Source organism: Rhizobium sp. BK212 (genome assembly GCF_014197475.1).
Taxonomy (GTDB): Bacteria; Pseudomonadota; Alphaproteobacteria; order Rhizobiales; family Rhizobiaceae; genus Rhizobium; species Rhizobium anhuiense.
The window spans coordinates 1-100,078 of record NZ_JACIFS010000015.1; the positions used below are offsets into that span (position 1 = coordinate 1).

The following is a 100,078-nucleotide window of genomic DNA, read 5'->3' on the forward strand; positions in this document are numbered from 1 at the left end:
ATCCGCCAATCCGCTTGAGGTTCTTTAGAACGAAAGACTTCGTCGCCAGCAGCGCCGCCGCCCTCGTTCAGTGAGGGGGCTTATAGAACTAACCCTCCCAAGCAGTCAACAGGCCATTTCGAAAAAAATGATATTTCTTTCATGTCATTGTTTTTTCAGATCAAATTCCGGGAGACACCCAGATGCGGTCATTTCCCGGATTCCGATCGGCCTTAAACCCTCAGGAAAAGATGAACGTCTTTCGACTTTTCGTGGAAAGAACGCTCTTTTGTCTCCTGCGCCCCGACATCATCACAATCTGCTGGTCTTAAGAGACACACGATTCACACAGGCAAATGCAGGCAGACTGCCTTTTCCCGGGTGATTTGACTTCCATGCTTAAAATATGCACACCTTTCGCCCCAGCCAGGATGGCTAAGAAATGCTCTCTGAGACGCCTGATGTAAGGACGCGGACCCGACTGCCATGATGACGGAGAAAATGATGATCCGCTCGTTGGGCAACGAGCCTCCGCTTCTGGCCGACGGCAGACGCGCGCCCGACCGGCGCGAAGTTTCCCTGCGTTGGCTCTCGGGCACGTTCCTCACCGGCATCACCTCGTCCGTGCTCATGGGTGTCGCCCTTTTTGCCGCCCTTGACGGGCGCCAGCAGCTGGCGATCCCCGCCGAAGCCTATGCAAGTGCCGCGACAGACGCGCATGAGGATACGACAGTGGTCCGCGGCGGTCGGCTGATCGCGCCCGCCATCGCCGCAAAACCGTCCGACCGTGCCATCATGGAAGTTTCGACCGTCGTCCATGACGGCGAAAAGGAAGTCGTGCGCCGCCAGCCCTTCGCGCATGTGAAGATGACACTGGCCGCCAACCATGTGGCGACTGAGGACTATCCGGACTTCGATCCCCTGGCGATCTTTTCCGCCGACGAGCCGCAGCCCGCCCCGCAAAGCCGCACCGGTGCGCTTTACGGCTCTGACGTCGAGTCCGAAGTCAGCCTGAAGACCATTCCCTTCCCGACCGGCAAGACCAGCATGCAGATGGCGTCCGGCCTGTCGCTCGAAGAGGTCGAAGAGAACGTACGATCCAACGGCTCGGTGCTGACCGACGGCAACACGCAGCTCGCAGCGCTTTATTACGTCGATCCGCGCCGTTTCTCCAACGAGGATGCCGATGTCGACCTGACCGCCGGCCTGTCCGCCCGCGTGCTCGAACAGAACATGACCGTCTCCGCATCGGAATCGATCACACCGCAGACCGAAGAATTCGCCGACGACATCCTGCCGGTGCGCATCGACACGCCGATCGCCAAGGCGCTGACCGATTCAGGCTATCCGCAGCAATATGCCGATGGCATTGCCGGCTTCATCTCGCAGCAACTGGGGTCCACCGACCTCGATAAGGGCGATGTGCTGCGCATCGGCATCATTCAGAAGGGCGAACAGGCCAAGATCATCCGCGCCAGCGTCTATCGCGGCACGCGCCATCTCGTCACCGTGGCCGTCGACGACAAGGGCAGATACGTGCCCGGCAGCGAGCCTCCGATGCTGGATGCGATCGCCACCGCTTTCGATGATAATTCCTTCGCGCCGCCTCCCGGCCAGAACCTGCCGCGCGTCTATGACGGCATCTATCGCGCTGCCCTTTCCTACGGCATGACCAAGGATATGACGGCGCTGATCATCAAGCTGCTCGCCAGCAACGTCGATTTCCAGGCGCAGCTGAGGACGACGGACAGTCTCGAGGCCTTCTTCTCCGTCGCCGACAGCGCCGGCCAGGCGACCGAGGATTCCGAACTGCTCTACGTCAACGCCCGTTTCGGCGATACGCAGACGCGCTTCTATCGCTTCCAGGATCCCGATGACGGCACGGTCGATTATTTCGACGAGAACGGCAAGAGCATCCGCCAGTTCCTGCTGCGCAACCCGGTTCCGAACGGCATCTTCAAATCGGGCTTCGGCATGCGCCGTCACCCGATCCTCGGTTTCGCCCGCATGCACACAGGTGTCGATTGGGCAGCGCCGCGCGGTACGGCGATCATCGCCGCCGGCAACGGCACGGTCGAGAAAGCCGGCTGGGATTCCGGCGGTTACGGCAACCAGACGATCATCCGCCATGCCAACGGCTATGAATCCTCCTACAACCACCAGAGCGCCATCGCCAAGGGCGTCGTCCCCGGCGCCAAGATCCGCCAGGGCCAGGTGATCGGCTGGGTCGGCACCACAGGCGAATCCACCGGCCCGCACCTGCATTACGAATTGATCGTCAACGGCACGAAGGTCGACCCGCTGCGCATCCGTCTGCCGGGCGGCAAATCGCTGCAAGGCGAGGCGCTGGCGAAATTCGAGGACGAGCGCAAGCGCATCGATACGCTGCTGAACAACCAGACGTCAGACCAGGTGGCCAGCAAATAATCTCCGACAGCGTCCTTTGAACTGCCTACACGCTGATCATCCCGGTCGCCGATCGCACCCCAGACGAAAAATGGCGGCCGAAGCCGCCATTCCTCATTCATCCGCAAACCGGTTTACGCCGCTTCGCTCACCGTCTGCCGCGTCTTGAACTGCAGCCGGTCCGAACCGCTCGTCACCTTCACCGTCGATCCGTCCGGCACCTGGCCGGACAGGATCTGCTCGGCGAGCGGATCCTGCACGAACTTCTGGATCACCCGCTTCAGCGGCCTTGCGCCGTAGACCGGATCATAACCCTTGTTCGCCAGCCAATGGCGGGCGTCTTCGTCGAGATCGATGACGATCTTGCGCTCGGAAAGCAGAGCCACCAGCCGTTTCAGCTGGATATCGACGATCGCGCCCATCTCCTCACGTTTCAGGCGATGGAAGAGGATGATCTCGTCGATGCGGTTCAGGAATTCCGGCCGGAAATGCCCGCGCACGACCTCCATCACCTGCTCGCGAACCGTATCGCTGTCGTCGCCGTCCCTCAGCTGCGTCAGATATTCGGCACCGAGGTTCGAGGTCATGATGATCATCGTGTTGCGGAAATCGACGGTCCGGCCCTGGCCGTCCGTCAGGCGTCCGTCGTCCAACACCTGCAGCAGGATGTTGAAGACGTCGGGATGCGCCTTTTCGATCTCGTCGAACAGCACGACCTGATAGGGCCTGCGGCGCACGGCTTCCGTCAGCGCTCCGCCTTCGTCATAACCGACATAGCCGGGAGGCGCACCGATCAGACGGGCAACGGAGTGTTTCTCCATATATTCCGACATATCCATGCGCACCATCGCCGTTTCGTCGTCGAAGAGGAAGCGGGCGAGCGCCTTGGTGAGCTCCGTCTTGCCGACGCCGGTCGGACCGAGGAAGATGAACGAGCCGATCGGCCGGTTCGGATCCTGCAGGCCGGCGCGCGCGCGGCGGACGGCGCGCGACACGGCCTGAACCGCATCACCCTGGCCGATCACCGATTTCGCCAATTCGTCTTCCATCCGCAGCAGCTTGTCGCGTTCGCCCTCCAGCATCCTGTCGACCGGAATGCCGGTCCAGCGGGAAACGACGTGAGCGATATTGTCGGGGCTTACCACCTCCTGCACCATCGCGCCGCGATCGCCATCCTGCTTCTCGGCATCGACGAGCTGCTTTTCTAGATCCGGAATGACGCCGTAAGTCAGCTCGCCGGCACGCTGGAACTCGCCTTTGCGCTGGGCGATCGCCAGTTCGTTACGGGCATCGTCGAGCTGCTTCTTGAGATCGGCGGCAAGGCCGAGCTTCTGCTTTTCCGCCTGCCAGCGGGCCGTCAGCGCATCGGCCTCTTCTTCGAGGTCGGTGAGTTCGGTCTCCAGCCGCTTCAGCCGGTCGGCCGAGGCAACGTCGGTTTCCTTCTTCAGGGCCTCGCGTTCGATCTTCAGCTGGATAATGCGGCGGTCGAGTTCATCGAGCTCTTCCGGCTTGGAATCCACCTGCATGCGCAGCCGCGCTGCCGCTTCGTCCATCAGGTCGATTGCCTTGTCGGGCAGGAAACGGTCGGTGATATAGCGGTTGGAAAGTGTCGCCGCGGCCACCAGCGCCGCATCGGCGATGCGCACCTTGTGATGCTGCTCGTATTTTTCCTTCAGGCCGCGCAGGATCGAGATCGTGTCTTCGACCGTCGGTTCGTCAACGACGACGGGTTGGAAGCGGCGGGCAAGGGCCGGATCCTTCTCGACATGTTTGCGATATTCATCAAGCGTGGTCGCGCCGACGCAATGCAGCTCACCGCGGGCAAGGGCGGGCTTCAAGAGGTTGGAGGCGTCCATCGCCCCATCCGCCTTGCCGGCGCCGACCAGCGTGTGCATCTCGTCGATGAACAGGATGATCTCGCCGTTCTCCGCCTGCACTTCGTTGAGTACGGCCTTCAGCCGCTCCTCGAATTCGCCGCGGTATTTCGCACCGGCAATCAGCGCGCCCATGTCGAGCGCCATCAGCTTCTTGTCCTTGAGTGATTCCGGCACGTCGCCATTGACGATGCGCAGCGCCAGGCCTTCGACGATCGCCGTCTTGCCGACACCGGGTTCGCCGATCAGCACAGGATTGTTCTTGGTGCGGCGCGAAAGCACCTGGATGGTGCGGCGGATTTCGTCGTCGCGACCGATCACCGGGTCGAGCCTGCCCTCGCGGGCTTCGGCGGTGAGATCGCGTGCGAACTTCTTCAGCGAATCGAAACCCTGCTCGGCATTGGAGGAATCCGCCGTCCGCCCCTTGCGGATGTCGTTGATGACCTGGTTGAGGCCCTGGGCCGTCACGCCTGCGTTCTTCAGCGTCGAAAAGGTCGAGGCCGAGGATTCGATCGCCAGCGCCTGCAGCAGGCGCTCGACGGTGACGAAGCTGTCACCGGCCTTCTTCGCCGCCTCTTCGGCTGTTGAAAGCACCTTGGCGAGCGGCTGCGCCAGATAGATGTTGCCGTTGCCGCCGGAAATTTTCGGCAGCTTGGCAAGAGCCGCGTCGTTGGCAAGGCGGGCCGCCTTGGCATCGCCGCCGGCGCGCTCGATCAGCGAGGCCGCCATGCCCTGGTCGTCGTCGAGCAGGACTTTCAGCACATGTTCGGGCGTAAATTGCTGGTGACCCTGCGCCAATGCATAGGTCTGGGCGGACTGGATGAAACCGCGCACCCGCTCGGAATATTTCTCGATATTCATATTCTACCTCCATGGATCGCCCTGCCCTGACGAGGCGCAGACCGATGATTGAGATCGACCCCCTGAAAAGGCAGGCCGCGCTTTGCCCGTCTGGGATTTCGAGCGAAGCAGTTCGAGGAGAATATGGTAGCCTGTTCTGCGAGTTTAAAGCCCATAAAACGAAAATCCCCGGCGCGAGACCGGGGATTTTCAAGGCAATTCGAACAGATGGCACGAGCCTCACGCTCTCCCCTGAAGGAGAAGCGAAATCCTCATTCCGATGCGACGTCAGCCAGCACCGGCGCCTCGGCAGAGGCACCCTCGCCTTCAGCGGCGGCTTCCCCTTCTGCGCCGCGACGCGGGCGACGGGGACGGTTGCCGGTGCTGCGACGGCGAGGCTGGCGTTCGCGCGGCTGGCCGTCCGAACCTTCCTCGTCCATGGCGACTTCGGCCGGTATACCTTCGATCTCCGGCTGCGGGCCGGTTCCATCGATGACCTCGGCCTGGGACACTACCGGCGCCGGAGCAGGAGTCGGCTGGGGCTGGGACTCAGGCTGCGGCCGCGGCTGATGCTGCCTGCTCTGCGGCGGCTGGACGATAACGACGTCGTCACCGTCATTGTCGTTGCTATCCATATCGTCGCCGTCGCGGTCCGCGCCGTCGCGATCATTGTAATCGCCGCGATCGTCGCGCTGGAAGCGCTCCTGCATCTGCGCCTGGGCGCTGGCGATGATACGATTGTAATGTTCGGCGTGCTGGAGATAGTTCTCGGCAATCACGCGGTCGCCGGAGCTTTGGGCGTCGCGGGCGAGTTGTGCGTATTTTTCGGCGATATGCTGCGCAGTACCGCGAATCTTCACATCGGGGCCGGAGCTGTCATAGGTCCGGGTCAGCGGATTGCCGCCCTTGCGGTTGAAATTGTTGTTATTGTTATTTCCACCGCCGCCGTTGTTATTATTGTTGTTACCACGCCCTCGACCGCGCTTGTTCTGCTGTCCTGGCCTCATAGATCGTTCACCTGAATTCTCTGTTTGTGATGGATACATGGCACCAACCGCCATGACCGGAAAACCGGGTCAGGACCTTTGTGCCGCGAGCATACTGCGCCTTTGCGCCGACCTGCCGCTTGGTTCTCAAGTCAGTTTGACTGATTCACGCATTGGGTCGTGTTCAACCGTTGAAACTCTCGTTTAAAAGAGCGGACCCCCGAGGCAAACCAAGTACCGAACGAATCTCGTTCATTCCTATCTGCCCAACACGTAACCGCAACCTATATTGCTTCCCTGGGAAATCCAAGCCTTTTCTTCGCAATAACAATAATGTCCTGTCCAGTGCAGCAATTATCGCCTGTCACGCGAGCGCGAACACGAGCACCCTGTCGTTCTGACCATAATCTTTCACGGATTTGAGGCACTTGAAGCCTTTCGCTTCAAAGATCGCCGTCACATCGTTTCGCTGATCGTAGCCGATCTCCAGTCCGACGAACCCATCGGGTCTCATGAACCTTGCCGCATCCTTGGCTATGGCTTTGTAGGCGTCAAGCCCATCCGGGCCGCCATCCAGGGCCGCAAGCGGATCAAATTTCGTCACTTCGGGAGCGAGATCGTGAATGACATTGGAAGCAATATAGGGCGGATTTGAGACAATCGCGTGAAAGGACCCTTCGATGCTCTCGAACCATCTCGACTGTATGGCCTGAAACCGATCCAGCAATCCGTTTCTTTCTGCATTCGATCTTGCCGTCAAAAGCGCATCCGCCGATATGTCGCTGCCGACACCTGACGCATCAGGACACTCGCTCAAAAGCGCAAGGCATATTGCCCCGGTCCCGGTTCCTAGATCAAGGATATGGAGACCGCCTTCAGCTTTTGCAAGGTTGCGGAGATAGCCGAGCACCGTATCGACCAGGATTTCTGTATCCGGCCGCGGCTCCAGCGTTTCCGCCGAGAGCCGAAGCGGCAAGCCGTAGAACTCCCGCTCGCCGAGAATGCGATGCACCGGCTCATGGCCGAGCCGCCGCTCCACCGCCTTGAAGATCAGCTCGGACCGCTCGGGAGAAAGTCTCTCGGCCGATCGCGTCAACAGCTCGGTCGGCGACAATTTCAGAAGGCCCGCGACCAGCAGCCGCGCATCGGTCGCCGGATCGACGATACCTGCTTCGGTGAAGCGACGGCGCGCTTCGGCAAGCATATCGGCGATCGTCGAGCTCATTGCTGTTCGCCGAGCTGTGCCAGCTGGCTTGCCTGGTAATCGGCCATCAGCGCATCGACGACCTCCTCGATCTCGCCTTCCATCATCCGGTCGAGCTTGTAGAGTGTCAGATTGATGCGATGGTCCGTCACCCGACCCTGCGGGAAATTATAGGTGCGGATGCGTTCCGAGCGGTCGCCGGAGCCGACCTGGCTCTTGCGATCGGCAGAGCGCTCGCTGTCGGCCCGCTGTCGCTCGGCATCGTAGAGCCTGGAGCGCAGCACCTGCATCGCCTTGGCGCGGTTCTGGTGTTGCGACTTTTCCGAGCTGGTGACGACGATGCCGCTCGGCAGGTGGGTGATGCGCACCGCCGAGTCCGTCGTATTGACGTGCTGGCCGCCCGCACCCGAAGAGCGCATCGTATCGATGCGGATATCCTCCGGCCGGATCTCGATGTCGATCTCCTCGGCCTCCGGCAACACCGCAACCGTTGCCGCCGACGTATGGATGCGTCCGCCCGCCTCGGTTTCCGGCACGCGCTGCACGCGATGTACGCCGGATTCGAATTTCAGTTTGGCGAAAACGCCCCTGCCGGTGATCGTCGCGATGATTTCCTTATAGCCGCCGGCTTCGCCCTCGCTTGCCGAGAGAACTTCCACCTTCCAGCCCTTTTCCGCCGCGAAACGCTCGTACATGCGAAAGAGATCGCCGGCAAAAAGGGCCGCTTCCGAGCCGCCGGTGCCGGCGCGGATTTCGAGGATCGCACTCTTTTCGTCCGCTGCATCCTTCGGCAAAAGCAGGATCTGCATGTCCTGTTCGAGCGCCTCGATCTGCTCTTTCACCTCCGGCAGTTCCAGCTCGGCGAGGTCGCGCATCTCGCGGTCGACCGATTTATCCGCCAGCAGCGTTTCGAGATCGGCAAGCTCGGCGACCGCCTTCTCATAGGCGCGGATCTGCGTCACGACGGGCTGCAGCTCGGAATATTCGGATGCGAGCTTCACATAGACATCGGCAGCCGGGCCAGCCGACATGCGCGCCTCGATCTCGCCGAAACGGCGCTCCAGCTCGCGCATTTTTTCAACGGGAAGCTTCGCCACCCTTCACTCCGATTCTTCTTAATCTCTGTCTAAAGGGGAATATTGTGGCTCTCGGCGAAGCGGGCAAGCACCTCGCGCATCGGCATCACGGCGTGGTGATCGTCCAGCACCTCGTCCATCACCTTGGCCAAGGCCCCGACATCGAGCCCGAGCAGCATCGCCTTCACCGGTCCGATCGAGGCCGGCGACATCGAGATCGAGCGGAAGCCGATACCGAGCAGCGCCATCGCCGAGATCGGTTTGCTGGCGAGTTCGCCGCAGAGCGTCACCGGCGTCTTGTTCCGATCCGCCCCGCGCACGATATCGCGCAGGATGCGCAAGAATGGTTTGCCGAGCGGATCGAAACGATCCGAGACCCGCGCATTGCCGCGATCGACCGCCATCGAGAACTGGAAGAGGTCGTTCGAACCGACCGAAACGAAATCCACCGCCTCCATCAGTTCGTCAAGCTGCCAGAGCAGTGCAGGCACCTCCAGCATCGCTCCGAATTGCAGCTTGCGCGGCAGCCCGTGACCGAAGCGCGAGAGGTGCTGCACTTCCTTCTGCAACAGCTCGCGCACGATCTTCAGCTCCGAAACCTCGGTCACCATCGGCACCATCAGCTTCAGTTCGGTGTCGGCCGACGCCTTCAATAGGGCGCGCAGCTGGGTGCGCAATAGTCCCGGCCGATCGAGCGATAGCCGGATAGCGCGCCAGCCGAGGGCGGGATTTTCTTCCTCATGGCCGCGGAAATAGGGCACGACCTTGTCGCCGCCGATATCCAGCGTGCGGAAGGTGACGGGGCGGCCCGCCGCCTGTTTTATCACATTGCGATAGAACTGCTCCTGCTCATCCGCCTTCGGCATGGTGGAGGCGATCATGAACTGCAGTTCGGTGCGGAAGAGGCCGATGCCCTCGGCGCCCGATTCCGAAAGCTGCGGCAGGTCGACCAGCAGCCCCGCATTCATCATCAGCGCGATCCGCTGCCCATCCTTCGTCACCGGCTCGACGGCGCGCAGCGCCCGGAACTGCTCCTGCCGTCTGGCACGGAAGCGGACCTTTTCCTCGTAGGAACGCCGATGATCGGCCATCGGCCGCAGATGCACATGCCCCTCGTCGGCATCGATGATCACGGCATCGCCGTTCTCGGCGAGCGCCACGACGCCGGCTGCCTGGCCGATGACCGGAATGCCCATGGCGCGCGCGACGATCACCACATGGCTCGTCACCGCGCCTTCTTCCAGCACCAGCCCGCGCACATTGGCACGTGGATAATCGAGCAGTTCGGCCGCCCCCATGGCGCGCGCCAGAATGACCGCGTCGCTGGGGAAACCCTCGGCCGTTGTCCGCCCGGTATAACCCGTCAACTGTCTGAGCAGCCGGTTCGCCAGATCCTCGAAATCGTGCATGCGTTCGCGCAGATACGGATCCGTCAGGCGCATCATCCGCGCCTTGGTATCGCTCTGCACCTTCTCGACCGCCGCTTCCGCCGTCAGGCCGTTGCGGATCGCCTCCTCGAGCTTGCGCACCCAGCCCTGATCATGCGCGAACATGCGATAGGTTTCGAGCACCTCGCGGTGTTCGCCTTCCATCGACACGTCGCGACGCGACAGCATGTCGTCGATCGAGATCCGGAGCGAGCCCATGGCTTCGGCCAGCCGTCGGATTTCCTTCTCGGCATCCTCGTTGAGCAGGTTGGTGACGACGATGCGCGGCTCGTGCAGCACGACGTAACCGAGGCCGATGCCGTCATTATAGGTGTCGCCGTCGACGGTCACCGAACGCGTCAGGTCGAGTTCGAGGCCCGGCTTGGTGATCTTCTTGAGCTCGCCGGTGGCGATCATCTCGGCCAGCACCATCGCCGTCGTCTCGAGCGCTTCCAGCTCTTCCTCGCGATAGTTGCGGCTCGCCTTGTTCTGGACGACGAGAACGCCGAGCGAGCGCCCGGTTCGGAGAATCGGCACACCAAGGAAGGAATGGTAGATCTCTTCGCCCGTTTCCGGCAGGTAACGGAAAGCAGGGTGTGACTGCGCGTCGGAAAGGTTCAGCGGCTGGGCCGAGGCTGCGATCGTGCCGACGAGGCCCTGCCCCATCTTCAGTTGCGCCAGATGCACGGCCTCGCGGTTGAGACCTTCGGTTGCATAGAGTTCGAGGACGCCGTCGGCGCGCAGCACGTAGACAGAGCAGACTTCCGCCACCATGTTGCCGGCGATCTGGCGGACGATCCGGTCAAGACGATCCTGCGGCTCCAGCGGCTCCGCCATCAACTCGCGCAGCCGCCTGAGCAGCACGCGTGGACCGCCGGAAAGGTCTCTCATGGCGTCTCAAGCTCCCGAAACAACGCACTCAGTCCCGGCGGGCCGGCCCTCGTCTCCTCAACCTGAAGGGGCAGGCCGCCCACTGGGAATCAATTCTTATCCAGACCGTAGCAGGAATGCAAAGTCCTGACAGCGAGTTCTGCATAGGGACCGTCGATCAGGATGGAAATCTTGATCTCGGAGGTCGTGATCGCCTTGATGTTGATGCCTTTTTCGGCAAGTGCACGAAATGCGGTCGCGGCAACGCCCGCGTGGCTGCGCATGCCGATGCCGATGACCGATACTTTCACCAGCCCCGATTCGTTCTGCACGACATCGTAGCCGATCTTCTCCTTATGGTCGCCGAGCACCTTGATCGCCTTCTCGACGTCGCCTGAAGGGACGGTGAAGGTCATGTCGGTCTTCGACCCGTCCTCGGAGATATTCTGGACGATCATGTCGACATTGATATGGGATTCGGCGAGCGGTCCGAAGATCGCTGCGGAAACGCCCGGCCGGTCGGCAAGACGGCGAAGCGAGATCTGAGCCTCATCCTTGGCATAGGCGATGCCGGTGACTACTTCCTGTTCCACGATTTCATCCTCGTCACAAATCAGCGTTCCGGGCGGGTTCAACAGATCGCCCATGCCCGGAGCATCGGGATCTTCGAATGACGAGCGCACGAAGGTGCGCACCTTGTGCACCATGGCAAGCTCGACCGAGCGCACCTGCAGCACCTTGGCGCCGAGCGAGGCCATTTCCAGCATTTCCTCGAAGGCGATCTTCTTCAGCCTGCGCGCCTTCGGCACGATGCGCGGGTCGGTGGTGTAGACGCCGTCGACATCGGTATAGATATCGCAGCGATCCGCTTTGACAGCTGCCGCGATCGCGACGGCGGACGTGTCCGATCCGCCGCGCCCGAGCGTCGCGATACGGTTGTCGGGTCCCAAACCCTGGAAACCGGCGATGACGGCAACCTGCCCCTCGCCCATCCGCTTGACGATGTCGGAGCCGTCGATCTCCATGATCCGCGCCGCGCCATGAGCGTTGTCGGTGTGGATCGGGATCTGCCATCCCTGCCAGGAACGCGCATTGATATCCATCGCCTGCAATGCGATCGCCAGCAGTCCGGAGGTCACCTGCTCGCCGGATGCGACCACCGCATCATATTCCCGCGCATCGTAAAACGGAGAATTGGCACCGATCACCTTCGGCGTGCCTTGCACCCAGCCGACCAGTTCATTGGTCTTGCCGGACATGGCCGAGACGACCACCGCCACCTCGTGCCCGGCATCGACTTCGCGTTTTACGTGGCGGGCAACGTTCTTGATGCGGTCCAGGTCAGCGACGGATGTGCCGCCGAATTTCATTACGATGCGTGCCATATGCCTCTACCACGACTGGCGCCGGAACAGCGGAAAACCGAACCCGGCATCACGAAAGCTCTGGGGCGGACCGCCTGGCCAAAGAGCCGGATTCCCAACTTCTGGAACCGCTCTAAAAGCCCAGGCCCCAAAAGGCCCCAAGTTGCGGCGTCTCTTAGCGAGTTTGGCGGGGGTAGGCAAGCGCACGCGATAAAAGCTGTTGGCGAGCGGCTCCGCGCTCGTCAGTCCGCTGATCCACGCCCCTTGACTTATGCCGTCGATCGTCCGACTTCACATTGAGCGAATGAAGGAGTGGACGATGACGGAAGGCGCCAGAAGCACGATCGACCAGGGCGAAGTGGACCGCTTCTCGGCGATGGCGGCGGAATGGTGGAGCCCGACCGGCAAGTTCAGGCCGCTACACAAGTTCAATCCCGTCCGGCTTACCTATATAAGAGACAAGGCCTGCGAGAATTTCGGCCGTGATCCGAAAAGCGCCCGCCCGCTCGAAGGCCTGCGGGTGCTCGATATCGGCTGCGGCGGCGGCCTCCTGTCCGAACCTGTCGCCCGCATGGGCGCCTCCGTCACCGGCGCCGATCCGTCCGAGAAGAATATCGGCATCGCCTCTACCCATGCCAAGGCATCAGGCGTTTCGGTCGATTATCGCGCTGTCACTGCCGAGGAGCTCGCCGACGCCGGCGAGACCTTCGATATCGTCTTGAACATGGAAGTGGTCGAACACGTCGCCGACGTCGAATTTTTCATGACGACCTGCGCGAAAATGGTCCGCCCCGGCGGTCTGATTTTCGTTGCCACCATCAACCGCACGATGAAGGCGGCCGCGCTCGCCATCTTCGCCGCCGAAAACATTCTACGCTGGCTGCCGCGCGGCACGCATCAATATGAAAAGCTGGTGCGCCCGGAAGAGCTGGAAAAGCCGCTGGCGGCAAGCGGCCTCGAGATCACCGACCGCACCGGCGTCTTCTTCAACCCACTGTCGAACCAATGGAACCTGTCCAAGGATATGGACGTCAATTATATGCTGCTGGCAAAGCGGCCGGCGTAAGTCCAGGGCAGGCGCCACATGCAGGTAGCCATTGCAGCAGGCCGCGCGGACTGCGTCAGTTCACGTCTTCCGGCAAAACCGGAATGGCTGCGATCTCGATGCCCTCTTCGAGGAGTGCCTGCGCCTCGTCGAAAGTCGCCTGGCCGATGATGCCGCGGGCATCCGCCTCGCCATAATGGATCTTGCGGGCTTCCTCGGGAAACTGCGTGCCGACATCCTCGGAATTGGCCTTGACGGCCGCGACCGCCTCTTTCAGCTTCTGCAGGGCCTCCTGGCGCATGGCATCCATCGCCAGTGTCTGGATCTCGTCCTTCTTCCGCGCCGTCGACACCGAAGGCGCCATCAACAGCTTGGAAATAGCAGCGGAATGACAGACGGGGCAGGTCAGGAAGCCGGTCGCGACCTGACGGTCGAAATCGGCGCTTTCGGAAAACCAGCCTTCGAATTCATGGGCATTGTCACAGGTGAGAGAATAGCGGATCAAGCGGCGACGCCTCCTGCGACTGCCCCCGCAATCTTCTCGACCGAGAATTCCCGGCCATTCCTCAGGTTCGGGATCTTGTCATGCGCGGTTTTGACCGCACTGGGATCGATCTCGACAACGATAATGGCCTCGCCGGTGGCGCCGGCCGACGCCAGCACCGTGCCCCAGGGATCGATGATCATCGAATGGCCAAAAGTCTCGCGGCCGTCCTCATGCCGGCCGGCCTGTGCGGCGGCGATGACGAAGACACCGTTCTCGATCGCGCGTGCCCTGAGCAGAATCTCCCAATGCGCCTCGCCGGTCTGTTTGGTGAAGGCGGCGGGAACCGTCATCACCTCGGCGCCGGCAATCGCCTGGGCGCGGAAGAGCATGGGAAACCGCACGTCGTAGCAGATCGTAAAACCCATTTCGGCAAAGGGCAGCGACAGAACACGGGCCTCCGAGCCGGCCGTATAGGCGGCACTTTCACGCCAGCTCTCGCCATTGTCGAGGTCGACGTCGAACATATGGATCTTGTCGTAGCGATTGAGGATTCGGCCGTCGGGACCGAAGAGGAAACCGCGATTGGCGATTTTGCCGTCGGCAAGGGCGATTGCCGTCGAGCCGACATGCACGTGGATGCCGAGTTCGGCGGCGAGCTCCGAGCCGGTCTTGACGATGATGTCATGCGCCTCGTCGGCAAGCACGGCGCGCGCCGCCGCGCGATCGCGCTGCAACATGCCGGTCATCTCCGGCGTCTGCACATAGATCGCGCCCTCTGCGGCGGCCTCGCGCACCAGCCGCGCCATGGCGGCGGCGTTCTTCACCGGATCGACCCCGGAACACATCTGGATGGCGGCGGCCTTGAAGCTCATCGATTTGTCCTCAGGCCGCCAGCATCGGATCGAGCTTGCCGGCCCGATCGAGCGCGAAGAGATCGTCGCAACCGCCGACATGATCGGCGCCGATGAAGATCTGCGGAAAGGTGGTGCGGCCGTTCGACTTGCCGATCATCTCCTGGCGAAGATCCGGCGAAAAGGTTGCGTCGTGTTCGACGTAGTCGACGCCCTTTTCTTCGAGAAGGGACTTGGCGCGGCTGCAATAGCCGCAGAACTGCCGTGTATAGATCGTGACGGGTACCATAATCTCTCCAGACCGATGCCGGGTATTTCTGTCATATAGGCTCGGAGAGAGCCCTTGCAAAGGTCAAAACCGTTATCTCGGCCGCACCTGCCTTGCGCAATGTCCGGCTTGCCGCAGCAACCGTCGCCCCCGTTGTATAGACGTCGTCGACGAGGACGATGCGCTTGCCGAAAATGTCGTTTTCGCAACCCTTGGCAATCGCGAAAGCGCCCCTGACATTGTCCTCGCGCGCCTTCGCGCCAAGGCCGACCTGCTGGCTGGTGCGCTTGACGCGAATAAGCGTGGCTGCAAGCAGCGGCTTGCCCGAAAGCCTTGCCATATGGCGGGCAAGCTCGGCTGCCTGGTTGAACTTGCGCGCCAGCATGCGGGTGCGATGCAGCGGCACCGGGATCAGCGCATCGCAGCTTTCGACCGCCCCGTCGGAAGCGCGCAGCATCCAGGCGGCCATCATCGGCGCCAGATCGGTACGGTCGCGATATTTCAGCCCATGCACGAGATCGCGGACCGCATGGTCGTGGGTCGCAGCCGACCGCAGCCGGTCGAAGGGCGGCGGGTCAGCAATCGCCTCGGCACTGAGGATGCCGGCACCGAGATCGTGCGAGAAGGGAATGCCGAGCACCTCGCAATAGGGCCGTTCGATGAAGCGGATGCCGGACCAGCATTTTGCGCAGAGCCCGCGATGGCCGCCTGTGGAAATACCGCAGACGGAGCAGGCGGGCGGATAGAAGAAATCGGCAAGCGCCGACAACGGCCGCAAGAGATGCGCCCGCAAAAACTCTGCCGGTCTTTCGAAATCGATCGAGCCCATGCGGCTAAGACTAGAGCCTTTCCTGGTCAGATTGAAGCATTCTGTTGGCTCAAGCGGAATCGGATGGTCGACCGGCCGGCGTGCGTCGTAGCCCGGCTCGACGGCCAAGCCGGCCGGTCGATCAGCCGGCCAGTTTCAGCCAACCCTCTTGCAGATTTGCCTGGCAAATCTGCAAGACTTTAGAATCGCCGGACGCACCTGTTGCTTCGCATGGCGAAGCAGTGCGGCCGGTGGGCCGGGCATCTCTACGCCAGGACAGAGGCGATCGGCTCGGACGTACCAAGGGGTATGCCCGTCGCCAATCGCCTTTGCCCTGATGAAAACCTGCTCCGGCAGAATGCTTCAATCTGGCCAGGAAAGGCTCTGGCGCGTTCTGCGCGAAACGAAAATCGTCTTGCCGCCTAAACGACGCGGGACTAAGGACATCGCCATGGAAACGATCTTCGACAAGGCCCTGATCGCCGCACACCGCCATCGTGCGCTTGCCAGCAACGACCCGAAAGCCGCCTTCCTGCTCGACATCGCCGCTGAGGAAATGGCCGAGAGGCTTGCCGTCGTCGAGCGGACCTTCGAGACCGCCGTCGAGCTGCACGGCGCAACCGGGGCTGCCGCCCGTGCGGCGCTGGCGACGGGCAAGATCGGCACGATCATCCGCGTCGAAAGCGAGAAGGCCTATGCCGGGCCGGGCGAAACCTTGATCGAGGCGCCGCTCGAAGATGTGCCGCTCGAACCGCAATCGGCCAATCTCATCCTTGCGCCGCTCAGCCTGCATCTGACCAACGATACGCCTGGCGTTTTCATCCAGATTCGCCGAGCCCTGAAGCCGGACGGGCTGTTTCTCGCTGCGATCCCCGGCGCCGGGACCCTCCAGGAACTGCGCGAGGTGCTGCTGGCCGCCGAGGTCGAGATAACCGGCGGCGCAAGCCCGCGTGTCATTCCCTTCGCCGATGTGCGCGATGTTGGCGGCCTGATGCAGCGCGCCGGCTTCACGCTGCCGGTGATCGACACGGAGAACTACACGGTGCGCTATGATTCGCTCTTCCCGCTGATGCGGGATCTGCGAGCGATGGGCATGAGCAATCCGCTTGCAGCCCGCGGCCGGATGCCGCTGACACGCGCCTTCTTCCTGCGCGGAGCGGAGATCTACGCCGAACGCTATTCCGATCCCGACGGGCGCATCCGCGCCACCTTCTCGATCATCTATGTCTCGGGATGGGCTGCGCACGAGAGCCAGCAAAAGCCGCTGAAGCCCGGTTCGGCCAAGGCTCGCCTCGCCGATGCGCTGAAAGTGGATGAGCACAAGCTCAGGCAGTAATGGCCGGCTGCCTCTTCAATTCCCAGGCAGATTGTTGCCGATCGCGTTGAAAATATCCTGCAGTCTGCCGGAGAAGATACCGAGAGCAGAGACAATTGCGCCACCGATGACGGCGGCGATCAGCCCATACTCGACCGCCGTCGCACCTCTATTATCTGCAAGAAATGCCTTCAAAAAATGCATCACCCAATCCTTAGCGCGAACGGACAGCAAACGACCAATTCCACGACCATCAGGTGATGGCCGACATTTTTCAGCAACCGGCGCCGACGCCATAGCCCTGGACGACGCAGACCGAGCCGGGTGTATCCTGGAGGACGCTGCGGCGAATCGTATAACGCTTGCCGCTTTCGGCCTTCGGAATCGATCCTGTTGTCATCGTATCAAATTCAAGGGGAGCGCTGGCAAAGACACTCTTTTTCGAGGAATCCGCAAGCATCGGCGTCAGGATGAGCGTCAGCGCGACCACCGCCGTACCGAACAGAAGGGCGATATTGAGCGCACCCGTCCTGCGCGAGGCAGACGAAGCCCGTTCCTTTTCCCGGACAGCTTTCCAGAAATCATCGTCCATGACGTCAAGCCTTTTAATACACGCACGCCAGATGCTTGATTGAGGCCGATCTTTGGCAGAAGGTGTTAAACGATCCATTAATATCCACAGCCGAAAACGACACGGCGCGATAATAATCACGTAACGCTAAAGTAAATCCTGCAGCATCGGGATGAGCGGCTCGTCGGCCGGCGGCATCGGATAATCGCGCAACGCCTGCGGACGCACCCATTTCAGCGCCTGGCCCTCGCGGCCCTGGGGAATGCCCTCATAGCGCCGGCAGATATAAAGCGGCATCAAAAGGTGGAAGGTCTCGTAGGAATGGCTGGCGAAGGTGAGCGGCGCCAGGCAGGCGATCTTGGTCTTGATGCCGAGCTCTTCCTCGAGCTCGCGCACCAGCGTTTCTTCCGGCGTCTCGCCAGGTTCGACCTTGCCGCCGGGAAACTCCCAGAGCCCCGCAAGCGACTTCCCCTCGGGACGCTGTGCCAATAGGATACGCCCGTCGGTATCGATCAGCGCGCAGGCGGCGACCAGCAATATCTTCCGGCCTGCCTCGATCATTTCGGCTCCCGCTGCCAATAGCAATAATGATAGGCGTCGCGAAAACCGAGGCGCTCATAGAGGGCGATCGCCGGACGGTTGGAAAGCTTCACCTGCAGCCAGGCCGAACGGGCGCTGCGCATGCGTGCCCAGCGCAGCGCCGAGGTCAGGATCTCGGTGCCAAGCCCCTCGCGCCGCCGCGCCTCGGAGACCGAAAGCGACATGATGCCGGCAAGATCGTTGTCCTGAACGCAGAGCACGGTCGCAAGCGGGCCATCCGTCGCATTCTCGATCATGAACAGGCCGGATGGCGGCTTGATCGCCGTAATGATTTCGGCAAGCGCCGGCTTCAGCGTCGGCGGCGCCCGCTCGACGGCGAGATTGGCATCGACGAAACGGCCGACATCATGGGTCGGCAGGTGATCGAGCGTGTCCGGCAATTCCGCCTCGGCCAGATCGCAGGTCATCACGACAGTCTCGTCGAACTGCATCCAGTTCTGCTGGCGCAGAAGTTCGATCAGCACCGGCGAGGCAAGCGGCGTCTGGCGGACCACGGCGGCGCGGCCATAGGCCTCGAACTTCCGGCTCGCCTTTTCCAGGCGGATTTCGACGTCGCGATGATCCGAAGGATCGAGCGGCACGATCGAATTCAACCGGTTGGACGGGTGGCCGGCCGTCAGCCGCACCTGCCAGCTGCCGTCATATTGCACGGACGCCGCCGGCCAGGCGCGGAAGCCGACAGCCTCCAGCCTGCGGACCAGCGGCAGATTGTGTGAGGAAATGGATGCCTGCGCCAATGACCGATCAGCTCCGATAGTCGCCATTGATCGCAACATATTCCTTGGTGAGGTCGCAGGTCCAGACCGTAGCCGTGCCGGCACCGAGCCCGATATCGACTTTGACGGGGATATCCTGCGCCTTCATGACATCAGAGGCGGCCTCCTCGGAATAATCCGGGTCACGCTCGCCATTGACGGCGACCCTGATGTCGCCGAACCAGATGGCGAGCCGGTCGCGATCGGCCATCTCGCCGGATTTGCCGACCGCCATGACGATACGGCCCCAATTGGCGTCTTCGCCGGCGGCCGCCGTCTTGACCAGCGGCGAATTGGCGATCGACAGTGCGATGCGCTTGGCGGCGGTATCGCTCTCGGCGCCCGTCACTGTGATCTCGAGCATCTTTGTGGCACCTTCGCCGTCACGCACCACCTGCAGCGACAGATCCTTCAGCACTTCGTTGAGTGCAGCGCGGAAGGCGGCAAGGCGCGGATCATCGGCGCGTTCGATACGGGCCTGGCCGTCCTCGGCCGCCGCACCCGTCGCAAACAGCATCAGCGTATCGGAGGTGGAAGTGTCGCTGTCGACAGTCATGGAATTGAAGGTCGGGCCGACGCCGTCGGACAGAAGCGCCTGCAGCGCGGCCGGTGCAATGTCGGCATCGGTGACGACGAAGGAGAGCATGGTCGCCATATCAGGCGCGATCATGCCGGCGCCCTTAGCGATGCCGTTGATCGTCACGGCCACGCCGCCGATCTCGGCGCTGCGGGTCGAAACCTTCGGGTAGGTGTCGGTCGTCATGATCGCCTTGGCGGCCTCGAACCAGAAATCGCCGGTCGCTTCGACCTGCATCCGATCCAGAACGCCTGCGAATTTGGTGGCATCGAGCGGCTCGCCGATGACGCCGGTCGAGGCCAGATAGATCTCGTTTTCAGCGCAGCCAACGGCAGCGGCAGCCGACTGCGCCGTCAGCGCGGTCGCCTGGCGGCCCTTCAGCCCGGTAAACGCATTGGCATTGCCGGAATTGACGACGACGGCGCGGGCGCTGCCATGGGGAAGATTGGCCCGGCAGAAATCGACCGGCGCCGACGGGCACTTCGAGCGGGTGAAGACGCCCGCAACGGCCGCCGGCCTGTCGAAGACCATCATCAGCACGTCGGTGCGGTTCTTGTACTTGATGCCGGCGGACGCCGTCGCCATGCGCACGCCGCGCAACGGCGGCATCGAGACGAAGGATTTCGGAGCGAGCGGAGAGACGGAACCGGACATGATAAGACCTGCCAATGAGCATTTCCAGGCGAATTGGAAACCGGTTCGCCGTCCGGAAATGCGACAACAAACGATGCCGGAGCATGATGCCGAAAGTGTCGGCGTTTTTCGACGACATCATGCTCTGCTTTTTGATTTGGAAGGGCCCGGAAGAACCGGGCCCTGATGCGATGATTACTGCTGCGGCGCCGGCGCGACGGGCTCGCTGCCCGGCTCCGGCTGCTTGTTGGCCTGGTCGTAACCCTTGCGCAGCGTCTCGTCCGAGATCTCGATCTTGGCGGAGGCCTTCGCCTTGTTCAGAAGCTCAAGATACTTGTCGCGCATGACGAGCTGACGAACCTGATCCTGCACCTGCTCGAAGGGCGGCGGCGGAGCGTCGCGCTTGTCCTCGACCTTGATGACGTGGAAGCCGAAATCGGTCTTGACGGGTGTCTTGGAATAGGTGCCCTTCTCCAACGCGAAGGCTGCGTCCTCGAATTCCTTGACCATGCGGCCGCGCGAGAAATAGCCGAGATCGCCGCCTTCCGACTTGTTCGGATCGGTGGACTTTTCCTTGGCGAGTTCGGCAAAATCCTTGCCGGCGTCGAGCTGCTTGATGATGTCCTTGGCTTCGTCCTCGGTCTTGACGAGGATGTGACGGGCGTGGACTTCTTCCTGCTTCGGCAGGGCAGCGACTTCCTTGTCGTAGCGGCCCTTGACTTCCTCAGGCGTCACGATGTCGACGACATGCTTCTTGAAATAGGCGTTGTGCAGCTCGCGATCGGTGAGATACTGCATGCGCCTCTTGAATTCGTCGGTCTGATCGAGCTTCTCGGCCGCAGCGTCGGCGGCGAGCAGCTTCACGTCGATGGCGGCGGAAAGGGCTGCGACCTTCTTCTGGTCATCGGGGAGCTGCGCCAGCTGCGGGTCGAGATTGGCGACGGCAAGGTCGAGTTCCGACTGGTGGATCTCCAGATTGCCGACCTTGGCGATGACGGCGTCATCGGCATAGGCCGGGGCCTGGAGCGCAACAAAAGTTGCGAACGCCAGAACGGCAAGTTTGTTGGTGCTCAACATGAAATACCCTTCACAGTTACATCGCCGGTTTCAGCATCGCCCGAATCCAGCCCAAAATAGCCATCAACACCGGATTGTGGCCTTTCTGTATCCGCCAAATCCGTTGACATCATTCGACCCCCCTCTTATCTGTCACGCAACCTCGCGTCCAGAACAGTTTCCGGGCGTTTTAAGGCGCGCGCCTGATTTTCGGCTGGGCCGCGAATAAGAAACGTCGGGGATGAATATTGAGAAAGGACCAGTCATATGGTCAGCTTTGGCGGTATAGCCCGCAAGTTATTTGGTTCTTCCAATGACCGCCGCGTGCGGTCCTTCCAGCCGAACGTCACTGCCATCAACTCTATCGAAGAGAAGACGAAGGCCCTGACGGACGAGCAGCTCGCGGCAAAGACCGTGGAGTTTCGCGCCCTGCTCGCCGAGGGCAAGACCCTCGACGACATTCTGATCCCGGCCTTTGCCGTCGTGCGCGAAGCCTCGCGCCGCGTTCTCGGCCTGCGACCTTTTGACGTACAGCTGGTCGGCGGCATGATCCTGCATTCGAATGCGATCGCCGAGATGAAGACCGGCGAAGGCAAAACCCTCGTCGCCACCCTGCCGGTCTATCTGAACGCGCTTTCCGGCAAGGGCGTGCACGTCGTCACCGTCAACGATTACCTCGCCCAGCGCGACGCCGCCACCATGGGCCGAGTCTACGGCTTCCTCGGCATGACCACCGGCGTCATCGTCCACGGCCTCTCCGACGAGGAGCGCCGCGCGGCCTATGCCTGCGACATCACATATGCCACCAACAACGAACTCGGCTTCGATTATCTGCGCGATAACATGAAGTACGAGAAGAACCAGATGGTCCAGCGCGGCCATAACTTCGCGATCGTCGACGAAGTGGACTCGATCCTGGTCGACGAGGCGCGCACGCCGCTGATCATCTCCGGTCCGCTCGACGACCGCTCCGAACTCTATAATACGATCGACGCCTTCATTCCGCTGCTGGCGCCCAGCGACTACGAGATCGACGAGAAGCAGCGCTCCGCCAACTTCTCCGAAGAAGGCACTGAGAAGCTGGAAAACCTGCTCCGCCAGGCCGGCCTCCTGAAGGGCAACGCGCTCTACGACATCGAGAATGTCGCGATCGTCCACCACATCAACAATGCGCTGAAGGCCCACAAGCTCTTCCAGCGCGACAAGGACTATATCGTCCGCAACGACGAAGTCGTCATCATCGACGAGTTCACCGGCCGCATGATGCCGGGCCGCCGTTATTCGGAAGGCCAGCACCAGGCGCTGGAAGCCAAGGAAAAGGTGCAGATCCAGCCGGAAAACCAGACGCTGGCCTCGATCACCTTCCAGAACTACTTCCGCATGTACGGCAAGCTCGCCGGCATGACCGGTACGGCGCAGACGGAAGCGGAAGAATTTGGCAATATCTACAATCTCGATGTCATCGAGGTTCCGACCAACCTGCCGATCAAGCGCATCGACGAGGACGACGAGGTCTACCGGACCTTCGACGAGAAGTTCAAGGCGATCATCGAGGAAATCCTCGATGCCCATAAGCGTGGCCAGCCGGTGCTGGTCGGCACCACCTCGATCGAGAAGTCGGAGCTGCTTGCCGAGCGCTTGCGCAAGCAAGGCTTCAACGACTTCCAGGTGCTGAACGCCCGCTACCACGAGCAGGAAGCCTATATCGTCGCCCAGGCCGGCGTGCCGGGTGCCGTCACCATCGCCACCAACATGGCCGGCCGCGGCACCGACATCCAGCTCGGCGGCAACCTCGACATGCGCATCGAGCGCGAACTCGGCGATGTCGAAGCCGGTCCGGAGCGTGACGCCCGGATCCAGGCGATCGTCGAGGAGATCAAGGAACTCAAGCAGAAGGCGCTCGCCGCCGGCGGTCTCTACGTCATCGCCACCGAACGCCATGAAAGCCGTCGCATCGACAACCAGCTGCGCGGCCGTTCCGGCCGTCAGGGCGACCCCGGCCGCTCGAAGTTCTACCTGTCGCTTCAGGACGATCTGATGCGCATCTTCGGCTCCGACCGCATGGACAGCATGCTGACCAAGCTCGGCCTCAAGGAGGGCGAGGCGATTGTCCATCCCTGGATCAACAAGGCCCTGGAGCGCGCCCAGAAGAAGGTCGAAGCCCGCAACTTCGATATCCGCAAGAACCTTCTGAAATATGACGACGTTCTCAACGACCAGCGCAAGGTAATTTTCGAACAGCGCCTCGAGCTGATGGAAGCGGCCAATATTTCCGAAATGGTCTCCGACATGCGCCGCGAGGTAATCGAGGACATGGTCGAAAAGCATATCCCCGAGCGCGCCTATGCCGAACAATGGGATGCTGCCGGCCTGAAGACCGGTGCTTTGAACATCCTCAATCTCGATCTGCCGATCGAGGACTGGGTGAAGGAAGAAGGTATCGGCGAAGACGATATCCGCGAGCGGCTGACGCAAGCCACCAATGCCGCCTTCACGGAAAAAGCCGAGCGTTTCGGCGACGACATCATGCATTATGTCGAGCGCTCGATCGTCATGCAGACGCTCGATCATCTCTGGCGCGAGCATATCGTCAATCTCGACCATCTCCGCTCCGTCATCGGCTTCCGCGGCTATGCCCAACGCGATCCGCTGCAGGAATACAAGTCGGAAGCCTTCGAGCTCTTCACGGCGCTGCTCAACAATCTGCGCGAGGCCGTCACCGCCCAGCTGATGCGCGTCGAGCTGGTGCAGCAGGCGCCCGCCGAGCCCGAACCGCCGCTGATGCAGGCCCATCACCTGGATCCGACGACCGGCGAAGACGATTTCGCCCCAGCGATCTACCAGGCATCGGAAGTCATCGTTTCTCCCGAAAACCGCAACCCGGATGACCCGGCCACCTGGGGCAAGGTCGGCCGTAACGAGACCTGCCCCTGTGGTTCCGGCAAGAAATACAAGCATTGCCACGGCGCCTTCGAGCAGGTCTGAGGCAAGCCGCAACGATCCTGAAAATGCCGCCTTCGGGCGGCATTTTCTTTTCTCCGGCAACGTCTCACGATTGTAGCTCAGCGTCGGGCAGCAAGCCCGATCCGGAACCGTTTCTTAACCCTGTTCTGTCAAGACTTCAGGCGCGATTTGCCTGACCTTAGAGTTTTGCGTGTTCATCATGGCGGTCATAGAAACAGCGGAGAAGATGCTGCCCGCGGGCCTGCGCCCGATCGGCGGCCGAACGCTGCGCATGCTTGCGGCCGTGCTCACGGAACGCGGCGAGAAGGCGGCCGCCCAGCGCATGGCGCTGACGGCCTTTTCGATCCGTATCCTCAGCGCGGCTCTCGCCTTCGTCTCCCAGATCGTGCTCGCCCGGCTGATGGGCGAATATGAATACGGCATCTTCGTTTTCGTCTGGGTGCTGGTCGTCGTCTTCGGCGATCTCTCATGCCTCGGGTTCCACACGGCGATCATCCGGTTCCTGCCGCAATACAGGGCAGCGGGCGCTTTCGAGGAAATCCGCGGCCTGACCGGGACGGCGCGCATCTTTGCGCTGCTTTCCGGCACGGCGGTGCTCGCCGCCGGCACGCTCGGTCTGCATTTCTTCGGCGACATGATCCAGGTCTATTATCTCGTCCCGATCTTCATCGGCCTGCTCGCCATGCCGATGATCGCGCTCGGCGACATTCTGGAAGGCACGTCGCGGGCCAACCACTGGCCGGTAATGGCGCTGAGCCCGGTCTATATCGTCCGCCCGATCCTCATCATCCTCTTCATGCTCATCGCGATTGCCATCGGCGCCGCGCACACCGCCGTCACTGCGATGCAGGCAGCGCTCGTCGCCACCTTCGTCACCGCGCTCGGCCAGTATGCCGCAACGCTCTATCGCCTTCGCCGGCATTATGATGAAGGCCCGCGCAAGGTTGATTTCCTCGCCTGGTTCAGCGTCGCCTTTCCGATTTTCCTGATCGAGGGCGTGAGCTTCCTGCTCACCAATTCCGATGTCGTCGTCGTCGGCATCTTCCTCGAACCGCACGATGTCGCCATCTATTTCGCCGCCGCCAAGACGATGGCGCTGGTGCATTTCATCAATTTCTCGGTCAAGGCAGCCTCCGGCCCGCGCTTCTCCTCGATCATCGCCGAAGGCGACCACGGACAGCTGGCGACCGCTGCCATCGACGCCGCCCGCTGGACCTTCTGGCCGGCGCTCGGTGTCGGCCTTGCCGTGCTTGCGGCCGGCCATCTGCTGCTATCGCTCTTCGGCGGCGCCTTCACATCAGGCTATCTGGTCATGGCGATCCTGCTCGCCGGCATCCTCGCCAAGTCGCTGGTCGGCCCCGCCGAAACGTTGCTGATGATGGCAGGCAAGCAGAACCTCTGCGTCGCACTCTATGCCGGCGCACTGACGGCCAATGTCGGCCTCAACCTCGCTTTGATCCCGCATTACGGCATCGAGGGCACGGCGATTGCCACGGCCTCGGCCATGGCGGTCGAGGCGATCCTGCTGCATCTCGCCGTGCGCCGCACGCTCGGTATCGTCCTGTTCGCCTTCGCCAGCCCCTCCGCCGCAACGCCAGAAATGAGAGTTCGATAGATGGTGCGTGTTCCCCCCGTTACCGAAAGCACCAACAGCGCCGCCAACCGCATGGTGCATGATCTCGCCGCGCTGCATTTCGAAGCGCCGCAGGCCGAGGCCCGCGCCGAGATCGGCCGGCCGGGGCGCGAGCTCTGCCTCTATCCCGGCAAACTCGGCTATGAACTTCAGGATGAGCTCGATTTCCTCTCCAACCGGGCGATGGAACCGAACGTCTTCTTCTCCGGCCGCTTTCTCGCCCCCGCTATGCCGCGGCTTGAGGACCGGCAGGTGAACTTCGCCCTGATCCGCGACCACAATGCCGGCCGCAGCCGCATGCGCTTCCTGATGCCGTTTTCGGTCGACAGGCCCGGTTTTGCCGTCGGCCCGTCGATCATCCGCGGCTGGTCGAACAGCTTCGGCCCGCTCGGCACGCCGCTCGTCGATGCCGAGGATGCTGCCGAGACCCTCGACAATCTCTTCGAGGCACTGACCGTGCGCGATCTCAATCTGCCCGGCATACTGGTTCTGCCGGATCTGCGGCTGAACGGCATCTTCGTGCGCATGCTCAAGGCTGTGGCGCTCAGCCGCAACCTTCCCGTCACCGTCACCAATCCTTACCAGCGCCCGATGCTGCAGAGCGACGAAGAGGCGCCGGCCTATCTCGGCAAAACCATCTCCTCCTCGCATATGCGCGAAATGCGCCGTCAATGGCGCCTGCTCGAGGAACAGGGAACGGCGGTCTATGCCGTCGCCCGCCAGCCGCGCGAAATCCATATCCGCTTCGAGGAATTCCTGGCGATGGAAGCCGGTGGCTGGAAGGGCAAGCGACGAAGCGCTCTCGTCACCGATCGCTATCACACGGCCTTTGCCCGCGAGGCGGTGTCGAACCTTGCCGCCGTCGATGCCGTGCGTATTCACACGATCGATCTCAATGGCAAGGCGATCGCCGCCATCGTCGTCCTGATGATGGGCGGCGAAGCCTATACGTGGAAGACCGCCTATGACGAGAACTATGCCCGCTATTCGCCGGGCAAGCTCTTGATGAGCGAACTCACCGAATGGCATCTCGACGACGCCAATATCGTGCGTTCCGATTCCTGTGCCGTCTCCGATCATCCGATCATGAGCCGCTTCTGGCAGGAGCGCGAGGAGATGGGAACGCTGGTGATCGGCCTGACGCAGAACGGCGACCGCGACATGCGCCAGGTCTCGGCCCAACTCCATATGTACCGCAGCACCCGCAATATGGCGAAGATGCTGCGCGAGAAGATCATGTCGCTTGCCGGCCGGGGCTAATTTTCGGCCGCCGCCCTTTCGCGCAGCAGCCGGCGGATCACCTTGCCGGTGGTCGTCAGCGGCAAGGCGTCGATGAATTCCACCTCGCGCGGATATTCGTGCATCGAAAGCCGCGTCTTCACCCATTCCCTGATATCGGCGGCCAGCGCCTCGCTTGGATGATGGCCTGGCGACAGCACGATATAGGCCTTGACGATCTCGGTGCGCACGGCATCGGGTTTGCCGACGGCGGCGGCAAGCTGCACGGCGGGATGGCCGATCAGACAATCCTCGATCTCGGCCGGGCCGATGCGATATCCCGACGAGGTGATGACGTCGTCGTCGCGGCCTTCGAAGGTGACATAGCCCTCGGCGTCCTGACGGCCGATATCGCCGGTGAGCAGCCAGCCTTTGGCGAACTTCCGCTCGGTCGCCGCCGCATCGTTCCAGTAGCCGAGGAACATGACGGGGTCGGGACTGGCAATGGCGATCTGGCCCGGTTCGCCGGCCGGCAATTCGTCACCCACTTCGCTGACGATGGCAACGCGATGCCCCGGGACCGCCCGTCCGATGGCTCCAGCCTTGGTGACGCCATGGGCAGCGCTCGACGAGAGCACGAAATTGCACTCCGTCTGGCCATAAAATTCGTTGACGGTAATGCCGAGCGTCCGCCGCGCCCATTCATAGGTCTCGCGCCCGAGTGATTCCCCGGCCGAGCCGATGGTGCGCAGCACCAGATCATATTTCGAGCGCGGATCGGCAACGGATCGCATCAACCGCAGCGCCGTCGGCGGAATGAAGGCATTGCGCACCTTCATCTCCGCCATGATGCGATAGGCCATGTCGGCATCGAATTTCTGCGCCGGCGACGAGACTACGGGAACGCCGAGCAGCAGGCTCGGCAGCAGCGCATTGAGCAGACCGCCCGCCCAGGCCCAGTCGGACGGCGTCCAGACCTTGTCGCCCACTTTCGGAAAGCCCTCATGGGCAAACTGCATACCCGGAATATGGCCGGGCAGAACGCGATGACCATGCAGCGCGCCCTTGGGCGGCCCCGTCGTTCCCGAGGTGAAGATCATCAGCGCCGGATCGTCCGGACCGGTCCTGGCGACGTCGAAGACAGTGGGATGGCCGTTCACCAGATCGCCAAAGGCAACCGCATCGACATCCGCCCGGTCGATGCTGACGACATGTTTCAGCATCGGCAGGCGATCGCGGATCTGCCGGATGCGCTCGAGACCGAAACCATTGGTGACGATTGCTGCAACACCTGCTGCCTTCAGCCGGTATTCCAGCGCCTCGACGCCGAAGAGCAGCGCCAGCGGCAGCGCGACCGCGCCGGTCTTGTAGATCGCCACATGTGCGATCACCGTCTCGAAGGATTGCGGCAAGAGCAGCGCGACACGATCGCCGCGCTCCACCCCAAGCGAAACGAGCGCATTGGCGAAGGCCGAGGACTGGTCGGCGAGGGCGCGATAGGTCATCGCGCGGTGATGGCCATCCGGGCTGAAATGCTCGAGACAGACGCGCTCCGGATCTCTCGCGGCCCAGTCGTCGCTGACGGCGCGGCCGATATTGAAATCTTCGGGAATCCGCCACGAAAAATCGCGATAGAGATCGTCGTAGCGATCATGAGGCGGCAGTTTCATAGGCAAAATCCGGTGAATGTTGCACCAGCTAACACCTTGTGCTGCAATTGCGCAAGCGGCCGGTCCGGGCGGCGATGACTGCCCGGCTTCAAAGCCATCACGCATAGTTGCACGCATGGCAGAACGGATTCTTCGCCAGGTGCCCTGCGACTTTGCCGGCTTTCGCACTAGATCATGGAAAGCCGCCTGGGGGCCACCAATTCATCACGGAGCCGTTTCATGGAATACGCAAAATTTGGGAAGACCGGACTGGAAGTGTCGAAAATCTGCCTGGGCTGCATGACCTTCGGCGATCCCGGCCGCGGCAATCATGCCTGGAGCCTCAGGGAAGACGAAAGCCGGACGATGATCAGGCAGGCAATCGACCTCGGCATCAATTTCCTCGACACCGCCAACACCTATTCCAACGGTTCCTCGGAGGAGATCGTCGGCCGCGCCATCAAAGATTTCGCCAAACGCGAGGATATCGTGCTGGCGACCAAGGTGTTCAATCGCATGCGGCCAGGCCCGAACGGCGCCGGCCTGTCACGCAAGGCGATCTTCGACGAGATCGACAACAGTCTGCGTCGCCTCGGCACCGACTATGTCGATCTCTACCAGATCCACCGGTTCGACTATACGACGCCGATCGAGGAAACGCTGGAAGCGCTGCACGACGTGGTCAAATCGGGCAAGGCGCGTTATATCGGCGCTTCCTCCATGTATGCTTGGCAGTTCGCCAAGGCGCTCTACGTCTCCAGGCTGAACGGCTGGACCGAATTCGTCAGCATGCAGGACCACCTGAACCTGCTCTACCGCGAGGAAGAGCGCGAAATGCTGCCGCTCTGCGAGGATCAGAAGATCGCCGTCATCCCCTGGAGCCCGCTGGCCCGCGGCCGCCTGACCCGCGACTGGGACGAGACGACGGCACGCAGCGAAACCGACGAATTCGGCAAGACGCTCTACACCCAGTCCATCGATGCCGACCGCAGAATCGTCGAGGCGGTGGCCGAGATCGCCAGGACCCGCAACATCTCCCGCGCCCAGGTCGCAACCGCCTGGATCCTGCAGAAGAGCGCGGTGACCGCGCCGATCATCGGTGCCTCCAAGCCGAACCATTTGCAGGACGCCGTTGCCTCGCTCTTGGTCAAGCTTACCCCCGAGGAAATCGCGGCACTGGAAGCACCCTACATCCCGCACGCCGTCGCCGGCTTCAAGTAGTCAGCCGGCCGGCTTCTCAGCAGGCATGACCGAGGCAGATCCCTCTCCGCGCCCGCGCGGAGAGGGAGATCGGCATTATGACTATTCCACGACTGATCTTACATCCGGCTGCCGGGGTCGAGCTGCCGGCGCATCGTCACCAGAAATTGCTCGGCAAGCGCCCTATCCTCGACCGCGCGGGCAAGAATGACGGCGCCCATCATCGACGAGAGCGTCGTCGCGGCATTGGCCCGGCGTTCTTCTTCAGTCTCGCCGGGAACGATATCGGCGAGCGTGTCGACCAGCACGGACAGCCCATCGCTGAAGACCGCGCGGACAGCCCCCCGGCTGCGGCTCACCTCCTGGATCAGCGTTGCGAAGACGCAGCTGCCGCCCGGATCGTCGACCGTGCGCCAGTGAATATAATGGTCGAGAAGTGCTGCAAGCGGCCGGTCCGGCGATTCGGCGATGTGCTCCTTCCACCGCGTTTCCACTCTGTCGATCAGCTTACGGCTAACCTCGAGCGCCAGATCGTCCTTCGAACTGAAATGACCGTAGAAGCCGCCATGCGTCAGCCCCGCCGCCTTCATGATGTCAGCAACGCCGACCCCGTCGAAACCGTTCTCGCGGAAAAGCACGCCCGCAACGCTCAGGATCTTTTCGCGGTTTTCGGCAAATTTCTCGCGGCTGACCCGCATTTTTCGTCTCCAGAAATAGTCGCTTGACAAAATATATGACGTCCATCATCAATACGCAAGAAATATGATGACCATCATGTAAATCGATCCTGTACTTTCGCGAACCTGAATTCGAACGGAATCTTGCCCATGGTTTCCACAGCCCTCGCCTCCACCCTTGCCCGGCGCAACATCCATTACGGCTGGGTCGTCGTTGCCGCGACCTTCCTCACCATGCTGGTCACCGCCGGCGCCATGGGCGCACCCGGCGTTCTCATCAAGCCGCTGCAGGACGAGTTCGGCTGGGAGACCTCGCAGATTTCCTCGGCGCTGGCGATCCGTCTGATCCTGTTCGGTTTCATGGGTCCGTTCGCCGCCGCCTTCATGAATTATTTCGGCGTGCGCAAGGTCATCGTCTTCGCGCTCGCCCTGATCGGCGCCGGCTTCATCGGTTCGCTGTTCATGACGACGCTGTGGCAGTTGCTGCTGCTGTGGGGCATCGTCGTCGGCTTCGGCACCGGTCTGACAGCCATGGTGCTCGCCGCGACGATCTCCTCCCGCTGGTTCACCAGGCATCGCGGCCTCGTCGTCGGCATGCTTTCGGCAAGCTCGGCCACCGGCCAGCTCGTCTTTCTGCCGCTGATGGCCGAACTGACAGAACGCTACGGCTGGCGCTCGACAGTGTTTTTCGTCTGCGCCATGATCATGGTCGCAGCCCTTGCCGTACTCGCCTTCATGCGCGACCGCCCGGCCGACCTCAACTTGCCGGCTCTCGGCGAAACGCAGGTGACGCCGCCGCCGGCAGCCACCTCGCTCGGCGTCGCGCTGATGACGCCGATCACCGTCCTCAGGGAAATCTCGAAGACCTCGACCTTCTGGATCCTCTTCGCCACCTTCTTCATCTGCGGCCTCAGCACCAACGGCCTGATCCAGACCCATTTCGTCACCCTCTGCGGCGATTTCGGCATCGTGCCGGTTGCCGCCGCCAGCGTGCTCGCCGTCATGGGCATCTTCGATTTCTTCGGCACGATCGGCTCCGGCTGGCTCTCCGACCGGTTCGACAATCGCTGGCTGCTATTCTGGTATTACGGCCTGCGCGGCCTCTCGCTGCTCTACCTGCCCTTCAGCGATTTCAGCTTCTACGGCCTTTCCATCTTTGCCATCTTTTACGGCCTTGACTGGATTGCCACCGTGCCGCCGACCGTCAAGATCGCCGCCGACCGCTTCGGCCGCGAAAAGGTCGGCCTCGTTTTCGGCTGGGTCTTTGCCGGCCATCAGCTGGGAGCCGCCACCGCCGCCTATGGCGCCGGCCTCTCGCGCACGGAGCTTTCGAGCTATCTGCCCGCCTTCTTCATCGCCGGCGCCTTCTGCCTGCTGGCCTCGATCCTGGCGATCACATTGAAGAAGTCCGGCCTCAGCAGCCCGGCCCCCGCTGCAGCCCATTGATATCGACCGGATCCGGCCTCGAAACGAGGCCGGGTCTCTCCACCGGATCGGTCTGATAACTTCGCTTGCCCGTCTTGCGCGCGCAGGCGCTCGCATGTTAGACAGCCGCCCGTTCGTATCCGTTGCCCCATTGGCGGAATTGGTAGACGCGCTCGACTCAAAATCGAGTTTCGAAAGAAGTGCTGGTTCGACCCCGGCATGGGGCACCACCTACGCTCTGCGAACTTCGGCTCGGCAGGCCGAAGAGCAGCTAAGCGAAGGGTTGTCGCGCCGTAGCTCCGTCAGGAACGAAGGCGGACTGGTTCGACAATGCTTCGGCTGGCTGCACCATCATCTCAAATCGCTTCGCGTAGCCCTGCCTCAGGAGACCTGATACGGGACTACGGAGCAAAATTAGCCTGCGGGTGAAGCCTACTTGTTCTTCAACAGCCACATTTTGCCGGCCATGGTGATGCCGTAGACGTCTTTTGAGACGTCGTCGTCCAGATGCCGCCGCTCGAGGAAACCCGGCTCCTTCAATTCACCCAGCGTCTTGGCAGTGACTGATTTGATTTTCTGCGGCCGCTCTTTCCAGCGGTCGGTTTTTGCGTAAGTCACCTGCGCGTTCTGGTGCGTCCATTTGTTGGCTGGCTGAGGATAGAGATCTCCATCCCTGGCGAGTTTGAGTGCGGCGATCTGGGACGGGGTAAGCTCAATCATAGTAAAAATCCTGTGCGGGAGGTATTTGCGCTGGGAACGCGCTTTTACCAAAGGCGTGCTCATAACACCGACGGACCACTTCCACCACCCATTCAGATAATCGCGCCACAAAAGGCGAAAACCCGGTTCGTCGGAACCGGGCTTCGCCCTTGTAGCGTATGTCTCGTTAATTGCAGCGTCGGACCGTCTTGGTGACCTCGCCTTCATCGGTCTGGCGTGTGACGCTCCTGGTTTCGCAGCCACTATCGCGGTAGCGGCGGTGCTCACGTTCGCGCACGGCACCAAAAGTGACGCCCCGCTCGCTGATGGTAATTCCAGGTCTTACCCGCTCGTGACGATAGCCGTCATCATAGGAACGCTCCCTGACATAGACGCTATCGGCAAGAACAGGCGCTGCAAACGAGCAGGCGGCAAGGGCCGCCACAGTACAGTTCAGGATAATCTTCCGCATGTCGTTCTCCTTTCTTGATGAAAGGGCAACGAGGAAAGCCGCAAGTGGTTCCAACATTGTGACGGCCCGGCCGTGCCGCAGACAACGTCTGCATCTGGCGGGCCAGAACTATGAGTGAGGGGGCCTCGCCGCTCAAATCACTTGTTTAATTTTGCTTGCGCTTCGTCCAAAGTGGCCGCCGCTACAAATAGAGAGGGCGGACGTGCATCAGGAAGTAGGACTCATCGCGACGGTTGCCGTCAGTTTTGTTTTCGCCGCGATCCTGGGCTACGGCGCCGATCGGCTCCGGCTGCCGCCGCTCGTCGGCTACCTGATGGCCGGCATCCTGATGGGGCCGTTCACCCCGGGCTTCGTCGCCGACACCGCCCTTGCCGGTCAGCTCGCCGAAATGGGCGTCATCCTTTTGATGTTCGGCGTCGGCCTGCATTTTTCCGCCTCCGACTTGCTCGCCGTGCGCGGCATCGCCGTGCCGGGCGCGATCGGACGGATCATTCTCGCCACCCTGCTCGGCGTCGGCCTTTGCCAACTCTGGGGCTGGAGCCTCGGCGCCGGCATCGTCCTCGGCCTCAGCCTGTCGGTGGCGAGCACCGTCGTTCTCTTGAAGGCGCTGGAGGAGCGCAATCTCGTCAACGCGCCAAGCGGACGCGTCGCCGTCGGCTGGCTGATCGTCGAGGATCTGGTGATGGTGCTGGCGCTGGTGCTGCTGCCGGCGCTCGCAGAGCTTCTGGGTGGCAACGCCGCCGATACGACCAACCACGGCCTCGGCGACCTGCCGCTGGTGCTGACGATCGGCCTGACGCTGTTGAAGGTGGCGGCCTTCGCCGCCATGGCGATCTTCCTCGGCCCTCGCATCGTGCCCTGGCTGCTGACGATGATCGCCCGCACCGGCTCGCGTGAGCTGTTCACGCTGACAGTCCTGGCGATCGCGCTCGGCATCGCCTTCGGCTCGGCGGCGATCTTCGGCGTCTCATTTGCGCTCGGCGCATTTTTTGCCGGTGTCGTCATGAGCGAATCCCAGCTCAGCCACAGGGCGGCCGCCGATTCGCTGCCGCTGCAGAATGCCTTCTCCGTGCTGTTTTTCGTCTCGGTCGGCATGCTCTTCGACCCCTCGATCCTGGTGCGCCAGCCGCTGGCCGTGATCGGCGCGCTCGCGCTGGTCATCCTCGGCAAGGGCATCATCACCTTCTTCATCGTCATCCTGCTCAGATATCCAATCGGCCTGGGGCTGACATTGGCCGGCGGCCTCGCCCAGATCGGCGAATTCTCCTTCATCCTCGCCGGTCTCGGCGTGTCGCTCGGGCTTCTGCCGCATGAGGGCCAGGATCTGATCCTTGCCGCCGCAATCCTGTCGATCACGCTGAACCCGATCGTGATCCTGGCGACCGACGGACTGAAGAAATATATCCATTCGACATGGCCCTCCCTTTGGGAAAATTACGGCAGAAAGAGGCAGAAAGCGCTCGGCAAGGAACTGGAAAAGATCAGGGCGCTCAGCGAGGAGCGCGAGCGTCAGCATCAGTTGAAGATGCAGCAGCTGATCGAAACTTTCCCGTTATTCTCCGAGGTCAGCGAGGACGCGCAAGAGGAGCTGCTGCTGCTCTTCAAGGCAAAGTCCGCCCCTCCCGGCGAACGCGTCATTCGCCGCGGCGACCGCGGCGACAGCATGTATTTCATCTCTTCGGGAGCGGTGGAGGTGCGGCTCGCCAGCGGTGCGATCCGCCTGGAACCGGGCGCCTTTTTTGGCGAAATGGCGCTTCTCACCGGCGGACGACGCACCGCCGACGTCATTGCCGTCGATTTCTGCCAGTTCGAGGTGCTCGAGCGGCGCGACTTTAACATGTTCATGTCACACCATCCCAACCTGCGCGCCGCCGTCAGCGAAATGGCCCAGAAGCGCACGGAGATGAACGTCCTGCGCCAGCAATGGGAAAAGTCGATGGACCTGTCCTGAGCAAACACCGCCGCATTTCTCGCGGGAGCGCGATAGCGTGATTGCCTAGAGTAGGTCGCGCAAAACTGAGCAGCGGTTTTGCAATTCCGACATGCGTAAAAGCAAAGATCTAAATCGCAAGCGAAACTGAGGATTGCGACGCGCTTTAGACCGCCGGCCAATAGCCATCAGCACGGAAATCCTCCGGGATCGGATCGAGGCTCGACAATGTCTCGGCCGCGAAATCGATCTGTAGCGACAGGTATTTGAGAGACGCCAGCATCGGCGCGCCGGTCGCAAACTCCCGGATGCGGGACAGATGATAGCCGCTGGCGCTCAGCCGCCGCGCAGCCTCCTGGCGTACATCGTCTCTGCTCGGTCCGCGCCCCTTTTCGGACCGGTCATCCATTTGCACGGCCTGCCCACGGCCGCCTTCGATCACTTTGAACATTCTCATGCCACCCTGCACGTCGACCCTATGCTCTGATACAGCTTGCCGCAGAATGGCCGATTCGCAATCCCATGAAATCTCGAGAGAGGCGCCGATGCGCCGCATCACGAAAATTTTTGGACGGCGGTGGCAGGAAGGACACGGGCGAGCATTTACAGCACCGCGCACGGCCCCTAAAGCTTTTGCACCGCAACAGGAAGGAAACGGAATGCTCCGCAGACTTTACGACTGGACCATGTCTTTGGCCTCGCGCAAATCGGCCGAAGTCTGGCTCGCCGTCATCGCCTTCGTCGAAAGCTCCGTCTTTCTCGTCCCCGCCGATGTGCTCTTCCTGCCAATGGCGCTTTCGAGGCCGGAACGCTCCTACCGCTATGCGCTGATTGCAACCGTCGCCTCCGTGCTCGGCGGCATCGCCGGCTGGGCGCTCGGCTTTTACGCCTATGAGACGGTTGCGCGGCCGATTCTCGAATTCTACGGCAAACTCGACGCCTTCGAGCAGATGAAGGCCTATGTCACCTACGAGTGGATCCTGCTGCTGCTCGTCACTTCGGGTCTCGCGCATCTGCCGCCGATCAAGATTGTCACGATTTTGTCCGGCGTCATCCACGTCAATCTGGGGCTTTTCGTCGTCTCGGCGATCGTCGCGCGCGGCGCGCGTTTCCTCTTCCTCGCCTGGCTGCTGCGCCGTTACGGAGAACCGATCCGCCATTTCATCGAGAAGCGCCTCGGCCAGATCGTCAGCGTCGGTGCCGCCGCCGCGATCGTGTTATATCCCGCCTACCGCTATCTCGCTCACTAGAACAGGATGATTTTCGGCCGAACAGGCCTAAAATCTGAATCCGCATCTCAGGCTTTACCAACTTTGCGGAGTTCCGCCATGACTGCCATTTCCTCGCCGCTCACCCGCCCCGGCTTTACCTATTCCCTGCTGCTCGCGATCGGCATGGCGGCCGTCGTCGGCACGGCGCTGGGCTTCCAATATATCGGCGGCTATATTCCCTGCGCGCTCTGCCTGCTGCAGCGCCAGCCTTATTATTACGCCATCCCGATCGCGATTCTCGCCGCAATCTCCGAACTCGTCGGCCTGCCGAACTGGATCACCCGCGCGCTCATCCTGGCGGCCGGCATCCTGATGCTGGTCACGGCAGGCATGGGTGTCTATCACGCTGGCGTCGAATGGCATTTCTGGCCGGGGCCGGCCACCTGCTCGACCACGGCAAGCAGCATGACGACCAATGCCGGCGATCTGCTCGGCGAACTCAACACCATCAAAGGCCCGTCCTGCACCGATGCAGCGCTGCGGGTGCTCGGCCTGTCTTTTGCAGGCTGGAACGTGATTGCCGGAATCCTGCTCGCAGCCTTCGCCTTTGTAGGCGTTCGCAAGGCTGCCTCTGCATAATCCCTTAAGTCAGCCGTTCTCTGCGCCTCCGAAGAACGCGCCGTGCTGCAAGCAACGCGATCAAGGCTGCAGTTCGGTATCCCAGTAGAGATAATCGAGCCAGCTGTCATGCAGATAGTTCGGCGGGAACAGCCGGCCGTTATTGTGCAGATCCTGCACCGTCGGCTGGTAGGGCTTCTGCGCCGGGAACATGCCGGCCTGCTTGGGAAGCTTGCTGCCCTTGCGCAGATTGCAAGGCGAACAGGCAGCCACGACATTCTCCCAGGTCGTCTCGCCGCCATGGGCGCGCGGGATGACGTGATCGAAGGTCAGGTCGTCATGGGCGCCGCAATACTGGCATTCGAACCGGTCACGCAAAAAGACGTTGAACCGGGTGAAAGCGGGATTGCGGGACGGCTGAACGTAAGTCTTGAGGCACACGACACTCGGAAGCCGCATCGAGAAGCTCGGTGAGGAAACCGAATGTTCATACTCTGCGATGATATTCACACGGTCGAGAAATACCGCCTTGATCGCGTCCTGCCAGGACCATAGCGACAAGGGATAATAACTCAGCGGCCGGTAGTCAGCGTTCAGGACGAGCGCCGGCAGGGCCTGCGGGGAGACTGCAATCGTCAAGGGACTCTCCTGATCGATTCGGCATCTGCACCTGTATATTAGGCCGGTTGTTACAGGATTGTGAAGTCCAATAAATTCAGAGGATAAAGGCAAAATGAAGAGTGTTGCCGATCAGCCGATCGGCACTATGTCGCGGCGCATTTTCGTGGCGTAATAGGCCCAGAAAAGCCGTGCAGCCACCGAGCGCCACGGCGACCAGACTTCCGAAAGCTCGGCAAGCACCTTCGCCTGAGGCCGTGCCGCAAGGCCGAATGCCGCACCGACGGCATTCTGCAGTGCGACATCGCCGGCGGGGAAAACATCGGCATGGCCGCCGCAAAACATTAGATAGACCTCCGCCGTCCACGGGCCGATACCCTTCAGCGCGGTGAGTTCGCCAAGCGCCTCGCCCGGCGGCTTCAGGCAGAGGCCGGAGAGATCGAGGCGGCCGGAGGCAACCGCTTCGGCGATCCGCGACAGAGTCTCGGCCTTGGCGCGCGACAGGCCGAATTCGCGCCATGCCTCTGCGTGAAGCAGCATGTAGCCTTCGGCAGTCAAAAGACCATCCGCCGGCAGCATGCGCCGCCAGATCGCGTCGGCGCTGGCGCGCGACACCATCTGCGAGACGATGATATGGGCAAGCCCGGCAAAGCCGGGTTCGCGCAATCGCAGCGGAACGGGTCCGGCGTCCGCTGCGATCGGCGCAAGGCGCGGATCGAGGCGAAGCAATGCTTCGAGCCCCTGCCTGACGTCGTCTTCGTTGCGGATGATCTGCACATTGCCTCGCAGTGGTTCAAAAGCCGAATCCATGGCAGAAGAAAGCATGACCACGAGTGAGCGTCAAAAACCCGTCTTTCGTTTTGCGCCGAGTCCCAACGGGGCGTTGCATCTCGGCCATGCCCTCTCGGCGCTGCTGAACCACGACATGGCGCGGGCTGAACAAGGCCGCCTGCTGCTCCGCATCGAGGATATCGACCAGACACGCTGTACGCCCGAGTTCGATGCCGGCATCCACAGAGATCTCGACTGGCTTGATATCCGCTGGGAAAGCCCGGTGCGGCGCCAGTCGGAACATTTCCCCGAATATCAGGCAGCATTGCATGCGCTGATCGAGCGCGGTCTGGTCTACCCGGCCTTCCTGACGCGCGGCGAGGTGAAGGCGCGCGTCGCGGCCTACGAGGCGGCGGGAGAATCCTGGCCACGCGATCCAGACGGCACTCCGCATTATCCGGCAGGTGACCGCGACCGGCCGAAAGACGAATGGCAGGAAATGCTGACCGCGGGGAGGAAACATGCCTGGCGGCTCGATATGCGCAAGGCGCTCGACCTGATCGGTCAGCTGCTGTTCTGGACTGAAACCGGCGACGGTAGGACTGGCGAAATCGCCGCCGAGCCCGGCGTCTGGGGCGATGTCATCTTGTCGCGCTCGGATGCGCCATCGAGCTATCATCTTTCCGTTGTCGTTGACGATGCGCTGCAGGGCGTCACCCATGTCGTTCGGGGGCTCGACCTCTTCCATGCGACATCGGTGCACAGGCTGCTGCAGGTGCTGCTCGGGCTACCGCAGCCGGTCTATCACCATCATCGCCTCATTCTCGGCGCCGACGGCCGCAAACTTTCGAAAAGCGAAGGCGACACCGGGCTTGGCGAATTGCGCGCCCAAGGCATGTCAGGAGCGGATATTCGCCGTCTTGTCGGGCTCTGATGGCCTTTCGACACGCTCTCTGCCGACGATCGAAAGCGTATGGGAAAACATCCGGAAGACGCGGAACTTGATCAGCGCCGCATTGATCTCCGCCCCGATGATGAAGATGACGCCGACCATGTAGAGGAAGATCAACACGATCATGACGGAGGCCAGACCGGCATAAGTTGCCGTATAATTGGCGAAGGTCGCCAGGTAGTAGGCAAAGATCAGTGCGCCGGCGAGCCACAGAAGCAGTGTCAGCAAAACGCCCGGAATAACGTCGAAGACTCGTCGTTTGCCGGCCGGCAGCCAGAGATGCATGACCAGCAGTCCAACCGTCAGAACCACCAGCGTGCCGTAGATGCGCCAGCTGAAGACGATGTCGAGCGTATCGGCAAACAGTGGGAACCATTTCCTGGAATAATCGAGCGCCAGCGGCAGGGCGACGAGCAGAATGCTGATCGCCGCAAAGATGATGACCGCGATCAACACGTAGCCGAGGCTGAAGAGACGGGTGAAATACCAGGGCCGCGTCTCCTGCACCCGGTAGGCGCGGTTGAGCGAGATGCGCAACGCCTCGACGCCGTTCGAAGCGAAATAGGCGGCCGCCAGCACCGAGATCGTCAGCAGCCCGCCGCGCGGAATGGTCAGCACCTGCAGCACCTGGTCGGCCAGCGGCTTGGCGATCGCCTCGGGCCAGGTGTCGAAGATCAGGTGGATGGCGGTCGAGGAGAACTGATCGGCGCCGAGGAAGCTTGCAAGCGCGGTGCCGAAGATCAGGAACGGGAAAACCGCAAGCAGGCTCGACAGCGCCACGTGACTTGCCATGGCGAAGCCGTCATCCTCGATCATGTGACAGATCGCGTCATAGACCACGTCGTAGATCGTGCGCAGCACCTTCGGCATTCCGTCTCCGGCTTTCCAGATTGTATCCTCTGGCCGAATATGGGAAACGAGTCCCATTTTGTACAGGAATCATTCCATGGCGGGAGAGCGCATCATCGTCGTCACCGGATGTTCGTCCGGGATCGGCGCTCATTGCGCGCGGGCGCTGAAAGCCGATGGCTGGCGTGTCTTCGCGACGGTGCGCAAGCCGGACGACCTCAAGGGGTTGGAAGCAGACGGCATAGAGACCTTCCTGATGGACTATACCAGGCCCGAGACGATTTCCGACCTGGTCGGCGCGGTTCTCGAACGCAGCGGCGGCCGCATCGACGCGCTCTTCAACAACGGCGCCTACGGCCAGCCGGGCGCCGTCGAGGATCTTTCGACGGCAGTGCTGCGCGCCCAGTTCGAGGCGAACTTCTTCGGCTGGCACGAACTGACGCGGCAGGTCATTCCGCCGATGCGCAAACGCGGAGAGGGGCGGATCGTCCAATGCTCGTCGATCCTCGGCGTCGTGCCCTATCGCTATCGCGGCGCCTACACCGCGTCCAAATTCGCGCTCGAAGGCCTCAGCATCACACTGCGCATGGAGTTGCAGGGCAGCGGCATCCATGTGAGCCTGATCGAGCCGGGACCGATCGCCACCCGTTTCACCGCCAACGCGCTTGCAAAGATCAAGGAGAATATCGACCTCGACAATTCGCCGCACGCGGTCGATTACAGCAGACAACTGGCAAGGCTCGACGGATCGGGGCCGGTCAACCGCCATAAACTCGGCCCGGAGGCGGTCTATTCCGTATTGAAACACGCATTGAACTCGAAAAATCCAAGACCACATTATCCCGTAACGACTCCGGCTAAGCAGGGCATGTTCCTGAAGCGGCTGCTTCCGGCAGACCTCTTCTACCGCCTGATGCGCTGGACGGACTGACTGAGAAAGCTGAGTGCCATGTCCACGTTCACCTATGTCCTCGCGATCATCGTTATGGGCGCCGTCGCCCTGGTGCTGATCCGCGGTCTCTTCAACATGATGAAGGGCGGCGATGCCAACCGCTCCAACAAGCTGATGCAGCTTCGCGTCCTGTTGCAGGCGATCGCCGTCGTCCTGATCATGATAACGCTCTGGCTGACCGGCGGCGGCCGCCCGACCTGACGGGGCTTTGAGGGGGAACCGTGGTCAAACTCAACAAGATCTACACCAAGACAGGTGACGACGGCACGACCGGGCTGGTTTCCGGCCCCCGCCGGACAAAGGACGATCTGCGCGTCGAGGCCTATGGCACGATCGACGAGGCCAATTCCGCGATCGGCCTGGCGCGGCTGCACACTTCAGGCCTGCCCGAACTCGACGCCATGCTGATGTCGATCCAGAATGATCTCTTCGATCTCGGCGCCGATCTCGCCACCCCTGACACCGGTGAGCCGCCGGCCTATGAGCCGCTGCGGATCGTCGAGACGCAGGTCGACCGCGTCGAGCGCGATATCGACCAGTTGAACGCCGGTCTGGAACCGCTGAAATCCTTCATCCTGCCGGGCGGCAGCCCGGCCGCCGCACATCTGCATCTTGCCCGGACGATTGCACGGCGCGCGGAACGTCTGATGGTGGCGCTTGCCCGCACCGATGGCGAAATCGTCAGCGAGGCGGCGATGAAATATGTCAACCGGCTCTCCGATTTTCTCTTCGTCGCCGCACGCCATGCCAATGCCCGCGGCCATGCGGATGTGCTTTGGGTTCCGGGAAAAAACAGATAGGCTTGCCGCACGATCGCCGGGGGGCCTTATGTTCATACCACTTCACGACGCCAATACGCTGAAACATATCAAGGTCCAGTGGGTGACACTCTCACTGATCGCACTGAATATCGCGGTCTGGCTTTTGACCAGCCTGGAGAGCGAACAGGCAGCCCAGGCGACGACTGTCGGGCTCGGCTATATCCCGGCGATCGCCTTCGGCGACGCTGTGCTGGCGCCGGGCTTGGAAATCGTGCCGGAACCGCTGACCTATCTCACCTATGCCTTCGTCCATGCCGGCTTCTGGCATCTGGCCTCCAACATGATCTTCCTCTGGGTCTTCGGCGACAATGTCGAGGATGCCATGGGGCATCTGCGTTTCCTGATTTTCTACCTCCTCTGCGCGGCCGCCGGCGCGCTCTGCCACGGCCTGCTGACCATGACCTCCCAAGCGCCGCTGGTCGGCGCCTCGGGGGCGATCTCCGGCGTCGTTGCCGCCTATGTCATGCTGCATCCGCGCGTCAGGGTCTGGGTGCTGGTGTTCTTCCGTGTGCCATTGCCCCTGCCGGCCTTCATTCCGCTGCTTTTGTGGATCGGGCAGCAGTTCTTCATGCTGGCGATCGCCCCTGACGGCGACGTGTCCTGGGGAGCGCATGTCGGCGGCATCCTTGCCGGCGCTCTTCTGATCCTGGTGTTGCGCCGGCCGGGTGTACCGCTCTTCGACCGGCAGATCGTCACGCCCCGCGCCGTGAGAAACGACCGCAGTGCCGGTCCGGCCATCACGGCCGGTACGGACGGGCAAACGGCGCAGCGCTTTCCCTGGGGCCGACGCTGATAGCTATATTGACGTGAACGTAAACGTCCATATATTGCCAAGGCAAATTGCCTGCCGGCGTCATGGAAGCGTTGAATTTGGAGGAAAAACGCGTATCCATGTCGCCATTCGACAATCGGAGCGGCGCCCAAGCGCGCATTTTCTAAAAAAGCCTCTGAAGCCAGTTTCTCCTGAAGGAAGGACCCCATGAAGATACTCGTGCCAGTCAAACGGGTTGTCGACTACAACGTGAAGATCCGGGTTCGTCCGGATGGCACGGGTGTCGAGCTTGCCAATGTGAAGATGTCGATGAACCCGTTCGACGAGATCTCGGTGGAAGAGGCGCTGCGGCTGAAGGAAGCCGGCAAGGCCGAAGAGGTGGTCGTGGTGTCGATTGGTCCTGCCAAGGCCGAGGAGACGCTGAGGACGGCACTCGCCATGGGCGCCGACCGGGCGATCCTGGTCGAGACCGACGATGCGGTCGAGCCGCTGGCGGTTGCCAAGATCCTCAAGGCTGTCGCCGATGCCGAACAGCCCGGCCTTGTTATCGTCGGCAAGCAGGCGATCGACGACGACAGCAACCAGACCGGCCAGATGCTGGCGGCACTGCTTGGGTTTGCCCAGGCGACCTTCGCCTCGAAGATCGAGATTGACGATGGCAAGGCGACCGTCACCCGCGAGGTCGATGGCGGCCTGCAGACGATCGAGATCAAGCTGCCGGCAGTGGTCACCTCGGACCTGCGCCTGAACGAACCGCGTTATGCCTCGCTGCCGAATATCATGAAGGCGAAGAAGAAGCCGCTCGACAAGAAGTCTCCTGCCGACTTTGGCGTCTCCACAGCGCCGCGGTTGAAAGTGTTGAAGACCGAGGAGCCGTCCGGCCGCAAGGCCGGCGTCAAGGTCAAGTCGGTCGCCGAGCTGGTCGACAAGCTCAAGAACGAAGCCGGCGTGCTTTAAGCCAGAACCAGGGAGCCCTCATCATGACCATTCTTCTTCTGGCTGACCACGACAATGCAAGCCTTTCCGACCAGACCGCCAAGGCGCTGACGGCAGCAACCAAGATCGGCGGCGACGTGCATGTGCTGGTCGCCGGCAAGGGCGCAAAGCCTGCTGCCGATGCGGCTGCCAAGCTTGCCGGCGTCTCCAAGGTGCTGCTGGCCGAAAGCGATGCGCTGGCCAACAACCTGGCCGAACCGCTGGCCGAGCTGATCGTCTCGCTGGCCGGCAGCTACGACACGATCCTCTCGGCTGCGACGTCGGTCGGCAAGAATGTGCTGCCGCGCGTCGCTGCCCTGCTCGATGTCGCCCAGGTCTCCGAGATCATCGAGGTGATCTCTGCCGATACCTTCAAGCGGCCGATCTATGCCGGCAATGCCATCCAGACGGTGCAGGCAACCGATGCCAAGAAGGTCATCACCGTACGCACCGCCTCCTTCGCCTCCGCAGCCGAAGGCGGCTCCGCGCCGATCGAGACGGTTGCAGCGGTTTCCGATCCCGCTCTGTCGCGCTTCGTCGCCGATGCGCTGTCGGCCTCCGACCGTCCGGAACTGACCTCGGCGAAGATCATCATCTCCGGCGGCCGGGCGCTCGGTTCGGCGGAAAAATTCCGGGAGGTCATCCTGCCGCTTGCCGACAAGCTCGGGGCTGCCGTCGGGGCAAGCCGTGCGGCCGTCGATGCCGGTTATGCGCCGAACGACTGGCAGGTCGGCCAGACCGGCAAGGTGGTGGCGCCGCAGCTCTATATCGCCTGCGGTATATCGGGCGCCATCCAGCATCTGGCCGGGATGAAGGATAGTAAGGTGATCGTCGCCATCAACAAGGACGAGGAGGCGCCGATCTTCCAGGTCGCCGACTACGGACTGGTCGCCGATCTCTTCGACGTCCTGCCGGAATTGCAAAAGGCGCTCTGAGCGCGTCAAATGCTTTTCTTTCGCACGTGCGAATGACTGGAAAATTATCTTTTATCGGTCTACTACTGCTGCCGGGCGATCCTTCGTCCGGCAGTATTGCTAGAAAAATGCGGCAGCGCGGGGGCGGATGCCGTGCGGGGGTTTGGAGATGAATGCGGTGTTGAAGAATATTGGTATCATCGGTGCCGGCCAGATGGGCTGTGGCATCGCGCATGTTTCGGCCGCCGCAGGTTACAGGGTTCACATCTACGACCTCTCCCAGGACCGCATCGAATCCGGCCTCGCCACCATTAACGGCAACCTCGCCCGCCTGGTGACCAACGGCAAGATGACCGAAGAGGAACGCAAGTCGACCTTGTCGTTGATATCCGGCTCGTCCGACGTCAATGATCTCGCCCCGTCCGATCTCGTCATCGAAGCCGCCACCGAGGATGAAACCGTCAAGCGCAAGATCTATGCGCAGGTCTGTCCGGTCCTGAAGCCGGAAGCGCTGCTTGCCACCAACACCTCTTCCCTTTCCATCACCCGGCTTGCTGCCGCCACCGACCGCCCCGAACGCTTCATGGGCATACATTTCATGAACCCGGTGCCGGTGATGAAGCTGGTCGAACTGGTGCGCGGCATCGCAACCGATGAAAAGACCTTCTCCGCCGCCAAGGAATTCGTCGGCACGCTGGAAAAGACCATCACCGTTGCCGAGGATTTTCCGGCCTTCATCGTCAACCGCATCCTGCTGCCGATGATCAACGAGGCCATCTACACGCTCTATGAAGGCGTCGGTACGGTCGACGCCATCGATACGGCGATGAAGCTCGGCGCCAACCATCCGATGGGGCCGCTGCAGCTTGCCGATTTCATCGGTCTCGACACCTGCCTGTCGATCATGCAGGTGCTGCATGACGGTCTGGCGGACTCGAAATATCGTCCCTGCCCGTTGCTGGTGAAATATGTCGAGGCCGGCTGGCTCGGACGCAAATCCGGCCGCGGCTTCTATGACTATCGTGGCGAAGTGCCGGTCCCGACGCGTTAAGCGGCCATCACCAGAAAGGGCGAATAGACCGAGCGCCCGCTAAATGCTTTCCTTGCCGGGAACGGGAGGAAACGCCATGTCGACCGAAACACCCATGTTCCTGCTGCAATGCTGCGTCCTTATCGGAATCGCCGGCGTCTTTCTCATGAGAGGAGATGGGGACTCCTGATCAACGTCGTTACGACCCGATCGCACCCTTGATTAGCGCCTTCGCGTCTTCGCTATCCCACGCGGCCGGGCCGTTCATGGCGGAGATCAGGCAGCCCTTGTCGTTGAGCAGCAGCGTCACCGGAAGGCCGAAGGCAAGCCCTTCCTTCTTCAGGCTGTTGAAGACGCCGATCGTATTGTCGCGGTAGAGCTGCAGCGCATCGACGCCGGTTTCAGTCAGGAAGGTCTTCGGCTTCTCATCGTCGCCGGTGTCGATATTGACCGGCACGACTTGGAATTTGTCGCTGCCCATCTCCTTTTCGAGTGCGTTCAGCGCCGGCATTTCCTCGCGGCAGGGCACGCACCAGGTGGCCCAGAGATTGAGAAGCACGGTCTTGCCGGCGAAATGATCGAGCGTCAGCGGCTTACCATCCGGCCCGTTGAAGGAAACCGCCGTCAGCTTGCGCGGCTCGGTGGCGGCAACCATGGCGGCCACCTGCCCCTTCATCAGCGGTGTGAGGCTGGCTGCGCGGTCCCTGGCAGACTTGCATTCCGCAGAAGCGGTTTCACCACCGCCATTGCCAATCCCCGTCTCCTTCACGTATACCGCTGCCGCACCGGCAACGACACCCGCAACGGCGGCCATCGCGATCCATTTCAGGGATGGCAGCCCGAGGGGTTTTCTTGTCGTCATTTCATTCTCCTGGACATGCATCCTCAAGGCGGACACCTCATGGCCGACGACACCACGGACACCAAATCCTCCAACCAGATGTGGGGCGGTCGCTTCGCCTCCGGCCCGGACGCGATCATGGAGGAGATAAATGCCTCGATCGGTTTCGACAAGAAGCTATTCGCGCAGGATATCCGCGGTTCGATCGCCCACGCGACGATGCTCGCCCATCAGGGGATTATTTCATCAGACGATAAGGACAAGATCGTTCACGGGCTAAACACGATCCTGTCAGAAATCGAAAGCGGCAATTTCGAATTCTCGCGCCAGCTCGAAGACATCCATATGAATGTCGAGGCACGCCTGGCGACGCTGATCGGACCGGCGGCCGGCCGGCTGCACACCGCCCGCTCGCGCAACGATCAGGTGGCGCTCGACTTCCGTCTCTGGGTGAAGGAAGAGCTTGAGAAGACCGAGAAGATGTTGACCGGTCTGATTGCCGCCTTCCTCGACCGCGCCGAAGAGCATGCCGAAAGCGTCATGCCCGGCTTCACCCACTTGCAGACCGCCCAGCCCGTTACCTTCGGCCATCACTGCATGGCCTATGTCGAAATGTTCGGCCGCGATCGCTCCCGCGTGCGCCACGCCATCGAGCATCTGGACGAAAGCCCGATCGGTGCTGCCGCCCTTGCCGGCACCGGCTATCCGATCGACCGCCACATGACGGCCCGGGCACTCGGTTTCCGCGAGCCGACCCGCAACTCCATCGATACGGTCTCCGACCGCGATTTCGCCATCGAATTCCTGTCGATCGCAGCGATAACAGGCATGCACCTGTCGCGTCTGGCGGAGGAGATCGTCATCTGGTCGACCCCGCAATTCGGTTTTGTCCGTCTCTCCGACGCGTTTTCGACCGGCTCGTCGATCATGCCGCAGAAAAAGAACCCCGATGCAGCCGAACTGGTGCGCGCCAAGACCGGCCGCATCAACGGCTCGCTGGTGGCGCTGCTGACGATCATGAAGGGCCTGCCGCTCGCCTATTCCAAGGACATGCAGGAAGACAAGGAACAGGTCTTCGACGCAGCCGAGAGCCTGGAACTGGCAATCGCCGCCATGACCGGCATGGTGCGCGACCTGACCGTCAACACTGCGCGCATGAAGGCGGCGGCCGGCTCCGGCTATTCGACGGCGACCGATCTTGCCGACTGGCTGGTGCGAGAAGCGGGCCTGCCCTTCCGCGACGCCCATCATGTCACCGGCCGCGCCGTGGCGCTTGCCGAAAGCAAGGGCTGCGATCTTGCCGAACTGCCGCTCGCCGATCTGCAGGCGATCCATTCCGCGATCACCGACAAGGTCTATGACGTGCTGACCGTCGAGGCCTCGGTCGCCAGCCGCAAGAGCTTCGGCGGCACTGCGCCGTCTGAAGTGCGCAGGCAGATCGCCTTCTGGCGCGCCCGCAACTGAAGAGCAAAGGGCGGGCCGAAAAGCCGCCACGCCCCTCCTTCAGGCGCGGAAAGACCTCCAACAATCAGGGTGCACAAGGCGGATAAACTTCGCTATGAAGATGTCCATCATTCGAGATGAATGACGCCAGCACATGCCGCAGAAGAGGATATCCATGCAGAAGAGCTTGCCGCACCTCGTCCGCCTGACGGTGGTTCTCGCCGTCATCGGCCTTGCCGTTGCCGGATGCGGGCGCAAGGGCGACCTCGATCCGCCGAGCGCTGCGGCAACCAAGGAAGGCGACGTTTCCAAGCCGACGAAAAAGCCGGGAACTGTTGATAAGCCCTTCCTTCTCGACCCCCTTCTTTAAGGCATAAGCTCGTGAACCATTTCGAATACCGTGACGGCGTCCTTCATGCCGAGAATGTCTCCGTTCCCGAGATCGCCAAGGCGGTCGGCACGCCGTTTTACATCTATTCCACCGCGACGCTCGAGCGCCATTACCGCGTCTTTTCGGAAGCCTTCGCCGACATGGACTCCATGGTCTGCTATGCGATGAAGGCGAATTCGAACCAGGCGGTGCTGAAGACGCTGGGCCGTCTCGGCGCCGGCATCGACGTCGTCTCCGAGGGCGAGCTGCGCCGCGCGCTTGCCGCCGACATTCCGGCAAACCGCATCATGTTCTCAGGGGTCGGCAAGACTCCGTCCGAGATGGATTTCGCGCTTGAGGCCGGCATCTACTGCTTCAACGTCGAATCCGAGCCTGAGCTCGAAATCCTCAACCAGCGCGCCGTCAGCGCAGGCAAGAAAGCGCCGGTTTCCTTCCGCATCAACCCGGATGTCGATGCGAAGACGCATTCCAAGATCTCGACCGGTAAGAAGGAAAACAAGTTCGGCATCTCCTGGGAGCGCGCCCGCGCCATCTATGCCCATGCCGCCAGGCTGCCGGGCATCGAGGTCACCGGCATCGACATGCATATCGGCAGCCAGATCACCGAGCTCCAGCCCTTCGACGACGCCTTCAAGCTGCTGCACGACCTTGTCGCGACGCTGCGCGCCGACGGCCACACGATCCACCACGTCGATATCGGCGGCGGTCTCGGCATCCCCTATAAGGACGACAACAATCCGCCGCCGCTGCCGGATGCCTATGCGGCAATCGTCAAGAACCAGCTGCGCGGCCTGGACTGCAAGATCATCACCGAACCCGGCCGGCTGATCGTCGGCAATGCCGGTATCCTGGTGACCGAAGTCCTCTATGTGAAGGATGGCGGCGAGAAGACCTTCGTCATCGTCGACGGCGCCATGAACGATCTCATCCGCCCGACGCTCTACGAAGCCTATCACGAGATCCGCCCGGTGACGATTTCGGCGGCCAACGCTCCGCGCATTCGCGCCGACGTCGTCGGTCCGGTCTGCGAGACCGGCGACTATCTGGCGCTCGACCGCGAAATGGCGATGCCGAAGCCCGGCGACCTGATGGCCGTCAGCACTGCCGGCGCCTATGGCGCAGTCCAGGCCGGCACCTATAACAGCCGCCTGCTCGTGCCCGAAGTTCTGGTCAAGGGCAGCGATTTTCATACGATTCGCCCGCGCCGAACCTACGCCGAACTGATCGGCCTCGACTCCGTCCCGGCCTGGCTGGACTAACGCATCGGCCCGAAAATCGGAATCGATTTTCGGAAAGCACGAAGCGTAGATTCAAAAAGCTAGAGCGTCCTTTGTGCGTCCGAAAGGACGCACGGCGCTCTAAAGCATGTCGCGCAAAAGTGCGCAGCGGTTTGCTATCACGATATAAAACAAAGATTTAAAGCGCCAGGAGCGATCTGAAAGATCGCGACGCGCTTTAAGCAGCCATCACTTTTTGGCGAATAAACGTGAAAAGCCAGTATTACCGGCCGCTCGCCCTCGCCTTCGCCACAAAGAGTGTTATCCTTTCGTTCATGAGCGTATTGCCCCGCAATCGCCGGAAGCGCCCTCTGTTTCAGAACGCCAGATCGCGGAGACCGGACCGATGACAAGCCCCTCAAGGCAGAAGAAAGGTGCGTTTGCGCTCCGTCCTTCGCTTGCCCGGCTGGTGACGACCAAACGTCTGCTGGCGCGCGTGGTGCTGTTTTTCGAGCAGTTACTGCCGCCTTTGATGCCGGTCCTGGCGGTCGTTGCCTTTTATCTCTGCGCCTCCTGGTTCGGCGTCTTCCGCAGCGTGCCGGACTGGCTGCGCATCCTGCTGCTGATCGCCTTTGCCGCCGCCTTTCTCGCCTCGCTCGTCCCCTTCCGCACCCTGCGCTGGCCGAAGGTCGCCGAAGCCGATCGCCTGCTGGAGGAACGCAACGGCCTGCCGCACCAGCCGGTCACCGTCCAGGAAGACGAGCCCGCCTTCGATACGCCCTTCGCTCGGGCGCTCTGGCGCGAGCACCAGACGCGCATGGCCGAAAAGATCGCAGCGCTCGATGCCGGCCTGCCGCGACCTGATATCGCCGCGCATGACCGTTTCGCGCTGCGCGCCATCCCGGCGCTGCTGCTGGTCACTGCCTTCGGTTATTCGCTGTCGATCAACGGCGGTTCGATCAGCGACGCATTGCAGGCGGCACCCGAGCAGGTGGTCAGCGATCCGGCGGTGCGCATCGATGCGTGGGTGACGCCGCCGTCTTATACCGGCCGTGCGCCGATCTATCTGACGGCCGATGGCAGCGAGCAGGCGCCGATCGGCATTCCGCAGTTTTCAGGCCTCACCGTCCGCGTCAGCGGCGGAAAGACGGCCGAAAAAGTGGTGTTCCGCAAGGCGAACGGCGAGGCGCGGGATATATCAGTGCAGGCGGATAGCAAGCCGCAGCAAGCGGCGGCAGCAGGCGGCGAGCTGCCGAATGCCGCACCCGCCAGCCAGGCCCCAGCCAGCCAGGCACTCGTCGCGCAGACACATGTGATGAAGCTCGAGGAGAATGGCGCACTCGAAGTCAACGGCCGCCGCTGGAGCTTCGACGTGCTTCCCGACAAGGCCCCGGAAATCGCCTTCGACGGCTTGCCGAAGCCCAGCGTCAATGGCGCGCTTGAAATCGGTTTCACCGTCAAGGACGATTACGGCGTCCAGGAAGCGCATGCGGAAATCGTTCCCGTCAACACCGATCCGACGGCGACGCCGCTCTATCCGCTGCCGGAATACCGGCTGGATATCCCCCGCCGCAACGCCCGCGACGCCAAGGGCGTGACCAGCCGGAACCTGAGCGAACATCCGCTTGCCGGCAAACGCGTGCGCATCACGCTCGTCGCCAAGGATGCCGCCGGCCAGACCGGCCGCAGCCCGCCGCATGAGATGATAATGCCGTCGCGGCGCTTTAACGAGCCGCTCGCCGCCGCCGTCGCCGAAGAACGGCAGGTTTTCGCCCTCGACACCCGCAAGATGCCGCAGGCGATCGCGCTGAACGAGGCGCTGACCATCCGTCCCGAGGAGACCATCCCCAAGCTTACCAACTACCTGCTGCTCGAATCCGCCTTGACGCGCATGAAGCTCGCAAAGGGCGAGGATGCGCTGAAGGATACCGCCCAATATCTCTGGGAGATTGCGCTGGGCATGGAGGACGGCGATCTTTCGCTTGCCGAGCGCAAGCTGCGCGAAGCCCAGCAGAACCTCGCCGACGCGTTGGACCGCAACGCCCCGGATGCCGAGATCAAGAAGCTGATGGACGAGCTGCGCAAGGCGATGCAGGACTATATGAGTGAGCTCGCCCAACGCATGCAGAACGCGCCGATGCAGCCGAACCAGAATGCGCAGAACATCCTGCGCCAGCAGGATCTGGAACGGATGATGGATCAGATCGAGAATCTCGCCCGCTCCGGCAATCGTGACGCGGCCCAGCAGATGCTGTCGGAATTGCAGCGGATGATGAACAACCTGCAGGCGGGCCGGCCGCAGCGCGGCCAGCAGAGCCAGGAAAACAGCGAAGCCCGCAAGCAGATCGACAAGCTCGGCGAGATCCTGCGCGACCAGCAGAAGCTGATGGAACAGACCTTCCGGCTCGACCAGCAGCTCAGGGACCGCATGCAGCGCGGCGAGCCTGACATGGGCGAGAGCGATCCGCTGCTCGACGAGATGAACCCCGGAGAGAACGGCGAGCCGCAGGATCAGCAGCAGGGCCAGCAAGGTAAGGAAGGCCAGCAGCCCTCCGACCAGATGACGGCCGAACAGCTACGCGAGGCGCTGAAGCAGCTGCGCGCCCACCAGGATGCACTGGGCAGGCAGCTCGGCGAATTGCAGAAAAAACTCGGCGAGATGGGCATGAAGCCCGGCCCCGGCTTCGGCCAGGCGCAGCGCGAAATGGAAGGTGCCGGCCGTGAACTCGGCCAGGGCCGCGGCCAGCCCGCCATCGAGGGCCAGGGCCGCGCGCTGGAAGCGCTTCGCCAGGGCGCCCGCGACATGATGAACCAGATGATGCAGGCGCAGCAGGGCCAGCGGGGTCAAGGTCCGAACGGCCAGGTGGGCCAGGGCGACCAGAATGGCCGCGACCCGCTCGGCCGGCCGCGGCGGACCCAGGGACCGGATTTCGGCGATAACAGCGTGAAGGTGCCCGACGAAATCGACGTTCAGCGGGCGCGAGAAATCCTCGACGCGATCCGCGAAAAGCTCGGCAACAATCCGCCGCAGGAAATGGAGCGGCGGTATCTCGAACGATTGCTGGATATCCAGTAGGCCTCAGGCCACCGGATCTTGGATAGGATGATTTTAGGCCGGACGGCCTAAAATCTGAATCCGGATCTATCAACAAATAGAGCGGGATACCGTCCGAAAACCGCTCACGCCTTCCAGCATCGTCCTCTACGCGACGAGCGCCCGGGCGACCGCCTTGCGGATATCGGGAAGCGCGAACGGTTTGGCGACGACATCGATGATCTTTTCGGCAAGATCGTCGGCCCGTTCGCGCTGTTCGGCATAACCGGTCATCAGCAGGATCTTCAGGCTGGGAAAAGCGTCTTTCGCCTGATGGGCGAGTTCAATACCGTCCATCACAGGCATGCGGATATCTGAAAGCAGCAGATCGTAGACCCCATCCTTGAGCTTTTCCAGGCCCTCGGCCCCGTCGGCCGCCTCATCGGTCTCGTGGCCATCAAGCCGCAGGGCCCGGGCTACAAAAGACCGCAGGGAATCCTCGTCTTCCGTGATCAGAATTCTTGCCATATGTGCATCGCTCCGTGTCAGCCCCGCGACGGAAATCACCAGACTTTCCTTTTCGATCGGTAAAGATGACGAAGCGATGGACGAGATGGTTAACAACCCGTCTCGAACAGTAAGATAGCGCCGCGGGGCGCACAAAAGCGCCGCAACATTTTGCAGTCGCTCAGGCGTCCCCGGTGACCACGCCGACGAAGGGCAGTTCGCGAAAGGCATAGGCGACATCCATGCCATAGCCGACGACAAAATAGTCAGGGCATTCGAAGCCGACATAATCGGCCTCCAGCTTTTCCTTGCGCTTCACGCGCTTGTCGAGCAGCACGGCGATGGTGACGTTGCGCGCCCCGCGCTCGAAGAGCAATTCCTTGGCAAAGAGCAACGTCCGGCCGGATTCGAGGATATCGTCGATCAGCAGGACATCGCGGCCATGCACGTCGCTGTCGATATCCTTGACGATGCGCACGCCCTGCGAAACCGTACCGATGCCGTAGCTCGACAGCGTGATGAACTCGACCTCCGGGGCAAGCCCGGTGTCATGCAGGGCGCGGATCAGGTCGGCGGCAAAGATGAAGGACCCCTTGAGCACGGCGATGACCAGCAGGTCCTTGGTCGGGCCGTCGGCGATCTCGCGCGCCATCGAATGATTGCGCTCGGCGATCTGCTCGGCGGTGAAAAGCGGCTCGATGTTTTTTCCGCGCACGACAGGCATAAGGCTTGCTCCATGAAAAGAAGGGTAAGCCGTTAGCACATATGCGAGCCTGAAACAGCCTCGCCAGCCATGAAATTAACGGGATTGGCGCGACCTGTGGCAAGAAAACCGGCCATTCCATGCCCGGCGCGCTCTATGGCAGGAAGGACAGCCGGACCTCCGGCATTTTTCCGCCGGCATGCTGGACGCGAGCCGAGAAGCCCCGGCTTTGGCCGCTATAGATGACATCGGCCGGCGGGTTGATGACAACGCTTGCGGTCAGCCGCTCGTCGGTCACGAGGTCGGCACGGATCGGCTGCACCGTCTGCGTCGTGCCGCTGTCGTTTTCGATGATGCCGTTGATGACGAGCACCCGCATGCCGTTCGCATCACGCGGCGTCACCGTGACATGGCTGAAATGCAGCGGCACGCCGGAATAGGCTCGCTCGCCGGAAAGGCCGGAAAAACCGCCCGCGAGCCCGAAGACGAGCACGATGAGCCCCAGCACCAGTGCTGCGAAGCTGCGCATCGACGCGCGCTGCAGCCAGGATTCCACTGTCTGCAGAATGGAAGCGGCCATCGCCGGCAGGAGCGGCGGCTGTGCGGCCTGTGCCGCAGCCATGCGTTTGCGGTTGTCGTTATGGGTCCTGGCAGTGTATTCCCGAGGCCGCACTTTGCCGAGGGTGACGAATTCGGCGTCGGAGATATCGGCAGCACGCGCCGAGCGGTACTGGCGGCTGGCGGGTTCGGGCGGCAGGAAATCATAGGCCTGGCTCGGTGTCCGGCGGCTGAAGGAGGATGCTTCCATGGTGGCTGCCTCGCAGATGTCCACATGGTTTCGATGCCAGGGGAAATCTTGGCATTGAAACGAATCCCGCTCAGTCGTAAATTTTAATGGTTAATGCTTCGCAAAGATTGCCATCAAACGGGCGTCTTTCCGGCAAAATTTACCGGCTGTTAACGGTGTTGGTTAACAAGTCACGCGGTGAAACCCACAACAGACTGAGCTGCCCGTTGATCCACTTCGAGAATGTCGGTTTGCGCTATGGCATGGGCCCGGAAATCCTCCGGGACCTGACCTTCGACATTCCGAAGAAATCCTTCCAGTTTCTGACGGGGCCATCGGGCGCCGGCAAGACCTCGCTGCTGCGGCTGCTCTTCATGTCGCTGCAGCCGACACGCGGCCTGATCCGCATGTTCGGGCGCGACATTTCCGAAATCCCCCGGCCCGAGCTGCCGTTGTTGCGCCGTCGCGTCGGCATCGTCTTCCAGGATTTCCGCCTCCTCGATCATCTCACCACCTATGAGAATGTCGCTTTGCCCTTACGGGTGCGCGGCAAGGATGAGAGCTCCTACAAGACCGACGTCCTGGAACTGTTGAAATGGGTCGGTCTTGGCGAACGCATCAACGTGCTGCCGCCCGTGCTCTCCGGCGGCGAGAAGCAGCGCGCCGCCATCGCCCGGGCGCTGATGGACCGGCCGGAGGTGCTGCTTGCCGACGAACCCACCGGCAATGTCGACCCGCCCATGGCCAAGCGCCTGCTCAATCTTTTCCTCGAGCTGAACCGCCTCGGCACCGCGGTCGTGATAGCCACCCATGACCTGGCGCTGATGGAGCAGGTGGAGGCCCGCCGCATGATCCTCTCGGGGGGGCATCTCGATATCTATGACTGAGCCCCCATCCGGAAACCGAGACAAGGCGCCTGGTAAGGCGGAGCAGAAGCGACCGGAAATGCGCGTGCGCCCGACCGCGCCGATCCTGCCGCCATCCAACATCCAGGGCAGCGCGTTGATGGTGGTGATATCGATCATGGCCTTTCTCGCCTGCCTGACGCTCGGCGGCGTCAGCATGGTGCGCTCGACGGCGGCAAGCTGGGAGAGCCAGATCTCCCGCGAGATCACCATCCAGATCAAGCCGGACGACAATCTCGACATGGAAAAGGCGCTGACCCAGGCGCGCGACCTGGCGCTGACTTTCGTCGGCACCAAGAGCGGCCAGATCGTCGACGAGGCGGCGACCGCCCGCCTGCTCGAGCCCTGGCTCGGCCCCGGCCTCGATCTCAAGGATCTGCCCGTCCCCCGCCTCGTCATCATCACCATCGACGAGAGCAATCCACCGGATTTCGATTCGATGCGGTCGCTGCTGAAGGACAGTATCCCGCAGGCCACCCTCGACGACCACCGCACCTGGGTCGACCGGCTGGTGTCCATGGCCCACACGACTGTCATGATCGGCACCGGTATCCTGCTCCTGGTCTTCACGGCGATGGTGCTCACCGTCGTCTTCGCCACGCGTGGCGCGCTGTCGGGTAACCGTCACGTCGTCGAAGTGCTGCATTTCGTCGGCGCCGAAAGCTCCTTCGTCGCCACTGAATTCCAGAAGCATTTCCTGAAGATCAGCCTCAAGGGCTCGGCAATCGGCAGCGCGCTTGCCGCGCTGTTCTTTGCCAGCGCCGGTTTCTGGCAGAGCCGCACCCTCGCCACCCCCGAAACCGACCAGGCGACCGCGCTCTTCGGCACCTTCTCGGTCGGTGTGCTTGGTTATGCCGGCATCTTCGCGACGATGATCGTCATCGCGCTCCTGACCACCTTCACCGCTCGCCTGACCGTCATGCGGACGATCTACGAAATCGATACACTGCGCTCGGACCCGACACGCACCGACGGCATCGCAAGTTGATCGTGACCATGCCGTTTTACCACGAAAGCGTCTGTTCTGCGCCGCAATCAGCGTATAATCACGATTCATGACCATGGGACATACGACACCCAGCCCGACTCAGCAGGACCCGGAGCTTGACCGCCCGGCGGGTGTGCCGCCGCGGCGCGGGCCGATCCGCCGCCTGCTGCGCTGGGGCGGCTTTGCCTGCGTGCTGGCAATGGCCCTGGTGTTCGGCGGTTTCCTGCGTTTTGCCGATTCCGTGACGACGCTGAAGCCGCCGGCCGAGCCGAAGGCGGATGCGATCGTCGTCCTGACCGGTGGCTACCAGCGTATCGACCAGGCCGTGGAACTGCTGCAGAAGGGTGCCGGCAAGCGCTTGCTCATTTCCGGCGTTCACCCGACCACGACACCGGCGCAAATCCGCAGGATGACTCAGGGCTCCGCCGATCTCTTCTCCTGCTGCGTCGATATCGGCTATGATGCGATCGACACGATCGGCAATGCCGAGGAAGCTTCGAACTGGATCCATGCCAAGGGATACCGGAGCGTTCTGATCGTCACCAACAACTACCACATGCCGCGAAGCCTCGCCGAGCTCTCCTATGTCGATCCCGACATCGACTTCATCGCTTATCCCGTGGTCAATTCGGATTTGAAGAGCCGCAACTGGTTTACCGACCCGAATGCGATGCGCGTCATGCTTGCCGAATATGTGAAAGTGCTGCTGACCGGCGCCCGCAACATCACCGGCTTCGGCCGTCACACCGGGCTGCGCTCGGCAAATGCGTCCGGCCAGCAATAGAGACGCGCCGCGCGTCGAGTCGAATTCGCGCGACGCGCTTTAAGCCTTGTTTTATGCAAGTCGTTGTCCCAAAGCCGCTGCGCAGTTTTGGGCGACATGCACGAGCCTTTTGCATGAGGGCGTCATCAAACGCTTTTTATGACGGACAATATCGTGTAGGCCGGTCGCGTGAGCATGCCTCGGGAAAGTTTCATGATCGCCCTGCGTTCCGTTCTCTTCAATACGATCTTCTACGCCAACCTCATCATCCGGATGATCGTGCTCTCGCCATATTATTTCGTGGTGCCGCGCAAGATCGCCTATGCGATCCCGAAGAACTGGGCCCGCTCCAACCACTGGCTGATGCGGGTGATCGTCGGCACGACCTTCGAGATCGAGGGGCTGGAGAACCTGCCGGGTGACAGTTACATCCTGGCGCCGAAGCACCAGTCCTTCTGGGATACCTACGCGCTGCTGCCCTGGCTCAAGGACCCGGTCTATATCCTGAAGCGCGAACTGATGTGGATTCCGCTCTTCGGCTGGTATGCGAAGAAACAGCGCATGATCCCGGTCGATCGCGGCGCCCGCGGCAAGGTGATGGTGGAAGTGCTGAAACGCACCAAGGACGAGCTTTCCACCGGCCGGCAGCTGATCATCTATCCCGAGGGCACTCGCCGCCCGCCAGGCGCCGAACCGGTCTACAAATACGGCATCGCCCGCATGTACCGCGATCTCGGCATCCCGGTCGTTCCGGTCGCCATGCATCCCGGTCTCTTCTGGCCGCGGCGCAGCATTCGTCGTTATCCCGGCCATTTCAAGGTGAGGATCCTGCCGCCGATCATGCCGGGAATGGATCCGGACGCCTTTTTCGCCCAGCTGATCGAGGTATCGGAGCGGGCAAGCGATGAGCTTCTGCTCGAAACCGTCGAACGAAATCCGCATCTGCCGCTGCCGCCGACGGCGATCGAAAGGCTGGCGGAGCTGCGCAAACTGAACGCCGCGACAGCCTAGATTAAGATCAGGCGGCGCGCAGCCGTTCCACCTCGTGGACGACCTGCTCTAGCCAATGGTCGCGAATGCCCATCTGCTTCAGATGCGTCAGCGTGTTGAAGACATAGGCATCATTCGGACCGGACTGGCCTTTTGCTTCGTTCACCACCCGTGCCGCGGCAAGCGCATCGAGGGCGCCGGCATATTGCTCATGGTCGCGGTCGATGATGTAGGCGACCGCTTCCACCCGGCGCCGGCCGGCAAGCTGCAGCCGCACCCGGCGCTCCAGGTAGACATTGGTGACCAGCTCGCGGGCGCGGAGATAATCGATCACCTCATCCCATTTTTCCGCGGAAATGCGGAAAGCCATGCCGCGGCAGGCGCCACCCCTGTCGAGGCCGAGAACCAGGCCAGGATTGTCGCGTGTGCCGCGATGGACAAAGGAACGGACACAGAGTGAACGCCTGTAGCCGTAGACCAGAGCCTCTGCCCGCTCCATGAACTCGAAGCCCGGATTCCACATCAGTGAACCGTAGCCAAATACCCAAAATTCGTCCATATCGCACGCCAAGACCGGGAATCACATTCGCGATTCACCATTGGAGAACATCATGGCAGCGTCAAGCCGATCCGGCAGCAGCCAATCCGGCAGCGGCAAGAAATTCTGGTTGCTGGGTGGAGGCGTCCTCCTGGCGATCGCGCTTTATACCGGCGGCTGGTTCTATGCGGCGTCGGCGCTGAAGACCACGGTGTTGAAGGCGATCGCGCCGCGCGGAGAGGCTGGCGTCAGCGGCGAATGTTCCGATATCGAATTTCGCGGTTATCCCTTCCGCATCGGCCTGTTCTGCTCCAGGATCAACGTCGACGACAACGTCAACGGCGTCTCCGCCACCTTCGGCGCGCTGCGCTCGGCAGCCCAGGTCTATGCGCCCGGCAATATCGTCTGGGAGCTCGATTCGCCGGCCGAGATCCGCACCGGCAACGGCCTTTCGATCTCGGCCCAATGGACGAACCTGCAATCGAGCCTTGCGACCAGGCTCAGGGGCATCGACCGCAGCTCGACCGTCATCGAGGGTCTGAAAGCGATAGCAGTCTCCTCTTTCACCGGCCAGACCATCAGCTTTGATGCGGCCCGCACCGAAATCCATCTGCGTCAGAACGGCGCCGATCTCGACGGCGCGATCTCCGTGCAGGATGCGAACACGGCGATCAAGGATTGGCCGCAGATCTTCCCGAAACTGTCGGCCAGCATTGACCTGACCGTCGCCGGCAAGGCCGGCCTGATCGACGGCAGCGACCCGAATGGCCTCAATGGCGCCACCGGTGAACTGCGCCGCATCGTCGCCGACATCGGCGACGGCAAGGTGATGACGCTCACCGGCCCCTTCTCCTTCGACGAGCAGGGCTTCCTTTCGGGAAAATTCAAGCTGGAGATCGAACAGCTCGGTCCCTGGAGCGACAGCCTGAAGCAGGCCTTTCCCGACCTCGCCTCGACCGTCAACACGGCGACGAAGCTCTTGAAGGCGCTTGCCGCCGGCAGCGACAAGGTCTCGGTCGATCTCGTCGTCGATCGTGGCAACGCCACCGTCAGCGGCTTCATCCCGCTCGGCCGGATTCCGCCGATCTGACCTATCTCGCCTTTCAGGCTATCGGCTTGATGAAGAAGACCTCCGGCACCGATTGCAGGCCTGGCAGCTCGATCGCACCGGTTTCAGTAAATCCGTTGCGGCGATGCCAGTCCTGGGGCCTGCTTTCATCGCATTCGCTCGACGTCATCAGCAGACGGGCGCCCTCACCGCGCATCGCCTCTTCCCAGGCGAGAAACAGCGCGGTGCCGACGCCCGACCGGCGATGTCCGGGCAGGACGCGGATCATTTCCATATAGGGAACCCTGCCCCAGAAGCGGGAGAAGCGCAGAAAGCCGACGATCTCGCTGCCCTCCTTGGCAACGAGGTATTCTCCGAGCGTCACGCAGCGCGATACCCATGCTTCACCGGAACTGGCATCTTCACGAACCAGCCAAACGATATCCGCCTGGCTCGCATTTGCCACTTCCACCATCGCGGCGGCTACTTCTTATCCAGCGCGTGGGGGCGGCCGAAATCAGGCGCGTCGACATCCTGGCCGGCCTGGACGATCGAGCGGCGGATGGCGCGCGTGCGGGTGAAGAGTTCGAAAATCTTGTCGCCCTCGCCCCAGCGGATGGCGCGCTGCAGATAGGCGAGATCCTCCGAGAAACGCGCCAGCATTTCGAGGATCGCATCGCGATTGTGCAGGCAGACGTCGCGCCACATGGTCGGGTCAGAGGCGGCAAGGCGGGTGAAATCACGAAAGCCCGAGGCCGAATATTTGATGACCTCGGACTCCGTCACCGTCTCCAGATCGTCGGCAGTGCCGACGATATTATAGGCGATGATATGCGGCAGGTGCGAAACGATGGCGAGCACCTTGTCGTGATGCTCGGCATCCATCTCATCGACCTTCGAGCCCAGCGCTTCCCAGAAGCTGCGCAGCCGCTTCAGCGCCGCCTCGTCGGTACCGGCGACCGGCGTGAAGATGCACCAGCGGCCTTCGAAGAGGCCGGGAAAGCCGGCATCCGGGCCGGATTTTTCGGTACCTGCCAGCGGATGGCCGGGGATGAAATGCACATTATCAGGCATATGCGGCAGCATCTGTGCGATGACCGAGGCCTTGGTGGAGCCGACATCGGTGACGACAGCCCCAGGCTTCAGGCTTCCCGCGATCTCCTTCGCCACGCTTTCCGAAGCGCCGACCGGCACCGAGACGATCACCAGATCGGCATCCTTGACGGCATCCTGCGACGACGTCGTGTAGCGGTCGCCGAGGCCGAGTTCTTCCGCACGCTTCAGCGTATCGGCGCTGCGGGTGGCGACGACGATCTCCCTTGCAAGGCCGAGCCGTCTGATATCGTAGGCAAGCGAAGAGCCGATCAGGCCGATGCCGATCAGCGCGATCCGATCGAACTGCACGCTCATGACTGATGTCCCATAAATTCGCTGAGCGCGGCAATGACGCCGCGGTTGGCCTCTTCGGGACCGATGCTCATGCGCAACGCATTGGCGAAGCCATAGCCGCGCACGGCACGCAGGATGTAGCCGCGGCTCGTCAAGAACTCGTCGGCATCGGCGGCGCGCTTGCCGTCGATCTCGGGGAAATGGATGAGGACGAAATTGGCGACCGACGGCGTCACCTTCAGCCCGATCGCTTCGAGCGCCCGGGTGAGCGTCTCCACCCACATCTGATTGAAGGAGACGGCCTGCTGGACGAAGGCTTGGTCGCGGATGGCCGCAGCGCCGGCGGCGATTGCCGGCGCGTTCAAATTGAACGGCCCGCGCACGCGGTTCAGCGCGTCGACGATCTCGGCGGGCGCATACATCCAGCCGACACGCAGCGCCGCAAGACCATAGGCCTTCGAGAAGGTGCGGGTCATCACCACGTTGGCATTGGAGGACACGACCTCGATGCCGGCTTCATAATCGTTGCGGCGCACATATTCGGCATAGGCAGCATCGAGCACGAGGACGACATGTTTCGGCAGCCCGGCCTGCAGGCGGCGGATCTCGCTGACGGGAACATAGGTGCCTGTGGGATTGCCGGGATTGGCGATGAAGACGATCTTCGTCTTCTCCGTCACCGCGGCAAGGATCGCATCGACATCGACGGTACAGTCCTTTTCCCTGACGACGACAGGCACGGCACCCGCGCCCAGGATCTGAATCTTGTAGACGAGGAACCCGTGCTCGGTGATGATGCCCTCGTCGCCGGCGCCGAGATAGACATGGCAGAGCAGGCCGAGCAATTCGTCCGAACCGTTGCCGCAAAGGATGTTTGCCGGATTGAGACCATGCACGGCGGCGATCGCCTCGCGCAGCTCGACCGCCTGCCCGTCGGGATAACGCGCCAGAGTGTCGGCGGCCGCCTTGAACGCCTCGATTGCCTTCGGGCTGGCGCCGAGCGGCGTTTCGTTGGACGAAAGCTTGTAGACGCGGGCAACGCCCGGCGCATGTTCCTTACCCGGCACATAGGCTGCGATATCGAGAATACCGGGACGCGGAACGGGCTTGCTCATCTCAACGCTCATGGGTCGACCTTGGAATTGCCGGAAATCCGGGCTGAAAAACACCAAGTGGCATTAAAGCGGAATGCGATTGTTGTCGAGAGGTATGGGCGTGACGCAAGCAGCCTGAGAAGGCTGAGAGCGGCGTCAGCGGTTGCGTGTGGTCGGCACGCCATGCGGTGCGAGAACCGGCACGAAGACGCGGCGGGAAGCCCGCGCTGCAACCGGCAGCCCCTGATAAAGCCGCTTCTGCGCCTCGACGATGATGACGCCCGAGAAAGCCGGCCACAGCGTTCGGCCGATCCGCTCGAAGGCACGGCGAAGGCGCAGAATGGTCCTGAGCTTCGAAGGCGGGAAGAACAGCGCTTCGGCCGTCGCGCCCGGCGTGAAATTCGTCTCGCGCAGCAGATGCGTCAGCTGGCCGCGCGAATAGGGCCGGCCCGAACCGAAGGGTGTGTGCTCCATGCGCGCCCAGACGCCGCGCCGGTTCGGCACGACGATAACAAGCCGTCCGCCTGGCGCCAGCACCCGCCAGAGCTCCTTCAGCGTCTCGCGCGGACTTTCGGCGAATTCCAGCGAATGCACCATCAGCACCCGGTCGATCGAGGAATCCGGCAGCGGCAACTCCTCGTCGAAGACAAGCGTCGTCGACGAGAGCGAGCCCATCGGCCAGTTCACCGCGCCCTGCCCGGCCGGCATGAAGGCGAAGGTGCGCTCGGTATCGGCCTGGAAACGGTCGAGGAAGGGCACCGCATAGCCGAGACCGACCAGACGCTCCTGCGGCAGCCGCACCCAGAGCGAGGATAGCGCCATGGCGATCGACTGCTCGGCAAGACGTCCGAGCTCGGAATGATAGAACTGGCGTAGGTCGACGATATCGGCGTGCATTGCGACAAATGTTATCAGCGGGCGGTTGGACTTCAAGGCCGGAACCTCTACATTCCCGCGAGACTCCTGAGACAAGGGATTATTGAACGATGAAACCTTTGGAATTAGACGTTTTTCTCTGCCGCACCGACAATTTCGGCGTTCTCGTGCACGATCCGGAGACAGGCTTGACCGCGGCGATCGATGCGCCGGAGGAGGCGCCGATCCTGGAAGCGGCGACTCGCCGCGGCTGGAAAATCAGCCATATCTTCACCACCCACCACCACACCGACCATGTTAGTGCCAACCTGGCGCTGAAGGAGCAGTTCGGCTGCGAGATCATCGGCCCGATCAACGAGGCCGTCGCCATTCCCGGCCTCGACCGGACGATGGCCGATGGCGACAGCTTCCTTTTCGGCGATCACACGGTCAAGGTCATCGAGACTCCCGGCCACACCGCCGGCCATATCTGCTATCACTTCGTCGACGACAAGCTGCTCTTTGCCGCCGACACGTTGTTTGCGCTCGGCTGCGGCCGGCTGTTCGAACGCCCGGCCGCCGACATGTGGCATTCCCTGCAGAAGCTCGCCGTGCTGCCCGATGAGACCGCCGTCTATTTCGGCCATGAATACACCTTGTCCAATGCCCGCTTCGCGCTGACGGTCGATCCGGACAACGAGCGCCTGAAGAGCCGCGCCGCCGAGGTCGAGGCCCTTCGTGCCGACGGCAAATTCACCATTCCGACGACGCTGGGACTGGAAAAAGAGACCAACCCGTTCCTGCGCGCCGCCGATCCGGCGATCCGCCGCAATCTGATCATGGAAGGCAAGACCAACGAGGAGGTCTTTGCCGAGATCCGCAAGCGCAAGGACAATTTCTGATGTCGCCTCAGGACATCATCCGCGAACTCGGCATGCAGCCGCATCCCGAGGGTGGCTGGTATGTGCAGACGTTCCGCGATACGGCGGGCGGAGAACGCGGCCACTCGACGGCGATCTATTACCTGCTGACCAGGGGACAGCGCTCGCACTGGCATCGCGTCCATGACGCGGTTGAGGTCTGGCATTATTACGCCGGCGCGCCGCTCTTCCTGCATCGTTCGGAAGACGGAACTGAAAGCGAGACCCTGACGCTCGGAACGAACCTGTCCGCCGGCGAGCGGCCGCAGGCGATCGTTCCCGGCAATTGCTGGCAATCGGCCGAAACCCTCGGCGATTTCACCCTGGTCGGCTGCACCGTCTCGTCCGGCTTCGAATTTTCGAGCTTCGAGATGGCGCCACCCGATTGGAAGCCCGGCGCTAGAGCATGATGCCGAAACGTGTGAGCGGTTTTCGAACGACATCATGCTCTAACGATATAATTTAGAACAGGATTCAGATTTTAGGCCAACCGGGCGTAAAATCTGGATCCTGTTTTAAGGCCTACTCTGCCGCAGACTGCGCCGGAACCTTGCGGCGGAACATGTCCTGGGCGGCCAGCACCGCCCCGCCGGTAACGAGCAGGCAGGCAAGAGCAATGCGCCAGCTTGGCTCGGCAAATCCGAACAGCACCAGGATCAACGTCGAAAGCAGAGGCGCGGCATAACTTGCTGCGCCGAGGATCTGGATGTCGCCGTTCTTGACGCCGTGATCCCATGCATAGAAGGCAGCACCGACCGGAAAGAGCCCGAGCCCGGCGACGGCGACCCATTCGAAACCCGTTGCCGGCCAGACGGTCGTCTCCAGGCCGAGATGGCAGAAGAACGACAGGATGGATGTCGCAAGGCAAAAGCCGGTGACGACATCCGTGGAGACGGCATCGAAACGCCGCGTCAGCAGCGAATAGCCGGACCATGTGAAGGCGCAGAGAAAGGCGGCCCCGTAGCCGACGGCATAGGCGCCGTCGAAATCGATGCCGTTGCGGCCGACGATCAGGAAGGTGCCGCAAAGCCCGGCAAGCGCACCCGCCAGATGATACCAGCGCAGCCGTTCGCCCGGCAGCAGCGCCGAACCGACGACGATCAACAGCGGCCAGAGATAGGCGACCAGCCCCGCCTCCACCGCCGGCGCGTTGCGGAGCGCGGTGAAATAGAGGAAATGATAACCGAACAGCCCTGCAATACCCGTTATCCAGACCTTGGCCGGCTGCTTCAGCAGCGCCAGCCGCGCGGGGTTGAGGACAAGCACCACGAGGCCGGGGATGCTGCCGATCGCAAAGCAGATGGCCGCAAGCTGGAACGGCGGCATCTTGCCGGAGGCGGCCGTGAACAACGCCAGGAACGACCACATCAGGATGGCCGTAAAACCGATCAACGTCGCGCGAAGCCTCACCCGTCCCCCTTCACGGAGACTGAAGCTCCGTCAGCTGTCGCTGCCGTATTTGACGGCAGTGATCGTCACCATTCCATATTCGGTTGGAATACGCACATAGACGGGAGCGTATACATTTGCCGCGTCCGACTTGGCAAACCAGATTTCCATGCGGTTGCTCTTGCTGAGATAGTCGATGTCCTTGCGGCCCTTCTTGTAGCCGGAGCGCGGCACGAAGCGCACGCCGCAGACAACCGCCTTGCCCTTGAAGCCGTTGGTCGAAAAATCCTCGTCGCCCTTCGGCGAAAGCACCAGATCCATGCGCGTCTCGCCGTCGAAGATCGGCAGCGTCTGCGAGCAGACCTTGGTATCGCCGGTGAAGACCAGGCCGGAGATCGGATCGAGCACCGATCGCATGTCGCGTGGTGTGACATCGATCCAGTTCTTCGGACGCTTCGGCGCCGGTGTTGTCGTCGCCGAGACGATGTTGCCGTCGCGGTAACTGACCTCGTAGACGCGGGCCTTCTTGCCGCTCTTGTAGTAGAGCGAATATTTCTGCGCCTGCAATCTATCATTGCGCACGACACCGCTCACGCTGGTCTTGGCCGAAATCGTCGTGACGAGATCGGCAAGGCCGGCGGAATTGATGCTGCCGGCGATCTTGTAGCTGTGATCGTCCTCGATCTGCGTCAGGAAGGCGGCGCGCGCGATCGGCAAGCCGGCGAGCGTCACCCGGTATTCCGTCCGATGTTGGATTTCGGCCGCCGATGCCGGTATGGCAAGCAGCGCGGCGATGGCCGAAATGAAAATCCGTCTGCCCGAATGAGCCATGAATCAAGCCTTGTCTTGGCGCGCGCTGGCAGCCCTTGTTAAGCGCTCTATACTCCTGCCGTGAAGGGAAGAAAACAGCAGCTTTTTGACAGAATTGCGGGAAAGGCCAAGGTTTGGCTTGACGCAAGCAGCCTGTCTGACTATAGAACCGCAACTTTCCAATCATGCCTGTTGGATTGCGCGCCTGGTTTTGCCGGGAATGTCAATTCGATGGCCCGACAAAAACAAGAATAGGTGTTCCATGTCCCGCGTGTGCGAATTGACCGGCAAGGCCGTCCTGACTGGTAACAATGTCAGCCATGCCAACAACAAGACCAAGCGCCGGTTCCTGCCGAACCTGTGCCAGGTCACGCTGATATCCGACGCTCTCAACCAGCGTTATCGTCTTCGCGTTTCGGCTGCTGCTCTTCGCTCCGTCGAGCATCGTGGCGGCCTCGATGCCTTCCTGCTGAAGGCCGGCGAAAACGAACTCTCGATGCGCGCGCGCCTGCTGCGCCGTCAGATCGTCAAGAAGACCGCCGAAGCCGCTGCTGCGTAAGCTTCTGCCTTTCTTTCATACGGCTTCAAAAGGCTTGAACGGATAATACCGGACAAGCCTTTTGCTTTGTCGGTTTACTCCTCCAACTGGTGGCATCACCCAGGATAAAAAAATGCTGAAGACCCGCTATACCATCGCCTATGTCGCGCTGATGACGCTCGTCGTCGTCGCCTCCAACTTCCTCGTCCAGTTTCCGCTGAACGCCGAAGTCGCCGGCATCAACCTTGCCGACATCCTGACCTGGGGCGCCTTCTCCTATCCGATCGCCTTCCTGATCACCGATCTGACCAACCGCCAGTTCGGCCCACAGGCCGCCCGCAAGGTCGTCTTTGCCGGCTTCGTCGTTGGCGTGACACTCTCCTTCTTCACCTCGGTTCCGCGCATCGCCATCGCCTCCGGCTCGGCCTATCTCGCCGGCCAGTTGCTCGATATCGCCGTCTTCAACCGCCTTCGCCGCCAGGCCTGGTGGCGCGCGCCGCTGGTCGGCTCGCTGATCGGCTCGGCGCTCGATACGGTGATGTTCTTCTCGCTGTCTTTCGCCGCGTTCTTCGTCCTCCTCGGCCCGAACGATCCTTTCGCGCTGGAAGCAGCTCCCGTCCTGGGCGTCTTCGCCACGGAGGCTCCACGCTGGATTTCCTGGGCGATCGGCGATTTCGCCGTGAAGATGATCGTCGGCCTCGTCATGCTGCTGCCCTATGGCGCGCTGATGAACGTGCTGCGGCCGATGCAGGCCGCCCGCGCCAGCTAAACCGACGACCGTGTCAACGCCGCCGCCGGACCGCACCGGCGGCGATCGCCGGATGCAGCAGAGCCTCTGCAACCAGATCGTCGATATCTCGTGACGAATCGAGCCGCAACACCGGCGCTGTCTGCGTTTCCAGCCATTGCTCATGCGCTGCAAGACTGCGGCGTTCCGGACCGGCTGTGTCGTAACTCGCCGCCCACTGCAGGAATTCCCCGCTTTTAACTTCCATGTCGCCACCGGGCCCGATCCTGTTTCCATACCGGGCAATCTCCCGCGCATGGATTCGCGCTATCCGCAGTTCCGGCTCGATCCTGAGAAATACGATCAGCTCGTAAAGCGGCTCCAGTGGCCCGCCCCATTTCAGCGCCGATCCGGAGAGAACCCAGCCGTCATGCCGTGCGGTTTCATCAAGGAGCAGCCGGATACGCTCGTCGGCATTCCTCGGCGTCGTGAACGGCGGATCGGTCGGCATCCAGAAGAAATCGTCGGTGTCGAGATGGGCGATATCGAGCCTTTCGGCAAGCGCACGGCCGAGCGATGTCGTACCGGAACCGGACGCGCCCATGACATGAATATGCACCATGAATCTCCCTCCGAAGACGGATTCCCGATTGCGCGGGATAGCCGAGGCATATGACATCAGTCTGACGCTCTAGCATTTTCAATCCTCGCATCGCGCTTTCCGAAAATCGATTCCGATCTCGGGCCGGTGGCTAGGATCAATTCCGCTTCTGGGAACTCGGCGCTACCCACGCGGCTTCTTCCGAAAGCCGGAATTCCAGCATCAGGTTGCGCTGCAGGATCGAATGATTGTCGTCCGACACCAGGATGATATGGGTCGTGCCGTCGGCTGCTTGAAAGGCATCGAGCCCTTCCATATTGTCGATCTGCGAGTTGAAATTGCCTTCCAGCAGCAAGTCGCCGCTGACGACGGCGCCGGGCTTGATATCGGCGCCCTTGATGCGCCGAAGGCGCATGCCGATGCCTTCGGCCATGTTGAAGCGGCGTTCCAGCAGCAGCAGGTCGCCGTTCGGCAGGAAGGCGCCGTCGGTGACGTCGAAGCTGCCATCCCGCTCGACCGAGAAACGCCCTTTCAGCGGCCCGCTGAGAATGGCCGCCAGCCGGTTGCCGTCGCTGTCGAGACCGCGCTCGGAGACGATGACCACGCCGCCCTTCAGCGGGCTCGATGCCGGCGCCACCGTGATGGTCTCGATGCCGCGATTGTCGCTCAGCATCTTCCGCGGGATAAGGATCGGCAAAGTGGCGATCGCGCTCGAATCGGCGAAGCCGGGGTCGGGATAGACATCGACGCGATGGCGCTGCTCGAAGGAGACCAGAATCCGGTCACCGTCCAGCGCCAGACCCTCGGCATCCATATATCCCTTGCCCTCGAAGCTCAGCCCGGCGCTGTTCTTCATCGGCGTGATCTCGACATCCAAAAGGCCGGAAAGCCTGCCCTTGACGTCGCGCTCGATGCTGCCGGTCAGCCATTGGCCGGTATCGAGCACGACGACGAAATGTTTTTGGTCCGGCCGGAAACGGATGGAGGAGAGCGAACCGAACAGCGCTCGGCTGGACACCATCTCCAGCCCGCCGAGAAATTCCATCGATCCGAATTTCGTCTCTGAAGAGCCGATCCTGAAGTCCGATATTTGCCGGCTAATGACCGGCACCTCGTCAGCTGCCCAGGACGGGAAGGCGCCAGCCGCGATACAGAGGGCAATCGACGCCGCACCGCAGAGACGCTTGATCGTCATGCCGGGTATTTCCTTTGAGCGACATCAGCCGGCACGGCGCAGCCGGCCGCCACGCGGCTGGACGGATTGATCTTCGAATAGCGAGGCAAGCTGCTCGGTCATTGCACCGGCAAGCTCGTCCGCATCGACGATCGTCACGGCGCGACGATAGTAGCGCGTCACGTCGTGACCGATGCCGATCGCCAGCAATTCCACAGGCGAGCGCGTCTCGATCCGTTCGATGACGGCGCGCAGGTGCCGCTCCAGATAATTGCCCGGATTGACCGACAGCGTCGAATCGTCCACCGGCGCCCCGTCCGAGATCATCATCAGGATGCGGCGCTGCTCGCGGCGTGCGAGCAGGCGATTGTGTGCCCAGATCAGCGCCTCGCCGTCGATATTTTCCTTGAGCAGACCCTCGCGCATCATCAGCCCGAGATTGGCACGGGCGCGCCGCCACGGCGCGTCGGCCGACTTGTAGATGATGTGGCGCAGGTCGTTGAGGCGGCCCGGCGTCTGCGGCTTGCCGCCGGCAAGCCAGCTTTCACGCGCCTGCCCGCCCTTCCAGGCCTTCGTCGTAAAGCCCAGGATCTCGACCTTGACGCCGCAGCGCTCCAGCGTGCGGGCGAGAATATCGGCGCAGGTGGCGGCAACCGTGATCGGCCGGCCGCGCATCGAGCCCGAATTGTCGATGAGCAGGGTGACGACGGTGTCGCGGAACTGCGTGTCGCGCTCCATCTTGAAGGACAGCGCCTGCATCGGATCGATGATGATGCGCTGCAGCCGGGCCGGATCGAGATAGCCCTCTTCCAGATCGAAATCCCAGGAGCGGTTCTGCTGCGCCATCAGCCGGCGCTGCAGCCGGTTGGCAAGACGGCCGACCGCGCCCTGCAGATGCGCCAGCTGCTTGTCGAGGAAAGCGCGCAGGCGCTCCAGCTCGGCGGCATCGCAGAGTTCCTCGGCGGTGATGATCTCGTCGAACTCTTCGGTATAGACGTGATAATCGACCTTCTCGTTGAAATCGGCAAAAGGCGTGTTCGGACGGCGGGTTTCGCCCGGCGTTTCCGAATCGTCCTCGCCCTCTTCCATCATGTCGTCGTCGGAAATCTCGGCGCCTTCGGTCTCGCCGTCCTCCATCTGCTCGTCGGCGACTTCGCTGTCCTCGACGGGGGCGGCGTCGGTGCCGGCATCCTCGTCGACCTCGTCCTGATCCTGCTCGTCGCCGTTCGGCTGGTCTTCCTGCTCCGACTGGTCGTCATTGTCGGCTTCGCTGTCGTCGTCGCCATACTCCTCGGCCATTTCCATGGCCGACAGCATGTTGCGGATGACCTTGGCGAAGGCCTGCTGGTCGTTGATCGAGTTCGACAGGTTGTCGAGCTCGGTTCCTGCCTTGTCCTCGATGAAGCCGCGCCAGAGATCGAGCACCTTGCCGGCAGAGGCCGGCGGGCGCTGGCCGGTCAGCTTCTCGCGCACCATCATCGCCACGGCTTCGCCGACCGGTGCGTCTTCCTGACGCTCGATGCCGGTAAAATTCGCCTTGGAATATTTCTCCTCGGTCATCGAGCGCAGGTTCGACGCCACGCCCTCCATGCGCAGCGCGCCGATCGATTCGACGCGCGCCTGCTCGACCGCATCGAAGATCGCCCGGGCGTCCGAGCCCTGCGGCGCCATCGTCGCGTGCACCTTCTCGTCATGGCAGGCGAGGCGCAGCGCCATGGAATCGCCGAGCCCGCGGGTGACCGCCAGCTCATGCGCCGTCGGCCGCTTGGAAAGCTCCGGCAGCCGGATTCGCTCGCCGGTCATCCCCGGCCGTTCGTTGGCGAAGGTCACCTCGACATCGCCGTCGCCGGCGATCGAGCGCACGCAGCCGGTTATCGCCCGGCGCAATGGCTCGACGTCGACAGGCGCGCCGGGTTTTGCTTTCGAATTGTCACCGCGAGCTGCCATGATCGGTCGATCTCAAGCTCCGAGAACGATATTGGCGGCACTTTCCTTCAGCTCGACGCCGAAGGCGCGCTGATAGTGCTCGGCGACCAGCGGCCGCTCCAGCTCGTCGCACTTGTTGAGGAAGGTGACGCGGAAGGCGAAGGCGAGATCGCCGAAGATCTCGGCGTTTTCAGCCCAGGTGATGACCGTGCGCGGGCTCATGACGGTGGAGAGATCGCCGTTCATGAAGGCGGCGCGCGTCAGATCGGCAACCCGAACCATCTTCGAAACCGTCTCGCGGCCGTTCTTGTCCTTGCCGAAGCTCTTCACCTTGGCCGCGACGATATTCACTTCGTGATCATGCGGCAGGTAGTTCAGCGTCGTCACGATCGACCAGCGGTCCATCTGCGCCTGGTTGATCTGCTGCGTGCCGTGATAGAGGCCAGTCGTGTCGCCAAGGCCGATCGTGTTCGCCGTCGCAAACAGGCGGAAGGCAGGGTGCGGCCGAATGACGCGGCTCTGGTCGAGCAGCGTCAGGCGGCCGGAGGATTCGAGCACGCGCTGGATGACGAACATCACGTCGGGACGGCCGGCATCATATTCGTCGAAGACGAGTGCGACATTGTGCTGATAGGCCCAGGGCAGGATGCCGTCCTTGAATTCGGTGACCTGCAGCCCGTCCTTGACGACGATCGCATCCTTGCCGACGAGATCGATACGGCTGACATGGCTGTCGAGATTGATGCGCACGCAGGGCCAGTTGAGGCGCGCCGCCACCTGCTCGATATGCGAGGACTTGCCCGTGCCGTGATAGCCGGAGATCATCACGCGGCGGTTATGCGCGAAGCCTGCGAGAATGGCGAGCGTCGTGTCGCGGTCGAACAGGTAGTCGGGGTCGAGGTCCGGCACATAGGCGTCGCCCTTGCTGTAGGCGGGAACGCGGATGTCGGAATCGATACCGTAGGCCTCGCGGACCGAAACGGTGGTATCGGGCAGTTCTGATATATCCAGGTCGATCTTGCTCATCATGTCTCCAAGGCGGGTGATGCCACCCGGCCATACTGTCTCAGGCCATGTCGCAACCCGGACGCCGCGATTTTATTCCACGCCCGTCCAGGTCGGAACGTCGGCGATACTTCTCCGGGACTGAAACGAAACCTCGGCGGGATGATGACCGCGTGCGAGCATTCTTGAAAGAGTCCCGGACAAGAAACGCCGCGTCCGGAAGGTCGGCGGAGGCGATGTCGGGAAAACGCACAAATATGAGCCGCGTTTGCCTGCGGCCTCAGCCGATTTGGACCATACCCGATTGAAGCCCAAGAGCAAGGATGGGAATTAACAAAAACCGTTCTGCTTCAACAATTGATAGGCCTGGATGACGGCGCGGAAACGCTCCTCCGAGCCGCGGTCGCCGCCATTGGCATCCGGATGGTGTTTCTTGACCAGTTCCTTGTAGCGGCTCTTGATCTCCGCCGACGTCGCATTGGCGTCGAGGCCCATCGTTTCGAAGGCTTTGCTTTCCAGCGATTTCAGTTTGCGGGCCTGGGGAAAACGCGGTCCGCTGCCCTTGCCGCCGCCTTCCTTGACGAAGCCAAAGGGATCGCGAACACGGGTATAGGCGCCGGAGCGGACCTCCGAATGCAGCGGACTGTCCTTCGCCGCCTTGTTGACGCCGACGGTCCATGTCGGCCGGTGGCCGGTGATCGCCTCTTTCTGATATCGCGCGATCTCACCGTCGGAAAGACCGGAGAAATAATTGTAGCCTTTGTTGTAGTCCTTGACGTGCTCGAAGCAGAACAAAAAGAACTGGCCTTCCGCATTGCGTCCGACAGGAGCGCGATGCGTGCCTTTCTTGTCGCAGCCGTCCCACTGACAGGTAGGCGGTGCCTGCTCTGGCTCCGGCTCCCGTTTGCGGCGTGTTCGGATGCGATCGAAATATTTGGAATCAAGTCTCATGACGGCGCTAATTATGGTCCTGCCGCGAAGCGACAACAAGAATTGACAAATGGGAATGTTACTGGCTTGGTGGGAACCCTTTTCGCGAAGCTGCAAGACCGGATGATGACCCTGCGAACCCGCATTGAAGAAAAACTAGTCGAAGCCTTCGCGCCCGAACGCCTGAGCGTCATCGACGAAAGCCATCTGCATGCCGGCCATCAGCCTGATATCACGGGCACCGGCGAAACCCATATGCGGGTGAGAATCGTTTCGGCCAAATTTACCGGCATGTCGCGGCTGGCGCGCCACCGGGCAATCACCGACCTGTTGAAACCGGAGCTGGATGCCGGACTGCACGCGCTGGCCGTAGAACCGGCAGCACCTGACGAACCGACCCGCTGGTAGCGGCAGCAAAGCTTATATAGGCATTGGCGGCCGGCAATCCTACAGCGCCGCGCATCTTTTCAGATGCGCAAGGGATACTGTAGCAATTTGAATGGATCAGGCTGGCTTTGCGCCGTCTTCCCCGGCCGGGCGGATACGCAGCTTGGTGATGCGGTTCTTCTCCCGCTTCATGACGATGAAACGCTTGCCATGAAAGGTGAAGGCCTGGCGCTCTTCCGGGATGGTCATCGATTCGTGGATGACGAGGCCGGCGATCGTCGTTGCCTCCTCGTCGGGCAGGTTCCAGTCGAGCGCGCGGTTCAAGTCGCGAATCGGTACGCCGCCGTCGACGACGACGGAACCGTCGGCCTCCTGACGCACGCCCTGTATTTCGATATCGTGCTCATCGGAAATGTCGCCGACGATTTCCTCGAGAATATCCTCCAGCGTGACGATGCCCTGCACCTCGCCATATTCGTCGACGACGACGGCGAAATGCTGCTTGCGGCGCAGGAAAGCGTTGAGCTGATCCTCGAGGTTGGTGCTGTCGGGCACGAACCACGGCTTCTGCGCGATTTTCACGATATCGAGGTTCTGCGGCTCCATGTTCGGCTCAGCAAGCGCCCGCAGCAGATCCTTGGCGTGCACGACACCGATGATGTTGTCGATCGTGCCGCGCCACAACGGCATGCGCGTATAGGGGCTTTCGAGAATGGCGCGCACCACCGCTTCCGGCGGATCGTCGGCATTGATCGCCCGCATCGCCGTGCGGTGGACCATGATGTCGGACAGTTCGAGCTCGCTGAGATCGAGCACGCCACCGAGGCGGTCACGGTCGGCCTTCACCACCGATCCCTCGCGGTGCAACAGGTCGACGGCGCCGCGCAGTTCCTCATGGGCCGTCAGCATCGAGGTCTCTCGTGACAGATTGATACCGAACAGCGAAAGAATCCGGCGAACGATCGCATTGACGAAGGAGGAAGCCGGGCCGACGACGATGACGAAGAGCCTGGCCGGGATAGCGATGGCGAGTGCGAAGCGGTCGGGCGTCGAAATCGCCCAGCTTTTCGGCAGCACTTCGGCGAAGATGACCAGGATAACGGTCATCGCCAGCGTCGCCAGCGCCACGCCGGAACTGCCGAACAGCCCGAGAAAGAGGCTGGTGGCGATCGAGGATGACAGGATGTTGGCGAGATTGTTGCCGATGAGCAGCGCCCCGATCAGCCGGTCGCGCCGCTCGATCAGCTGCCGGACAAGGCCGGCGCGTTCGTCGCCATTGACTTCAAGCGTATGGATACGGCTGCGCGAAACGGCGGTCAGCGCGGTCTCCGAGCCGGAAAAGAAGGCGGACATGAGCACGAGCGCCGTGATCGAAAGGATCTCCGGCCAATATGTCGCGAGAAATGCCAGAGCGCCTTCGACCGACATCAGGGATGCTTTTCCCGGAGAAAGCTGATCACTTCGGACGCCGGAACATCGTCGGCGACGAAGGACTGGCCGATGCCCCGTGTCAGGATGAAGGTGAGCTTGCCGCTTTTGACTTTCTTGTCCTGCGCAATCGCATCCATCAGCGATTCCGCCGGCGGCAGGTCGCCCGGAATATCGGACATGCGGGTCGGCAAGCCGACCTCCTTCAGATGCCGTTCGACGCGCCGGGCGTCGTCCGGGCTTGCAAGGTTCATGCGTGCGGAGAATTCGTGCGCCAGCACCATGCCGATCGAAACACCCTCGCCGTGCACGAGGCGCGAGCTGTCATAGGCGGTCGCCGCTTCGAGCGCATGGCCGAAAGTATGGCCGAGATTGAGCAGCGCCCGTTGACCGTTCTCGCGCTCGTCGGCAACGACGACATCGGCCTTCGCCTGGCAGCTCTTGGCAATCGCCTCGATACGCGCGGGGCCGCCTGTAAAAACCGACGTCCAGTTCGCTTCCAGCCAGGCGAAGAAATCCGGCTTGTCGATCAGCCCGTATTTCGCCACTTCGGCGTAACCTGCGCGGAATTCGCGCTCGCTCAGCGTATCCAGCACATCGGTATCGGCCAGCACCAGATCCGGCTGGTGGAAGACCCCGATCAGATTCTTGCCATGGCGGGAATTGATGCCGGTCTTGCCGCCGACCGAGGAATCGACCTGCGACAGCAGCGAGGTCGGCACCTGGACGAAACGCACGCCGCGCCGGACGATGCCGGCGGCAAATCCCGAGAGATCGCCGATGACGCCTCCGCCGAGCGCGATGACGCAATCATTACGTTCGACGCGAGCCTCCAGCACCTTGTCGCAGGCCGTGATGAGATGTTCGAAGCTCTTGGTCTTCTCGCCCGCTGGCAGGACGACCTCAGCCGACACGATGCCCGCTTGATTCAGGCTTGCGACGAGAGCCTCGAGATAGAGCGGAGCGACATTTTCGTCAGTGACGACAGCCGCCTTGCGGCCCTTGAGGCGAGAGGCGATCTCGGCGCCTGCCCGTGCAATCAGCCCCGGCCCGATCAGGATGTCGTAGGCGCGCTCGCCGAGCGGCACATGCACCGTTCGGATCGTGGAGGCGGAGGGTATCGCATTCATGACGCTGCACTTTCCTTCTGAGCTTCGATCATGGCCTTCAGCACCTCGTCGGCCATGATTTCCTTGCGCACGTCGCGCGAAAGCACGGTGATATCTGCCTGCGCGTAGATCGGATAACGCGCGTTCATCAGGTTTTCGAGCGTCTGCTTGGGATTTTCGGTCTTCAGCAGCGGCCGCGTGTCGCGTTTGTTGACCCGCTCCCACAACACGTCGAGATCCGCCTTCAGCCAGACCGATAGGCCGCCCTTCTTGATATGTTTGCGCGTCCGCTCGTTGATGAAGGCGCCGCCGCCGGTAGAGACGACACGCGGCCCGCTTTTCAGCAGCCGCTTCATCACCCGCGTTTCCAGCGCCCGGAACTCTTCCTCGCCATAGGCGGCGAAAAGTTCGGGGATCGTCATCCGCGACACACGCTCGATCTCGAGGTCGCTGTCGACGAAGGGAATGGCCAGCTGGCTGGCGACGATGCGCCCGACGGCGGATTTGCCAGCGCCCATCAGCCCGACAAGGATCAGATTACGTGAACCGAGCGCGGCGCGAGCTCTGTCTTTCAGGCTGTCAGCAACGGTCAGCAGTGGTTCACTCATCGGTCCATTCACACTTTGTTTGCAAACGGTATCGACAAATGCAGATGGAGCGTCAAGTCGCGGACAAGGGAATCATGGCTTGAATACCGCTTCTTGCACTTGCAGACAGGCTTCCTATAACAGAAGCAGAGCATGAAGGAGTTGCCGGATGCCGACCCTGTTCCGTTTCCTGTTCGTCTGCGCGATCCTCGCCGGGACGGTCTACGGAGCGATGCTGGCGCTTGTGACCTTCGTGGAGCCGCAGCAGCGCGACGTGACGATCCGCATTCCGTCCGAGCGGGTCAATCCGCCCGCCACGGGCGCCATCGACACGACCAGGAAGTGACCGACATGGTGGATTTCGGCCGCGTCCACGTGGAATCCTTCCTGGAGATGATGAGCGCCGAGCGGGGTGCCGCCGCCAATACGCTGCAATCCTATGAGCGCGACCTCGATGACGTCAGCTCCTTCCTGAACGGCCGCAGCGTGCGGCTGACCGAAGCCGCCTCCGCCGATCTCGCCGCCTATCTCTCCTCGCTCGCCCAAAAGGGCTTCAAACCCTCTTCCCAGGCGCGCCGGCTTGCCGCCATGCGGCAATTCTACAAGTTCCTCTATGCCGAGGGCCTGAGGACCGACGACCCCACCGGCATTCTCGACGCGCCGAAGAAAGGCCGTCCGCTGCCTAAGACGATGGGCGTCGAGGAGGTCGGCAGGCTGCTTTCCCAAGCTGAGACCGAGGCGGAAGATCCGGCTCCGGGCCAGCTGCAGCGCCTGCGCATGCTGGCGCTGCTGGAGCTTCTCTATGCCACCGGCATGCGCGTCAGCGAACTCGTTTCGCTTCCTGCCCGCGTGCTCGATCAGGAAGGCCGGTTCCTGATGATCCGCGGCAAGGGCAACAAGGAGCGGCTGGTGCCACTGTCGCAATCGGCAATCACAGCCTTGAAATCCTATGGGCGCCTGCTGGCGACCGAAAACGCCGCGGCAAACGAGCCGCAGGAAAGCGCCTGGCTGTTTCCCGCCGCCTCGAAGGAGGGATACCTGCCGCGCCAGGTTTTCGCCCGCGACCTCAAGAACCTGGCGATCCGCGCCGGCCTGACGCCGTCGCTGATCTCGCCGCATGTCATGCGCCACGCCTTTGCCAGCCACCTGCTGGCCAACGGCGCCGATCTGCGCGTCGTGCAGGAACTGCTCGGCCATTCGGACATTTCGACTACGCAGATCTACACACATGTCCTGGAAGAGAGGCTGCAGCAGCTCGTCCAGACGCATCACCCCCTTGCCAAACAGGCGAAAAAGCACGAATAGGACCGGCGACATGGGGCGGAGCCAGGAAAACGCCCCGGGCACAAGGAACGGAAACGCACCTCATGCACAATTATCTCGACTTCGAAAAGCCGATCTCCGACCTCGAAGGCAAGATCATCGAGCTGAAGAAGCTCGCAACGGAAGACGAGAGCATCGACACCACCGATGAAATCGGCAGGCTGGAGGTTCGCGTCCGTGAGGCGATCGTCGAAATCTACTCCAAGCTCAACGCCTGGCAGAAGACACAGGTTGCCCGCCATCCGCAGCGCCCGCATTTCGTCGATTATGCCAAGACGCTGTTCCAGGAATTCACACCGCTTGCCGGCGACCGCAAGTTTTCCGAAGATGCCGCGATCCAGGCGGGCCTTGCCCGTTTCCGCGGCCAGCCGGTCGCCGTCATCGGCCAGGAAAAGGGCAACGACACCAAGAGCCGCATCAAGCACAATTTCGGCAGCCCCCGTCCGGAAGGCTACCGCAAGGCGATCCGCATCCTTGAAATGGCCGATCGTTTCGGCCTGCCGGTGATTTCGCTGGTGGATACGGCAGGCGCCTATCCCGGCGTCGGCGCCGAAGAACGCGGCCAGGCCGAGGCGATCGCCCGCTCGACGGAAATGTGCCTCGGCGTCAAGGTTCCGCTCGTTTCCGTCGTCATCGGCGAAGGCGGCTCGGGCGGCGCGATTGCCATCGCCACCGGCAACCGCGTCTATATGCTCGAGCATTCGATCTACAGCGTCATCTCGCCGGAAGGCGCCGCCTCGATCCTCTGGCGCGATTCCACCCGCGCCCGGGAAGCGGCGACCAACATGAAGATCACCGCCGAAGACCTGAAATCGCTCGGCGTCATCGACGGCATCATTTCCGAGCCGCTCGGCGGCGCGCATCGTGATCCCGACAGCGTCATTGCCGCGACCGGCGATGTGATCGCCAATGCTCTGGCCGAAATGGCGTCGCGCTCCGGCGAGCAGTTGCGCAACGATCGTCGCCAGAAATTCCTCGCCATGGGCCGCAATCTCTAACTCAACTTCGGCTCTTCACCGATTGGGGCCAAATCTTGGCCACATTGATGTTATCTGTAACTTTCGCGCTTGCGGGGATGTTCGTGGCAAGTCATAGGCTGGTAGGGATTTATAAAGTATAAGCCGCCTATGATTCCTTCCAATGCCCGGACTCCATAGGCGGGACCGGATCGCACTATCTTTATGGGCTAGTTTGGATGCGCATACGTCATTTTGCCTATATTTCCCTCATGGCGCTGGCTCTGTCCGGCTGCAATGACGCGTTGGAAACCGCGCAGGTCGATCTTTCCAAGGTCAAGAACAAGGTGGAGCAGCCGCTTCCCCCACATATCCTCACCGCCATGGCCGCCAAGGGCATGGACCGCAATTCGCCGATCATGATCCGCATCTTCAAGGAAGAAGGTGCCATGGAGATCTGGAAGGCGAAGACCGACAACCGTTTCGACAAGGTCGCCGATTACAAGATCTGCGCCTGGTCCGGCCGTCTCGGCCCGAAGGTAAAGACCGGCGACCGGCAGGCGCCGGAAGGTTTCTACGAGCTGACGCGCGCCAACCTGAACCCCAATTCGAAATATTATCTGGCGATCAACACCGGCTTCCCGAACCGCTACGACGCGGCGAACGGCCGCAGCGGCTCCGATCTGATGATCCACGGCGCCTGCTCGTCCTCCGGCTGCTATTCGATGACCGACCAGCAGGTGCTGGAGATCTACGCCTTCGCCCGCGACGCCTTCAAGGGCGGCCAGGCAACGGTGCAACTGCAGGCCTTCCCCTTCCGCATGACCGCGGAAAACATGGTCAAGCATCGCCTCGACAGCAATTACGACTTCTGGAAGATGCTGAAGGTCGGCTACGACAATTTCGAAGTCACCAAGCGCCCGCCTGAGGTGAACGTCTGCGAGAAGAAATACGTCTTCAATCAGCAGGCAACCGACGGCAGCGCCTTCAATGCCGCCGGCAAGTGCCCTGCTATGTCGACACCGCCGGCGCTGACGGCGGCCCTTGCCTCCTACGGCAAGACCTATGATGCCGACTATGCCAAGGCGATGAGCAAATATGACGGCATGGCCTGGTACGATCCCACGGAAGCCGAGCGCAAGGCCGTGGTCGCCAAGCTGCGTAAGGGCCGCGAACTCGCTTACGCCCCGACCGGCACCTCGCTGGAAGCCGGCCGCATGGTCAAGGTGGCCGAACTCGAAGACCTGATGGCCAAGCGCACCGCGCAGGGCCTTGCCGCCAAGAGCGCGCCGGGCGCCACGCCGGCAGCGCCTGCCGGGCCGCAGGCAATCTCCGCCCAGCCGCAGGAAACGGCCGTCGCTGCCGCCACACCGGCGGTCGTGCCGGTGCCGATGCAGAATCCGTTGGCCTTTACCGCGCCCGAACCGCAAGAAACGGCAGACGCCGCGGCAAAGAAGCCGTTCTGGAAATTCTGGGCGAGGAACTGAACGGCTTGAACCCCGTTCTCTACGATCTTCGCGGCCTGAAATGCCCATTCCCCGTGATCAAGACACGCAAGAAGCTTGCCGCCATGGCAAGCGGTGCACTCATTCGCGTCGACACGACAGATCCGCTGGCTGTGATCGACATGCCGCATTTCTGCAATGAGGAAGGCCACGAGCTGGTCGAAACGGAAAAGACCGAAAGCGGCCATCGCTTCCTGATCCGCAAGCGCTAAAACGCGTCGTTATCGCAACACCGCTGCCGAGTTTTTCGCGACATGCTCTAAATTCGCATGCCGGGGATAGCGAGCGGATTGTCGGACAGCGCCGCGCGGTCGGGCATGTCGATGCGCGGCTTGCCGAGGAAGGCGTCGAAGAGGTCCTTCACGAAGGCTTCCGGCAGATCCCGGGTGATCAGCACCATGCGCGTGCGCCGGTCTTCTCCCGGCCAGGCAGGCAGCCGCACCGGCGGATGGAAGATGCTCTGCACCCCATGCAGCACCAGCGGCCGATCCGGCCGGTCGGAGACCGACACGATCGCCTTCATCCTCAAAAGCTTCTCGCCATGGGCCGAACGCAGGAGATCGATGAACATGTCGAGCGCCATCGGATCGATCGGCTTCTCCTCGATGATCGAGAAAGAGCGGATCGAGGCATCGTGACGATTGACGTCGTGCGGGTCCTGATCCGCATGCCCGTGATGATGATGGTGGTGGTGCCCATGGTGATCGCCATCATGCGCCTCATGCGCATCCTCGTCCTGCAGCCAGCGGCCGACATCGGCGATCTTCGTCGCCGGATCGTAAAGCCCGTTCACCAGCACTGCGGCACTGCCCGCCTCGGCACTGTCGGCATCCATCATCGCCGCCCGAGGATTGAGCGCCCGCAGGCGCTTTTCCAGCTGGGCGGTTGCCTCGGCCATCGCCTTTTTCGAGACGATCAGCCGGTCGGCGACCGCTGCCTGCTTGCGCGCTTCCTCATGATTGTCGAGCGTCTGCGGGCCATTCACGGCATCCACGACGGTCACGACGCCATCGAGTTCGAAATTTGTAGCGATGACCGGATTTCCCATGATCGCCTGCATGACGGGTGCGGGATCGGCAAGGCCCGTCGTCTCGATGACGACGCGTTTCACCGGCTTGACGCGGCCCGTCTGCACGGCATCCATCAGGTTCGCCAGCGTATCCACCAGCTCGCCGCGCACGGTGCAGCACAGGCAGCCATCGGACAGTTCGATGATCGAATCGCCGGAGCTTTCGACCAGGAGATGGTCGATACCGACATCGCCGAATTCGTTGATGATGACGGCCGCATCCTTCATCACCGGGTCTTTGAGGATACGGTTGAGCAGCGTCGATTTGCCGGCGCCGAGAAAGCCGGTCAGGATGGTGACCGGAATCCTGTCGTTGAGCGCGCTCATGTGATTTTACCTTGAAGCTTAAAAGGATGTCGGGCGCGGCATCGGCACCGGCACGTTGGCGATCGCGCTTGCGGTATCGCCCCGCGCCATCTTTTCCGGCTGCGCGGCCGGCTGCGGGTCCTGGCCCGGAATGAGGCCGGCGAAGACGAATCGCGGATCGTGGTCCATTTCCAGGATATAGGGCGACTGCACCCTCATCCGGCCGACCTCGTCGCGGGTTTCGCTGCGGATCTTGGCGCCCTTGGCGCTGCAGATATCGGCTGTGATGTCGGTCACCTGATCCTGTCCCGGGCCGTAGGGCCGCAGCGAACCCAGCGTGTCATTGCCGGGAAACTGCGCGGTGAATCCCTTCTGCAAAAGGTTCGCCGTCGCATCGGCGCGCGCCGCAAGACTGTCGGTACCGAGCACGACGGAGACGAGAGTGCGGCCGTTGCGCGTCGCCGAACCGATCTGGTTGAAGCCCGAGGCGCAGATGAAGCCGGTCTTCATGCCATCGGCGCCGGCGAAGCGGCCGATCAGCATGTTGAGGCTCGGCACATTCTGCTGGCCGGTTGTGAAGCCCTCCAGCGAGAAATAACCGGCATATTGCGGAAAATCGCGGCGCAACGCCACCGTCAGCACCGCGAGGTCGCGCGCCGTCGTATATTGCCCCTTGCCGGGCAGGCCGTTCGGATTGACGAAATGCGAATCCGTCATGCCGAGCTTCAGCGCCTCGCCGTTCATCCGCGTCACGAAGCCTTCCTGCGTGCCGCCGATGGCTTCCGCGACCGCGACGGCGATGTCGTTGGCCGATTTCACCATCAGGATCTTCAGCGCGCTGTCGAGCGTCAGCTTCTGGCCCGGCTTGAAATACATCTTGGCAGCCGGCTGCGCGGCGGCGCGCTTGCTCATGACGATCGGCGTATCGAGGCTGATCTGACCGGCGCGGATCGCGTCGAACACGGTATAGACGGTCATCAGCTTGGTCAGCGAGGCCGGATACCACTTGCGGAAGGCTTCTTCATGCTCGAGCACACGGCCGGTCTGCACGTCGACGAGAATATGCGGATTGGCCTGGGCAAGCGGAACGAAGGCAAGAAAACTAGTTGTCGCAGCGACGATGAAGCTCAACGGTCGCAGCGCTGCAAACAAACGGAAGTGGCTCGTCGACACAGTTCGTCCTTCGGATATCAGGAAAATCTCGAAACCTTCCCCTATTTAGCCTATATGGCTATGACATGGCAAAGGTCATTGACTAAGTAATTTCCAAAAGCCTCACACCCCAGCTTCACACCGTTGTGATGCGGTGAAAGATTGTCGGGATTTCATAACAGGAACGCGAATATGCCGATTTTGAACAGAGCCGCGGAGTTGCAGGACGAAGTCGCCGAATGGCGCCGCCACATCCACGCCCGGCCCGAACTCCTCTTCGCGGTGGAAAACACGGCCGCCTTCGTCGCCGAAAAGCTCAAGGAATTCGGCGTCGACGAGATCGTCACCGGCATCGGCCGCACCGGCGTCGTCGGCCTGATCAAGGGCAAGGGTGAAGGCCGCCGCACGGTCGGCCTGCGCGCCGACATGGACGCCTTGCCGCTGACCGAGATCACCGGAAAACCCTGGGCCTCGAAGACGCCGGGCAAGATGCATGCCTGCGGCCATGACGGCCACACCGCCATGCTGCTCGGCGCTGCGAAATACCTGGCCGAGACCCGCAACTTCAACGGTAATGTCGCCGTCATCTTTCAGCCCGCCGAAGAAGGCGGCGGCGGCGGCAATCTGATGGTCAAGGACGGCATGATGGAGCGCTTCGCGATTGAAGAGGTCTATGGCATGCACAATCTGCCGGGCCTGCCCGTCGGCCAGTTCGCCATCCGCAAGGGCGCGATCATGGCGGCGACCGACGAATTCACCGTCACCATCAAGGGCCGCGGCGGCCACGCCGCCCAGCCGCACCGGACGATCGACCCGATCGCCATCGGCGCCCAGATCGTCGCCAACCTGCAGATGATCGCCTCACGCAGCGCCGATCCGCTGCGCTCGGTGGTCGTCTCGGTGACCAAGTTCAACGCCGGTTTTGCCCATAACGTCATTCCGAACGATGCCACCTTCGCCGGGACGGTCCGCACCCTCGACCCCGAGGTGCGCACACTCGCCGAGACACGGTTCCGGCAGATCGTCGAGGGCCTGGTCGCAGCCCACGGCGCCGAGGCCGACATCAGCTTCCACCGCAATTATCCGGTTACTGTCAATCATCCCGACGAGACCGAGCATGCGGTCGCCACCGCCAGTGCCATCGCCGGTGAAGGCAATGTCAACGCCGAGATCGATCCGATGATGGGCGGCGAGGATTTCTCCTATATGCTGAACGCCCGCCCCGGCGCCTTCATCTTCATCGGCAATGGCGACAGCGCCGGCCTCCACAACCCGGCCTACGACTTCAACGACGAAGCCATCGCCCACGGCATCTCTTATTGGGTCCGCCTCGCCGAACAACGCCTCGGCGCTTAGCAACAATTAAGGCTTGGCTTCCCCCCAAGCCTTTTGTATGCATGGCACTCAAGTGGTCCCGTAGCTCAGCAGGATAGAGCACCAGATTCCTAATCTGGGGGTCGCGCGTTCGAATCGCGCCGGGATCACCAGTCAATCAGATGCTTACCTCCCTTGAAAGAACGCACGTTCCTGCGGACATGCAAGAACGCAATAATGATGTCATGAGAAACCGGCCTTTGATCGGTAATAGCCAGGCCAAGTGTCGCGCTGAAACCGCACGACCGAACTCTTCGGATGCAGAAATTGGCGATCGATTGGATTCGTTCAACTGGCTAGTTTTTCGACATCGGCGTCGATCTACGGTCAGTCAGCTCAAAATGCACGATCGCGTCTCAGCACAGACTGCCCCATCGAAGAAACACTCCGGCTAGAACCGCTGGATCAGGACGATCAACGAATATATTCGCAATCAGTGTTGAGCCGGTCGCAAATCTGCGCACATCGGAGCATGCTATCGCAAAGTGGATACAACCACGCTGGCGAATTAGCCGTCCTAAATTCAAAACAGTCTCCGCGATAACCGCGCGCAGCGTCGGCCCTGATGGTCAGCCATGCGAAGTCCTTGGCACGGCTGCCTCGGCATCCCAGCCCGTAAAGAATGGCACGCTTCTTGCGTTGTTTGGCGTAGTGCCGAGCATACTCGGCGGAAGCCCGTGAATTCCCACAACCGAAAGGTGGATGAGTTCTCGGGCATTTGGAATAGGCCGGTCGACGGCCCGGAGCAGATGACAACATATTCGATCGTTCTAGGACGCGAACGCCATGTCTTTCAGGATCTGAAATCGGTATTGGCTTGCGCTTCGCCATTGAAATCAGGTGACGTGCTGGCCGGGATCGCCGCGTCAAGCAACGAGCGGCGGGTGGCCGCCCGCTATCTGCTTGCGGATATGCCTCTCAAAACCTTCCTGGAGGATCTCGTCATCCCATACGAGATCGACGAGGTCAGCCGACTGATCGTCGACCGCCATGATTGGACGGCATTCGCGCCGATATCTCATATGACGGTCGGCGAGTTTCGCGATTGGCTTCTCTCCTATGACGCGACCGCCGAAAGACTGCTTGCCATTGCACCGGGCCTCACCCCCGAGATGGTCGCGGCGGTCTCCAAGATCATGCGCAACCATGATCTGATCACCGTCGCCGGCAAATGCAGGGTGGTCACGGCCTTTCGTTCCACGATCGGTCTGCCCGGCCGACTGTCGAGCCGTCTCCAGCCCAATCATCCCACCGATGACCCTGAAGGTGTCGCCGGCTCGACGCTCGACGGACTTCTTTATGGGATCGGCGATGCGGTGATCGGCATCAACCCCGCTACCGACAATCTCGAGGCCTGCACAAGATTGATGGTTCTTTTCGACCGGCTGCGCGAACGGTTCGATATCCCGACCCAATCCTGCGTGTTGACCCATGTCACCACGTCAATCAAGGCGATCGAGGCTGGAGCGCCGCTCGATCTGGTGTTCCAGTCAATCGCCGGCTCGGAAGCCGCCAATAAGGGTTTCGGCGTCGACCTCGCCCTCCTGAGGGAAGGCCAACAGGCGGCACTTTCCATGAAGCGCGGCACGGTCGGCAGCGATGTCATGTATCTGGAGACCGGCCAGGGCAGCGCGCTCTCGGCCGACGCCCATCATGGTGTCGACGAACAGACGGTGGAGGCGCGGGCCTATGCCGTTGCACGTGAGCTCGATCCGTTGCTCGTCAATACGGTGGTCGGCTTCATTGGCCCCGAATACCTTTTCGACGCCAAGCAAATTATCCGCGCCGGGCTCGAAGACCATTTCTGCGGCAAACTGCTTGGCGTGCCGATGGGGGTCGACGTTTGCTACACGAACCATGCGGAAGCCGACCAGGACGATATGGACAATCTGATGGTGCTGCTGACTGTCGCGGGTGTCAGCTTTCTGATCGCGGTGCCCGGCGCCGACGACGTCATGCTCAATTATCAGAGCCTTTCCTACCACGATATTGTCGGCCTCAGGCACCAGTTCAATCGTCCGCCGGCTCCGGAGTTCGAAGCCTGGCTTCATCGCATGGGCATGCTTGATCACACGGGTCGTCTTGCGCCTGCCAGCGCCTCGGGCGCCTTCTCCCGCAATCTCTTGAGCTACAAGGCATCGGCATGACTCCCTTCGAACGAGATCCGTTTGCACGGTTCCGCAACGCCACACGCGCCCGCATTGGGCTTGGCAGAGCAGGCGACGCCTTGCCGACATCGGCAATTCTCGACTTCCAGCTTGCCCATGCCCGGGCACGGGATGCCGTGCATGGGCAAGTGGATTTTGTCGCCCTTGCCAAGCAGCTTGCTCCCGTGCCGACGATCCGGATTCGGTCTCGCGCCAAAGACCGGACGATCTATCTGGCGCGCCCGGATCTCGGCCGTCAGACCAACGCAGCCGATCTCCCGAGCCCAGGCGATCGTTATGACATCGCCTTCATCATTGCCGACGGACTTTCGGCCTCGGCGGTCGAGCACCACGCGGTGCCGCTGTTTAACGCATGCATGAAGCGTCTCGGGGCCTTCAGCGTCGCCCCGGTGATATTGGGCGAGCAGGCCCGGGTGGCATTTGGCGATGAGGCAGCGGCGGCGTTTGGCGCGGAAGTTGCCATCGTGCTGATCGGCGAGAGGCCGGGACTAAGCGTGCCTGACAGCCTCGGCGCCTACATCACCTTCCGACCGCAATCGGGACGGCGCGACAGCGAGCGCAACTGTATTTCCAATATTCATGCCGACGGGCTCAGCTACGAGGTCGCGGCCGACAAGATCGTTTGGATCGTCCGGGAGGCGCTGCGACTGCAGCTGACCGGTGTCGATCTCAAGGAAAATGCCGAAGGCGCCATAGAAGCGCTGCCACACCAAGAAGCATAAAGTTCAATCTACAAAACAGGGGAACAATCATGTCAAATTCTCAACCGACGCTCGCCAAGAGCCTGACCGGGCTGCACTTATGGGGACTTGCAGTCGGCCTCGTCATCTCCGGCGAATATTTCGGCTGGAGCTATGGCTGGGCGGCGGCCGGTACACTCGGCTTCTTGATCACCACGATTCTGATCGCCGTCATGTACACCACCTTCATTTTCTCCTTCACGGAGTTGACGACGGCTATTCCGCATGCCGGTGGGCCGTTTGCCTATGCGCTCAGGGCCTTCGGCCCGCTCGGCGGCTTCGTTGCGGGTTTTGCAACACTGGTGGAATTCGTCTTCGCCCCTCCGGCCATCGCGCTTGCGATCGGCGCCTATCTCAATGTGCAGTTCCCGGGGCTCGATCCGAAACTGGCGGCCGTCGGCGCCTATATCATCTTCATGGCGCTCAATATCGTCGGCGTCACCATCGCCGCGACATTCGAGCTCTTCATTACCATCCTCGCCATTATCGAACTCCTGGTGTTTATGGGCGTCGTTCTGCCCGGCTTCTCCGTCGCCAACTTTGCGGCCAATGGCTGGGCTGGCGCTCCTGAATTCTCGGTCGGTGCCATTGGAGGCATCTTTGCCGCCATTCCGTTCGCCATCTGGTTCTTCCTGGCGATCGAAGGCGCGGCCATGGCTGCCGAGGAAACCAAGAACCCCACCCGCACCGTGCCGATCGCCTATATCGCAGGGATTCTCACCCTCGTATTCCTTGCTTTCGGCACGATGATCTTCGCGGGAGGTGTTGGCGACTGGCGTACGCTGTCCAACATCAACGATCCGCTGCCGCAGGCGATGAAGGCTGTCGTCGGAGAATCCTCCGGCTGGCTGCACATGCTCGTCTGGATCGGCCTGTTCGGCCTGATCGCATCGTTCCATGGCATCATCATGGGCTATTCCAGGCAGATCTTTGCGCTGGGTCGCGCAGGCTACCTGCCGGAAGTTCTCGCGAAGATTCACCCGAAATTCCGCACGCCCTACCTTGCTATCCTCGCAGGCGGCGTTGTCGGCATTGCCGCGATCTTCTCCGACAACCTGATCCAGATCGGCGGCTTGCCGCTGACTGCCAATATCGTCACGATGTCGGTGTTCGGCGCGATCATCATGTACATGGTCTCCATGGCATCGCTGTTCAAACTGCGTCGGACCGAGCCCGAGCTTGCCCGGCCGTTCAAGGCATGGGGCTATCCCGTTGTCCCGGCCATTGCCCTTGGGCTTGCCCTCGTCGCGCTGGCGGCAATGATCTATTACAACTTCCTGATCTTTTTGATCTTCCTGGCGATGGGCGCGGTAGCGTTCGGTATCTGGCGCTTGCTGTCCGGCGGCGTCGCCAAGGAAGCGGCCGCTTCCGCGTAACAAGGCTCTCCGGCCCGATCATCAAGCAGGCAACGGGACGAGCCTGTTTCGATCGATATCAACGATCCCCCCGCCGACATTTGGCGGGGGAATTCGAGCGCAAAGCCTAGCCCGCTCGCAAAATTCTTAATTTCCTCCTCGAGACAAGCTCGCACCAAGCCGCTTTCGCCGTCGTTGGTTACCGCACCTCACGATGGACCCGCCGCGTCCTCACCGCCTGCCGCGCGCCTAATCCCAGCAGCGCCGCCACGATCCAGCCACCGATAAAACCGATCGCGCCCCAGACAAGCCCGGCAAAACTGACCGGCACGCCGGGCACGAAATGACGCCAGGTATTGGCGAAGACGACGTCATCGGCATTGCCCAGCAGCACGAAGGGCTTGGCGACGGGTGCGGCGGTACCGAGGTGGAGCTGCTGCGACAGCAGCGTTTCGTAGCGCGTGATCGTGCTGCGCATCGAGACGCCGCGGTCGCGCAGGAAATCATCGGACGATTGCGCATAGGCGTTCAGCGCTTGCTGGCGATCGAGATGGTGTTCGGCCGCCTGGGCATTGAAATCCTCGACGATGACGCGCAATTCGTCGATCGCCCCGCCGATCCGCTGGCGGTATTGCTGCGCAAATTCCGGCGCCTGCGAAAACACCGTGCCGCCGGCAAGCCCGGCGACAATAGCGAAGATTCTTGCAATCGGACCCATGATCGATGCCTCCGGCTGTCCCCTGCGCTAACGATCCGCGGCCGTAAAGGTTTCTGCCTTCGACACAATCGGTAACGCTATGTGATTGAACCGACGGCGCTTCCGGCGAGTTGATGCCCTGACCAACCCAGAATGACCAACTCAGAAAGAGAGACTTGTCATGAAACAGATTATCCTTGCCTGCACGCTCGCCGCAGCATCTATCTTTTCCGCAATGCCGTCCCAGGCGGCAAGTGTAACCATCACCACGGACGACGCGCGTCCCACCTACCGTCATGCGGAACGGCCCTATTACCGCCATCACATGAGGCCGCGCCACGTCTCCCAGGATTGCTTCACCAAGACGGAAAAAATCCGCCGTCACGGCCATACGGTCGTCAAGGAAACCCGAATCTGCCGATAAGGCAAATCCCTACGGGAAAGCCCGGCTGATCTTCGCAGCCGGGCTTTTCATCTGATCTCGCCTCGATCTCGCAGATGAGGAACTTTCGCAATATCAGCCGCGTTTATTGCGAAACGGGAGTGTTCATCATGCGTATCAAGATGATTCTTTTGGCCATCGCCTATGTCGCCGTCAGCGCCGTGCTGCTGGCCATCGCCTACCAGCCGCAGGGGTCGGGCGCCATGCAGAAGACGGATCGTCTGGCCGGCTCGTCCTTCCTCGTCGAACGCTTCGCCGGTTGACCAGCTGAGCGCGGCCCTACCGGTGACGACGTGGAGATAGTCCTCGTCCGGGATGTTTGGCCCCGGAGCGAGCTTTCGGTTTAATGCGTGCCGTCAAGTGACAATCCACCAAGCGGGCCGCCAAGCAGGATTCGGTTCTGCACCGAATGCACGCCCTCGACCGCCTTGGCGACCACGGTTGCCCGTTCGATCTCGCCGACCGTGCCGACAGTGCCGGTGAGCACGATGTGGTCGTTTTCCATCGTCACCTCGACATCAGACGCATCGATCCCGCCGGCAATCGCCAGCGCATTGGCGACATCCGCCTCAACAGATGCACGATTGGCGATTTCCGCTTCCATCTCGGGCTCGAGCCCGTGAAATGTCTGCTCCTTGAAAACCATGATCCATTCCTCCGTGAAACCTGCTTAGCAAACGCCGTTCGACGGAGTTGGTTTCAGCGCCGCTACCACTGCACGCGATAGCGGAGATTGATGCTGCCGGTCTCACCTCCCGAAAACGGATTGTTCACCGAGGCATCGAGATTGAGGTTCGGCAGGATGGCCTGGTTGACCGCCACCGTGCTCGAGAAGTCGCCGCTGGCATTGCTGACGCCTGTGCCCGCCGAAAGCGACGTTCCCGTCCAGGGATGGATCAGTTTCAGCGCCTGCGATGCCGTCACCGAGGCCTGCCTGATATCGACCGCATCAAATTGAACGCTGATGGACCGGCTCGATTGCATATCGAGCGAATCGGACAGGATCCAGCTGCGCGAGCGGCTCAGCGTCAGCGCACCGCTGCCGCGCAGCGTATCGACGCTGACCTTCGCGCCCTGCTGCGATTGGCCCGCTGGCGTGACGGCCGTCTTTACGATCCTGCCCCAGAGCATTGCCTGTTCGGAATCGGGCAGCGGCGCCCCGCCTTTGGTCGAGGCAAGGGCTATGTCGGCGCCGGCGCTCGTTTCCCCTTCCGCCGGCAGGCGAAAACCCAAGGTCGCCTTGTAAGACCGGTCCGAAAGCTTGGCCGGCGACCAGATCACCAGATCATCAGCTCTCGCTGCAACGGTGAGCGAGAGCAGGATGGCGAAAAGAATGCATGCTATTTTGAATGTCGTCATGAAGTTAAGAACGTTTTGACCTGACACAGGGCCGCCGTGCCGAAACCGACCCAACAGCGGACATGAAGCGCTCGCAGCCGAACGCCATGGGGGATCACGGCAAGCCGTCCATCCCGGTTTCATCCTCGATTTAATGTTGGCCGAAAAGGCCGGCGGCAAGCGTGCCAGTTCTTCGATGGACGCCGCAGCGCCCCGAATTGCCATGCGACCGTGACCGGCCGCAGCGGAGTCGCGATTCCGCCAGTAACGTTAGAAGGATCACATCTACCTGCGGCTCTGTAAACCCCTTAAGGGTTGAAATCTGCTGCACCGCACACTTGCCGCCCCCTCCAAACCCTAGTAGAGCCTGAGCCTACGAGAGAAATTTTCGCGAAATTTCACATGATGACCGGCAAAAGCGCGCCGCGGCGCCTCAGCATCTTCGGTTCGACGGGTTCGATCGGCCAGAATACACTCAATGTCGTCGAGCACCTGGGCGGACGGGAGAATTTCGAAATCTCCGTGCTGACCGGCAACGGCAATATAGAATTGCTGGCCCGGCAGGCGAAATCATCCGGCGCGCGGCTGGCGGTAACGGCAAACGACCGGCATTACGAATCACTGAAAAGCGAACTTTCCGGCAGCGGCATCGCCGTCGCCTCGGGGAAATCCGGCCTGATGGAAGCGGCTGAGCGCGAAGCCGACTGGGTGATGGCGGCAATCGTCGGCACCGCGGGCCTGGCACCGACGCTTGCGGCTGCGCGCCGCGGCGCCGATATCGCCCTTGCCAACAAGGAATGCCTGGTATCGGCGGGCGATCTCTTCATCGCGGCGGTCCGCCAGGGCGGCGGCAGGCTGCTTCCCGTCGATAGCGAGCACAACGCAATCTTCCAGGTGCTGGAGGAAAACCAGCGCCACGCCGTCGAGCGCGTCATCCTGACGGCGTCGGGCGGCCCCTTCCGCACTGCCTCGCTACGGGAGATGGCCGATGTGACGGTGGAAACGGCGCGCGCCCACCCGAACTGGTCGATGGGGTTGAAGATCTCGATCGACAGCGCCTCGATGTTCAACAAGGCGCTGGAGATGATCGAAGCCCGGCACCTTTTCGGTCTCAGGCCCGAACAGATCGAAGTCATCCTCCATCCGCAATCGATCATCCATTCCATGGTCGGCTATACGGACGGGTCGGTGCTGGCGCAGCTCGGCGCACCGGATATGCGCACCGCCATCGGCTATGCCCTGTCCTTTCCGCGCCGGCCGAACCTGCCGATCGAGCGGCTGGATTTCGCCAAGCTCGCCAGGCTGGATTTCGAGGCGCCGGATGAGGTGCGGTTTCCCGCGCTGCGGCTCGCGCGCCTGGCGATGACGCGCGGCGGCGTTCAGGGTGCGGTGCTGAACGGCGCCAAGGAAGTGGCGCTCGAAGCCTTCATCGAGGGGCGGCTGCCCTTCCTTGCCATGGCCGAGATCACCGAGAGGGTCATGGACGATCTCGCCGGCCTGCCGCCGGCTGCCGGCATGGACGATGTCTTCGCCGCCGACAGGCAGGCCCGGCAGAGAGCGGCGGAGCTCATGACACCGGCGATCGCCGTGTGAAATGCCCACGGGCCGTTCGCCGAGAGGCCGCCCGCTTAACCCTGGCGGCCGCCATTACCGCAACCGGTTGCCGCCCTCGTCGAACAATCTGCAATCCGACGGTTCGAACAGCAGGCTCACCTGCTCACCCGCCGCGATGCTGACCGGTGACCGATGCTCGACGGTGAGCGACTGGCCATCGGCAAGCTGGCAATAGAGATATTGCGTTCCGCCGAGATACTCCGAAAAATCGACCCTGGCCGTCAGGCTGCCCGAAAGGTCGGATGCCACCTTCAGATGCTCCGGCCGCAGGCCGAGCGTTACCGCGGCGCCGACCGGCCTGTCTGCCGGCGGCAAGCCGCTGTCGATGCGCCGGCCGGCGACGTCGACCAGACCGCCCTCACCCCAGCGGGCATTCAAAAGGTTCATCCGAGGCGAGCCGATGAAGCCCGCGACGAAGGTATTCGAGGGATTTTCGTAGATTTCCCGAGGCGTCCCGGCCTGTTCGACACGGCCATCGCGCAGCACGACGATCTTGTCGGCGAGCGTCATCGCCTCGGTCTGGTCGTGCGTGACATAGATCATCGTGTTGCCGAGTTCGCGGTGGAGGCGAGCAATCTCGATGCGCATCGAAACGCGCAATTCCGCATCGAGATTGGACAGCGGCTCGTCGAACAGGAACACATCGGGCTTGCGCACGATCGCCCGGCCGATCGCCACGCGTTGCCGCTGGCCGCCGGAAAGTTGTCCCGGGCGCCGGTCGAGAAGATGGTCGATCTTCAGGATCGCGGACGCGGCCTTGACGCGCGTCTCTATCTCGGCGGCTTGCGTGCGCGCCATCTTCAAGCCGAAGGCCAGGTTGTCGCGCACGCTCATATGCGGATAGAGCGCGTAGGACTGGAAGACCATGGCGATGCCGCGCTCGGATGGATCGAGATCGGTGACGACGCGTCCCTTGATCTCGACCTCCCCGTCGGTCACGTCTTCCAGGCCGGCGATCATGCGAAGAAGCGTCGATTTCCCGCAGCCGGACGGGCCGACGAAAACGACGAATTCGCCCTCTGCGATCGTCAGGTCGATGCCGTGGACCACCTGCAGACTGCCATAGCTTTTTCGCACGTCCTGGAGCACGACGCTCTTGTTACTCATATCCTTCGTCATCCCCAAACGGCCTATTTGTCCGACTGGACCCAGACGAGCATCTCTCCGGGCGCGCGATTGTCCCAGAGATGATAGGGCACGAAACGCGCGGTGGCGACCTGCCTTTCGGCCGGCGCTTTGCGGTAGAGCGGCGTTCCCCAGTTCGATGTTTCCTCGCGCTCGACCTTGAGATCGAGAGCGACGGCATCGTTGAGATCCCTCAGCACCACGGTTTCGGCTGCCGGAAGCTCGCGGGGCAGGACGATGGCGTTGAGGTCTTCACCATTGTCCGTGGTTTCGACGCAATAGACGAGCGGGCCGCGCATCAATGCGACACGGCCGGCATCCTGGCGCACCTTCGGATTGGCATATTGCGGGCGAAGCGAAAGCGGCAGGTAGAGGGCGACACGATCGCCGTCGGCCCATTCACGATCGATCCTGATATATCCGCCCTGCATATTGGCGTTAACATCGAGCATCGTTCCGTTGACGCTGAGGGTGGCGCCCTCCGCCCAGTCCGGAATGCGCAGCGACAGCGCGAAGCGCGCCGGCTTCTCCAGCCGGGTGGTAAAGGCGACCGCGCCCTCCCACGGATAGTTGGTCACCTGCTCGAGTTCCACGTTGGCGCCGTTGGCAAGCTTCAGCCGCGCGGTGCTCTCGCCATAGAGATGCACGGCGATCTCGTTGTCGGCAACGGCGTACATGTAGGAGCCGATCGAGGTCACCAGCCGGGCGATGTTGGGCGGGCAGCAGGGGCAATGGTGCCACTTCCAGCGGTGATGCCTGCCGGCACTTTCGAGCGGATTGTCATAGAAGAACGTCTTGCCGTCTGTGGAAAGCCCGGGCAGCGCGCCATTGTAAAGCGCCTGCTCCATGATATCGGCATAGCGCCGATCCGGACCGCGGCCAAGCATGCGGCTCGCCCAGAACACCAGGCCGACCGAGGCGCAGGTCTCGGCATAGGCGGTGGCATTGGGCAGGTCGTAATAGTCGGTGAAACCTTCGTTGGAGGCGGCCGGCCCGATGCCGCCGGTAATGTACATCTGCTTGGTCGTCAGATCGTCCCAGAGCGTTTCCAGCGCCGCCGTCAGGCTGTCGTCCTTGTATTCGGTGGCGATGTCGGCCATGCCCGAATAGAGGTACATGGCGCGCACCGCATGGCCGACGACCTTCGTCTGCGCACGCACCGGCTGGTGCGCCTGCGCATATTCATAGGTCTTCTGGTGGTATTCGGAGACATTGCGGCCGTCCCGGCTTGCCTCGGCGGTGAAGAAATGCGGCTCGGTGCCGCGTTCGTCGATGAAATATTTCGACAGGTCGAGATATTTCTTCTCGCCGGTCACGCGGGCGAGCTTGATCAGTGCCAGCTCGACTTCCTCATGGCCGCAATAGCCTGATATCTGGCCTTCGCCGTGGCCAAAAATCTTGATCATGTAATCGGCATAGCGGCACATGATGTCGAGCAGCTTGCGTTTGCCGGTCGCCTGGTAATAGGCGACCGCGGCTTCCATGAGATGGCCGGCGCAATAGAGCTCATGATGGTCGCGCAGATTGGTCCAGCGGCGGTTCGGTTCGACGCGCTGGAACCAGGCGTTCAGATAACCGTCCTCGTCCTGCAGTTTCTCATACATGTCGATGATTTCGTCGGCGCGCGCCTCGAGCTTCGGGTTCGGCCGGCGATAAAGCGAATAGGCGATGGTCTCGATCGACTTGCCGAGGTCGGAATCCCAGAACATCTGCGTCGTCCCGCCCCAAGGCTGAATGGGAATGACGACCCCGGGGCTCGGCTGGCTGACATCGATCGCCTTGAGCATGCCGGCCTCGACGCAGCGGTCGAGCAGGGTCTCGGCGGTGGAATTGCAGACGGCGTCCTGCCATTTGCCCCAGAAGCCGCCGAGCTCGACATCGGGAACGGCGACGGGACGAAACTGGCGATCGTTGCTTGCTTTGGTCATGGCTCCACTTTCTCTCAAATCATTTCACCGCGCCGGCCATCAGCCCGCGCATGTAGTAGCGTTGCAAAAGCAGGAAGACGATCAGGCAGGGGATCGTCATGACGACGACACCGGCTTGGACCGCTCCCCAGTTGATGGCGCCGAGCCGTCCGGCGCGAACCGCCGTCATTAGCACCGGCAGGGTGTATTTCTCATTGCTGGAAAGCAGCACGAGCGCCGCGAGAAACTCGTTCCAGGCGTTGAGGAAAGCAAAGATCGCGACCGTCGCCACACCGGGAAGCACCAGCGGCAGAAGAACCCGGACCAAGAGCCTGAGGTCGCGCGCGCCGTCGATGCGCGCCGCCTCTTCGATCTCCTTCGGCACGGCGTCGAAGGCGTTGCGCATCATGAAGACAGAGAATGGCAGTTGCAGCGTCACATAGACGAGCGTCAGCCCAAGCAGCGAATTGTTGAGGCCGAGCTTTGCGAGGATGATGAAGAGCGGCGTCAGGATCGATTGGAACGGGATCATCAGCGTCGCGATGATCAACACGAAGAGCGCATTCTTCATTGGGAACCGGTAGCGCGAGAAGCCGTAGCCGGCGAGCAGGCTGACGGCGACGGTGAGCACCACGGTGGCGACCGAAACGAACAGCGAATTGATCATGTGCCGCCAGATGCCGGCGCCGAACGTATCGAGCAGCGCATAGGAATCGATGCTGACGCCGGAGGTCGGCCACGGCGGCAAGGGCGGCAGACTGGCCTCCGTGCCATGCCGGAAGGAAGACAGGAGCGTGATCACGAAGGGGGCGAGAAAGAAGATCGATATGGCGATACCGGTCAGGTGATAGGCCGATTTCGTCCGGATCGCCTTGCGCGCGCGGCGCTCTTTTGAGGTCATCATGGACGCTCCTCCCCGACGCGAAGCAGCCAGAGCTGCACGATGCTGATCGCCACCAGGATGGCGAGAAGCACGATCGAGAGTGCTGCGCCATAACCGAGATTGAACGACACGAAGGACTGATTGAAGATGTAGTAGACCACCGAGATCATCTTGTTCTGCGGTCCGCCTGCGGTCATGATGTAGAACTGGTCGAAGGCGAGGATCGAACCGGTGACGGAGACGATCAGCGCCAGCGCGATCGTCTTGCGCATCAGCGGCAAGGTCAGATGCCTGAACCGCTGCCAGCGGCCGGCGCCGTCGATGCGGGCGGCCTCCGTCAGCTCGGACGGAATGGCCTGGAGCCCGGTTAGAAGAATGATCATGGTGAAGCCCGCGATCTTCCAGACGACCATCACCACAACAGTCAGAAAGGCGGTGTCGAAGGTCGCGAGAAGATTGGGGCTCTTTTCCAGAAGACCGAGCGCCTTCAAGGCGGGACCGATGAAGCCGCTATCGACATTGGCAAGCCAGACCCAAAGCAGCGAGGCCGTGGCAAGGCCGACCACGACGGGCAGGAAGATGATCGTGCGGTAGGCGCTGACGAACTGCCGTTCCTTTTCGACGAAGATCGCCAGCGGAAAGGCGATCGCGAAGATCGCGACAGTGACGATCACCGTATAATAGGCCGTGAAATTCAGCGCCGTCATGAAGCGGCTGTCGTTGGCCATGCGAACGTAATTGTTGAAGCCGATCCAGCGCGACGCCCCCATCAGCGGCCAGTTGTGAAGGCTCATCCATCCAGTGAAGAGAACCGGCATGATGAAGAAGACGATGACCAGCGCCATAGCAGGCGCGATGTAGACGAGGCCGCGCCAGTTCGATTTGCGCCGTCGTCTGCGTCGAGGCAACAGGATCTCCGAACCGAAACCGGTCATCAAACGCTCCGCATCTGTCAATTGAAATTGGCCGGGAAGCTGCCACCGCTCCCCGGCCGCGGCCGAGGGAGAGTTATTGGCCGCTATCGATGATCGATTGCATTTCCGACTGGGCGCTCGAAAACGCGCCGTCGACGTCGTCGCCGAAGATCGCGGCGTTGGTGAAGCTTGCCCAAGGCCCGTTGGCGCTGTTGATCAGATCGTTGAACTGCAGCGTATAGGGCGTCTTGGCGACGGCAATCGCCTTGAGGCCAACCTGCATGCGCGGGTCGAGACCCTCCAGCACCTTGTCGGCGATATCACCGCGCGTCGGCAGGCTGCCATATTTCGCCATGATCTTCTGGCCGTCCATCGAATAGACGTATTCGAGGAACTCCTTCACCGAATCGATCTTCTTCGTGCCCTTGGTGATGACGAAATTGTCGCCGCCGGCAAAGGACGAAGGCTTGCCGTCGACACCAGGAATGAGGGTCACGCCGAAGTTGATATCGGGGTGTTCGGTCACCAGTGTGCCGATGGCAAAGGCGCCGAGGCTTTGCTGTCCGATCTTGCCGTTGGTGAAGGTCAGGAAGTTGGCGCCGTTGTCGCTGGCAGCACCCGCCGGCACGAGGTCCTTCTTGACCATGTTGCGGTAGATATCGACCGCCTTGCGCATCTGAGGCGTATCCAGCGTCGCCGTCTTGCTGTCGGCCGACAGGATATCGACGCCGGCGCCCCAGACCAGCGGCGTGAAGGTGAAGATCATGCAGCCGCCGCAGCCGCCGCCGGAGAAATAGAAGCCGTAGGTATCATCCCCCAGCGCCCGAATCTTCTCGGCATTGGTGGTGATTTCGTCCCAATTCGCCGGTGCCTTCTCCGGGTCGAGCCCGGCCTTCTTATAGAGATCCTTGTTCCAGGCGAAGACGGAGGTTTCGACCGAAAGCGGCAAGCCGTAGATCCGGTCCTGATAGGTGCCGAGGCGAACATGCGACGGCGAAAGCGAGTTGAAATAGGGAAGCGACTTCGCCCAGTCCGTCAGGTCTTCCAGCTGACCGGCCGCGGCAAAGGCAGGGTTGTAGATCAAGTCCATCGACAGGGCGTCCGGCGCCTGTCCGCCGGCGATCGCCGTCGCATATTTCTGCACGAGCTCGGAGAACGGCACCTCGGTCATCACGACCTTGTTCTCGTGACCGGAATTATAGGCTTCGACGACCTTCTTGAAGGCGTCGCCGATCCCCGAGCGAACCCACATCTCGACATTTTCGGCAGCCGACGCGGCCGACACCAGACATAAGGTAGCGATGCTGGTCGCCGCCAATAGACGCTTGATCATGATACTCCTCCCGATATGGCGCATCTCCCTGCGCCTTTGCTCATTCCCTTGTTCTCATTCCGTGGAAGCTTTGCTCCCGCATGACTGCCGGACGATCAGCCGGCAGGGTAATTTCCTCACGCCCGGCTCGACCGGCCGTCCTTCCGCGAGCGCCAGCACCGTCAATCCGGCCTGCCGCCCGAGCTCCTTCAATTCCATGTCCACCGTCGTCAGCGGCGGCCGCGTCTGGGCCGCGACAATCTCCCAATTGTCGAAGCCGATGACCGAGACGTCCTGGGGCACCTTGACGCCGCGCTCGCGCAACGCATCCACAGCACCGCGGGCGATCTGGTCATTGCCGCAGAAGAGCGCATCCGGTTTTTCTCCCGGTCTCTTCCAAAGCTGTTCGACCGCTTCATGGCCCCAGCTTTCCGACCAGACGCCGTAGAGCACCGGTTCGCGGTGACCGGCCACCTCGTGATAAGCGCCGGCACGTTCCCGCACCGAGAAGAAGTCCTCCGGCCCGGTGATATGCGCAATCCGCCGCCGCCCGATCTTCACGAGCCATTCCACCGCCAGCCGCGCACCCTGTTCGTCGTCCGACCGGAAGGTAACGCTGTTCTGCGTCCCCTCCGTGAAGGCGTAGACGACAGGCACATGCAAATTCGACAGATCGACGGGCAGGCGCCGATCCAGGCGTTTTCCGGTCGCGATGATGCCGTCCACCTGTTTGTCCAGCATCGCATCGACATGGATCTGCGCCAGCGCCGGATCGTCTTCGATGGCGCACAGGAAGACCGAAACGCCGTGATCGACGAGCGCATCCGAAATACCCGCCATGACAGGCAGCGTGAAACGGCCGTAGGTATCGTTCGTCAGCAGTCCGATGGTGAAACTGCGCTTGCTGAGAAGACCTCTCGCCAGCGCATTCGGCCGGTAACCGATTTCGGCGGCGATCCGCTTCACCCGTTCGCGCGTTTCCGATCCCATCCGGCCGGTATCGTTGAGCGCTTTCGACGCCGTCGAGATGCTCACCGCGGCAGCCGCCGCCACCTCGTGGATGGTGATCCTGCCTCTTTTTCCTCCCGATATGTTCAGACCTTCCTCCTTCTGAAGTGAGCTGAGAAAAGCTTTTACCAACTCGCATGTCAAGTGAGAAAAGGTTTTCTCATTCCCGCCGAGCATCCAGTCAGCAAGTGCAGTGGCGGAATAATAGCGATGGCGCGAGCAAGACCGGGCGCGCATCGGCGGGGCCGGATTGCCGGATGATGTAAGGGTTGGAGGAAATGCGATGGAGCCGGATCGCCCTGTCCTTGCGAAGACAGGTCTGCTGCTGCGCCTGATGATCGCCAAAACAGGCCGTTATCAGCGCCTCCAATGGAGGCGCCGCGTTACGGCCGAACGATCATCGAAAGATCAGGCGACGTGCCTTGCGAGTGCACAGCGCGACCAGAGCGAATGCAGCGCCTCGACCAGATGGGCGATATCGGCATCGGAATGCAGCGGGGTCGGCGTGATGCGCAGCCGCTCGG

Annotated in this window: 99 protein-coding genes and 2 tRNA genes; 47 read left to right on the forward strand and 54 right to left on the reverse strand. The window is 61.9% G+C overall.

What is annotated here, in order from left to right:
- Window positions 1-465 precede the first annotated feature (465 nt).
- Window positions 466-2,406, forward strand: coding sequence for a M23 family metallopeptidase (locus FHT79_RS30690; RefSeq protein WP_028757565.1), 1,941 nt, complete (start codon window positions 466-468; stop codon window positions 2,404-2,406).
- 113 nt (window positions 2,407-2,519) lie between these two features.
- On the opposite strand, the gene clpB is transcribed toward FHT79_RS30690, so the two are convergent.
- From clpB to FHT79_RS30720, 6 genes are all read right to left on the reverse strand, one after another.
- A complete protein-coding gene (gene clpB / locus FHT79_RS30695) occupies window positions 2,520-5,120 on the reverse strand; it encodes an ATP-dependent chaperone ClpB (RefSeq protein ID WP_168334065.1) in 2,601 nt (866 codons plus the stop codon).
- 251 nt (window positions 5,121-5,371) lie between these two features.
- Window positions 5,372-6,106 carry a DUF4167 domain-containing protein gene (locus FHT79_RS30700; protein ID WP_183904685.1) on the reverse strand — a complete coding sequence of 245 codons (735 nt, stop codon included), beginning with the start codon at window positions 6,104-6,106 and terminating at the stop codon, window positions 5,372-5,374.
- A 343-nt stretch (window positions 6,107-6,449) separates the two neighbouring features.
- On the reverse strand, window positions 6,450-7,310 hold the full coding sequence (gene prmC / locus FHT79_RS30705) for a peptide chain release factor N(5)-glutamine methyltransferase (RefSeq protein ID WP_183904653.1): 861 nt from the start codon (window positions 7,308-7,310) through the stop codon (window positions 6,450-6,452).
- Window positions 7,307-8,386, reverse strand: coding sequence for a peptide chain release factor 1 (gene prfA, locus FHT79_RS30710; protein ID WP_047619957.1), 1,080 nt, complete (start codon window positions 8,384-8,386; stop codon window positions 7,307-7,309). The genes prmC and prfA overlap by 4 nt, the downstream gene beginning before the upstream one ends.
- A gap of 29 nt (window positions 8,387-8,415) precedes the next feature.
- Window positions 8,416-10,683 carry a phosphoenolpyruvate--protein phosphotransferase gene (ptsP, locus tag FHT79_RS30715; RefSeq protein ID WP_047619955.1) on the reverse strand — a complete coding sequence of 756 codons (2,268 nt, stop codon included), beginning with the start codon at window positions 10,681-10,683 and terminating at the stop codon, window positions 8,416-8,418.
- Window positions 10,684-10,772: 89 nt separating this feature from the next.
- A complete protein-coding gene (locus FHT79_RS30720) occupies window positions 10,773-12,047 on the reverse strand; it encodes an aspartate kinase (RefSeq protein WP_047619953.1) in 1,275 nt (424 codons plus the stop codon).
- Window positions 12,048-12,345: 298 nt separating this feature from the next.
- Between FHT79_RS30720 and ubiG the strand changes: the two genes are divergently transcribed.
- Window positions 12,346-13,092 (forward strand): bifunctional 2-polyprenyl-6-hydroxyphenol methylase/3-demethylubiquinol 3-O-methyltransferase UbiG, encoded by a 747-nt coding sequence (ubiG, locus tag FHT79_RS30725; protein WP_047619973.1) that lies wholly within the window; start codon window positions 12,346-12,348, stop codon window positions 13,090-13,092.
- A 55-nt stretch (window positions 13,093-13,147) separates the two neighbouring features.
- Here ubiG and FHT79_RS30730 read toward each other — a convergent pair whose 3' ends face one another.
- The 4 genes from FHT79_RS30730 to FHT79_RS30745 are packed head-to-tail and all read right to left on the reverse strand — an operon-like array spanning window position 13,148 to window position 15,506.
- Window positions 13,148-13,576, reverse strand: coding sequence for a DUF1178 family protein (locus tag FHT79_RS30730; protein ID WP_063476309.1), 429 nt, complete (start codon window positions 13,574-13,576; stop codon window positions 13,148-13,150).
- Window positions 13,573-14,430, reverse strand: a complete 858-nt coding sequence (locus FHT79_RS30735) for a carbon-nitrogen hydrolase family protein (RefSeq protein ID WP_183904654.1) — start codon at window positions 14,428-14,430, stop codon at window positions 13,573-13,575. The genes FHT79_RS30730 and FHT79_RS30735 overlap by 4 nt, the downstream gene beginning before the upstream one ends.
- 10 nt (window positions 14,431-14,440) lie before the next feature.
- Complete coding sequence (gene grxC / locus FHT79_RS30740; RefSeq protein ID WP_047619947.1) at window positions 14,441-14,698, reverse strand: glutaredoxin 3; 258 nt, start codon at window positions 14,696-14,698, stop codon at window positions 14,441-14,443.
- Between the two features lie 31 nt (window positions 14,699-14,729).
- Window positions 14,730-15,506 (reverse strand): ComF family protein, encoded by a 777-nt coding sequence (locus FHT79_RS30745; protein ID WP_183904655.1) that lies wholly within the window; start codon window positions 15,504-15,506, stop codon window positions 14,730-14,732.
- A gap of 430 nt (window positions 15,507-15,936) precedes the next feature.
- Between FHT79_RS30745 and FHT79_RS30750 the strand changes: the two genes are divergently transcribed.
- On the forward strand, window positions 15,937-16,821 hold the full coding sequence (locus FHT79_RS30750; RefSeq protein WP_183904656.1) for a methyltransferase domain-containing protein: 885 nt from the start codon (window positions 15,937-15,939) through the stop codon (window positions 16,819-16,821).
- A 15-nt stretch (window positions 16,822-16,836) separates the two neighbouring features.
- On the opposite strand, the gene FHT79_RS30755 is transcribed toward FHT79_RS30750, so the two are convergent.
- From FHT79_RS30755 to FHT79_RS30780, 6 genes are all read right to left on the reverse strand, one after another.
- Window positions 16,837-17,004 (reverse strand): Flp family type IVb pilin, encoded by a 168-nt coding sequence (locus FHT79_RS30755; RefSeq protein WP_047619943.1) that lies wholly within the window; start codon window positions 17,002-17,004, stop codon window positions 16,837-16,839.
- A 70-nt stretch (window positions 17,005-17,074) separates the two neighbouring features.
- On the reverse strand, window positions 17,075-17,392 hold the full coding sequence (locus tag FHT79_RS30760) for a hypothetical protein (RefSeq protein WP_047619941.1): 318 nt from the start codon (window positions 17,390-17,392) through the stop codon (window positions 17,075-17,077).
- A 126-nt stretch (window positions 17,393-17,518) separates the two neighbouring features.
- On the reverse strand, window positions 17,519-17,932 hold the full coding sequence (gene mutT / locus FHT79_RS30765) for an 8-oxo-dGTP diphosphatase MutT (protein WP_047619940.1): 414 nt from the start codon (window positions 17,930-17,932) through the stop codon (window positions 17,519-17,521).
- Window positions 17,929-18,735 (reverse strand): GNAT family N-acetyltransferase, encoded by an 807-nt coding sequence (locus FHT79_RS30770; protein ID WP_183904657.1) that lies wholly within the window; start codon window positions 18,733-18,735, stop codon window positions 17,929-17,931. Before FHT79_RS30770 ends, mutT begins: the two co-directional genes overlap by 4 nt.
- On the reverse strand, window positions 18,716-19,957 hold the full coding sequence (gene argJ / locus FHT79_RS30775; RefSeq protein ID WP_047619936.1) for a bifunctional glutamate N-acetyltransferase/amino-acid acetyltransferase ArgJ: 1,242 nt from the start codon (window positions 19,955-19,957) through the stop codon (window positions 18,716-18,718). Before argJ ends, FHT79_RS30770 begins: the two co-directional genes overlap by 20 nt.
- A gap of 174 nt (window positions 19,958-20,131) precedes the next feature.
- Window positions 20,132-21,013 (reverse strand): peptidylprolyl isomerase, encoded by an 882-nt coding sequence (locus tag FHT79_RS30780; RefSeq protein ID WP_183904658.1) that lies wholly within the window; start codon window positions 21,011-21,013, stop codon window positions 20,132-20,134.
- 246 nt (window positions 21,014-21,259) lie between these two features.
- On the opposite strand from FHT79_RS30780, the gene secA reads away from it, so the two are divergent.
- The 3 genes from secA to FHT79_RS30795 all read left to right on the forward strand — a co-directional run bounded on the left by secA (window position 21,260) and on the right by FHT79_RS30795 (window position 26,849).
- Complete coding sequence (gene secA, locus FHT79_RS30785) at window positions 21,260-23,977, forward strand: preprotein translocase subunit SecA (protein WP_063476304.1); 2,718 nt, start codon at window positions 21,260-21,262, stop codon at window positions 23,975-23,977.
- A gap of 178 nt (window positions 23,978-24,155) precedes the next feature.
- Complete coding sequence (locus tag FHT79_RS30790) at window positions 24,156-25,571, forward strand: oligosaccharide flippase family protein (RefSeq protein WP_183904659.1); 1,416 nt, start codon at window positions 24,156-24,158, stop codon at window positions 25,569-25,571.
- The gene (locus FHT79_RS30795) at window positions 25,572-26,849 is read left to right on the forward strand and encodes a GNAT family N-acetyltransferase (protein ID WP_047619931.1); all 1,278 of its coding nucleotides are present in this window, start codon (window positions 25,572-25,574) and stop codon (window positions 26,847-26,849) included.
- On the opposite strand, the gene FHT79_RS30800 is transcribed toward FHT79_RS30795, so the two are convergent.
- Entirely contained in the window at window positions 26,846-28,477 is a 1,632-nt protein-coding gene (locus FHT79_RS30800) for an AMP-binding protein (RefSeq protein ID WP_183904660.1), read from the reverse strand. The two genes, FHT79_RS30795 and FHT79_RS30800, sit on opposite strands and share 4 nt — an antisense overlap.
- 219 nt (window positions 28,478-28,696) lie before the next feature.
- On the opposite strand from FHT79_RS30800, the gene FHT79_RS30805 reads away from it, so the two are divergent.
- Entirely contained in the window at window positions 28,697-29,677 is a 981-nt protein-coding gene (locus FHT79_RS30805) for an aldo/keto reductase (protein WP_028759090.1), read from the forward strand.
- A gap of 98 nt (window positions 29,678-29,775) precedes the next feature.
- On the opposite strand, the gene FHT79_RS30810 is transcribed toward FHT79_RS30805, so the two are convergent.
- Window positions 29,776-30,354: a TetR/AcrR family transcriptional regulator gene (locus FHT79_RS30810; protein WP_028759089.1), complete on the reverse strand. Its 579-nt coding sequence runs from the start codon at window positions 30,352-30,354 to the stop codon at window positions 29,776-29,778.
- 129 nt (window positions 30,355-30,483) lie between these two features.
- Here FHT79_RS30810 and FHT79_RS30815 point away from each other — a divergent pair, with 129 nt between their 5' ends.
- Both FHT79_RS30815 and FHT79_RS30820 read left to right on the forward strand, forming a co-directional pair.
- On the forward strand, window positions 30,484-31,779 hold the full coding sequence (locus FHT79_RS30815) for an MFS transporter (protein ID WP_028759088.1): 1,296 nt from the start codon (window positions 30,484-30,486) through the stop codon (window positions 31,777-31,779).
- Window positions 31,780-31,903: 124 nt separating this feature from the next.
- Window positions 31,904-31,988, forward strand: a tRNA-Leu gene (locus FHT79_RS30820).
- A gap of 202 nt (window positions 31,989-32,190) precedes the next feature.
- Here the strand turns inward: FHT79_RS30820 and FHT79_RS30825 are convergent.
- The gene (locus tag FHT79_RS30825; RefSeq protein ID WP_028757264.1) at window positions 32,191-32,478 is read right to left on the reverse strand and encodes a hypothetical protein; all 288 of its coding nucleotides are present in this window, start codon (window positions 32,476-32,478) and stop codon (window positions 32,191-32,193) included.
- 166 nt (window positions 32,479-32,644) lie between these two features.
- A complete protein-coding gene (locus tag FHT79_RS30830) occupies window positions 32,645-32,929 on the reverse strand; it encodes a hypothetical protein (RefSeq protein WP_047619967.1) in 285 nt (94 codons plus the stop codon).
- A gap of 202 nt (window positions 32,930-33,131) precedes the next feature.
- On the opposite strand from FHT79_RS30830, the gene FHT79_RS30835 reads away from it, so the two are divergent.
- Window positions 33,132-34,880: a cation:proton antiporter gene (locus FHT79_RS30835; RefSeq protein WP_047619925.1), complete on the forward strand. Its 1,749-nt coding sequence runs from the start codon at window positions 33,132-33,134 to the stop codon at window positions 34,878-34,880.
- Between the two features lie 145 nt (window positions 34,881-35,025).
- Here FHT79_RS30835 and FHT79_RS30840 read toward each other — a convergent pair whose 3' ends face one another.
- On the reverse strand, window positions 35,026-35,316 hold the full coding sequence (locus tag FHT79_RS30840; protein WP_132576104.1) for a hypothetical protein: 291 nt from the start codon (window positions 35,314-35,316) through the stop codon (window positions 35,026-35,028).
- Between the two features lie 202 nt (window positions 35,317-35,518).
- On the opposite strand from FHT79_RS30840, the gene FHT79_RS30845 reads away from it, so the two are divergent.
- Both FHT79_RS30845 and FHT79_RS30850 read left to right on the forward strand, forming a co-directional pair.
- Window positions 35,519-36,109, forward strand: coding sequence for a YqaA family protein (locus tag FHT79_RS30845; RefSeq protein WP_183904661.1), 591 nt, complete (start codon window positions 35,519-35,521; stop codon window positions 36,107-36,109).
- Window positions 36,110-36,187: 78 nt separating this feature from the next.
- Window positions 36,188-36,709, forward strand: coding sequence for a disulfide bond formation protein B (locus tag FHT79_RS30850; protein ID WP_183904662.1), 522 nt, complete (start codon window positions 36,188-36,190; stop codon window positions 36,707-36,709).
- A 60-nt stretch (window positions 36,710-36,769) separates the two neighbouring features.
- Here the strand turns inward: FHT79_RS30850 and FHT79_RS30855 are convergent, their stop codons facing one another.
- Complete coding sequence (locus FHT79_RS30855; RefSeq protein ID WP_004671754.1) at window positions 36,770-37,327, reverse strand: HNH endonuclease; 558 nt, start codon at window positions 37,325-37,327, stop codon at window positions 36,770-36,772.
- 111 nt (window positions 37,328-37,438) lie between these two features.
- Window positions 37,439-38,131 carry a DNA-3-methyladenine glycosylase gene (locus tag FHT79_RS30860; protein ID WP_183904663.1) on the reverse strand — a complete coding sequence of 231 codons (693 nt, stop codon included), beginning with the start codon at window positions 38,129-38,131 and terminating at the stop codon, window positions 37,439-37,441.
- Here FHT79_RS30860 and gluQRS point away from each other — a divergent pair.
- Window positions 38,130-39,011, forward strand: coding sequence for a tRNA glutamyl-Q(34) synthetase GluQRS (gene gluQRS / locus FHT79_RS30865; RefSeq protein ID WP_183904664.1), 882 nt, complete (start codon window positions 38,130-38,132; stop codon window positions 39,009-39,011). The genes FHT79_RS30860 and gluQRS overlap by 2 nt on opposite strands.
- Here the strand turns inward: gluQRS and FHT79_RS30870 are convergent.
- Window positions 38,976-39,899, reverse strand: a complete 924-nt coding sequence (locus FHT79_RS30870) for a YihY/virulence factor BrkB family protein (RefSeq protein WP_028757257.1) — start codon at window positions 39,897-39,899, stop codon at window positions 38,976-38,978. The genes gluQRS and FHT79_RS30870 overlap by 36 nt on opposite strands.
- Window positions 39,900-39,975: 76 nt before the next feature.
- On the opposite strand from FHT79_RS30870, the gene FHT79_RS30875 reads away from it, so the two are divergent.
- The 7 genes from FHT79_RS30875 (at window position 39,976) to FHT79_RS30905 (ending at window position 45,363) form a co-directional block, all read left to right on the forward strand.
- Window positions 39,976-40,809, forward strand: coding sequence for an SDR family oxidoreductase (locus tag FHT79_RS30875; protein WP_097545254.1), 834 nt, complete (start codon window positions 39,976-39,978; stop codon window positions 40,807-40,809).
- Window positions 40,810-40,827: 18 nt separating this feature from the next.
- Window positions 40,828-41,031 carry a twin transmembrane helix small protein gene (locus FHT79_RS30880; protein ID WP_028757255.1) on the forward strand — a complete coding sequence of 68 codons (204 nt, stop codon included), beginning with the start codon at window positions 40,828-40,830 and terminating at the stop codon, window positions 41,029-41,031.
- Between the two features lie 20 nt (window positions 41,032-41,051).
- Complete coding sequence (locus tag FHT79_RS30885; RefSeq protein ID WP_183904665.1) at window positions 41,052-41,630, forward strand: cob(I)yrinic acid a,c-diamide adenosyltransferase; 579 nt, start codon at window positions 41,052-41,054, stop codon at window positions 41,628-41,630.
- A gap of 28 nt (window positions 41,631-41,658) precedes the next feature.
- Window positions 41,659-42,444: a rhomboid family intramembrane serine protease gene (locus tag FHT79_RS30890; RefSeq protein ID WP_183904666.1), complete on the forward strand. Its 786-nt coding sequence runs from the start codon at window positions 41,659-41,661 to the stop codon at window positions 42,442-42,444.
- A gap of 186 nt (window positions 42,445-42,630) precedes the next feature.
- A complete protein-coding gene (locus tag FHT79_RS30895) occupies window positions 42,631-43,380 on the forward strand; it encodes an electron transfer flavoprotein subunit beta/FixA family protein (protein ID WP_028756413.1) in 750 nt (249 codons plus the stop codon).
- 23 nt (window positions 43,381-43,403) lie between these two features.
- Window positions 43,404-44,333, forward strand: a complete 930-nt coding sequence (locus tag FHT79_RS30900) for an electron transfer flavoprotein subunit alpha/FixB family protein (RefSeq protein ID WP_097631747.1) — start codon at window positions 43,404-43,406, stop codon at window positions 44,331-44,333.
- Window positions 44,334-44,481: 148 nt separating this feature from the next.
- Window positions 44,482-45,363, forward strand: a complete 882-nt coding sequence (locus FHT79_RS30905; RefSeq protein ID WP_028756415.1) for a 3-hydroxybutyryl-CoA dehydrogenase — start codon at window positions 44,482-44,484, stop codon at window positions 45,361-45,363.
- Between the two features lie 178 nt (window positions 45,364-45,541).
- On the opposite strand, the gene FHT79_RS30910 is transcribed toward FHT79_RS30905, so the two are convergent.
- Complete coding sequence (locus FHT79_RS30910) at window positions 45,542-46,204, reverse strand: TlpA disulfide reductase family protein (RefSeq protein WP_183904667.1); 663 nt, start codon at window positions 46,202-46,204, stop codon at window positions 45,542-45,544.
- 39 nt (window positions 46,205-46,243) lie between these two features.
- Between FHT79_RS30910 and argH the strand changes: the two genes are divergently transcribed.
- From argH to FHT79_RS30930, 4 genes are all read left to right on the forward strand, one after another.
- Entirely contained in the window at window positions 46,244-47,647 is a 1,404-nt protein-coding gene (gene argH, locus FHT79_RS30915) for an argininosuccinate lyase (RefSeq protein WP_028756417.1), read from the forward strand.
- Between the two features lie 154 nt (window positions 47,648-47,801).
- Window positions 47,802-47,996 (forward strand): lipoprotein, encoded by a 195-nt coding sequence (locus FHT79_RS30920; RefSeq protein ID WP_028756418.1) that lies wholly within the window; start codon window positions 47,802-47,804, stop codon window positions 47,994-47,996.
- An 11-nt stretch (window positions 47,997-48,007) separates the two neighbouring features.
- On the forward strand, window positions 48,008-49,276 hold the full coding sequence (lysA, locus tag FHT79_RS30925) for a diaminopimelate decarboxylase (RefSeq protein ID WP_028756419.1): 1,269 nt from the start codon (window positions 48,008-48,010) through the stop codon (window positions 49,274-49,276).
- A 364-nt stretch (window positions 49,277-49,640) separates the two neighbouring features.
- Complete coding sequence (locus FHT79_RS30930) at window positions 49,641-52,310, forward strand: TIGR02302 family protein (RefSeq protein WP_183904668.1); 2,670 nt, start codon at window positions 49,641-49,643, stop codon at window positions 52,308-52,310.
- 126 nt (window positions 52,311-52,436) lie between these two features.
- On the opposite strand, the gene FHT79_RS30935 is transcribed toward FHT79_RS30930, so the two are convergent.
- From FHT79_RS30935 to FHT79_RS30945, 3 genes are all read right to left on the reverse strand, one after another.
- Window positions 52,437-52,796 (reverse strand): response regulator, encoded by a 360-nt coding sequence (locus FHT79_RS30935; protein WP_018495840.1) that lies wholly within the window; start codon window positions 52,794-52,796, stop codon window positions 52,437-52,439.
- Window positions 52,797-52,956: 160 nt separating this feature from the next.
- Window positions 52,957-53,499: a hypoxanthine phosphoribosyltransferase gene (gene hpt, locus FHT79_RS30940; RefSeq protein ID WP_028756421.1), complete on the reverse strand. Its 543-nt coding sequence runs from the start codon at window positions 53,497-53,499 to the stop codon at window positions 52,957-52,959.
- 133 nt (window positions 53,500-53,632) lie between these two features.
- A complete protein-coding gene (locus FHT79_RS30945; protein WP_183904669.1) occupies window positions 53,633-54,286 on the reverse strand; it encodes a hypothetical protein in 654 nt (217 codons plus the stop codon).
- Between the two features lie 206 nt (window positions 54,287-54,492).
- Between FHT79_RS30945 and ftsE the strand changes: the two genes are divergently transcribed.
- The 4 genes from ftsE to FHT79_RS30965 all read left to right on the forward strand — a co-directional run bounded on the left by ftsE (window position 54,493) and on the right by FHT79_RS30965 (window position 57,932).
- Entirely contained in the window at window positions 54,493-55,152 is a 660-nt protein-coding gene (gene ftsE, locus FHT79_RS30950; RefSeq protein ID WP_003567051.1) for a cell division ATP-binding protein FtsE, read from the forward strand.
- Window positions 55,145-56,158 carry an ABC transporter permease gene (locus tag FHT79_RS30955; RefSeq protein ID WP_028756423.1) on the forward strand — a complete coding sequence of 338 codons (1,014 nt, stop codon included), beginning with the start codon at window positions 55,145-55,147 and terminating at the stop codon, window positions 56,156-56,158. The genes ftsE and FHT79_RS30955 overlap by 8 nt, the downstream gene beginning before the upstream one ends.
- 73 nt (window positions 56,159-56,231) lie before the next feature.
- Window positions 56,232-56,942, forward strand: coding sequence for a YdcF family protein (locus tag FHT79_RS30960; RefSeq protein ID WP_183904686.1), 711 nt, complete (start codon window positions 56,232-56,234; stop codon window positions 56,940-56,942).
- A gap of 192 nt (window positions 56,943-57,134) precedes the next feature.
- Window positions 57,135-57,932, forward strand: coding sequence for a 1-acyl-sn-glycerol-3-phosphate acyltransferase (locus FHT79_RS30965; RefSeq protein WP_183904670.1), 798 nt, complete (start codon window positions 57,135-57,137; stop codon window positions 57,930-57,932).
- A gap of 7 nt (window positions 57,933-57,939) precedes the next feature.
- Here the strand turns inward: FHT79_RS30965 and FHT79_RS30970 are convergent, their stop codons facing one another.
- Window positions 57,940-58,470, reverse strand: a complete 531-nt coding sequence (locus tag FHT79_RS30970; protein WP_028756426.1) for a gamma-glutamylcyclotransferase — start codon at window positions 58,468-58,470, stop codon at window positions 57,940-57,942.
- Window positions 58,471-58,522: 52 nt separating this feature from the next.
- On the opposite strand from FHT79_RS30970, the gene FHT79_RS30975 reads away from it, so the two are divergent.
- A complete protein-coding gene (locus FHT79_RS30975; protein ID WP_183904671.1) occupies window positions 58,523-59,539 on the forward strand; it encodes a DUF2125 domain-containing protein in 1,017 nt (338 codons plus the stop codon).
- A 13-nt stretch (window positions 59,540-59,552) separates the two neighbouring features.
- On the opposite strand, the gene FHT79_RS30980 is transcribed toward FHT79_RS30975, so the two are convergent.
- The 4 genes from FHT79_RS30980 to FHT79_RS30995 all read right to left on the reverse strand — a co-directional run bounded on the left by FHT79_RS30980 (window position 59,553) and on the right by FHT79_RS30995 (window position 62,913).
- Window positions 59,553-59,972, reverse strand: a complete 420-nt coding sequence (locus tag FHT79_RS30980; RefSeq protein WP_183904672.1) for a GNAT family N-acetyltransferase — start codon at window positions 59,970-59,972, stop codon at window positions 59,553-59,555.
- 8 nt (window positions 59,973-59,980) lie between these two features.
- Window positions 59,981-60,907, reverse strand: coding sequence for a prephenate/arogenate dehydrogenase family protein (locus tag FHT79_RS30985; protein WP_063476291.1), 927 nt, complete (start codon window positions 60,905-60,907; stop codon window positions 59,981-59,983).
- Window positions 60,904-62,001, reverse strand: a complete 1,098-nt coding sequence (gene hisC / locus FHT79_RS30990; protein WP_028756430.1) for a histidinol-phosphate transaminase — start codon at window positions 61,999-62,001, stop codon at window positions 60,904-60,906. The genes FHT79_RS30985 and hisC overlap by 4 nt, the downstream gene beginning before the upstream one ends.
- A gap of 135 nt (window positions 62,002-62,136) precedes the next feature.
- The gene (locus FHT79_RS30995; RefSeq protein WP_028756431.1) at window positions 62,137-62,913 is read right to left on the reverse strand and encodes a class I SAM-dependent methyltransferase; all 777 of its coding nucleotides are present in this window, start codon (window positions 62,911-62,913) and stop codon (window positions 62,137-62,139) included.
- 53 nt (window positions 62,914-62,966) lie between these two features.
- Here FHT79_RS30995 and gloB point away from each other — a divergent pair, with 53 nt between their 5' ends.
- Together gloB and FHT79_RS31005 are read left to right on the forward strand one after the other, a co-directional pair.
- Window positions 62,967-63,737 carry a hydroxyacylglutathione hydrolase gene (gene gloB / locus FHT79_RS31000; RefSeq protein WP_028756432.1) on the forward strand — a complete coding sequence of 257 codons (771 nt, stop codon included), beginning with the start codon at window positions 62,967-62,969 and terminating at the stop codon, window positions 63,735-63,737.
- Entirely contained in the window at window positions 63,737-64,165 is a 429-nt protein-coding gene (locus FHT79_RS31005) for a cupin domain-containing protein (protein ID WP_183904673.1), read from the forward strand. The genes gloB and FHT79_RS31005 overlap by 1 nt, the downstream gene beginning before the upstream one ends.
- Before the next feature lie 112 nt (window positions 64,166-64,277).
- On the opposite strand, the gene FHT79_RS31010 is transcribed toward FHT79_RS31005, so the two are convergent.
- Window positions 64,278-65,165, reverse strand: a complete 888-nt coding sequence (locus FHT79_RS31010) for an EamA family transporter (RefSeq protein WP_028756434.1) — start codon at window positions 65,163-65,165, stop codon at window positions 64,278-64,280.
- A 30-nt stretch (window positions 65,166-65,195) separates the two neighbouring features.
- Window positions 65,196-65,975, reverse strand: coding sequence for a DUF3108 domain-containing protein (locus tag FHT79_RS31015; protein WP_028756435.1), 780 nt, complete (start codon window positions 65,973-65,975; stop codon window positions 65,196-65,198).
- A 241-nt stretch (window positions 65,976-66,216) separates the two neighbouring features.
- Between FHT79_RS31015 and rpmB the strand changes: the two genes are divergently transcribed.
- Window positions 66,217-66,513, forward strand: a complete 297-nt coding sequence (gene rpmB / locus FHT79_RS31020) for a 50S ribosomal protein L28 (RefSeq protein WP_028756436.1) — start codon at window positions 66,217-66,219, stop codon at window positions 66,511-66,513.
- Window positions 66,514-66,625: 112 nt separating this feature from the next.
- Window positions 66,626-67,261 carry a VUT family protein gene (locus tag FHT79_RS31025; RefSeq protein WP_028756437.1) on the forward strand — a complete coding sequence of 212 codons (636 nt, stop codon included), beginning with the start codon at window positions 66,626-66,628 and terminating at the stop codon, window positions 67,259-67,261.
- A gap of 13 nt (window positions 67,262-67,274) precedes the next feature.
- Here FHT79_RS31025 and FHT79_RS31030 read toward each other — a convergent pair whose 3' ends face one another.
- From FHT79_RS31030 to FHT79_RS31050, 5 genes are all read right to left on the reverse strand, one after another.
- A complete protein-coding gene (locus FHT79_RS31030) occupies window positions 67,275-67,841 on the reverse strand; it encodes an AAA family ATPase (protein ID WP_028756438.1) in 567 nt (188 codons plus the stop codon).
- A gap of 136 nt (window positions 67,842-67,977) precedes the next feature.
- Window positions 67,978-69,015: an esterase-like activity of phytase family protein gene (locus FHT79_RS31035; RefSeq protein WP_183904674.1), complete on the reverse strand. Its 1,038-nt coding sequence runs from the start codon at window positions 69,013-69,015 to the stop codon at window positions 67,978-67,980.
- Between the two features lie 24 nt (window positions 69,016-69,039).
- Window positions 69,040-70,941: a cobaltochelatase subunit CobT gene (gene cobT / locus FHT79_RS31040; RefSeq protein WP_047615893.1), complete on the reverse strand. Its 1,902-nt coding sequence runs from the start codon at window positions 70,939-70,941 to the stop codon at window positions 69,040-69,042.
- Between the two features lie 12 nt (window positions 70,942-70,953).
- Window positions 70,954-71,946 carry a cobaltochelatase subunit CobS gene (cobS, locus tag FHT79_RS31045; protein WP_047615895.1) on the reverse strand — a complete coding sequence of 331 codons (993 nt, stop codon included), beginning with the start codon at window positions 71,944-71,946 and terminating at the stop codon, window positions 70,954-70,956.
- A 309-nt stretch (window positions 71,947-72,255) separates the two neighbouring features.
- Entirely contained in the window at window positions 72,256-72,876 is a 621-nt protein-coding gene (locus FHT79_RS31050; protein WP_028756442.1) for a J domain-containing protein, read from the reverse strand.
- A 102-nt stretch (window positions 72,877-72,978) separates the two neighbouring features.
- Here FHT79_RS31050 and FHT79_RS31055 point away from each other — a divergent pair, with 102 nt between their 5' ends.
- Entirely contained in the window at window positions 72,979-73,263 is a 285-nt protein-coding gene (locus tag FHT79_RS31055) for a BolA family transcriptional regulator (protein WP_028756443.1), read from the forward strand.
- Window positions 73,264-73,359: 96 nt separating this feature from the next.
- Here the strand turns inward: FHT79_RS31055 and FHT79_RS31060 are convergent, their stop codons facing one another.
- From FHT79_RS31060 to FHT79_RS31070, 3 genes are read right to left on the reverse strand one after another with little or no spacing between them, the layout of a single operon-like run.
- Complete coding sequence (locus FHT79_RS31060; RefSeq protein ID WP_028756444.1) at window positions 73,360-74,670, reverse strand: HlyC/CorC family transporter; 1,311 nt, start codon at window positions 74,668-74,670, stop codon at window positions 73,360-73,362.
- Entirely contained in the window at window positions 74,670-75,800 is a 1,131-nt protein-coding gene (gene aroB / locus FHT79_RS31065) for a 3-dehydroquinate synthase (RefSeq protein WP_183845239.1), read from the reverse strand. The genes FHT79_RS31060 and aroB overlap by 1 nt, the downstream gene beginning before the upstream one ends.
- Window positions 75,797-76,387, reverse strand: a complete 591-nt coding sequence (locus FHT79_RS31070; RefSeq protein ID WP_028756446.1) for a shikimate kinase — start codon at window positions 76,385-76,387, stop codon at window positions 75,797-75,799. The genes aroB and FHT79_RS31070 overlap by 4 nt, the downstream gene beginning before the upstream one ends.
- Before the next feature lie 148 nt (window positions 76,388-76,535).
- Here FHT79_RS31070 and FHT79_RS31075 point away from each other — a divergent pair, with 148 nt between their 5' ends.
- The 5 genes from FHT79_RS31075 to FHT79_RS31095 all read left to right on the forward strand — a co-directional run bounded on the left by FHT79_RS31075 (window position 76,536) and on the right by FHT79_RS31095 (window position 80,362).
- Window positions 76,536-76,712 carry a hypothetical protein gene (locus tag FHT79_RS31075; RefSeq protein WP_012759201.1) on the forward strand — a complete coding sequence of 59 codons (177 nt, stop codon included), beginning with the start codon at window positions 76,536-76,538 and terminating at the stop codon, window positions 76,710-76,712.
- Between the two features lie 5 nt (window positions 76,713-76,717).
- The gene (gene xerD, locus FHT79_RS31080) at window positions 76,718-77,671 is read left to right on the forward strand and encodes a site-specific tyrosine recombinase XerD (protein WP_127431854.1); all 954 of its coding nucleotides are present in this window, start codon (window positions 76,718-76,720) and stop codon (window positions 77,669-77,671) included.
- 62 nt (window positions 77,672-77,733) lie between these two features.
- Window positions 77,734-78,687, forward strand: a complete 954-nt coding sequence (locus FHT79_RS31085; protein ID WP_028756449.1) for an acetyl-CoA carboxylase carboxyltransferase subunit alpha — start codon at window positions 77,734-77,736, stop codon at window positions 78,685-78,687.
- Between the two features lie 197 nt (window positions 78,688-78,884).
- Complete coding sequence (locus FHT79_RS31090; protein WP_097596288.1) at window positions 78,885-80,132, forward strand: murein L,D-transpeptidase family protein; 1,248 nt, start codon at window positions 78,885-78,887, stop codon at window positions 80,130-80,132.
- Window positions 80,133-80,137: 5 nt separating this feature from the next.
- Window positions 80,138-80,362 carry a sulfurtransferase TusA family protein gene (locus FHT79_RS31095; RefSeq protein ID WP_028756451.1) on the forward strand — a complete coding sequence of 75 codons (225 nt, stop codon included), beginning with the start codon at window positions 80,138-80,140 and terminating at the stop codon, window positions 80,360-80,362.
- 47 nt (window positions 80,363-80,409) lie between these two features.
- On the opposite strand, the gene FHT79_RS31100 is transcribed toward FHT79_RS31095, so the two are convergent.
- Together FHT79_RS31100 and FHT79_RS31105 are read right to left on the reverse strand one after the other, a co-directional pair.
- Window positions 80,410-81,546, reverse strand: coding sequence for a GTP-binding protein (locus FHT79_RS31100; protein WP_183904675.1), 1,137 nt, complete (start codon window positions 81,544-81,546; stop codon window positions 80,410-80,412).
- Window positions 81,547-81,564: 18 nt separating this feature from the next.
- Window positions 81,565-82,698 (reverse strand): D-alanyl-D-alanine carboxypeptidase family protein, encoded by a 1,134-nt coding sequence (locus FHT79_RS31105; RefSeq protein WP_183904676.1) that lies wholly within the window; start codon window positions 82,696-82,698, stop codon window positions 81,565-81,567.
- A 171-nt stretch (window positions 82,699-82,869) separates the two neighbouring features.
- On the opposite strand from FHT79_RS31105, the gene FHT79_RS31110 reads away from it, so the two are divergent.
- The 5 genes from FHT79_RS31110 to eat all read left to right on the forward strand — a co-directional run bounded on the left by FHT79_RS31110 (window position 82,870) and on the right by eat (window position 88,335).
- Complete coding sequence (locus FHT79_RS31110) at window positions 82,870-84,033, forward strand: M20 aminoacylase family protein (RefSeq protein ID WP_028756454.1); 1,164 nt, start codon at window positions 82,870-82,872, stop codon at window positions 84,031-84,033.
- Window positions 84,034-84,087: 54 nt separating this feature from the next.
- Window positions 84,088-84,164 (forward strand) — tRNA-Arg (locus FHT79_RS31115).
- A 585-nt stretch (window positions 84,165-84,749) separates the two neighbouring features.
- Window positions 84,750-86,198, forward strand: coding sequence for an ethanolamine ammonia-lyase subunit EutB (locus FHT79_RS31120; protein WP_348649680.1), 1,449 nt, complete (start codon window positions 84,750-84,752; stop codon window positions 86,196-86,198).
- On the forward strand, window positions 86,195-86,941 hold the full coding sequence (gene eutC / locus FHT79_RS31125) for an ethanolamine ammonia-lyase subunit EutC (protein ID WP_028756456.1): 747 nt from the start codon (window positions 86,195-86,197) through the stop codon (window positions 86,939-86,941). The genes FHT79_RS31120 and eutC overlap by 4 nt, the downstream gene beginning before the upstream one ends.
- A 29-nt stretch (window positions 86,942-86,970) precedes the next feature.
- Window positions 86,971-88,335 (forward strand): ethanolamine permease, encoded by a 1,365-nt coding sequence (gene eat, locus FHT79_RS31130; protein WP_183904678.1) that lies wholly within the window; start codon window positions 86,971-86,973, stop codon window positions 88,333-88,335.
- Window positions 88,336-88,513: 178 nt separating this feature from the next.
- Here eat and FHT79_RS31135 read toward each other — a convergent pair whose 3' ends face one another.
- Entirely contained in the window at window positions 88,514-89,032 is a 519-nt protein-coding gene (locus FHT79_RS31135) for a DUF2937 family protein (RefSeq protein ID WP_028756458.1), read from the reverse strand.
- 160 nt (window positions 89,033-89,192) lie between these two features.
- Between FHT79_RS31135 and FHT79_RS31140 the strand changes: the two genes are divergently transcribed.
- Both FHT79_RS31140 and FHT79_RS31145 read left to right on the forward strand, forming a co-directional pair.
- Window positions 89,193-89,435 carry a hypothetical protein gene (locus tag FHT79_RS31140; RefSeq protein ID WP_012759211.1) on the forward strand — a complete coding sequence of 81 codons (243 nt, stop codon included), beginning with the start codon at window positions 89,193-89,195 and terminating at the stop codon, window positions 89,433-89,435.
- A gap of 128 nt (window positions 89,436-89,563) precedes the next feature.
- Window positions 89,564-89,716 carry a hypothetical protein gene (locus FHT79_RS31145; RefSeq protein WP_164736003.1) on the forward strand — a complete coding sequence of 51 codons (153 nt, stop codon included), beginning with the start codon at window positions 89,564-89,566 and terminating at the stop codon, window positions 89,714-89,716.
- Window positions 89,717-89,796: 80 nt separating this feature from the next.
- On the opposite strand, the gene FHT79_RS31150 is transcribed toward FHT79_RS31145, so the two are convergent.
- Window positions 89,797-90,099, reverse strand: coding sequence for a BON domain-containing protein (locus FHT79_RS31150; protein WP_028756459.1), 303 nt, complete (start codon window positions 90,097-90,099; stop codon window positions 89,797-89,799).
- A 62-nt stretch (window positions 90,100-90,161) separates the two neighbouring features.
- The gene (locus FHT79_RS31155; RefSeq protein ID WP_183904679.1) at window positions 90,162-90,812 is read right to left on the reverse strand and encodes a hypothetical protein; all 651 of its coding nucleotides are present in this window, start codon (window positions 90,810-90,812) and stop codon (window positions 90,162-90,164) included.
- A gap of 381 nt (window positions 90,813-91,193) precedes the next feature.
- Here FHT79_RS31155 and dxr point away from each other — a divergent pair, with 381 nt between their 5' ends.
- Window positions 91,194-92,384, forward strand: coding sequence for a 1-deoxy-D-xylulose-5-phosphate reductoisomerase (gene dxr, locus FHT79_RS31160; RefSeq protein ID WP_183904680.1), 1,191 nt, complete (start codon window positions 91,194-91,196; stop codon window positions 92,382-92,384).
- A gap of 54 nt (window positions 92,385-92,438) precedes the next feature.
- Here the strand turns inward: dxr and ugpC are convergent, their stop codons facing one another.
- From ugpC to FHT79_RS31190, 6 genes are all read right to left on the reverse strand, one after another.
- Entirely contained in the window at window positions 92,439-93,512 is a 1,074-nt protein-coding gene (gene ugpC / locus FHT79_RS31165) for a sn-glycerol-3-phosphate ABC transporter ATP-binding protein UgpC (RefSeq protein ID WP_183904681.1), read from the reverse strand.
- A 23-nt stretch (window positions 93,513-93,535) separates the two neighbouring features.
- Entirely contained in the window at window positions 93,536-95,458 is a 1,923-nt protein-coding gene (locus tag FHT79_RS31170) for a glycoside hydrolase family 127 protein (RefSeq protein WP_183904682.1), read from the reverse strand.
- A gap of 19 nt (window positions 95,459-95,477) precedes the next feature.
- Window positions 95,478-96,341 carry a carbohydrate ABC transporter permease gene (locus FHT79_RS31175; protein ID WP_183904683.1) on the reverse strand — a complete coding sequence of 288 codons (864 nt, stop codon included), beginning with the start codon at window positions 96,339-96,341 and terminating at the stop codon, window positions 95,478-95,480.
- Window positions 96,338-97,255, reverse strand: coding sequence for a sugar ABC transporter permease (locus FHT79_RS31180; RefSeq protein WP_028756465.1), 918 nt, complete (start codon window positions 97,253-97,255; stop codon window positions 96,338-96,340). Before FHT79_RS31180 ends, FHT79_RS31175 begins: the two co-directional genes overlap by 4 nt.
- 73 nt (window positions 97,256-97,328) lie before the next feature.
- On the reverse strand, window positions 97,329-98,567 hold the full coding sequence (locus FHT79_RS31185; protein WP_183904684.1) for a sugar ABC transporter substrate-binding protein: 1,239 nt from the start codon (window positions 98,565-98,567) through the stop codon (window positions 97,329-97,331).
- Between the two features lie 54 nt (window positions 98,568-98,621).
- Window positions 98,622-99,599: a LacI family DNA-binding transcriptional regulator gene (locus FHT79_RS31190; RefSeq protein WP_183904687.1), complete on the reverse strand. Its 978-nt coding sequence runs from the start codon at window positions 99,597-99,599 to the stop codon at window positions 98,622-98,624.
- Window positions 99,600-100,078 lie beyond the last annotated feature (479 nt).

Bases quoted from the DNA above. Each gene is read 5' to 3' on its own strand.
- FHT79_RS30690 (WP_028757565.1), top strand. From the start codon at position 466: ATGATGACGGAGAAAATGATGATCCGCTCGTTGGGCAACGAGCCTCCG.
- clpB (WP_168334065.1), bottom strand. From the start codon at position 5,120: ATGAATATCGAGAAATATTCCGAGCGGGTGCGCGGTTTCATCCAGTCC.
- FHT79_RS30700 (WP_183904685.1), bottom strand. From the start codon at position 6,106: ATGAGGCCAGGACAGCAGAACAAGCGCGGTCGAGGGCGTGGTAACAAC.
- prmC (WP_183904653.1), bottom strand. From the start codon at position 7,310: ATGAGCTCGACGATCGCCGATATGCTTGCCGAAGCGCGCCGTCGCTTC.
- ptsP (WP_047619955.1), bottom strand. From the start codon at position 10,683: ATGAGAGACCTTTCCGGCGGTCCACGCGTGCTGCTCAGGCGGCTGCGC.
- FHT79_RS30720 (WP_047619953.1), bottom strand. From the start codon at position 12,047: ATGGCACGCATCGTAATGAAATTCGGCGGCACATCCGTCGCTGACCTG.
- ubiG (WP_047619973.1), top strand. From the start codon at position 12,346: ATGACGGAAGGCGCCAGAAGCACGATCGACCAGGGCGAAGTGGACCGC.
- FHT79_RS30735 (WP_183904654.1), bottom strand. From the start codon at position 14,430: ATGAGCTTCAAGGCCGCCGCCATCCAGATGTGTTCCGGGGTCGATCCG.
- grxC (WP_047619947.1), bottom strand. From the start codon at position 14,698: ATGGTACCCGTCACGATCTATACACGGCAGTTCTGCGGCTATTGCAGC.
- FHT79_RS30745 (WP_183904655.1), bottom strand. From the start codon at position 15,506: ATGGGCTCGATCGATTTCGAAAGACCGGCAGAGTTTTTGCGGGCGCAT.
- FHT79_RS30750 (WP_183904656.1), top strand. From the start codon at position 15,937: ATGGAAACGATCTTCGACAAGGCCCTGATCGCCGCACACCGCCATCGT.
- FHT79_RS30755 (WP_047619943.1), bottom strand. From the start codon at position 17,004: ATGCATTTTTTGAAGGCATTTCTTGCAGATAATAGAGGTGCGACGGCG.
- FHT79_RS30760 (WP_047619941.1), bottom strand. From the start codon at position 17,392: ATGGACGATGATTTCTGGAAAGCTGTCCGGGAAAAGGAACGGGCTTCG.
- mutT (WP_047619940.1), bottom strand. From the start codon at position 17,932: ATGATCGAGGCAGGCCGGAAGATATTGCTGGTCGCCGCCTGCGCGCTG.
- FHT79_RS30770 (WP_183904657.1), bottom strand. From the start codon at position 18,735: ATGGCGACTATCGGAGCTGATCGGTCATTGGCGCAGGCATCCATTTCC.
- argJ (WP_047619936.1), bottom strand. From the start codon at position 19,957: ATGTCCGGTTCCGTCTCTCCGCTCGCTCCGAAATCCTTCGTCTCGATG.
- FHT79_RS30780 (WP_183904658.1), bottom strand. From the start codon at position 21,013: ATGTTGAGCACCAACAAACTTGCCGTTCTGGCGTTCGCAACTTTTGTT.
- secA (WP_063476304.1), top strand. From the start codon at position 21,260: ATGGTCAGCTTTGGCGGTATAGCCCGCAAGTTATTTGGTTCTTCCAAT.
- FHT79_RS30790 (WP_183904659.1), top strand. From the start codon at position 24,156: ATGGCGGTCATAGAAACAGCGGAGAAGATGCTGCCCGCGGGCCTGCGC.
- FHT79_RS30795 (WP_047619931.1), top strand. From the start codon at position 25,572: ATGGTGCGTGTTCCCCCCGTTACCGAAAGCACCAACAGCGCCGCCAAC.
- FHT79_RS30800 (WP_183904660.1), bottom strand. From the start codon at position 28,477: ATGAAACTGCCGCCTCATGATCGCTACGACGATCTCTATCGCGATTTT.
- FHT79_RS30805 (WP_028759090.1), top strand. From the start codon at position 28,697: ATGGAATACGCAAAATTTGGGAAGACCGGACTGGAAGTGTCGAAAATC.
- FHT79_RS30810 (WP_028759089.1), bottom strand. From the start codon at position 30,354: ATGCGGGTCAGCCGCGAGAAATTTGCCGAAAACCGCGAAAAGATCCTG.
- FHT79_RS30815 (WP_028759088.1), top strand. From the start codon at position 30,484: ATGGTTTCCACAGCCCTCGCCTCCACCCTTGCCCGGCGCAACATCCAT.
- FHT79_RS30825 (WP_028757264.1), bottom strand. From the start codon at position 32,478: ATGATTGAGCTTACCCCGTCCCAGATCGCCGCACTCAAACTCGCCAGG.
- FHT79_RS30830 (WP_047619967.1), bottom strand. From the start codon at position 32,929: ATGCGGAAGATTATCCTGAACTGTACTGTGGCGGCCCTTGCCGCCTGC.
- FHT79_RS30840 (WP_132576104.1), bottom strand. From the start codon at position 35,316: ATGAGAATGTTCAAAGTGATCGAAGGCGGCCGTGGGCAGGCCGTGCAA.
- FHT79_RS30845 (WP_183904661.1), top strand. From the start codon at position 35,519: ATGCTCCGCAGACTTTACGACTGGACCATGTCTTTGGCCTCGCGCAAA.
- FHT79_RS30850 (WP_183904662.1), top strand. From the start codon at position 36,188: ATGACTGCCATTTCCTCGCCGCTCACCCGCCCCGGCTTTACCTATTCC.
- gluQRS (WP_183904664.1), top strand. From the start codon at position 38,130: ATGACCACGAGTGAGCGTCAAAAACCCGTCTTTCGTTTTGCGCCGAGT.
- FHT79_RS30860 (WP_183904663.1), bottom strand. From the start codon at position 38,131: ATGCTTTCTTCTGCCATGGATTCGGCTTTTGAACCACTGCGAGGCAAT.
- FHT79_RS30870 (WP_028757257.1), bottom strand. From the start codon at position 39,899: ATGCCGAAGGTGCTGCGCACGATCTACGACGTGGTCTATGACGCGATC.
- FHT79_RS30875 (WP_097545254.1), top strand. From the start codon at position 39,976: ATGGCGGGAGAGCGCATCATCGTCGTCACCGGATGTTCGTCCGGGATC.
- FHT79_RS30880 (WP_028757255.1), top strand. From the start codon at position 40,828: ATGTCCACGTTCACCTATGTCCTCGCGATCATCGTTATGGGCGCCGTC.
- FHT79_RS30890 (WP_183904666.1), top strand. From the start codon at position 41,659: ATGTTCATACCACTTCACGACGCCAATACGCTGAAACATATCAAGGTC.
- FHT79_RS30895 (WP_028756413.1), top strand. From the start codon at position 42,631: ATGAAGATACTCGTGCCAGTCAAACGGGTTGTCGACTACAACGTGAAG.
- FHT79_RS30900 (WP_097631747.1), top strand. From the start codon at position 43,404: ATGACCATTCTTCTTCTGGCTGACCACGACAATGCAAGCCTTTCCGAC.
- FHT79_RS30905 (WP_028756415.1), top strand. From the start codon at position 44,482: ATGAATGCGGTGTTGAAGAATATTGGTATCATCGGTGCCGGCCAGATG.
- FHT79_RS30910 (WP_183904667.1), bottom strand. From the start codon at position 46,204: ATGACGACAAGAAAACCCCTCGGGCTGCCATCCCTGAAATGGATCGCG.
- argH (WP_028756417.1), top strand. From the start codon at position 46,244: ATGGCCGACGACACCACGGACACCAAATCCTCCAACCAGATGTGGGGC.
- FHT79_RS30920 (WP_028756418.1), top strand. From the start codon at position 47,802: ATGCAGAAGAGCTTGCCGCACCTCGTCCGCCTGACGGTGGTTCTCGCC.
- FHT79_RS30930 (WP_183904668.1), top strand. From the start codon at position 49,641: ATGACAAGCCCCTCAAGGCAGAAGAAAGGTGCGTTTGCGCTCCGTCCT.
- FHT79_RS30935 (WP_018495840.1), bottom strand. From the start codon at position 52,796: ATGGCAAGAATTCTGATCACGGAAGACGAGGATTCCCTGCGGTCTTTT.
- hpt (WP_028756421.1), bottom strand. From the start codon at position 53,499: ATGCCTGTCGTGCGCGGAAAAAACATCGAGCCGCTTTTCACCGCCGAG.
- FHT79_RS30945 (WP_183904669.1), bottom strand. From the start codon at position 54,286: ATGGAAGCATCCTCCTTCAGCCGCCGGACACCGAGCCAGGCCTATGAT.
- FHT79_RS30955 (WP_028756423.1), top strand. From the start codon at position 55,145: ATGACTGAGCCCCCATCCGGAAACCGAGACAAGGCGCCTGGTAAGGCG.
- FHT79_RS30960 (WP_183904686.1), top strand. From the start codon at position 56,232: ATGGGACATACGACACCCAGCCCGACTCAGCAGGACCCGGAGCTTGAC.
- FHT79_RS30965 (WP_183904670.1), top strand. From the start codon at position 57,135: ATGATCGCCCTGCGTTCCGTTCTCTTCAATACGATCTTCTACGCCAAC.
- FHT79_RS30970 (WP_028756426.1), bottom strand. From the start codon at position 58,470: ATGGACGAATTTTGGGTATTTGGCTACGGTTCACTGATGTGGAATCCG.
- FHT79_RS30975 (WP_183904671.1), top strand. From the start codon at position 58,523: ATGGCAGCGTCAAGCCGATCCGGCAGCAGCCAATCCGGCAGCGGCAAG.
- FHT79_RS30980 (WP_183904672.1), bottom strand. From the start codon at position 59,972: ATGGTGGAAGTGGCAAATGCGAGCCAGGCGGATATCGTTTGGCTGGTT.
- FHT79_RS30985 (WP_063476291.1), bottom strand. From the start codon at position 60,907: ATGAGCGTGCAGTTCGATCGGATCGCGCTGATCGGCATCGGCCTGATC.
- hisC (WP_028756430.1), bottom strand. From the start codon at position 62,001: ATGAGCAAGCCCGTTCCGCGTCCCGGTATTCTCGATATCGCAGCCTAT.
- gloB (WP_028756432.1), top strand. From the start codon at position 62,967: ATGAAACCTTTGGAATTAGACGTTTTTCTCTGCCGCACCGACAATTTC.
- FHT79_RS31005 (WP_183904673.1), top strand. From the start codon at position 63,737: ATGTCGCCTCAGGACATCATCCGCGAACTCGGCATGCAGCCGCATCCC.
- FHT79_RS31015 (WP_028756435.1), bottom strand. From the start codon at position 65,975: ATGGCTCATTCGGGCAGACGGATTTTCATTTCGGCCATCGCCGCGCTG.
- rpmB (WP_028756436.1), top strand. From the start codon at position 66,217: ATGTCCCGCGTGTGCGAATTGACCGGCAAGGCCGTCCTGACTGGTAAC.
- FHT79_RS31025 (WP_028756437.1), top strand. From the start codon at position 66,626: ATGCTGAAGACCCGCTATACCATCGCCTATGTCGCGCTGATGACGCTC.
- FHT79_RS31030 (WP_028756438.1), bottom strand. From the start codon at position 67,841: ATGGTGCATATTCATGTCATGGGCGCGTCCGGTTCCGGTACGACATCG.
- FHT79_RS31035 (WP_183904674.1), bottom strand. From the start codon at position 69,015: ATGACGATCAAGCGTCTCTGCGGTGCGGCGTCGATTGCCCTCTGTATC.
- cobT (WP_047615893.1), bottom strand. From the start codon at position 70,941: ATGGCAGCTCGCGGTGACAATTCGAAAGCAAAACCCGGCGCGCCTGTC.
- cobS (WP_047615895.1), bottom strand. From the start codon at position 71,946: ATGAGCAAGATCGACCTGGATATATCAGAACTGCCCGATACCACCGTT.
- FHT79_RS31050 (WP_028756442.1), bottom strand. From the start codon at position 72,876: ATGAGACTTGATTCCAAATATTTCGATCGCATCCGAACACGCCGCAAA.
- FHT79_RS31055 (WP_028756443.1), top strand. From the start codon at position 72,979: ATGATGACCCTGCGAACCCGCATTGAAGAAAAACTAGTCGAAGCCTTC.
- FHT79_RS31060 (WP_028756444.1), bottom strand. From the start codon at position 74,670: ATGTCGGTCGAAGGCGCTCTGGCATTTCTCGCGACATATTGGCCGGAG.
- aroB (WP_183845239.1), bottom strand. From the start codon at position 75,800: ATGAATGCGATACCCTCCGCCTCCACGATCCGAACGGTGCATGTGCCG.
- FHT79_RS31070 (WP_028756446.1), bottom strand. From the start codon at position 76,387: ATGAGTGAACCACTGCTGACCGTTGCTGACAGCCTGAAAGACAGAGCT.
- FHT79_RS31075 (WP_012759201.1), top strand. From the start codon at position 76,536: ATGCCGACCCTGTTCCGTTTCCTGTTCGTCTGCGCGATCCTCGCCGGG.
- xerD (WP_127431854.1), top strand. From the start codon at position 76,718: ATGGTGGATTTCGGCCGCGTCCACGTGGAATCCTTCCTGGAGATGATG.
- FHT79_RS31085 (WP_028756449.1), top strand. From the start codon at position 77,734: ATGCACAATTATCTCGACTTCGAAAAGCCGATCTCCGACCTCGAAGGC.
- FHT79_RS31090 (WP_097596288.1), top strand. From the start codon at position 78,885: ATGCGCATACGTCATTTTGCCTATATTTCCCTCATGGCGCTGGCTCTG.
- FHT79_RS31100 (WP_183904675.1), bottom strand. From the start codon at position 81,546: ATGAGCGCGCTCAACGACAGGATTCCGGTCACCATCCTGACCGGCTTT.
- FHT79_RS31110 (WP_028756454.1), top strand. From the start codon at position 82,870: ATGCCGATTTTGAACAGAGCCGCGGAGTTGCAGGACGAAGTCGCCGAA.
- eutC (WP_028756456.1), top strand. From the start codon at position 86,195: ATGACTCCCTTCGAACGAGATCCGTTTGCACGGTTCCGCAACGCCACA.
- eat (WP_183904678.1), top strand. From the start codon at position 86,971: ATGTCAAATTCTCAACCGACGCTCGCCAAGAGCCTGACCGGGCTGCAC.
- FHT79_RS31135 (WP_028756458.1), bottom strand. From the start codon at position 89,032: ATGGGTCCGATTGCAAGAATCTTCGCTATTGTCGCCGGGCTTGCCGGC.
- FHT79_RS31140 (WP_012759211.1), top strand. From the start codon at position 89,193: ATGAAACAGATTATCCTTGCCTGCACGCTCGCCGCAGCATCTATCTTT.
- FHT79_RS31145 (WP_164736003.1), top strand. From the start codon at position 89,564: ATGCGTATCAAGATGATTCTTTTGGCCATCGCCTATGTCGCCGTCAGC.
- FHT79_RS31150 (WP_028756459.1), bottom strand. From the start codon at position 90,099: ATGGTTTTCAAGGAGCAGACATTTCACGGGCTCGAGCCCGAGATGGAA.
- FHT79_RS31155 (WP_183904679.1), bottom strand. From the start codon at position 90,812: ATGACGACATTCAAAATAGCATGCATTCTTTTCGCCATCCTGCTCTCG.
- dxr (WP_183904680.1), top strand. From the start codon at position 91,194: ATGATGACCGGCAAAAGCGCGCCGCGGCGCCTCAGCATCTTCGGTTCG.
- ugpC (WP_183904681.1), bottom strand. From the start codon at position 93,512: ATGAGTAACAAGAGCGTCGTGCTCCAGGACGTGCGAAAAAGCTATGGC.
- FHT79_RS31170 (WP_183904682.1), bottom strand. From the start codon at position 95,458: ATGACCAAAGCAAGCAACGATCGCCAGTTTCGTCCCGTCGCCGTTCCC.
- FHT79_RS31175 (WP_183904683.1), bottom strand. From the start codon at position 96,341: ATGATGACCTCAAAAGAGCGCCGCGCGCGCAAGGCGATCCGGACGAAA.
- FHT79_RS31180 (WP_028756465.1), bottom strand. From the start codon at position 97,255: ATGACCGGTTTCGGTTCGGAGATCCTGTTGCCTCGACGCAGACGACGG.
- FHT79_RS31185 (WP_183904684.1), bottom strand. From the start codon at position 98,567: ATGATCAAGCGTCTATTGGCGGCGACCAGCATCGCTACCTTATGTCTG.